At 69.2% G+C, this 114,779-nt stretch carries 95 protein-coding genes, 1 tRNA gene and 1 rRNA gene; 43 read left to right on the top strand and 54 right to left on the bottom strand.

What is annotated here, in order from left to right; translation table 11 throughout:
• Positions 1–43: 43 nt before the first annotated feature.
• Positions 44–715 carry a hypothetical protein gene (locus tag ACWGKS_RS02740; protein ID WP_358514686.1) on the bottom strand — a complete coding sequence of 224 codons (672 nt, stop codon included), beginning with the start codon at positions 713–715 and terminating at the stop codon, positions 44–46.
• A 33-nt stretch (positions 716–748) separates the two neighbouring features.
• On the bottom strand, positions 749–3,031 hold the full coding sequence (locus tag ACWGKS_RS02735) for a conjugal transfer protein TrbL (protein ID WP_358514688.1): 2,283 nt from the start codon (positions 3,029–3,031) through the stop codon (positions 749–751).
• Positions 3,032–3,898: 867 nt separating this feature from the next.
• Between ACWGKS_RS02735 and ACWGKS_RS02730 the strand changes: the two genes are divergently transcribed.
• The 3 genes from ACWGKS_RS02730 to ACWGKS_RS02720 all read left to right on the top strand — a co-directional run bounded on the left by ACWGKS_RS02730 (position 3,899) and on the right by ACWGKS_RS02720 (position 7,893).
• A complete protein-coding gene (locus ACWGKS_RS02730; protein ID WP_358514690.1) occupies positions 3,899–4,318 on the top strand; it encodes a hypothetical protein in 420 nt (139 codons plus the stop codon).
• Positions 4,319–4,385: 67 nt separating this feature from the next.
• A complete protein-coding gene (locus ACWGKS_RS02725; RefSeq protein WP_358514692.1) occupies positions 4,386–5,567 on the top strand; it encodes a hypothetical protein in 1,182 nt (393 codons plus the stop codon).
• Positions 5,568–6,084: 517 nt separating this feature from the next.
• The gene (locus tag ACWGKS_RS02720) at positions 6,085–7,893 is read left to right on the top strand and encodes a serine/threonine-protein kinase (RefSeq protein WP_358514694.1); all 1,809 of its coding nucleotides are present in this window, start codon (positions 6,085–6,087) and stop codon (positions 7,891–7,893) included.
• 205 nt (positions 7,894–8,098) lie between these two features.
• Here the strand turns inward: ACWGKS_RS02720 and ACWGKS_RS02715 are convergent, their stop codons facing one another.
• The 4 genes from ACWGKS_RS02715 to ACWGKS_RS02700 all read right to left on the bottom strand — a co-directional run bounded on the left by ACWGKS_RS02715 (position 8,099) and on the right by ACWGKS_RS02700 (position 13,871).
• Positions 8,099–9,394 (bottom strand): DUF6891 domain-containing protein, encoded by a 1,296-nt coding sequence (locus ACWGKS_RS02715; protein WP_358514696.1) that lies wholly within the window; start codon positions 9,392–9,394, stop codon positions 8,099–8,101.
• A gap of 117 nt (positions 9,395–9,511) precedes the next feature.
• Complete coding sequence (locus ACWGKS_RS02710) at positions 9,512–10,555, bottom strand: hypothetical protein (protein ID WP_358514698.1); 1,044 nt, start codon at positions 10,553–10,555, stop codon at positions 9,512–9,514.
• A gap of 69 nt (positions 10,556–10,624) precedes the next feature.
• Positions 10,625–13,075, bottom strand: a complete 2,451-nt coding sequence (locus tag ACWGKS_RS02705) for an ATP-binding protein (RefSeq protein ID WP_358514700.1) — start codon at positions 13,073–13,075, stop codon at positions 10,625–10,627.
• Between the two features lie 136 nt (positions 13,076–13,211).
• The gene (locus ACWGKS_RS02700; protein WP_358514702.1) at positions 13,212–13,871 is read right to left on the bottom strand and encodes an HNH endonuclease family protein; all 660 of its coding nucleotides are present in this window, start codon (positions 13,869–13,871) and stop codon (positions 13,212–13,214) included.
• A 469-nt stretch (positions 13,872–14,340) separates the two neighbouring features.
• Here ACWGKS_RS02700 and thpD point away from each other — a divergent pair, with 469 nt between their 5' ends.
• Complete coding sequence (gene thpD, locus ACWGKS_RS02695; protein WP_358514704.1) at positions 14,341–15,246, top strand: ectoine hydroxylase; 906 nt, start codon at positions 14,341–14,343, stop codon at positions 15,244–15,246.
• Positions 15,247–15,394: 148 nt separating this feature from the next.
• Here thpD and ACWGKS_RS02690 read toward each other — a convergent pair whose 3' ends face one another.
• The 3 genes from ACWGKS_RS02690 to ACWGKS_RS02680 form a co-directional block, all read right to left on the bottom strand.
• Positions 15,395–18,871, bottom strand: a complete 3,477-nt coding sequence (locus ACWGKS_RS02690) for a TcpE family conjugal transfer membrane protein (RefSeq protein WP_358514706.1) — start codon at positions 18,869–18,871, stop codon at positions 15,395–15,397.
• Positions 18,872–18,890: 19 nt separating this feature from the next.
• The gene (locus tag ACWGKS_RS02685) at positions 18,891–19,211 is read right to left on the bottom strand and encodes a hypothetical protein (RefSeq protein ID WP_304074832.1); all 321 of its coding nucleotides are present in this window, start codon (positions 19,209–19,211) and stop codon (positions 18,891–18,893) included.
• 72 nt (positions 19,212–19,283) lie between these two features.
• Positions 19,284–20,228 (bottom strand): conjugal transfer protein, encoded by a 945-nt coding sequence (locus ACWGKS_RS02680; protein ID WP_358514709.1) that lies wholly within the window; start codon positions 20,226–20,228, stop codon positions 19,284–19,286.
• A gap of 409 nt (positions 20,229–20,637) precedes the next feature.
• On the opposite strand from ACWGKS_RS02680, the gene ACWGKS_RS02675 reads away from it, so the two are divergent.
• The 3 genes from ACWGKS_RS02675 to ACWGKS_RS02665 all read left to right on the top strand — a co-directional run bounded on the left by ACWGKS_RS02675 (position 20,638) and on the right by ACWGKS_RS02665 (position 22,632).
• Positions 20,638–21,327 carry a lysoplasmalogenase gene (locus ACWGKS_RS02675; RefSeq protein WP_358514711.1) on the top strand — a complete coding sequence of 230 codons (690 nt, stop codon included), beginning with the start codon at positions 20,638–20,640 and terminating at the stop codon, positions 21,325–21,327.
• A 10-nt stretch (positions 21,328–21,337) separates the two neighbouring features.
• Positions 21,338–22,048, top strand: coding sequence for a hypothetical protein (locus ACWGKS_RS02670; protein WP_358514713.1), 711 nt, complete (start codon positions 21,338–21,340; stop codon positions 22,046–22,048).
• Positions 22,049–22,188: 140 nt separating this feature from the next.
• Positions 22,189–22,632, top strand: coding sequence for a VOC family protein (locus ACWGKS_RS02665; protein WP_358514715.1), 444 nt, complete (start codon positions 22,189–22,191; stop codon positions 22,630–22,632).
• 17 nt (positions 22,633–22,649) lie between these two features.
• On the opposite strand, the gene ACWGKS_RS02660 is transcribed toward ACWGKS_RS02665, so the two are convergent.
• Positions 22,650–22,901, bottom strand: a complete 252-nt coding sequence (locus ACWGKS_RS02660; protein WP_452521557.1) for a DUF2798 domain-containing protein — start codon at positions 22,899–22,901, stop codon at positions 22,650–22,652.
• Between the two features lie 303 nt (positions 22,902–23,204).
• On the bottom strand, positions 23,205–24,185 hold the full coding sequence (locus tag ACWGKS_RS02655) for an LLM class flavin-dependent oxidoreductase (RefSeq protein ID WP_358508745.1): 981 nt from the start codon (positions 24,183–24,185) through the stop codon (positions 23,205–23,207).
• Positions 24,186–24,430: 245 nt separating this feature from the next.
• Between ACWGKS_RS02655 and ACWGKS_RS02650 the strand changes: the two genes are divergently transcribed.
• Positions 24,431–24,844: a DUF3224 domain-containing protein gene (locus ACWGKS_RS02650; RefSeq protein ID WP_358508747.1), complete on the top strand. Its 414-nt coding sequence runs from the start codon at positions 24,431–24,433 to the stop codon at positions 24,842–24,844.
• Positions 24,845–25,041: 197 nt separating this feature from the next.
• On the opposite strand, the gene ychF is transcribed toward ACWGKS_RS02650, so the two are convergent.
• The gene (gene ychF / locus ACWGKS_RS02645) at positions 25,042–26,130 is read right to left on the bottom strand and encodes a redox-regulated ATPase YchF (protein ID WP_358508748.1); all 1,089 of its coding nucleotides are present in this window, start codon (positions 26,128–26,130) and stop codon (positions 25,042–25,044) included.
• A 212-nt stretch (positions 26,131–26,342) separates the two neighbouring features.
• Between ychF and ACWGKS_RS02640 the strand changes: the two genes are divergently transcribed.
• The 3 genes from ACWGKS_RS02640 (at position 26,343) to ACWGKS_RS02630 (ending at position 29,757) form a co-directional block, all read left to right on the top strand.
• Positions 26,343–27,308, top strand: coding sequence for an FkbM family methyltransferase (locus tag ACWGKS_RS02640; RefSeq protein WP_358508750.1), 966 nt, complete (start codon positions 26,343–26,345; stop codon positions 27,306–27,308).
• Positions 27,309–27,553: 245 nt separating this feature from the next.
• The gene (locus tag ACWGKS_RS02635; protein WP_358508752.1) at positions 27,554–28,813 is read left to right on the top strand and encodes a DNA recombination protein RmuC; all 1,260 of its coding nucleotides are present in this window, start codon (positions 27,554–27,556) and stop codon (positions 28,811–28,813) included.
• A 335-nt stretch (positions 28,814–29,148) separates the two neighbouring features.
• Positions 29,149–29,757 (top strand): DUF6542 domain-containing protein, encoded by a 609-nt coding sequence (locus ACWGKS_RS02630; protein WP_358508754.1) that lies wholly within the window; start codon positions 29,149–29,151, stop codon positions 29,755–29,757.
• 24 nt (positions 29,758–29,781) lie between these two features.
• On the opposite strand, the gene ACWGKS_RS02625 is transcribed toward ACWGKS_RS02630, so the two are convergent.
• The 5 genes from ACWGKS_RS02625 to ACWGKS_RS02605 form a co-directional block, all read right to left on the bottom strand.
• The gene (locus ACWGKS_RS02625; RefSeq protein WP_358508755.1) at positions 29,782–30,024 is read right to left on the bottom strand and encodes an exodeoxyribonuclease VII small subunit; all 243 of its coding nucleotides are present in this window, start codon (positions 30,022–30,024) and stop codon (positions 29,782–29,784) included.
• A 2-nt stretch (positions 30,025–30,026) separates the two neighbouring features.
• Entirely contained in the window at positions 30,027–31,460 is a 1,434-nt protein-coding gene (gene xseA, locus ACWGKS_RS02620; protein ID WP_452521553.1) for an exodeoxyribonuclease VII large subunit, read from the bottom strand.
• A 250-nt stretch (positions 31,461–31,710) separates the two neighbouring features.
• The gene (locus tag ACWGKS_RS02615) at positions 31,711–32,598 is read right to left on the bottom strand and encodes an SDR family oxidoreductase (RefSeq protein WP_358508759.1); all 888 of its coding nucleotides are present in this window, start codon (positions 32,596–32,598) and stop codon (positions 31,711–31,713) included.
• Between the two features lie 67 nt (positions 32,599–32,665).
• Positions 32,666–33,214 (bottom strand): TetR/AcrR family transcriptional regulator, encoded by a 549-nt coding sequence (locus tag ACWGKS_RS02610; protein WP_358508761.1) that lies wholly within the window; start codon positions 33,212–33,214, stop codon positions 32,666–32,668.
• Positions 33,215–33,323: 109 nt separating this feature from the next.
• Positions 33,324–34,001 (bottom strand): hypothetical protein, encoded by a 678-nt coding sequence (locus ACWGKS_RS02605; protein ID WP_358508763.1) that lies wholly within the window; start codon positions 33,999–34,001, stop codon positions 33,324–33,326.
• Between the two features lie 298 nt (positions 34,002–34,299).
• Between ACWGKS_RS02605 and ACWGKS_RS02600 the strand changes: the two genes are divergently transcribed.
• Together ACWGKS_RS02600 and ACWGKS_RS02595 are read left to right on the top strand one after the other, a co-directional pair.
• Positions 34,300–35,271 carry a 4-hydroxy-3-methylbut-2-enyl diphosphate reductase gene (locus ACWGKS_RS02600; RefSeq protein ID WP_358508765.1) on the top strand — a complete coding sequence of 324 codons (972 nt, stop codon included), beginning with the start codon at positions 34,300–34,302 and terminating at the stop codon, positions 35,269–35,271.
• Positions 35,272–35,496: 225 nt separating this feature from the next.
• A complete protein-coding gene (locus tag ACWGKS_RS02595; RefSeq protein ID WP_358508767.1) occupies positions 35,497–35,889 on the top strand; it encodes a VOC family protein in 393 nt (130 codons plus the stop codon).
• A 3-nt stretch (positions 35,890–35,892) separates the two neighbouring features.
• On the opposite strand, the gene ACWGKS_RS02590 is transcribed toward ACWGKS_RS02595, so the two are convergent.
• On the bottom strand, positions 35,893–36,468 hold the full coding sequence (locus ACWGKS_RS02590; RefSeq protein ID WP_358508769.1) for a DUF4245 domain-containing protein: 576 nt from the start codon (positions 36,466–36,468) through the stop codon (positions 35,893–35,895).
• A gap of 49 nt (positions 36,469–36,517) precedes the next feature.
• Positions 36,518–37,168 (bottom strand): TetR/AcrR family transcriptional regulator, encoded by a 651-nt coding sequence (locus ACWGKS_RS02585; protein ID WP_358508880.1) that lies wholly within the window; start codon positions 37,166–37,168, stop codon positions 36,518–36,520.
• 172 nt (positions 37,169–37,340) lie between these two features.
• On the opposite strand from ACWGKS_RS02585, the gene glpX reads away from it, so the two are divergent.
• Positions 37,341–38,366, top strand: coding sequence for a class II fructose-bisphosphatase (gene glpX, locus ACWGKS_RS02580; RefSeq protein ID WP_358508771.1), 1,026 nt, complete (start codon positions 37,341–37,343; stop codon positions 38,364–38,366).
• Between the two features lie 161 nt (positions 38,367–38,527).
• Positions 38,528–40,207, top strand: a complete 1,680-nt coding sequence (locus ACWGKS_RS02575) for a hypothetical protein (protein WP_358508773.1) — start codon at positions 38,528–38,530, stop codon at positions 40,205–40,207.
• Between the two features lie 66 nt (positions 40,208–40,273).
• Here the strand turns inward: ACWGKS_RS02575 and ACWGKS_RS02570 are convergent, their stop codons facing one another.
• Positions 40,274–41,098 carry an ABC transporter permease gene (locus tag ACWGKS_RS02570; protein ID WP_358508775.1) on the bottom strand — a complete coding sequence of 275 codons (825 nt, stop codon included), beginning with the start codon at positions 41,096–41,098 and terminating at the stop codon, positions 40,274–40,276.
• Positions 41,095–42,027 carry an ABC transporter ATP-binding protein gene (locus ACWGKS_RS02565; RefSeq protein WP_358508777.1) on the bottom strand — a complete coding sequence of 311 codons (933 nt, stop codon included), beginning with the start codon at positions 42,025–42,027 and terminating at the stop codon, positions 41,095–41,097. Before ACWGKS_RS02565 ends, ACWGKS_RS02570 begins: the two co-directional genes overlap by 4 nt.
• 403 nt (positions 42,028–42,430) lie before the next feature.
• Here ACWGKS_RS02565 and ACWGKS_RS02560 point away from each other — a divergent pair, with 403 nt between their 5' ends.
• The 5 genes from ACWGKS_RS02560 (at position 42,431) to ACWGKS_RS02540 (ending at position 47,951) form a co-directional block, all read left to right on the top strand.
• On the top strand, positions 42,431–43,417 hold the full coding sequence (locus ACWGKS_RS02560; protein ID WP_358508779.1) for a lytic polysaccharide monooxygenase auxiliary activity family 9 protein: 987 nt from the start codon (positions 42,431–42,433) through the stop codon (positions 43,415–43,417).
• Between the two features lie 318 nt (positions 43,418–43,735).
• Positions 43,736–44,080: an RNHCP domain-containing protein gene (locus ACWGKS_RS02555; RefSeq protein WP_358508781.1), complete on the top strand. Its 345-nt coding sequence runs from the start codon at positions 43,736–43,738 to the stop codon at positions 44,078–44,080.
• 2 nt (positions 44,081–44,082) lie between these two features.
• Positions 44,083–44,514, top strand: coding sequence for an RNHCP domain-containing protein (locus tag ACWGKS_RS02550; RefSeq protein WP_358508783.1), 432 nt, complete (start codon positions 44,083–44,085; stop codon positions 44,512–44,514).
• A gap of 137 nt (positions 44,515–44,651) precedes the next feature.
• Entirely contained in the window at positions 44,652–46,040 is a 1,389-nt protein-coding gene (locus tag ACWGKS_RS02545) for a class II fumarate hydratase (protein WP_358508785.1), read from the top strand.
• Between the two features lie 147 nt (positions 46,041–46,187).
• The gene (locus ACWGKS_RS02540; protein WP_358508787.1) at positions 46,188–47,951 is read left to right on the top strand and encodes a serine/threonine-protein kinase; all 1,764 of its coding nucleotides are present in this window, start codon (positions 46,188–46,190) and stop codon (positions 47,949–47,951) included.
• 89 nt (positions 47,952–48,040) lie between these two features.
• Here the strand turns inward: ACWGKS_RS02540 and ACWGKS_RS02535 are convergent, their stop codons facing one another.
• Positions 48,041–48,700, bottom strand: a complete 660-nt coding sequence (locus ACWGKS_RS02535; protein WP_358508789.1) for an aggregation-promoting factor C-terminal-like domain-containing protein — start codon at positions 48,698–48,700, stop codon at positions 48,041–48,043.
• A gap of 58 nt (positions 48,701–48,758) precedes the next feature.
• Positions 48,759–49,469, bottom strand: coding sequence for an aggregation-promoting factor C-terminal-like domain-containing protein (locus ACWGKS_RS02530; RefSeq protein WP_358508882.1), 711 nt, complete (start codon positions 49,467–49,469; stop codon positions 48,759–48,761).
• A 389-nt stretch (positions 49,470–49,858) separates the two neighbouring features.
• On the opposite strand from ACWGKS_RS02530, the gene ACWGKS_RS02525 reads away from it, so the two are divergent.
• The gene (locus tag ACWGKS_RS02525) at positions 49,859–53,839 is read left to right on the top strand and encodes an SCO7613 C-terminal domain-containing membrane protein (protein ID WP_358508791.1); all 3,981 of its coding nucleotides are present in this window, start codon (positions 49,859–49,861) and stop codon (positions 53,837–53,839) included.
• Positions 53,840–53,896: 57 nt separating this feature from the next.
• Here the strand turns inward: ACWGKS_RS02525 and ACWGKS_RS02520 are convergent, their stop codons facing one another.
• The 3 genes from ACWGKS_RS02520 to ACWGKS_RS02510 form a co-directional block, all read right to left on the bottom strand.
• Complete coding sequence (locus tag ACWGKS_RS02520; RefSeq protein ID WP_358508793.1) at positions 53,897–55,249, bottom strand: PhoH family protein; 1,353 nt, start codon at positions 55,247–55,249, stop codon at positions 53,897–53,899.
• Positions 55,250–55,516: 267 nt separating this feature from the next.
• The gene (locus ACWGKS_RS02515; protein WP_067606920.1) at positions 55,517–56,278 is read right to left on the bottom strand and encodes an isoprenyl transferase; all 762 of its coding nucleotides are present in this window, start codon (positions 56,276–56,278) and stop codon (positions 55,517–55,519) included.
• Positions 56,279–56,371: 93 nt separating this feature from the next.
• A complete protein-coding gene (locus tag ACWGKS_RS02510; RefSeq protein ID WP_358508795.1) occupies positions 56,372–56,983 on the bottom strand; it encodes an RNA polymerase sigma factor in 612 nt (203 codons plus the stop codon).
• Between the two features lie 299 nt (positions 56,984–57,282).
• Here ACWGKS_RS02510 and ACWGKS_RS02505 point away from each other — a divergent pair, with 299 nt between their 5' ends.
• On the top strand, positions 57,283–58,650 hold the full coding sequence (locus tag ACWGKS_RS02505; RefSeq protein WP_358508797.1) for a serine/threonine-protein kinase: 1,368 nt from the start codon (positions 57,283–57,285) through the stop codon (positions 58,648–58,650).
• A 15-nt stretch (positions 58,651–58,665) separates the two neighbouring features.
• Here the strand turns inward: ACWGKS_RS02505 and ACWGKS_RS02500 are convergent, their stop codons facing one another.
• Together ACWGKS_RS02500 and ACWGKS_RS02495 are read right to left on the bottom strand one after the other, a co-directional pair.
• On the bottom strand, positions 58,666–60,699 hold the full coding sequence (locus ACWGKS_RS02500) for a thioredoxin domain-containing protein (protein WP_358508799.1): 2,034 nt from the start codon (positions 60,697–60,699) through the stop codon (positions 58,666–58,668).
• 32 nt (positions 60,700–60,731) lie between these two features.
• Positions 60,732–61,751: an AraC family transcriptional regulator gene (locus tag ACWGKS_RS02495; RefSeq protein ID WP_358508801.1), complete on the bottom strand. Its 1,020-nt coding sequence runs from the start codon at positions 61,749–61,751 to the stop codon at positions 60,732–60,734.
• 125 nt (positions 61,752–61,876) lie between these two features.
• Between ACWGKS_RS02495 and ACWGKS_RS02490 the strand changes: the two genes are divergently transcribed.
• Complete coding sequence (locus tag ACWGKS_RS02490; protein WP_358508803.1) at positions 61,877–63,013, top strand: MBL fold metallo-hydrolase; 1,137 nt, start codon at positions 61,877–61,879, stop codon at positions 63,011–63,013.
• Positions 63,010–63,840: an SDR family oxidoreductase gene (locus tag ACWGKS_RS02485; RefSeq protein WP_358508805.1), complete on the top strand. Its 831-nt coding sequence runs from the start codon at positions 63,010–63,012 to the stop codon at positions 63,838–63,840. Before ACWGKS_RS02490 ends, ACWGKS_RS02485 begins: the two co-directional genes overlap by 4 nt.
• Positions 63,841–63,874: 34 nt before the next feature.
• Here ACWGKS_RS02485 and ACWGKS_RS02480 read toward each other — a convergent pair whose 3' ends face one another.
• On the bottom strand, positions 63,875–64,177 hold the full coding sequence (locus ACWGKS_RS02480; protein WP_358508807.1) for a hypothetical protein: 303 nt from the start codon (positions 64,175–64,177) through the stop codon (positions 63,875–63,877).
• A gap of 5 nt (positions 64,178–64,182) precedes the next feature.
• The gene (gene mca / locus ACWGKS_RS02475) at positions 64,183–65,061 is read right to left on the bottom strand and encodes a mycothiol conjugate amidase Mca (protein ID WP_358508809.1); all 879 of its coding nucleotides are present in this window, start codon (positions 65,059–65,061) and stop codon (positions 64,183–64,185) included.
• A gap of 168 nt (positions 65,062–65,229) precedes the next feature.
• On the opposite strand from mca, the gene ACWGKS_RS02470 reads away from it, so the two are divergent.
• From ACWGKS_RS02470 to ACWGKS_RS02460, 3 genes are all read left to right on the top strand, one after another.
• Positions 65,230–65,646 carry a DUF4307 domain-containing protein gene (locus tag ACWGKS_RS02470; protein ID WP_358508811.1) on the top strand — a complete coding sequence of 139 codons (417 nt, stop codon included), beginning with the start codon at positions 65,230–65,232 and terminating at the stop codon, positions 65,644–65,646.
• 149 nt (positions 65,647–65,795) lie between these two features.
• Positions 65,796–66,293 carry a transcription elongation factor GreA gene (gene greA, locus ACWGKS_RS02465; RefSeq protein WP_358508813.1) on the top strand — a complete coding sequence of 166 codons (498 nt, stop codon included), beginning with the start codon at positions 65,796–65,798 and terminating at the stop codon, positions 66,291–66,293.
• Between the two features lie 146 nt (positions 66,294–66,439).
• Positions 66,440–67,039 carry an RDD family protein gene (locus ACWGKS_RS02460; RefSeq protein WP_358508815.1) on the top strand — a complete coding sequence of 200 codons (600 nt, stop codon included), beginning with the start codon at positions 66,440–66,442 and terminating at the stop codon, positions 67,037–67,039.
• Between the two features lie 11 nt (positions 67,040–67,050).
• Here ACWGKS_RS02460 and ACWGKS_RS02455 read toward each other — a convergent pair whose 3' ends face one another.
• Positions 67,051–68,364 (bottom strand): hypothetical protein, encoded by a 1,314-nt coding sequence (locus ACWGKS_RS02455; protein WP_358508817.1) that lies wholly within the window; start codon positions 68,362–68,364, stop codon positions 67,051–67,053.
• A 155-nt stretch (positions 68,365–68,519) separates the two neighbouring features.
• Positions 68,520–69,674, bottom strand: a complete 1,155-nt coding sequence (locus ACWGKS_RS02450) for an FIST signal transduction protein (RefSeq protein ID WP_358508819.1) — start codon at positions 69,672–69,674, stop codon at positions 68,520–68,522.
• 128 nt (positions 69,675–69,802) lie between these two features.
• Here ACWGKS_RS02450 and ACWGKS_RS02445 point away from each other — a divergent pair, with 128 nt between their 5' ends.
• Complete coding sequence (locus ACWGKS_RS02445; RefSeq protein WP_358508820.1) at positions 69,803–71,224, top strand: sigma 54-interacting transcriptional regulator; 1,422 nt, start codon at positions 69,803–69,805, stop codon at positions 71,222–71,224.
• Positions 71,225–71,238: 14 nt separating this feature from the next.
• A complete protein-coding gene (locus ACWGKS_RS02440; protein ID WP_452521543.1) occupies positions 71,239–72,366 on the top strand; it encodes a VWA domain-containing protein in 1,128 nt (375 codons plus the stop codon).
• A gap of 7 nt (positions 72,367–72,373) precedes the next feature.
• Here the strand turns inward: ACWGKS_RS02440 and ACWGKS_RS02435 are convergent, their stop codons facing one another.
• Both ACWGKS_RS02435 and ACWGKS_RS02430 read right to left on the bottom strand, forming a co-directional pair.
• Entirely contained in the window at positions 72,374–73,186 is an 813-nt protein-coding gene (locus ACWGKS_RS02435; protein WP_358508824.1) for a GntR family transcriptional regulator, read from the bottom strand.
• An 8-nt stretch (positions 73,187–73,194) separates the two neighbouring features.
• Complete coding sequence (locus ACWGKS_RS02430) at positions 73,195–73,926, bottom strand: GntR family transcriptional regulator (protein ID WP_358508825.1); 732 nt, start codon at positions 73,924–73,926, stop codon at positions 73,195–73,197.
• A 326-nt stretch (positions 73,927–74,252) separates the two neighbouring features.
• Between ACWGKS_RS02430 and ACWGKS_RS02425 the strand changes: the two genes are divergently transcribed.
• Positions 74,253–74,510 carry a hypothetical protein gene (locus ACWGKS_RS02425; protein WP_358508827.1) on the top strand — a complete coding sequence of 86 codons (258 nt, stop codon included), beginning with the start codon at positions 74,253–74,255 and terminating at the stop codon, positions 74,508–74,510.
• Between the two features lie 193 nt (positions 74,511–74,703).
• On the opposite strand, the gene ACWGKS_RS02420 is transcribed toward ACWGKS_RS02425, so the two are convergent.
• The 3 genes from ACWGKS_RS02420 to ACWGKS_RS02410 form a co-directional block, all read right to left on the bottom strand.
• Positions 74,704–75,849: a cystathionine gamma-synthase gene (locus ACWGKS_RS02420; RefSeq protein WP_358508829.1), complete on the bottom strand. Its 1,146-nt coding sequence runs from the start codon at positions 75,847–75,849 to the stop codon at positions 74,704–74,706.
• Positions 75,850–75,928: 79 nt separating this feature from the next.
• On the bottom strand, positions 75,929–76,657 hold the full coding sequence (locus tag ACWGKS_RS02415) for an acyltransferase (RefSeq protein ID WP_358508830.1): 729 nt from the start codon (positions 76,655–76,657) through the stop codon (positions 75,929–75,931).
• A 139-nt stretch (positions 76,658–76,796) separates the two neighbouring features.
• Entirely contained in the window at positions 76,797–78,164 is a 1,368-nt protein-coding gene (locus ACWGKS_RS02410) for a cystathionine beta-synthase (RefSeq protein WP_358508832.1), read from the bottom strand.
• A gap of 322 nt (positions 78,165–78,486) precedes the next feature.
• Here ACWGKS_RS02410 and ACWGKS_RS02405 point away from each other — a divergent pair, with 322 nt between their 5' ends.
• From ACWGKS_RS02405 to ACWGKS_RS02395, 3 genes are all read left to right on the top strand, one after another.
• Positions 78,487–79,542 carry an SGNH/GDSL hydrolase family protein gene (locus ACWGKS_RS02405; protein WP_358508834.1) on the top strand — a complete coding sequence of 352 codons (1,056 nt, stop codon included), beginning with the start codon at positions 78,487–78,489 and terminating at the stop codon, positions 79,540–79,542.
• Positions 79,543–79,581: 39 nt separating this feature from the next.
• The gene (locus ACWGKS_RS02400) at positions 79,582–80,802 is read left to right on the top strand and encodes an acetyl-CoA C-acetyltransferase (RefSeq protein ID WP_358508835.1); all 1,221 of its coding nucleotides are present in this window, start codon (positions 79,582–79,584) and stop codon (positions 80,800–80,802) included.
• A gap of 237 nt (positions 80,803–81,039) precedes the next feature.
• Entirely contained in the window at positions 81,040–81,291 is a 252-nt protein-coding gene (locus ACWGKS_RS02395) for a DUF4287 domain-containing protein (protein ID WP_067607743.1), read from the top strand.
• Positions 81,292–81,367: 76 nt separating this feature from the next.
• On the opposite strand, the gene ACWGKS_RS02390 is transcribed toward ACWGKS_RS02395, so the two are convergent.
• From ACWGKS_RS02390 to pruA, 3 genes are all read right to left on the bottom strand, one after another.
• Positions 81,368–82,285, bottom strand: coding sequence for a Bax inhibitor-1/YccA family protein (locus ACWGKS_RS02390; protein ID WP_358508837.1), 918 nt, complete (start codon positions 82,283–82,285; stop codon positions 81,368–81,370).
• A 158-nt stretch (positions 82,286–82,443) separates the two neighbouring features.
• Positions 82,444–83,370: a proline dehydrogenase family protein gene (locus ACWGKS_RS02385; protein ID WP_358508839.1), complete on the bottom strand. Its 927-nt coding sequence runs from the start codon at positions 83,368–83,370 to the stop codon at positions 82,444–82,446.
• A gap of 150 nt (positions 83,371–83,520) precedes the next feature.
• Positions 83,521–85,146 carry an L-glutamate gamma-semialdehyde dehydrogenase gene (pruA, locus tag ACWGKS_RS02380; RefSeq protein ID WP_358508841.1) on the bottom strand — a complete coding sequence of 542 codons (1,626 nt, stop codon included), beginning with the start codon at positions 85,144–85,146 and terminating at the stop codon, positions 83,521–83,523.
• A 222-nt stretch (positions 85,147–85,368) separates the two neighbouring features.
• On the opposite strand from pruA, the gene ACWGKS_RS02375 reads away from it, so the two are divergent.
• A complete protein-coding gene (locus tag ACWGKS_RS02375) occupies positions 85,369–87,180 on the top strand; it encodes a helix-turn-helix domain-containing protein (protein ID WP_358508843.1) in 1,812 nt (603 codons plus the stop codon).
• Here ACWGKS_RS02375 and ACWGKS_RS02370 read toward each other — a convergent pair.
• From ACWGKS_RS02370 to ACWGKS_RS02340, 7 genes are all read right to left on the bottom strand, one after another.
• Positions 87,148–87,221, bottom strand: a tRNA-Leu gene (locus tag ACWGKS_RS02370). The two genes, ACWGKS_RS02375 and ACWGKS_RS02370, sit on opposite strands and share 33 nt — an antisense overlap.
• A gap of 117 nt (positions 87,222–87,338) precedes the next feature.
• A complete protein-coding gene (locus ACWGKS_RS02365) occupies positions 87,339–88,715 on the bottom strand; it encodes an NAD(P)/FAD-dependent oxidoreductase (RefSeq protein ID WP_358508845.1) in 1,377 nt (458 codons plus the stop codon).
• 410 nt (positions 88,716–89,125) lie between these two features.
• The gene (locus ACWGKS_RS02360; RefSeq protein WP_358508847.1) at positions 89,126–90,127 is read right to left on the bottom strand and encodes a Ppx/GppA phosphatase family protein; all 1,002 of its coding nucleotides are present in this window, start codon (positions 90,125–90,127) and stop codon (positions 89,126–89,128) included.
• The gene (locus ACWGKS_RS02355; RefSeq protein WP_358508849.1) at positions 90,124–90,708 is read right to left on the bottom strand and encodes a DUF501 domain-containing protein; all 585 of its coding nucleotides are present in this window, start codon (positions 90,706–90,708) and stop codon (positions 90,124–90,126) included. Before ACWGKS_RS02355 ends, ACWGKS_RS02360 begins: the two co-directional genes overlap by 4 nt.
• A gap of 32 nt (positions 90,709–90,740) precedes the next feature.
• Complete coding sequence (locus ACWGKS_RS02350) at positions 90,741–91,109, bottom strand: FtsB family cell division protein (protein ID WP_358508884.1); 369 nt, start codon at positions 91,107–91,109, stop codon at positions 90,741–90,743.
• Between the two features lie 174 nt (positions 91,110–91,283).
• On the bottom strand, positions 91,284–92,567 hold the full coding sequence (gene eno, locus ACWGKS_RS02345) for a phosphopyruvate hydratase (RefSeq protein WP_358508851.1): 1,284 nt from the start codon (positions 92,565–92,567) through the stop codon (positions 91,284–91,286).
• Positions 92,568–92,668: 101 nt separating this feature from the next.
• Positions 92,669–93,220, bottom strand: coding sequence for a TetR/AcrR family transcriptional regulator (locus ACWGKS_RS02340; protein WP_358508853.1), 552 nt, complete (start codon positions 93,218–93,220; stop codon positions 92,669–92,671).
• A 134-nt stretch (positions 93,221–93,354) separates the two neighbouring features.
• On the opposite strand from ACWGKS_RS02340, the gene ACWGKS_RS02335 reads away from it, so the two are divergent.
• Together ACWGKS_RS02335 and ACWGKS_RS02330 are read left to right on the top strand one after the other, a co-directional pair.
• Entirely contained in the window at positions 93,355–94,560 is a 1,206-nt protein-coding gene (locus ACWGKS_RS02335) for an FAD-dependent monooxygenase (protein ID WP_358508855.1), read from the top strand.
• Between the two features lie 90 nt (positions 94,561–94,650).
• A complete protein-coding gene (locus ACWGKS_RS02330) occupies positions 94,651–96,105 on the top strand; it encodes an FtsW/RodA/SpoVE family cell cycle protein (RefSeq protein WP_358508856.1) in 1,455 nt (484 codons plus the stop codon).
• A 49-nt stretch (positions 96,106–96,154) separates the two neighbouring features.
• Here the strand turns inward: ACWGKS_RS02330 and ACWGKS_RS02325 are convergent, their stop codons facing one another.
• Positions 96,155–96,904, bottom strand: a complete 750-nt coding sequence (locus ACWGKS_RS02325) for a MazG family protein (RefSeq protein WP_358508858.1) — start codon at positions 96,902–96,904, stop codon at positions 96,155–96,157.
• Entirely contained in the window at positions 96,905–98,476 is a 1,572-nt protein-coding gene (cysC, locus tag ACWGKS_RS02320; protein WP_358508860.1) for an adenylyl-sulfate kinase, read from the bottom strand. It abuts the gene before it with no gap.
• 323 nt (positions 98,477–98,799) lie between these two features.
• Between cysC and mfd the strand changes: the two genes are divergently transcribed.
• Positions 98,800–102,432 (top strand): transcription-repair coupling factor, encoded by a 3,633-nt coding sequence (gene mfd, locus ACWGKS_RS02315; protein WP_358508862.1) that lies wholly within the window; start codon positions 98,800–98,802, stop codon positions 102,430–102,432.
• Positions 102,433–102,504: 72 nt separating this feature from the next.
• Here mfd and ACWGKS_RS02310 read toward each other — a convergent pair whose 3' ends face one another.
• Positions 102,505–104,160, bottom strand: a complete 1,656-nt coding sequence (locus tag ACWGKS_RS02310; protein WP_358508863.1) for a cell division protein PerM — start codon at positions 104,158–104,160, stop codon at positions 102,505–102,507.
• A 138-nt stretch (positions 104,161–104,298) separates the two neighbouring features.
• Between ACWGKS_RS02310 and ACWGKS_RS02305 the strand changes: the two genes are divergently transcribed.
• On the top strand, positions 104,299–104,793 hold the full coding sequence (locus ACWGKS_RS02305; RefSeq protein WP_358508865.1) for a DUF1707 SHOCT-like domain-containing protein: 495 nt from the start codon (positions 104,299–104,301) through the stop codon (positions 104,791–104,793).
• A 93-nt stretch (positions 104,794–104,886) separates the two neighbouring features.
• On the opposite strand, the gene sucD is transcribed toward ACWGKS_RS02305, so the two are convergent.
• From sucD to ACWGKS_RS02290, 3 genes are all read right to left on the bottom strand, one after another.
• Positions 104,887–105,765, bottom strand: a complete 879-nt coding sequence (sucD, locus tag ACWGKS_RS02300; RefSeq protein WP_358508867.1) for a succinate--CoA ligase subunit alpha — start codon at positions 105,763–105,765, stop codon at positions 104,887–104,889.
• A 14-nt stretch (positions 105,766–105,779) separates the two neighbouring features.
• Complete coding sequence (gene sucC, locus ACWGKS_RS02295) at positions 105,780–106,961, bottom strand: ADP-forming succinate--CoA ligase subunit beta (protein ID WP_358508869.1); 1,182 nt, start codon at positions 106,959–106,961, stop codon at positions 105,780–105,782.
• A 358-nt stretch (positions 106,962–107,319) separates the two neighbouring features.
• Positions 107,320–107,730 (bottom strand): cobalamin B12-binding domain-containing protein, encoded by a 411-nt coding sequence (locus ACWGKS_RS02290; RefSeq protein ID WP_358508871.1) that lies wholly within the window; start codon positions 107,728–107,730, stop codon positions 107,320–107,322.
• Between the two features lie 146 nt (positions 107,731–107,876).
• Between ACWGKS_RS02290 and ACWGKS_RS02285 the strand changes: the two genes are divergently transcribed.
• The 5 genes from ACWGKS_RS02285 (at position 107,877) to ACWGKS_RS02265 (ending at position 113,708) form a co-directional block, all read left to right on the top strand.
• Entirely contained in the window at positions 107,877–108,167 is a 291-nt protein-coding gene (locus ACWGKS_RS02285) for a hypothetical protein (RefSeq protein WP_358508873.1), read from the top strand.
• 66 nt (positions 108,168–108,233) lie between these two features.
• Positions 108,234–109,721: an AlkA N-terminal domain-containing protein gene (locus ACWGKS_RS02280; RefSeq protein WP_358508875.1), complete on the top strand. Its 1,488-nt coding sequence runs from the start codon at positions 108,234–108,236 to the stop codon at positions 109,719–109,721.
• The gene (locus ACWGKS_RS02275) at positions 109,718–110,308 is read left to right on the top strand and encodes a methylated-DNA--[protein]-cysteine S-methyltransferase (RefSeq protein ID WP_358508876.1); all 591 of its coding nucleotides are present in this window, start codon (positions 109,718–109,720) and stop codon (positions 110,306–110,308) included. Before ACWGKS_RS02280 ends, ACWGKS_RS02275 begins: the two co-directional genes overlap by 4 nt.
• Before the next feature lie 111 nt (positions 110,309–110,419).
• Positions 110,420–111,454 (top strand): M23 family metallopeptidase, encoded by a 1,035-nt coding sequence (locus tag ACWGKS_RS02270; RefSeq protein WP_358508878.1) that lies wholly within the window; start codon positions 110,420–110,422, stop codon positions 111,452–111,454.
• 889 nt (positions 111,455–112,343) lie between these two features.
• Complete coding sequence (locus ACWGKS_RS02265; protein ID WP_452521535.1) at positions 112,344–113,708, top strand: DUF222 domain-containing protein; 1,365 nt, start codon at positions 112,344–112,346, stop codon at positions 113,706–113,708.
• A gap of 986 nt (positions 113,709–114,694) precedes the next feature.
• Here the strand turns inward: ACWGKS_RS02265 and rrf are convergent.
• Positions 114,695–114,779, bottom strand: a 5S ribosomal RNA gene (gene rrf / locus ACWGKS_RS02260); the annotation flags it as partial.

Genomic DNA, 114,779 nt, shown 5'->3' with positions numbered 1-114,779 from the left:
ACCCGAATCAGGGGCCGAGGGTTGCCGCTGCCAGAGCACGTGACTACTCCTCCCCGAGCTGACCGGCCTCGGCGGGCTGGAAGTCGAAGACCTCCCAGGAACCGCCTTCCTTGATCACGGTGATGGCGAACTCTCCCAGCTCTTCGTCGAACTCGGCTTCGCCGGTCTCGGTGATGGACTGGGCCGTGACCACGAAGGTGATGGAGTCGGATCCGTAGGTGCGGATGGAATCGACCTCGGCCCGTCCCTGAGCGACGGCTTTCGCCTCGCTCCTCTCCTCCCAGAAGGCCCCTGCCCGGTTGGCGTCGGACAGCACTTCCGCGTACTCGTCCGTGGACAGAGCCTCCATCGACGCGTAGTACGACTCGGGAGGTTCGGAGTAGTCGATGGTCCCGTAGGCCTCGGCGAAAGCCTTGGCTGTCGCGCCGGCGGCCTGGAACTCCGCCTCGGTGAAGGGGAACCAACCGAGGACGTCCTGGTCCTCGGTGTCGGTGGTCGGGATCGGGCTCGGCGGCACCGTGGCCAGCCCACCGGGAGCACTTCCGGCCGGATCCGGTCCTTCCTCGGTGGGAGCGACCTCCCGAGGCGGCCCGGAGGCCCCCTCTTCTTCGTCGCTGAACCCACCGAGGCTGAAGTAGATCCCGAACCCGGCCAGGGCCGCGATCAGAACGATCACAACCAGCCGCTGTGTGCGCTCGGGGAGAGGGTTGGGCATGGTCTTCAGTTGCCTTGTCGTCTACTCGTCGGCTTAGTCATCATTCAGCCAGAAGGGCACGTCCCGCTTCCGGTCCCGGGTCGAGTTTCCACCCTCGCCCCAGAAGGGGGTGATGGGGGCGTTGTCACGACGCTTGTCGGAACCGGTCAGCCAACCGCCCTCACGGTCACCTCGGCCGCCGCTCGCGGGCGGCGGAGCCGGACGCGACGGACGCTGCGGAGCGGGACGGTCGCGCTTCTCCTGAGGAGCTCCCCACCGGGATCCACGGTTCCCGATGTTGCCCTGAGCGGGTGTCTCTCCACGGCCACCGAAGATGCCACGTCCGGAGCTGGGCTCTGGCCGCTCGGAGCTTGCGGCCCGAGAGTTCCCGGCACCGGCACCGAAGGTTCCGCCACCGTTGGAACCACCGCCGTCATTACGAGTCGGGCTGTCATTGCGTCCCCCGGTACCGAACACCGAAGCCCAACCGCTGTCGCCGGTTCCGGTGTAGCCACCCGCAGGCCTGGGTGGGATGTTCCCGTTGTTGGGGCTTCCGCTGCCGGTGAGGTTGGGGGCCTGATCGGTGGTGCGGTTACCGCCGTTTGGACGTCCGGCGCTCGCGGCGGACGCGGTGTCGCGCCGGTTGACGTTGAGGGGTGGCGGAGCCTCATTGCCGCGTACCCGGCCATATCCACCTGCGCCTCGGACTCGGGCAGGCTCTCCGGCCTCGCCGGGAGTCTCTTCGGGGGTTCGGCCATCGGTGGTGACACCAGGCGCTCCTGCGCCATTGGCCGGAACACCCGCTGCGGCGCCCGCGATCATTCCCGCTCGTTGACGGCCCCAGTTCTGAGCCTTGAGGTAGGCGACGGGGGGCAGGACAGCCGCGCTGTTTCCAAGCGCCTGACTGCGAGCCGCATCGCTGACGATCCGCGAGGTGAAGGTGTTCGCGTTCACCGAAGCGAACAGGTAAGCGAAGGTCTTGCGGTAGATGAAGAGCGCGAGGGTGAACAGAGCCAGCAGGATCATCTGCAGACCCCAACCGATGGGGGTCGACATGACGAGCCCGTAACACAAGACCAGCAGGGCGATCATCAACACCACGAAGATCTGCTTGAGCAGGAATCCCACCATCAGCTCCACCCAACGCAGCAAAACCGTGCGCCCGTAGCCAGGGTGGATACCGATGAGCAAGAAAACCGGGGAAATCATGAAGAGCAGCATGAAGCCGATCTTCAAAACAATTAGCGCCACAGACCCCGCAAGAATCAACCCGCCTGCGAAGAACGCAGCGAAGAGCGCCAAGGTCGCCACCCCAAGCCGACTCCCCGGATCCTCTCCGGAAAAGAGAGGGTAGACACTTGGATAGTTTTCTTGCACATCCGAAGCAATGGCCTCGTAGCTCTCTTGCTTATCAGTAATAAGAGCAGTGGCATCGAGTTCACCATCTGCGATTTGCTGTTGCTCAATTCGACTGATTCCCTGAGCAGCCAACAAATCTTCAGCGTGCAACTCGCCAGCGTTGATAGCCATGTCGTCATTGCCGAACTGGCCAGCCATCCAGGGCTGACATACCAGGCTCGACCACATCATGTCCGCGTTACGGCGGACCTGAAAATCCGCCTCTGACTCCCAGTCCGCACGTTCAGGAGGTTCTGCACCGGCCGGGCACGAAACAGCCGCCCCACCATAGGGAACTTGCCCGACAGCGCTGGTCACCAACTGAGTACCGGAGTTCACCAGACTGCTGCCCAACCCCATCACCTGTGCGGGGTTGATCAGGATCCACATCCCGAGCGCGGTCGCCGCCACCATCCAGATCGTCGACTCGATGGTCAGGGTCATTCGCTTACGGATCAGACCGAACCAGCCGAGCCAGATCGCACCCAGGATGACGATGGTCGGGATGAGCGGTCGCCACACGCCTTCGCGCAAGGCGATGACGACGTTTTCCACCGTCTCGGTGAAACTGGCGAGCAACCCGTCGGAGGTGGCCGCCTGGTAAACGGTGATCGTCGACTGGTTGATGGTCTTCGAAAGGTCCCAGGCCGAGTTCGCGAGGGTTGCCTGAGCTCCGTTCGCCATCCCGTCGACGCAGGACTCGGTGATCATGTGCCATTGCTGTCCGGCCGTTCCGTACTGGCCGTACATGCTGGCGTCAGGAGGCAGCCCGTCCGGGGATCCTTCGATCGCCGATTGCGATTGCGGGGGAACGAGAAGGCCATCGGATCCGCTGCCGGCGGACTCGGGAAGTGGAGCGGGCTGGCCTGGGCACAGGGGGTTGGCCGTCGCGCTGGTGAGCGGGATCAGGATGAACCCGCAGAGCATCAGGAACGTCATCAGGAGGCGTCGCCATCCCCGCCGGTGGACGTGCTGATGCGTCATCTGCTGAGCTCCTGCGTCGTGTGTTCGTCCGGGATGATGGCAGACCAGAAGGCCTCATGCCGCACACACGCCCACGCGCCACCCGGCACGCGGTCTGTCCGCGACAACAAGGCCCCCGCATGTCTTTACCCCATCCTCTATGGTGCGCCATCACCAGGCCGGGGGTTGGCTGCAACGCGACTCGTTTTCTTCTCGACACCTCCGGACCACTCCACCACCGGGGGGCGAATCACCGATTTCGTGACGTTTACGCAGGTAAAGACGCCGACCGGACACCCGTAACTCCCGATAACCGCGAGGCCACAATTTGCTGGCCACGAGGAGACTATGAGCGGCGTCACAGTATCTTTCGTAGCGAAAATCGGACATAGGACAATCTTTCAGACTGGGACCGGGTTCCTATAACTGCTTCGGTGGGAGCCGCAGCGTGTATTGACGTTGGGCCGAAACGGTCCCGGGACCTTCCCTGGCCGGGTCTCACCCTCCGTCCACGCACACCGGCACCTTCGCCCACCCTGCTCGTGTCGGTCCCGCTCCCAAGAACCGGATCCGTGAGCCGGACGTCTAGACGAACGGATGCCCGTGCGCGTTCCGCTCGCCTGGCTTCCGCGCCCCCGCACCCCCGCGTCCGCTTCCCCCGGTCACATCCGCCCACCGCTCCGGGAACCCCGGCGTCGCGAAGCCCGTCCTACCGAAACGCCCCTACCCCTGGCGCCCGTGCTCCCTCCGACGCTCACCACCCGGGTGACTTCACCCCCCGTGAAGCGCCACCTGGGCGAAGGCGGGGCACGCACGCATTCCGACAGGTGACAGGAGCCGTAAATGGCGGAGATCGCACGGAACTCCATCGTCGTTCCGGTCGACGACGGCATGATCCGCATCGCCGATTTCAAGGAGGTCGTGGACCCGAGCGTTCCCCGGCGAAGGATCTCGCCGGTCATCAGCGAGAGGGGCGACCACCTCTACATCCACTGTTCGGAGGGTGCGGACCGTGTGCGGGTGACCGCTCGCTTCTTCGACGCTCCAGGGGAGGGCGGCGACGCGTCGATGGTGGACACGGGGACCGCACGGTTGACCCTCCGCTCGCAGTTCCTGGCGGTCCAGGGCGCCCCTGGGAGCAACTTCCTCTGGGGTGCGCCCTTTCAGGGGCCGGCACGGGTCAGGGTCTTCCATACGGGACTCTCCAAGGTCGACGATCCCGAGGACGAGAAGTACCTGCTGGACTTCGCTCCGGCCCGTTGAAGGGCGGGCGCGGACGCAGGGAACCGAGTACCGTACGAGCCACCCCCTGTCCCTCCCCCGGAGTGTCATGAGTCCCGTTCCCCCCGCCCCCCGCCGGCCCTCAACGGAACCACCGAAGTCCTCGCCGGAGCGGGCGTTCCGGCGGACGCGGCTGCCGACCCTGGCCGCCACCGTGTTGCTCCTGCCGACGCTGGTGGCGGTGACGGTGATGCCGGTCGGCATGATCGTCGGGATCATCATGGTGTTCGTCTTCTTGCCCGGAAGCGTCGTCGGAGCCGTTCTCACCTACGGCGCCGCGCTGATCCCGTTGGTGGTCATCGCCACCGTGGCCCGTTACGCGCTCAAGCGCTCCGGGTGGCGGCGCCCCATGGGCATCGTGCTGGTGCTGTACGTGGCGTTGGCGCTGCCGCTGCTGCCGGTGAAAGCGATGGTGCTGCTGTCCGAGGCGCACGTGCTCCGCACCCCCGAGCCGGTCAGCATGCACTCCGAGGATCCGTCCTGGTTCCTGTGGGCCCATCTGCTCGTGGGCGCCGTCCTGATCGTCCTGGTGGCCGTGGAGTGTCTGGCCGTGGTGCGGGCGCGACGCGTCGGGGAGGGGGACGGGGGCGCAAGCGAGCCGACCGGTTCGGGATGGGGCGGGATCGGCGCGGCCGTCGTGGCCCTGTCGGTGGTGGCCGTGCCCATGTCGGTGCTCGCCTACGAGGGCGCGGCCCGGGAGACCGCCGCCCATGTGGCCGCGGACGTGGCGACCATCGGTGAGCGCGAGGACCCTCTGGCGGTTCTCGACCATCCCACGTGGGACCCCTGGTGGGTGAAGACGCGTGACGGCGACGATCGGGTGGAGGTCCACTACCGCCGGAAGCCCGAGGCGATCCTGGAGGTGCACACGGTCCCACTCGATTCCGACGTGGTCGCGTGCTGGGAAGAGTCCGAGGAATCGGACTGCGTAGTGATGGGGGTCCGGGTCCCCGGTTTGGGCGAAGGTGAACTTCGGGCAGCGACAGATCTGCACACCGCCTCAACGCCCACGGACACATCGACAGTCGTGTACCTGGAGATCGCGGGCAGCGACCTGATGGTGATGCTGCTGCCGGGAATCGATCAGAGCAAGAGTTTCCTGCAGGGGCGGGTGCCCTATGACATCTCAGCGGAGGAACTCTTGGACGCGGCCGAGGGGCTGTACCTGATGGACCAGGGCGACACCGAGGCGGTGCACCGGCTGGCCCTGGACGCCCACCTGGCGTGGTGATCGGCCGGATCCGGTGAGCCGGGTGGGCCGGATGATCGAACTCACCACGCGCATTCCCCCGGTAACGGAGAGGGAATGTTCGATGTTGGCGAGTGGGATCGACTGAACTTCGGTCGACTCAAGTGAACTCGGGGGACCCCGGGAGCTCGGGGGAATTCGGAGGGAACTTCTCCATACTTCTTCATGTCCGGATGAGGACACGGAAGACGGAAAATTCGGACTGGAGGGCGGGCATTCCAACCTTTGTCCGAGAGGAGTACGGGAGAAGTATTCGAGGACGCCGACGGAACGAATCGCGTGACCGACCGAGCAGGTACGGGCGCGTTCCGAGCCCTGGAAAAAGCTTGAAACACCGGCTCACACGACTGACCGATTGCGGTCAACCGCCCTTGGTCCCCAATGTGTTCATCAGCCCATCGGACTACAGTGGAGTTTCGGTTCCGACTGGTCATTGAAACGGCGCTCCCTCCCCTACCTCGCCACACCACACCGCATCGCCAGAAAGGAAACCTCCCCCATGTCGACCCCCGAACACGCCACCGTCGGCCGTTACGAACTTCGCGGGCGCCTGGGTTCGGGTGGGATGGGAACGGTCTGGCACGCGTTCGACCCGATCCTGCAACGGGACGTGGCGGTCAAGGAGGTCCTGCTGCCGGACGGCATGAGCGAGGAGGACCGGGTCGAGGCGCACGCCCGGACGCTGCGCGAGGCGCAGGCGACCGCGCGGATCCACCACAGCGCCATCGTCACCGTCCACGACGTGCTCGAACACGACGAGAGCCCGTGGATCGTCATGGAGCTGCTCAGTGGCTCCTCCCTGCACCACCACATCGAGGCGCACGGGCCCATGCCGGTGGAACGGGTGGAAGAGGCCGCCCGGGCGCTGCTGGGCGGGCTGAAGGCGGCGCACGCGGTCGGGGTGACCCACCGGGACGTCAAGCCCGCCAACATCATGCTCACCGAGGACGACCGGACCGTCCTGATGGACTTCGGGATCGCCAACGTCGACGGCAGCGCCGCGCTCACCCAGACGGGTGTGTACATCGGATCGCCCGAGTACATGGCTCCGGAACGGTTCGAGGGCGAGCGGGCGCTGCCGGCCTCGGACCTGTGGAGCCTGGGCGTGACCCTGTACTCACTGTTGGAGGGGCGTTCGCCGTTCAAGCGGGACAGCATCACGGGAATGATCAGCGCGGTGCTGACCGCCCCGGTCCCGCCACATCTGAGCCGGAACGAGGCGGCGGGTTCGCCGCGCGGGGCGGCTTTGCAGGCGCTCATCTCGACGCTGCTCACCCGGGACGTGGGCGCTCGGCCCGGCCCGGCGGAGGCGCTGGAGTTGTTGGAGCGGGAGCGGCAGGACGCGCAGAAGGACGTGCGGACCCGGAAGGCGGCGCTGCCGGAGGAGACGACGGTGGAGTCGGCGGCCGTGGAATCCGCGGCGGTTTCGGAGACGGTTTCGGAAGCGGTGGGGCCTGCGGCGGGGTCGGAGCCGGACGCGGGACGGGCGGAGGAGGTGCCTCAAGCGCCGGCACGAGAACCGGCTCAGGGGACGCCTGGGCAGGGGGAGCGGCGGGTGGGTGGTCCGGTACCCGGGACCCCCGCTCGGAGAGTTCCGGTGTGGCAGGGACCGGTACGGCAGGGGCCGGCGCGAGGCGCCCCGGCCGGTGGCACCCCCGCGCAGGGTCCCCCGGCTCGGAATCAGCCCGTGCCCGCCTGGGGGCGAGCGACCCCGGTACCGCGTGGCCCTGTTCCCGCCCCTCGGCAAGGTGGGCGACAGCCCTTGGGCCGGACTCAGGCTCAGGCTCAGGCTCGGCAGCGGATCGACGCACGGGCCGGGCATCCGTCGCCCGTCCCGGCACAGGCGGGCGTGACCACCGAGGCGGCCCGGAACTTCCTCGAAGGCACCGGTTACACACCCATCGGGACCCCCGCCGCCACGGAACCGGAGAAGCCCGCCGGGGTGCTCACCGTCATGGGCATGCTCGGCGTCAACGCGGTGGTGCTGTTCGTCTTCACCGTCGTGACCATCGTCGGTTCGACGAACTCGGCCGCTTCGTCGTGGGGCACGGCCCTGTTCCTCGGCACGTGGGGGTTGCTGTCGGCGGTCGGTGCGCTGGCGCTGCCGACCCGGTCCCGGCCGGTGTTCGCGCTGGTGGTGGTCGGGCAGGCCTGCGGGGCGGTGTTCTTGGGCCTCCGCGTGTTCGAGGTGATCATCCACAGCCCCGACCTGATCGTGCTCTACGTGTTGGCGTTGCTGTACACGGGCACGGTCGGAGGGTTGCTGCTCCTACCGGCGCCCTCCCGTGCCTTCTTCCGTCTGGGGTGAGGGGTTCCGCCTCTGGCGAGGGGGCTCGGGTTCGTGGGGTGTCGCCCTCCGGTCTCGGCAGGGCCCGAGGCGATCCGGGGCGGCACGAAGTGGGCGGAGCCGATGGCTCCCCCGAGATCGATGGAATCACGTCCGAGGGTCGCGCGCCGGCCCGAACCCGCGCGCCTGTGGATGACCCGTCACCGGCCGGGTGAGCCTCCAGCACCTAATCCCACGCGATGGTGCGGACGCCCTCCTTCTCCGGCAGGCCCGAGTCACCGTCCAGGGCGAGCCGGCACACCAGGTCCTCGGCGTCCGCCAGGTCGCCGAAACACCCGTACGACATCCGCCGGTCCGGGTCCGGGTTCTCCAGCCACAGGGTGTGCTCGTCCTGCCACAGCAACTGCAACGTGGCGCCCGTGAACGACCGGAAGACCAGGAACGCCCCGAGGCTCGGGGTGGTCCGGTAGAGCAACGAACGCGCCTCGGCCAACTCCAGGAGCACGGCGGACACCCGCGAGGCGGTGCCCAGGGGGTGGGGGTCGTCGTGGGCGACCTCCACGAACCCGGTGGGGTCGGGGCGGGCGTCGCGGGCGGGCAGTGACCCGTCCACCGCCCAGCGTCCCAGGATCTCGTCGAGGTGGCGGCGGTCCAGGCGGCGCTCGGACCCCAAGACGCGCATGCGGTCGAAGTCGCGGTCCAGGGTGATGCTCGCGCCGGTGATCAGGCTGGTGACCGTGACGGACATGTCGGAGGGCAGCCAGGGCAGGAACAGGCGGGTGAACTCGCGGACCGAAACGCAGCGGTTCCGGTCCTCGCCCCACCAGGTGAGCCTGTTGTAGACGGGACTGGTGAGCACCACGTCGACCGTGGGTTCGCGGTCCACGTCCGGGCCGGGGTGGGCGGCCGACTGGCCGAGCCGACGACAGCGCCACTCCATGTCGATCCGGATGCGGTTGACCGACTCGTCCGTCCACATCGCGTCCAGGCCGTGGGCCTGGAGCACTTCCAGGATCTCCTTGGCGACGGCGTGGGTGAGACGCCCCTGGCCGGGGTCGAAGGTCAGCCACAGACCCTCGCCGGCGAACGCCAGCTCGATGTCGGTGTCGAAGAAGTAGACGACCGCGCGCGCCCGCGGGTCCTGGGCGACGGCGAGCCGCCACAGGTGGACCTCGCCACCGCTGTCGGCGAGGCAGCCTTCGCAACAGTCCAACGCCTCGAAGTAGGGAACGCCGATCGCGGCGAGGGCCTGACCCGCGCGTTCGAGCCGGTCCACCTCGGTGCGTACCGGCCACTTGCGCTGCCACCGCAGATGTCGGGCGAAGGCCCGGTCCAGGATCTCCCGTAGCACCTGCGTACCGGGATGCCGCACACGAGGATCGGGGCCGCCGTTCTCCGCCAGCGTGTCGGACACCTCGGTGAGGATCTCCCCGAACCCCTGCCGGCCCGTCGCGACGCGGACGGCCATCTCCTCCCGGAGGGCGGCATGCGGGTCATCGCCGCTCACCCGTTCAACATTCATTCGCACAATGTGCCAGACCCGGGCGGCCCGTGTGCGGGGAACCGACGAAGCTCCACCGACCGATTTCGGCCACGGTCCCGCGAAGCCTCTCGAAGGACCTCGAAGGCGCCGTCGTGGTCAGGCGGAGATACCGCTCAGCCCCGTGGCGGCGGCGTGCACGCGGGCGGCTCCCTCGTCCCGAATCCTCCTGGCGGCCTCGGCGGTCCGGGTGAGTTCGGCGACCTCCGGGGACTCCTCCGCCAGCAGGGACGCCTCGATCCTCAGATCCGCGTAGGCGTCGAGCGCCCTGACGGCCTCCTCGCACTGTTCCCATTCCCGGTGGGCCGCCACCGCGGTCTCCACCAGGTGCCCGTACTCGACGATCTGCTCGACCCGGGTGCGGATGTGCTCCTCGGTGGCGACCAGGTGTTCCTGGTGCGCGTGGAGCACCCGGCGAACCCGGTCGGTGGTGGCGTGTCGCCGGCGCAGGAGGTACTCGCGCCGCAGTTCCCGTTGTCTGGAGAGCAGGGAGGCGATGCGCCACTCCTGTTCGCGCAGCACGGCGAGTCCGCGGTCGGTGTCGAGGGCGTCGGAGCCGGCCAGCTCCACCCGGGCGTCGACGACCTGGTCGATGGTGTGCTGCACGTCCACCAGCAGCCCGTGGTCGGCGGCGCTGATGTCCGCGGGCAGCAGGACGCGGTCCCGGTGGTCGGCCCGTGGTCGCCGTCTTCGGCCGGAGGTCAGCACGTCGGCGGTGACGGTGCCGGTGAGCAGCGCGAACAGCGTTCCCGAGGTGAGCACGGGTGACACGAGGGGCATGACGCCGAACAGCCACAGGGGTGTGACGGCCAGGGCTCCCGCGCCGATCAGTCCGCCGGTGACTTGTACCCAGCGGGCGGCGTCGGGGCGCAGTCCCATCGCGGTGACGTAGGTGACCAGGCTGATGGTGGCGATGGCCATGCCCAGGAAGCCGTCGGCCAGCCCCAGTGCGATGGCGAGGGTGAAGCCCACCCAGAAGAGTTGGGCCCAGGCCTGGCGAAGGCGTTCGGAACGCGGGAGTCCGTCGCTCCGGCCCGCGCGGGGGTGCGGGGCGGTGGTGGCCCAACGGTAGGCGTCCTCGCGGGCGTCCTCTGGCAGGGCGGTGTCGACTACGGGGCGGGGCCGGCTGACGTCCTCACTCATGGGCGATCCCTTGTGAGTGGTGGGGGTCCGGGGAGGGCTTCCCCTATAGATCCCCACCACCGGGGCGCCCTACTCCTCGCGGCCGTTTGCGGACACCAACGGCCGTTCTCGGGTGGGGTTGGTGTCCAGCCACCGCAGCAACGACTCCGAGACGAGGTCGACGGCGATGCGCCCGGTGCGGCCGTCGAGATCGCGGAAGAGGCACTCACCGTTGCCGAGGTTGCGCAGCACCGCCATGTGGTCCTCGTTGGTGTCCACGCCGAGCAGGTCCATGACGCTGGCGACCTCGTGCGCCTCGCTGGAGCGGAACGCGAACACCGACGACAGACAGTTGGTGACCTGTTCGTTGAGCATGTCGCCGGCGTTCTGGGAGACGAGGATGAGCGCGGTGTTGCGGGAGCGACCCATGCGGGACACCTCCGGGACGAGCTTGGCGCCCTCGGGGGTGGAGGTGACCGCCCACGCCTCGTCCAGGAAGATCGCCTTGGGCAGGCGCCGGTCGAGGCCGTTCATGAGGCGGCGGGCGAACTGCGACACCAGGTAGAGCAGGGCCACGGACAGGCGCTGTTCGTAGGAGTAGTCGTCGCGGTGGACTCCGGAGTCGGGCAGCGTGAGGCCGCCCAGGGTGAACACGGTGGTCCATCCCTCGGTGTCGATGCGCGCCTCGCCCTGGGGGTCGAAGCACAGGGAGGCCAGGCGCATCTCCGCCATGGACCCGAGCACCGCGCCGAGGTTGCGGGAGGCGGCATCCTCGGAGGCGGTGAGGTGGTCGACGACCTTGGCCAGGGACGGTTGTGGTTGGTTGGCGACGGTGGCCACGGCCTGGATCATCGCGGACTCGCGTTCCTCGCTCATGCGGGGCAGGAGCAGGCGCAGCGTCTCGGTGGCCATGGTCTTCTTCGCGGCGAGGTCGTCGCCGAACGCGAAGGGGTCGAGCAGGCCGGGCTGGGCCGAACCCAGCGACATGATCCTGGCCTTGCGGCCGCGGTGCTTGAGCAGCTCCACGAGGGATTCGGCGTCGCCCTTGGGGTCGATGGCGGCGACGGTGACCCCGCGCAACGCGAGCTGGTAGATCATCAGCAGCGCCAGGGTGGTCTTGCCACCGCCGGGTTCGCCGGTGATGGCGATGGCGGTGGGGCGGTTGCGGGCGGCGGCGACCATGGGGTCGAAGTGGACGATGGAGCGCGCCCGGCCGGTGGTCTCGCCGACGTAGGGGCCGACCCACCCGCCGCCGGAGGCGTCCTCGCGGTCGCCGACGTCGACCGTGGCGGTGGGCATGCCGCCGGCGATGGTGCGCAGCGGCTGGCGCTGGGCGTAGGCGTTCAGACGGATGCGGTCACCCGGCAGGGACTCGTTGAACAGGGAGAACTGGTCGCCGGTGGAGTTGATGACGTCGATGCCGATGTCGCGGTAGTGCTCCACGACGGCCTCCACCTGCTGCACGAGGAGACGTTCGGTGGGCGCGGACACCATGAGTCGGTGCCAGCCGTACACGAACGGCAGGCGTTCCTTGGTGATGCCGTGTTCGAGCATGCGGGCGGCGTCGATCTGCTCCGCCAGGGCGATGGGCGCCTCCACGCCGGCCTCGCGAATGTGCGCGTCCATGTCCCGCGCGTGCGCGAGCTTGCGGCCCACGTCCTTGGACGCCTTCGCCGGCGGGATGAGCTTCATCCGCAGGGACAGCTCGACGGGGAAGGGCAGCGCGTCGGCGTGGTGCAGCCAGGGTTCGCCGTCGGGGAAGGGCATGAGGTCGGGGAAGCGGGAGAAGGACAGGAACGCCACATGGGTGGAGCCGGCGGGTTGTTCCAGGCGCAGCATGGAGCGGCCGTTGTGGACGACTCCGTCGACGAGCGCCTCGATCTCTCCGCGCCCCCAGGTGCGGCGGCCGGCCGCGGAGGGCTGGATCTCCTCGGCGGTGCCGGAGACGGCGTGCCGGATGAGCCAGGCGATCTCGTCGGCGGAGGCGTGGCGGGCGTGCAGGGAGCTGGCGGAAAGGGCGCGGCCCAGTCGCTCGGACTGGTCGGTCCAGCGGGCGAGTTCCTTGTCCTCGATGGCGTCGTCGTTGATGCCGAGGACCTGCTCGGTGCGCTGGTAGGCGCCGAACACCTGGGAGAACAGTCCCATCCCCACGCCGGCGTTGCGCTGTCCGAGGCGCACGCCGAGGTAGACCTCCTTGGTCCAGAAGTCCTTGGCCCACACGTGCCGGTACATCTCGTCGAGGTAGTCGTACCAGCCGGGGCCGCTGTCGGCGGTGCCGTCGAGTTCGGTGGCCCACTGGGCGGCCGGGTAGGTGCGGTGGGCGACCCGCAGGTGCACCTCGGCGTCGTTCATGCGGATGGCGGCGAGGGCGATGGTGATGTTCGTGGCGAGGGCCTGGCGGTCCTCGGGCGTGGTGAACTCGTAGGAGACCGTCGGGAGTCGGAAGTAGGCCCACGCCTCGTTGTCGCTGAGGAGGACCCGGTCGTCGAAGTAGCGGACCGCGAGACGGGTCGCCCCACGAGTCCCCCTGGTACCGGTCATCGCGCGATCGCCCTGCCCTTCTGGTCGCTTACGGCGGAGGGTGCCGATCCCATCATGGAGCATCGAGGACGGGCCGTAGAAGCGGAAGGGGCCGCGCGTCATCCGAAACGCGCGGCCCCGAACCTCCAGAACCCCTCTAACAGGAGCTGTCGAGGGTGCTCGACAGGGTCGACTCCTCGTCGGAGGTGATCGTGAGGTCGTACTCGTGCTTCACGTTGATCCAGGACTTGACGTAGTCACAGTGGACCGCGGTGTTGTCCGGCATCCACTCCGAGGGGTCCTTGTCGCCCTTGGAGCCGTTGCTGGAGGGGGTGGCCAGCCACAGCTGGGACGAGTCGACGTCGTTGGCGAAGTCGGCGCGCTGGGAGGTGGACCAGTCCGCGGCACCGGTCTTCCAGGCCTCGCTCAGCGGGACCATGTGGTCGACGCTGATGTCACCGGGCACGTCGTAGACCCACTCGTCGTCGAAGGCGCTCCACCAGCTGCCCGCGGTGGGCTGGCAGCTGTCGTCGGTGACGACGTCGTGGCCGTCGCGCTGGAGCACGACCTGGCGGGCGGTGCAGGGACTGTCCACCACGTTCCAGTGCGGGAAGAGGCTTCGGTCGTAGCCGTCCTGGGGTCCCTTGGCGGCGACGGTGAGCGAGTCCAGCTCGGTCCGGGCCTGGGACTCGCTGGGGATGTTCGGGGGCAGTGTGTGGTCCGCGGCGGCGGGGGCGGCCCAACCGAGCACCACCGCGAGGGTGAGCGCGGAGACCGCGGAGAAGGCGCGCGAGAGCGCGCGGGGGTAGGGGGACACGTGTTTCTCCTCAAGAGCGGGTCGAGGTGAACAGGACGACCCTACTGTGGAGTAATCGAAGCCTTTACGCCAGTCCCTCGAGGGTGAATTCTTTGAACCATGCCGCACACCGAATGCTTGTGAAATAGGTCACATGAAAACCCGGCCGCCGGCCCGGTGGGGGACGCGATCAAAGCTCCATAACCGGACGACCTGGGACGATGATCATCGGGGGACCGTTCTGACACCCGGGCGACACAACGCAGGTAAGCCCGGACATACATCGGTCGGACATCGGAAAAACCCGAAGGAATCCCCTTCGGGTTTTCATATTTCGCCCATATAGTATGACAGTAATACCCAGATGACCGCATGATAAACAAGCACGCACGAATGGGCCACTCGTCCCCACCATGTGGATTTGTTAAGTTCGCGAGTCGTACGAAGAACCCGAAACGGAGGGGAGCGCCCCTCTACCGAGGGGAACGGCATGACTCTGCAGATGGATCTTCCGACCGCGGACGACTACCCGACCCGTAAGACGACCGAACCCTCCCTGCTCTACCGCCGCGACCCCGTCGCGTGGTCCAGCGGGGACGATGGACCCTTCGAGCCCGACGACCTCAGCGGCTACGAACAGCGCGGATACACCCAGGTCCGGTCCCTGGTCACCCCGGAAGAGGTGGAGACCTACACGACCGAGCTGCGCCGCCTCGGCGACGACCCGAAACTGCGCGAGGACGAGCGCGTCGTCGTCGAACCCGCCTCCGACGAGGTGCGGTCCGTGTTCGAGGTGCACAAGATCAGCGAGGTCTTCTCCGACCTGGTCAACGACCCGCGTCTGGTCGACCGCGCCCGACAGATTCTCGGAACCGACGTGTACGTGCACCAGAGCCGCGTCAACTACAAACCCGGGTTCGGGGGCGGATCGTTCTACTGGCACTCCGACTTCGAGACCTGGCACGCCGAGGACGGCATGCCGCGGATGCGCGCCGTCAGCTTCTCCGTGGCGCTCACCGACAACCACACGCACAACGGCGCACTGATGATCATGCCGGGCTCGCACAAGACGTTCGTCTCGTGTGTGGGAGAGACCCCGGACAACCACTACAAGGCGTCGCTCAAGAGCCAGCACGTGGGCACCCCGGACCAGGGATCGCTGTCCATGCTCGCCGAGCGGCACGGCATCGACGTCCTCACCGGTTCCGCGGGCGACGTCACGGTGTTCGACTCCAACTGCATGCACGGGTCCGGCGGCAACATCACGCCCTTCCCGCGATCCAACGTGTTCATCGTGTTCAACAGCGTGGAGAACACCTGCACCAAACCGTTCAGCGCGGGTGCGGCCCGGCCCGAGTTCCTCGGTGCCACGGACACCACCCCGGTCGGACGCTGAGGGGCGTTCTCCTGACGCCGCGGCCGACGGTTCGGAAACCAGGGGCTCGGGAACCCCGACGGTGCCCGAGCCGGGCACGGGGCCGAACGACGATACGCGTGAGGCCCGTCCCCGATCCGGGGGGCGGGCCTCACGCGGTACGTGAACCTCAAGAGCGCCCGGCCGGTTCGAGCGCGTTGACCAGGACCCCGGCCAACGCCCCGTGGGCGCGCTTGGTGGCCGGCTTCAACGACCCCACGTCGATCTTGGTGTAGGACGCGCCCAAGTGGTCGTCCCACGGGATGCGCACGATCGCGCGGCAGCGACCGCGGGCCACCCGCTCGGCGGCGTCCACGTCCGGCAGACTGCGCTTGCTCACCCCGTTGACCACCAGGACCGAGTTGGCGCGCAGGGCCGAGTACCCGTTGCCGTCCAACCACTCGAACGTCATGGAGACGGCCCGTTCGGCGTCGGCGCTGGCCGGAGCGACCAGAACCAGCCCGTCGGCGACCGGCAGCGCCCGGGCCACCCCGGTGGCGGCCGGGTCCAGCAGGGTGATGCCGTAGAACGAACCCAGCAGGTCGGTGAGCTGACCGTAGTCGCGGTCGTCCAGGGTCTGCACGTACGGGTCGTCGAGTGTCTGCACGACCTCCAGACCCGTACGGGCGCGACCGGCGTAGGCGCGCATGCTCTCGTACTCGTCGATCGCGTCGGCGTTGGCCAGCAGCGCGGTGAGCGTCTCCGGGGCCTGGGCGCCCACTCGCCGGGACAGCCCGTTGGCACCCGGGTTGACGTCGACCGCCACCACTCGGTCATCGCGATGCACCGCGAGGGTGTGGCCGACCATCAGCGCGGTCATCGTCTGTCCGGCGCCGCCGGTGCAGCCCAGGACGACCAGGGAACGCGGTTCGGCCAGCGGGGCGCGCAATCGTTCGACGTCGGCGGCGGGCAGGTCCGACCGGATCGGGGCGCCCCCGCCCGTGACGACCTTGGCGAGCCGGCGCCAGCCTCGGGTTCCGCCGGAGTCGGCCTCGGGCTCCTCGGTGGTCGGGGCGGGTTCGGTCAGACGGTCCTGTTCGCCGGTTCCGTGGTCGAGTTCCAGGCCGGGCTTGGCCGGCTCGGGCTCGGGCTCGGGCTCGGTGGCCGCGGGCCGGGGCGCGGGCGGTTCGGGTTCCTCGCCGGGGGGCGGCTGGCCGAAGAGTCGGCCGATACGGCGCGCGTTGTTCGCCACCCGATGGAACACCCCGTCGTGGGGGTCGTGGGGGTCGTGGGCCTCGCGAGGTTCGTGACCGGTCTCGAACCACTCCTCGGCCGGCTGCTCCGTCTGCTCTTCGGCCCGAGTCCCGGCCCGTGTCCCGGCCGGTTCCTCGGACCGCTCCTCCGCCTTGTCGCGACGCCGGGCCCGCAGGGCGGCCGCCTCGGCCTCGGCGAGTTCCGCCTCGGTGGGGCGGACCGGCTCGGGCTCGGGCCGTGGCTTCGGTTCGGGCCGGGGTTCGGGGTCGGGGCGCCTCGCCCTGGGCTTGGGTTCGGGTACGGGCTTGGGCTCCTCACGGACCTCGACGAAGCTGACGAGTTCGCCGGTGCCGTGGTCCAGCTGGGTGGCGGGCTTGGTGGGCTCGACCTCGGCGGCCTCCTCGGCGCGCCGTGCCCGGGCCTCTTCCTCCTCGTCGCGTTCCCGCTTGCGGCGCTCCTCGCGGAGCTCGCTGACGGGGATCACCGGGTTGTCCTTGTCACCGACCTTGGGCTGGTCCGGGTGGCGGCGCTTGCCGTCGTCGAACCACTCGGAGGGGTCGGTGGGCTCGACCGGGCGTTCATCGGCGGGGACCGCGTCCGCGAACTTGGGCCGCGGCGGCGCGGGGGTGTCGGCCTTGATCAGGTGTCGGTCGAGCACGGACATGTGGTTGTCCTGCTCGCCGGTGCCATGGTCCAGCTCGGGAGCCTGGGGACGAGGGCGTGCCGCGTGGGAGACCTGGGGGCCGACCTCGGTGCGCCCGATCCGGTCCGGGGTCCCGACGTCCTCCGGGGAGGTCTCGGGTTCCGGCTCGGTCTCCGGCTTCTCCTCGATCTTGTCCTCGGTGGTCGTGTCCTCGGTGCTCTTGTCCTCGGTCTTCCCCGGGGCCCCCGAGGCGGGCGGCAGCCACGGCGCCGGCGCGACGTCGCGGGCCGCCGAAGGACGACCGGTCGCCTCGGCGTACCGGGCGGCGTAGTCGGACAGGTCCGGGTACTCGCCCCGGCGTTCCTTCTTCTCCAGCTCCCACGGGGAGGCGTGCGGGCGCCCCTTGCGGCGCGGCGCCTCCTTGCGCTCCGGTGCCCTTTCGGTGTCCGTGGCGGGCAGTGCCCGACCGCGGGCCTTCTCGGGCTCGGCCGGCGGACGCATCCTCTCGCGGGCGCGCTCGGGGGCGTCGCTCACCTCGGCGTGCTCGGTGATGTCGGTGGGCTCACCCTCACGTTCGCGGCGGGCGTCCAGGTCACGGGCGACCTGGATCCCCTGTGTGCGACCGCGCAGCCGACGCGAGGACGGGGCCGGGGAGACGGCGTCGCCGAGTTCTTCGCTGCTCATCGCCCCGGTGTCGCTGGAGGCGTAGGCGCTCTTGGAGGTCAGCCCCACGGGTGTCTCCCCGGAGGAGGCCTTCAGCCGGGCGAACCACTCGTCACGGTCGCGCTGCTCGTCCTCCTCGGTGGCGTAGAGGGGTTCGTCGAAGTCGACCTCGTCCTCCTCGGCGCCGGCGTTCGAAAGCGCGCGGTGCTCCTCGTCGGGGGGAGCGGCGCCGGCGCCATCGTCGTGGGCCGGTAGTCCGAACCCGAAGTAGTTGAGCATCCGGCGACCCACCCCGTGGCGCGGACGTTCCTCCTCCTCGTCTTGGCCGGGAGGTCGCGTGGTGGTCATCGCGGCGGGCGCGTCGTCCTCCCGCTCCACGGCCTGCGCCCCGGCGCCGACGGTGACCGGGATCTTGCGGACCGCGATCTGGGCGGCGTCGGCCTTGTGGGGCTCGACCTCGGGAGCCTCCACCTCGGGGGCCGGGATGTATTCGACCGAGTCGTCGACGGGTTCGGGTTCCGGGGCCGCCCGCGAGGCGGCCGGTTCGGGGGTGGGCACACCACGCAGTGGCGGGGCCGCCTCGCGGGCCGCGCGCAGGGCCCGTTCCTCCTCGGAGATCTCGGGGACCGGGGCCTCCTCGACGGAGGCCTCGTGTTCGGCGAGTGCCGCGGCCTCCTCCTCCGTGCGAGCGCGGCGCCCGCTACGGGGCAGGGGCAACGGCCCGGCCGCCGGGTCCCGGTGCCACACGCGCACCGCGACCCGCACCTGCGCCGGTTCGTACTCCGGGGCCATCCGGGTGTACACGCGCGCCTCGGCGAGGAAGCGCGCCTGCGAGATGAGCAGTTCGGTGAGGCGTTTGCCCTCGATCACCGGGCGGGTGGCCAGCACGGTGATCACACCGGGCGGGACGACCCACATCACCAGGTGCCAGCCGTTGCCGAACTCGAACGGAGCCCGCAACAGGGTCAGCAGCACCACCCAGAGCGCGAAGATGCCCAGGGCGACACCGAAGGTGCCGACCGGGAGCGGCATGGGCAGCCGGAAATCGTAGAGCTTGTACAGCCGCTTCTCGATACGCCAGATGTTGGTGTACGTGGGCAGATCCACGGTTTCCGGCCTCCCTCGCCTATTCCGTCGGTACGCCCATCGCTCGGGCGATGGCCACCGCGATGACCTCGATGATGCCGGGGACGTAGAAGACGATCCCGATGAAGATCGCCAGGATCATGAACTGCGCGAACCGGGTGATCTCCCTGGTGAACAGGAAGAAGATCGCGACGATGGACACGATGACGAGGAAGAGCGGGCCGAAGAACCCGCGCAGGAACTCCGCGAGACCACCGGTGTCGGGGGCGTTCTCAGCGGGTGTCTCGACCGCCAGGTGGAGGAGGTCCGTGCCGCCGAGGGCCGTCATGGCGTCGGCGGTGGAGGCCAGTAGGGGGAGCATGTCAGGCGCCTCCCTCCGGTGTCGTTACTGGTGTGCGCATGGTCCTTCTCGTCTCCTTGCCTACAGGCCCCGTCATCCGCCGAACGAATGCGGGGCGCCCTGGATGTCACGCACGTACCACTCGTTGCCCGAGTTGACGACCGTGACCAGGTAGTTCTGTTCCATGGCCCCGGCCCCGGCGGCGCCCTCGTCCGATTCGGTGGAGGGCAGGGACCAGGCCACGGTGGCCGCCACCTGTCGTACGTCATCATCTCCGGTCGAGGACTGGGATGGCACGGTGATATCGGACAGTTCGGCGAATTCCAGGGTGTTCGCCGGAAGTGGGGCGATCGTTGCGCCGGGTTCCACGTACCGGTCGAGGTGGCCTGCCTCCCCCGCGTAGACCTCGAAGAAGCCGGAAAGGGTGTCGGTGAGCTGTTCGGCGGCCTGCTCGTCGGTGTCGTAGGACTGCGCCTGGGGCAGTTCGGCCTGGGCGGGAGCGGCCATGAGGGCCGGGCCACCGGAGAGCACCAGGGCGTCGCCGTCGCTGTAGACGGGCACCTGCAGGCTCATGGGTTCGCCGTTGACGTCGGCGCGCACCACCACGCGGGCGTTGTGGTCGTCGAGGACGTCGACGGCGACCACCGTGAGGTTGTCACCGCTGAGACTGTCGGCGGGGAGGTTCAGGCCGCCGGTCTCGCCTTCGGGGACGAACGCGGCCAGGTCGGTCTGACGGGCCTCGGGGTCGGAGGTGTCGAGGTAGGTGCCGGCGAAGCGCAGGGCGAACGCGGCGGCGGAGGTCTCGGGGAAGGCCGCGGACTCGGAGGTCTCGGGTTCCTCCGCGGCCGAACCGGGGAGGGAGAATCCGTTACGGATGGGGAACCAGATGCCGTTGAAGATGACGACGATGATGAACGCCCACAGCAGGACGCGCCCCACACCGACCCACCAGCGACCACCCGCGCCCGCGCGTGGAGTGCGGGTGCGCGGGGCATCGAGATCGTGGTCGTCGTCGGCCCGGTCACGCACCTTGGCCATCCCCGCCTCCTGAACACGGTTACGCGCCGACGTTGTCGCCGACGCTTCGGTCATGCCCTTGTCTACCCCATCCCTATAGTGAGGCATTGTGCGGGTTGGGAGCGCCCATGAAGGGACCGTGTTTCCCCATCGGGGGCACATTGCGCCCCAAGGAAGAACCACCCAAAGGGATCAGAGTACGACAATTCTCCACAGAAACCTCTCTGAAGAGGTACAGGTGGGCGCATTTCTGGCCAGACCGTAAAGGGATTAGTCACCCGCTGGAGAGCAAGATGTGGCCTCCGAGCATCTCCCTCGGTACCGAGCCGGGGGCATTCCGGGGGCGAACAGGCCGTCGGGACCGACGACGGGCTCATCCGAAAAGGGACATCCATCCCTCGGTGACCTGCGTCACCCCTAAAATGTCCGGATGATCCCCTCTCGCACGCTTCCCCGCGTCCTCTTGCTCCTCTTCGCCGTACTCGCGGTGGCGCACCTGGTGATCCAACTGCTCGGGATCGACGCCTGGAACCGACCGACCCAGGTCTTCCTCATGCCCGCCCTGCTGTTGGTGCTCGCCGGCTCCACGGGACGACCGCGCGGCAGACTGATCGTCCTGGCGATGGTCGCGCTGGTGTTCTCCTGGCTCGGCGACACCGCCCCGGCCCTCGCTTCCGGCGACACCGCGTTCCTGCTGATGGTGGGGTTCTTCCTGATCGCACAAGTGGTGTACGTGGCGGCGTTCTGTCCCTACCGGAACGACAGCGTGCTGACCCGACGCCGATGGCTGTTGACGCCCTACGTCGGGTTCGTGGCGGTACTGGTGTGGCTGTGCGCCCCGCACGCCGGCGGGCTGTTGATCCCCGTGCTGCTGTACGGACTCGTGCTGGGCACGATGGCCGTGCTCTCCACGGGCTTGGGGCCGTGGGTGGCGGCCGGCGGGGCGCTGTTCCTGGTTTCGGACGCCCTGATCGCCCTGCGCGCGTTCGCCCCCGGATGGGACTCACTCCCCCAAGGCGGGTTCTGGGTGATGAGCACCTACGTCGCCGCGCAGACCCTCATCGTGTTGGGTCTGCTCTCCCGTCCCCGTGCCCGAACCGGCGTCGAGACGGCGGCGTAGTGTGCACGTCATGAACCGACGACTCCGCCAGTTACGCCGCAAGTACCGCAAGGGTCGGCGAAACGAACACCCCGCCCGACGGGCCACGCGGGTGTTCGGCCACTCCGCGCTGGTGGGGCTGGCGCTCCTGGTCCTGTGCATACCGATCGGCGTCGTGACCGAGCTGATCACCGGCGGACTCGAAAGCCCGGTGTTCCTGGTCCCGCTCGGGCTCGGCGTGTTCCTCACCTGCGTGGGCTGGATCATGTGGGGCTCGTGGTCGGTGACCCTGGACCGGTACGAGGACCCCCTCGGTACGACCGCGAAGCTCACCCTGGCGGCCACCGCGACGCTCGTCCTGGGTGTGGTGTGCTTCGTGGCCGCCGGGTTCCCGGTGCTCTTCCCCACCGACACCGAACCACCGGACTCACTGCTCCCCGTGGTCATCGGCCTCGCGGGCCTGGGGGTCCTCCTCGTCGTCGGAACGATCGTCGGGGCGGCCGTCTACGGAGGCATCGCCCTGGGCGGTCCGCGCTGGTGGTGGGCGGGCGCGCTGCTGTGCGCCGGACTGTTCGCGGCGGCCACCGGGATCGCGCTCGAATCGCCCCCGCTGACCATCCCGGGCGTCGTCGCGCTGGTCGTCTCCGTGGTCGGTTACCGCCGAGCGCTGAGGTCCGGCCTCAGGCAGGGCAGACCGGACGCCATCGAGTCCGACAGCCACCGCAAGCGCCACGACCCCTGACGCCCCGGCCCGTCGGTGGGTCGACTCTCCTCTGGTGCGACGCTCGCCCGAGTGCCGTTCCTGGTTTCGGACACGCCGATCGCGCTGCGTGTTCGCCCTCCCTCGGACCGGTTTCGAGATCGCGGCGTAGTGTGCACGGCATGGACCAACGACTCAGCCTCCTCACCCTGGGCGTACGCGACGTCGCCGCCGCTGCGGTCTTCTACGAATCCGTGGGCTTCGAACGCCGACACGACCTGGGCTCCATCGTGTTCCTTCCCACCACCGGAACGGCCCTGGCCCTGTACGGATGGGAAGCCCTGGCCGCGGACACGGGACTGCCCGCCCACGGGGAGGGCTTCCGCGGGGTCACCCTGGCGATGAACCTGGACTCGGCCGCCGACGTCGATCGGACCTTCGCCGACTGGGTAGCGGCGGGGGCCACCGCCGTGCGGGCCCCGGTCGCCAAGGAATGGGGCGGCCACTCGGGTTACGTGGCCGACCCGGACGGGCACCTGTGGGAGATCGCGCACAACCCCTCACAGGCGCTCATGCGCATCGACGAACACGGCCGCCTGCGCCTGACCCCGCCGGTCGCCCGCTGAGGCGCGGCCTCAGCGGATCAGTTCGCTTCGGAGGCGGCCTGTGCGCCACGGGGGCGAAGGATGAAGCCGGTGAGCGCCATCGACGTGGGCCAGGCGACCATGGTCAGGACGAAGGCGATGGGCCAGGCGATGATGAACTGCTTGGGCCAAGTGACCAGCCACTCCATGGACGGGCCACCGGAGAAGATCATGCCCAGGAGACCCGACATCGTCGCGGCCATGATGAAGGTCATGATGATCTGGGAGAGAAAGATGCTCTTCTTGCTCAACGTCGGTTCCTTTTCAGGGACGACGACGCCCTCGATGCAGACGGTGGCGCCGCCCCTTGGGTAAGAGGTATCGGGCGCCTCGGGTTCGCACCGTCGGGTACGACTGCATCTCAAGAGAGTGAGGGCTGGAATAACCACACCAGCCAAGATCTTTCAGGCGTCTCCAGGATATCGGATCTCGGTGGTGTTCCACCGACGCGGCCGGATGCACCGGGCGGCCGCCGTGGACCGTGATGCCCGCGCCGACCTCGTCGGCGCTCGGCCACGTGCCGCGGAGGCCGCCCGGTGCCGGGCGAGGTGGGATCAGAACCAGTTCTCGGCCAGCAGCCGGAGTGAGCGTTCACGGACGGCCGGGTCGTAGGCGTAGGTCACGGTGATGAGCTCGTCGGCGCCCGTGCGCTCGGCGAACTCGCTCAGCTGCCGCACGGCGGTCTCCGGGCCGCCCACGGCCTTGATGCTGAGCATCGGGTTGTCCCCGCCCCGTGCCTCGGACGGATCGATCGGCGGCTGGAGCTTGCGGCTCCTGCCACTCGCGATGTCCCCGAACATCTGGACCAGGGTGGTGTACTCGCGCTCGGCCTCGGCGTCACTGTCGGCCACCATGACGTTGATGCCGGCCATGACGTAGGGCTCGTCGATCTGCGCGGTCGGCGCGTCGGCGGTGAAGCTGCTCCGGTAGACCTCGATCGCGGCATCGAGCTGGTCGGGCGCGAAGTGCGAGGCGACGGAGAACGGCAGTCCGAGCTGACCGGCGATGGAGGCGCCGTTGACGGTGGAGCCGAGGACCCAGATGGGGACCTCGGTGCCCTTGGACACAGCCGAGGCGATGGGCGCGCTGCGGCTTCTTCCCTCGTCGCCGAACCACCCCTGGAGGTCGAAGATGTTCTCCGCGAACGCCTGCGGTTCGGCCGAGGAGCGGCTCAGTGCCTGGGCCGTCATCATGTCGGTGCCGGGGGCCCGACCCAGGCCGAGGTCGATGCGGTCACCGTGGATGTTGGCCAGCGTGCCGTACTGCTCGGCCACCATGAGCGGAGCGTGGTTGGGGAGCATCACGCCGCCCGATCCCACTCGGATCCGCTCGGTGACCGTGGCGGCCTGGTCGATCAGCAGCGCCGTGGCGCTGGCGGCCAGGTTCATGGTGTTGTGGTGCTCGGCGAACCAGAGTCGGGTGTAGCCGAGGTCGTCGGCCAGCCTCGCCGCGGACATCGACGCCGCGATGCCCTCGCGGGCCGTCGACCCCTCGGAGATGGAGACGAGGTCGAGAATACTCAGCGGGACTGGCACAGCGTTTCTCATCCTTTCCAGGAACATGGCCGGGTCGGCGAATTCGCCGCCTCCCTCAACCTATCCGCTCCTCGTCACCGTGGTGGTGGGCCCATCGACCAGGTCATCGGCAGGGCGACCGCGACCACCGCTCCGAGCGCGTTCGCCCATGGTTGAATCTCGTGGAGGATTCCGCCGATCGGAACCCCGAACGACGATGCTCCAGCCTTGATGGATCACGGCCAACGGAAAGAAGAGCATTCAGGATGAGTCAGTTAGAGACCGCGACCGGCACGTTCACCGTGGCGGAGATGGTGCCCCAGCCGTTCGAGGCGAGTGTGACCACGGGTCTGCCGAACGGGTACGCGCTGATGCGCAAGGAGTTCCGCGGGGCGATCGACGGCACCGCGCAGACCCAGTTCGTGTACGCGTTCGACGAGGAACGTGGCGGGACCTACGTGGCGTTGGAGTCCTTCGAGGGGACGATCAACGGCCGTGCTGGAGCCTGCAACATCACCCACAGCGCCACGACCTCCGGTTCGGACCGCTCGCACGAGACGCTGTTGATCGTGCCCGGCAGCGGCACCGGCGAGCTCTCCGGCATCACCGGGACCGGCGGCATCGTCATCGACGCGGACGGCACCCACCACCTGAACCTCGAATACCGGATCGCGCCGTAACGAGGCGAACAGACGGGCGCGGGGTCCACTTCGAGGCCCCCGCCGGTACCTCTCAGCGATGGGGACGGGCCGGCGGAAGGTCCATCGGGTCGCCGCCCGGGCGACCTTCCGCCGAAACGCGAACACCGCCACGAAGGTGTCACGGTCCCGGTGTGTCCACACCGATCCGCGACGGGGAACGCCCGTGGACCCGGGGCTCAGACGTTGAAGCGGAACTCCACCACGTCGCCGTCGGACATCACGTATTCCTTGCCCTCGATGCGGACCTTGCCGGCGGCGCGGGCCGCGGCCATGTCGCCGTTCGCGACCAGGTCGTCGAAGGATACGATCTCGGCCTTGATGAAGCCGCGCTCGAAGTCGGTGTGGATGACACCGGCCGCCTCTGGGGCGGTCGCGCCCTTCCTGATCGTCCAGGCGCGCGCCTCCTTGGGGCCCGCGGTCAGGTACGTCTGCAACCCGAGTGTGGCGAAGCCGACGCGGGCGAGCTGGGCCAGGCCCGACTCGGTCTGACCGAGGGACTCCAGCAGCTCCTGGGCCTCCTCTTCGTCGTCGAGCTCGGCCAACTCGGCCTCGATCTTGGCGTCGAGGAAGATCGCCTCGGCCGGGGCGACGAGTTCCTGCAGCTTGGTGCGCAGGGCCTCGTCGGCGAGCTCGTCGCTATCGAGGTTGAACACGTAGATGAACGGCTTGACGGTGAGCAGGCTCAGTTCACGCAGCCGGTCCAGGTCCACACCCTTGGCCTGGGACAGCGAGGTGCCCTCGTTCAGGATCTCCTGGGCGGCGTTGGCGGCCGCCAGAAGCTCCTGGGCACCCTTGTCCTTGGCGTTGCGCTTGGCGTCCTTCTCCAGGCGCGGGATCGCCTTCTCCAGGGTCTGGAGGTCGGCGAGGATCAGTTCGGTGTTGATGGTCTCGATGTCGCGGGAGGGCTCGACGTCGCCGTCGACGTGGGTGACGTCGGCGTCCTCGAAGGCCCGGATGACCTGGCAGATGGCGTCGCTCTCGCGGATGTTGGCGAGGAACTTGTTGCCCAGGCCCTCGCCGGTGGAGGCGCCGCGGACGATGCCGGCGATGTCCACGAAGTCCACCGTCGCCGGAAGGATCTTCGCGGAGCCGAAGATCTCGGCCAGCTTCCCGAGCCGGACATCGGGAACACCGACGACCCCGACGTTGGGCTCGATGGTCGCGAACGGGTAGTTCGCGGCCAGAGCGTCGTTCTTGGTCAGCGCGTTGAAGAGGGTGGACTTGCCAACGTTGGGCAGGCCGACGATCCCGATAGACAGACTCACAAGCTCAGAGTGTATGCGTCCCGAGGGGTGGGCGAGGACCGAGAACAATCATGGAAACCCAGTGCGCAGGACTGGCTACTCAGAGTAGGTTCGGAGTGCGAAGCCGGGCACCTCGGACGGAGAGACGGAGACGTCCGAACAAGCACACAGATCGGACGGCGAGGTGATCGGCGACACCACCACGGCACCATTCTTTGGGGGAAGGGGACACTGTGGTCCACGACCAGCTACGCGCACTCGTGCGCCGATACCCGATCGTGCGTTTCGCCACCCGCCGCATCCGCGTCCACCTGCCCAGACGACTCGGTGGCCTCGACCCCGCCCGCGTCCCGCCCCGCCACCGCCGACTCACCCTCACGCTCCCTCGAACCGCGGGCGACACACGCGGGCTCGGCCCTGACCGGGTCGAGCTCCGGCTACCGGGCGACCTGACGGTCCCCCGCCGTCTGGCCGTCGGAGGACTCTCCCGACACGAACCCGACAGCCTCGCCTGCTTCATGGCGGTCCTGGACCACACCGGACCGGGCGCGGTCCTGGACGTGGGTGCGGGGGTGGGCGTGTACGCCATGCTCGCGGCCGCGCGTTCGCGTCGACCCGTGTTCGCCTTCGAGCCCACGCCCGAGCTCGCGGCGGCCGCGCGCTCGATGTCGTCGGCGGCCCACCTCGGTTTCGGCGTGGTCGAACTGGCCCTGAGCAACCACAACGGCACGGCCCGACTCCAACGGGCGCTGCACAACGACATGTGCAACCAGGTCGTGCGCAACGGACGCCTCGGTCTGCACCACCTGACCGTGGAGGCCTCGACCCTGGCCCGGTGGAACGAGTCGGCGGGCAGTGTCCCCACCATGGTGAAGATCGACACCGCGGGGAGCGAACCCGAGGTGGTGGTCGGTGGGCTGGAGATCCTGCGCCGTTTCCGACCCTGGATGCTCGTCAAGGTCAGGCCCGATCGCGGTCTGGAGGAACGCCTGATGGCCCTCGTGGAACCGTTGGAGTACCTGTGGTTCCCGGTGGCCGGGGAGCCGCCCTACGACCCTCGCACCCAGATCTGCGGGCGCGCCTCCCCCGCTTGGGAGCGGATGTGGTTGCTCGCCCCCGAGGAACCACCGGAGGCGTTCTGGGGGTCGCTGCGCGAGTGGCGCACCGCCCTGGAGTCGTGCGGAGGTGCCGCGAACTGACCGATGCGCGTCCGTCGGGGTACGGCCCCGGCGGACACGTCGGCACTAGATCCAACCGTCCGGCGCCGAAATCAGACCTGGCAGGTCGTCCCGGTGGACGCGGCGTCCGGCGCCCTCGACGGTGCGCATGGTGAACCCCTTCTCGGGGAGGGTCCGCGCCCCGTCCGAACCGAACGGTTCGACACCCTGTGGAAAACGTCCGCCTTCGGCCACATCCCCGCGCTCTCTACGGGAACATGGGCCCCATGGACGGCCTTCTACTCGTACTCATGCTCCTCATCGGTATCGCCATCGGCGTCGGAGTGGGCCTGGCCCTGGCTCGCGGGCGCGACGCCCAGGTCCGGGCCGACGCCCGAGCGGCGGAGGAACGCGCCGCCTACGTGGAGGAACAGCTCGCGGACCGGTTCCGGGCGATGTCCTCGCAGGCCCTGGACCAGACCAACCAACGATTCATGGAGTTGGCCGAGGGACGACTGCGGGCGGTCAGCGCCGAGGCGGGCGGTGACCTGGACGAGCGGCGCCGGGCGATGGAACGGATGGTCGAGCCGCTCACCCAGACCCTGAGCCGAGTGGAGGCCCAACTGCGCGAGGCTGACTCCGGGCGGGCCGCGGCGCACGCCGAGCTCGCCAAGCAGGTCGAACTCGTGCGCGAGGGCTCCGAGCGTCTGCGCGGCCAGACCCAGTCCCTGGTGACGGCGCTGCGGCGGCCCGAGGCGCGTGGCCGGTGGGGCGAGCTGCAACTGCGCCGGGTGGCGGAACTGGCCGGGATGGCCGCGCGCTGCGACTTCCAGGAACAGGCCGTGGCGGGCGCGCACCGACCCGACATGGTGGTGCGGTTGGCCGGCGGCAAGAACATCGTCGTGGACTCCAAGGTGCCGCTGGCCGCCTACCTGGACGCCGTGGAAGCCGGTGAGGGTCCGGGCGCGGAGGAGCGGCTGCACGCGCACGCCAAACACCTGCGCACCCACGTGGACCAGTTGGCCGCAAAGTCGTACTGGGCGTCGTTCACCCCGTCGCCGGAGTTCGTGGTGCTCTTCATCCCGGGGGAGGCGTTCCTGGCGCCGGCGTTGGAGCGCGATCCTGGGTTGTTGGAGGAGGCCATGGCCCGGCGCGTGCACATCGCGACGCCGACCACGCTCATCTCGCTGTTGCGGACCGCGCAGTACGCCTGGCAGCAGGAGGCGTTGAGCGAGAACGCCCGTGAGGTGTTCGATCTGGGCAAGCAGTTGCACGGCCGGTTGTCGACCCTGGGTGGGCACGTGGAGGGACTGGGCCGGGCGCTGACCCGGACGGTGTCCGCCTACAACCAGACGGTGGGTTCCCTGGAGAGCCGGGTGCTGGTGACCGCGCGTCGGTTCGGCGAACTGGGGTTGGTCGACGGCGAGCTGGACCGGTTGTCGGGACTGGAGGAGCGTCCGCGCGGGGTGTCCGCACCGGAGCTGAGCGAGAACGGGCTCGACGGGGTCACCGCGAACGGGACCGGTCCAGGTGCGGCGACGATCTGAAGCACGGGCCGGACGCCAACGACTCGGGCGTCCGTGGCGTGTCCGACACGAACTCCCCCCATTCCGACGACATTCGGTGTGCGAGTAACGGATAGATGGGCATGACCCAAACCGGGACCAAGAGGTTCGGACACAGAGGGTGACGAACCACCCGAGTCGGGGAAACCGCCCCGAACCAGTTGGGGTCATCTCGGCGTCCAAGGGGTGGAAGGCACGATAATCCCGGAACGGGCAAGTGGCCGAAATGACAACACGATCCCGTGAAAGACACCCGGAGACTCACTAGAAGTGACACACTGAACACTGTGAGTAACAGACTTGGGAGGCGCACGACCATGCCCCCACGCAAATCGGACGGTCCGGAGCCAGGACAGGCCCCGTATTTCGTGCGGACCAACGGTCGTGGTCGTGACGTTCCGAACGTGTCCAGGACACGCGGCCGACCCACGACCACCAAGAACACCACCACCGGGCGAGGTGGTCCCACCGGGACCCCCGCCGGACGCGGCGCTCCCGGTGGGACCACCTTGCCCGGGGCCCTTGCGCCGCCCCGGCTGACCGGACGCGGCGCGGTCCTGATCATCGTCCTGGGCAGCTTCGCCGGAACGATGATCGCGAACCTGGCCTCCGTTCCGGCGGTTCCCGGCATCATCTTCACGCTCGCCTGCCTGGCCACCGCCGCCCTGGTCCGCCCGGCCGACCTGCTCTCGCTGTCGGTGAGTCCGCCGATCGCCTACTTCGTCGCGGTGGTCGCCGCCGAGAGCGTGCTCGCCGTCGGCAACGAGGGGTTCGCCCGGGTGCTCATCCTGGGGCTGGCCTCCCGGCTCGCCGAGGTCGCGCCCTGGCTGTTCCTGGGGACCGCGCTCGTGCTGGTCATCGCCGTCTTCCGGGGCCTGCCCGGGAATCTCCGTTCCCTGGGCGACGAACTCAACGGGCGCGGCTGAGCGATCCCCGGCCCCCGGTGAACGTCAGAACGGGGTATCGGGGTCGGCGGGCGCGTCCACGCGTCGCTCATCCATCGCGGCGGCCAGCTTGGCGCGGGCGCCCTCCAGCCAACGCTCGCAGATTCGCGCCAACTCCTCCCCGCGCTCCCACAGGGCGAGGGACTCCTGGAGGGTCAGGCCACCCGACTCCAGCTTCCGAACCACGTCGTTCAGCTGCTCCCTGCTCTCCTCGTAGCTCGGTTCCGGGGCCTCGTTCGTCTCGGTCATGCCTACTCCCCCTCGGTGTTCTCGGTCGTGGTCTTCTCGGCGGCGCCCTTGGTTCCACCGCCGGTCCCGCCGGTCCTCTTCGCCGTGCCGGACCTCTTGGCGGGGCGCTTGCGGGCCGTGGTCCCCTTGGTGGCCTTGGGCTTCGCGGGGGCCTTCTCCCGGGCCTCACCCGTCTCTTCGGTCTCTTCGGCCACCTTCTCGGTCGGTTCCGGGCCGGCCGCGGGATCGGTGTCCACCTCGTTCACGGTGGCGGTCAGACCGTCCTCGGCGAAGCGCAGACGCAGTTTCTCGCCCAGCTCGGGCTCGGTCGCCGAACGCACCACCGAACCGTCCTCGCGCTGCACGATCGCGTACCCACGGGCCAACGTGGTGGCCGGGGACAACGCGTGCAGGCGCGCCTCGGTGTGCCCGAGTCCCTCCTTGGCCCGGTCCAGCGAGATCGTCAGGCTGCGTCGGGCCCGGTCGCGCAGCTCCAGGACCTGCTCCGTGAGGCGTTCGGTCTCGCGAACCGGATCGGCCAGCACCGGGCGGGCCCGGATCCCCGCCAGCCAGGTGAGTTCGCGTTCCAACCCGCCACCGATCACCCGGCGACCGCGGTCGCGCAGCTGTCGGATGATCTCCAACTGCTCCCCCACGTCCGGGATGGTCCTCTTGGCGGCGTCGGTGGGGGTGGAGGCGCGCACGTCGGCGACGTGGTCCAGCAACGGGGTGTCCTGCTCGTGCCCGATCGCGCTGACCACGGGTGTGGCCGCCGCGGCGACGGCGCGCACCAGCGCCTCGTCGGAGAAGGGCAGCAGGTCCTCCATGGAGCCGCCACCACGGGCGATGACGATGACGTCGACCTCGGGGCGCGCGTCCAGGTCCCGTAGGGCCTCGATGACCTCACGGGTGGCTCGATCGCCCTGCACTGCCACCGGACGCACCTCGAAGCGCACCGCGGGCCAACGGCGGCGCCCGTTCTCCAGGACGTCGCGCTCGGCCGCCGAGTCCCGACCACAGATCAGCCCCACGGTGTTGGGCAGGAACGGCAGGGGGCGCTTGCGCTCGGAGGCGAACACGCCCTCGGAGGTGAGGGTGCGGCGCAGCTGTTCGAGCCGGGCCAGCAGCTCACCGACGCCGACGTGTCGGATCTCCCGGGCACGCAGCGAGAACGTGCCCCTGAACTGGTAGAAGTCGGGCTTGGCGTGGACGACCACGCGGTCGCCGGGTCCTGGTGGTGGATCCTGGCGGCGCAGTACGGCGGTCTCACAGATGACCCGGACCGAGGCGTTGGCGACGGGGTCGCGCAGCGTCAGGTAGGTCATCCGGCCACGCGAGTTGAGTTCGGCGACCTGACCCTCGACCCAGATCGCGCCCAAGCGGTCGATCCAACCCCCGACCGCTTGGAGCACGGCCCGGACCGGCTGCGGTGACTCCGCGGAACTCTCCATACCCATGGCTCCAGAGCCTAGGCCAGGATGGCGACAGTTCCCGATTCGTCGGGCTCGGCGGTTCGGCGCGACCCGGTCGGCCGACGTGGGACGCCGGCGCACGGCGGAGGTCGCGAAGAAGGACGGGAAGCGCGCGACCGCGCGGATCCGGCGCGGGCTGGTGAGTACGAAGCGCAGGCCCGCGCCGGGTTCGGGGGCGAGGGGTGGTCGGTGTGATGGTGTGCTTGGGGGATGTGGGTGAAGGCGGGGACGGTGGTCAGGCCCGGCCGAACGCGTCGGCGTGGTCGCGGGCGAAGTCGGTGACGTCGCGAGGGGGACGTCCGGTCAGGTCGGCGACGCCGGTGTGCACCTCGGCGGCCTCTCCCCTGGCGTAGTGGGCGTAGTCCTCGACGAGGCCCGCCAACTGCCACCGCGGAAGCACACCCGAGAGCGCTTCGGAGAACCGCTCGTCGGTCGCCTCGTGGAAGGCGATCTCCCGCCCGGTGGCCGAGGACAGGGCACGGGCGATCTCGTCGTGGGTCACGGCCCTGGGTCCGGTCAGGGTGTGGATCCGGCCCGAGTGCCCCTCCCCGACCAGTGCCTCGGCCGCGGCGGCCGAGATGTCGCGGGTGTCGATCGCGCTCACGGCCGCGCCACCGATGGGAGCGGCGAACCACCCCTGCTCGATGGTCGCGGCGAAGCCGAGCAGGGCCTGCAGGTAGAGGTTGGGGCGCAGCACCGTGTGGTCGATGCCCGACCGCCGCACGTGCTCCTCGACCTCGGCGTGCCAGCGCAGGAACCGCACCGGCGAGTCGAGGCGGGCGGCGTACTGGGAGAGCAGCACGAGGCGGCGCACACCGAGCTTGTGGGCGAGGTCGACGAACCGGATCTGGAGGTCGGCGGCGCCCTCCTCGGAGGGGCTGTTGAGGAAGGCCGTGTCGACGCCTTCGAGGGCCGCGGCGACCGATTCGGGGTCCTTGAGGTCGGCGACGACGGTCTCGGCGCCGGGCACGGAACGTCGGGGGTCGCGGGTCATGGCGCGGACGGTGGCGCCGCGCGCCTGGAGTTCGGGGATCAGGGCCGAACCGATGGTTCCGGTGGCTCCGGTCACGAGCACGGTGGGCGAGTTCATCGCGAGGGTCTCCTTCTGCGTGGGTGGCATCATTACTCAATAGTGAGTAGTCACTATCAATGGGCGAAAAAAGGCGGGCCCTGCCCGCCACGGGAAAGGTTCAGTTCCCGGAGGACAGGAAGCGTTCGGCCCACTCGTCGGACTCGGCACGGCCGGGCAGCCCGATCGAGGCGGCCACCATGTAGAGCATTCCGTCGGCGAAGAATTCGTGCGCCTGGTCGGTGTCGACCTTCGGCAGCGCCTCGAAACGCTCGAAGACGTCCCGCGTCCACTCGTGCATCACGTCGCGGATGTCGGGATCGTTGGCGGCCGCGTACCCCTGGAGCAGGATGAGCATCACCTCGCGGCGCTCCATCAGCACGCCCCAGCCGTCCGACATGACCTGCAACGGATCCTCTTCGGCCCTCTCCCCCGGAACGAGCATCTCCCGCTCGATGTCGGCGAAGGTCTTCTCCAGCACCGCCACGAAGAGTTCCTTCTTCGTGGAGTAGACCCGGAAGAGGTTGGGGTGCGAGATCTCGACGTCCTTGGCGATGGCCACGGTCGAACCACCGTGGAACCCCTTGTGACTGAACTCCTTCAGCCCCGCCGCGAGGATCTGCTCGCGGCGCCGTTCGATTCCGACCCGTGGTCTCCGCCCTGTCGTCATGTTTGATAGTAAACACTCACTACCAAATAGGCGTCAACCCCTCGGAGCAACGAAAAAGGGGCGAGGGATCGGATCCCTCGCCCCATCTTCCGCTTCCGCGAAACCGCACTCAGGCCCCGGCTTCCGCCTCCAGCTTGGCGATGCGGTTGTCGTACATCTTGATGAACTCGGGACGACCCTGGTGGGCCACCTCGTAGGCGCGCAGGTCGCGCACCTGCTCGATGGTGAGCTTGCGCAGGCGGGCCCGGATCGACGGCAGGGTGAGCTCGTCGTAGGTCGGGACGGCCAGGTCCTCGACCGCGGGGGCGTTGCCCTTGCGAACCTTCTCCAGGACCTCGTCGCTGGCGACGGTGGTGTGCGCCTCGGCGGCGCTGAGCTCCTCGGCCAGCGCGGAGCCGTCCTCGGCGAGGTCGGCGGTGGCGGGGACGGAGGGTTCTTCCCGGATCTCCTCGACCAGCTTGGCGGCCTCGGTGGCGTCGGTGACCTCGGTGGTCTCGGTGGAGTCCGCCTCGGTGACGGGGATCGCCGTGGGAGCGGTGGCCTCGACGACCGGCTCGGGCTTCTCCTCGACCTCCACTTCGGCCTTCTCTTCGGTGGGCTTCTCCTGCTCCGGAGAAACCTCGGAGGTGGTCTCCACCTCGGCGCTCTCCTGCGCCGTGGTCTCGGACGCGGGGGCTTCGTCCTTCTTCTCCGGCTGCTCCGGAACGGTCGTGACGACCGGGTCCTTACGCCCGAAGATGCCCTTGATGAAGGAGGTCAGCTTCGTGGCGATGGTCGGGTTCGACATAGGACGGGGGCTCCTGATGCTCTCGGCGTTGGGCCGGCGGCGCGCGTCCAGCAAACCAGGCAAGGCCGAGTTGAGGGCGAACCGCCTCATAACTGATGCGATTGGTGAACCAGGATAGATGAGGGAGGATCACCATGAGCTGGCCGCAAGTGAACGATTTCGCCACGTCGCGGCCCAACCGGGTACGTTCTGTTGCGGCGACGTCACCTGGTCGTGGTCTCCACCATAGGCCTGACCCCGACGGTGCCGTATCCCACACCCGCTCCCACATCCCACGATCGCACCTAGGATGTATGCCATGACTGCGATGACGACTGCCACGAACCAACGTCGTGTGCTCCTGGCCAACCCCCGGGGCTACTGCGCCGGTGTCGACCGAGCGGTCATCACCGTCGAGAAAGCCCTTGAGCAGTACGGCGCCCCGATCTACGTGCGCAAACAGATCGTGCACAACACGCACGTCGTGCGCACCCTGGAGGAGCGCGGCGCGATCTTCGTGGAGGAGACCGAGGAGGTGCCCGAGGGCGCCATCGTCGTCTTCTCCGCGCACGGTGTATCGCCCGCCGTCCACGAGCAGGCCGAGAAGCGCCAACTCAAGACCATCGACGCCACGTGTCCACTGGTCACCAAGGTCCACAAGGAGGCGAAGCGATTCGCCGCCGAGGACCGCGACATCGTCCTCATCGGCCACATCGGCCATGAGGAGGTCGAGGGCACCAGCGGCCAGGCCCCCGAGCACATCCAGATCGTGGAGAGCCCGGACGAGGTCGACAAGGTCCAGGTCCGCGACCCGAACAACGTGTCCTGGTTGTCTCAGACCACCCTGTCGGTGGACGAGACCAACGAGACCGTGGACGCGCTGCGCAAGAAGTTCCCGAACCTGCTGGCTCCGCCCAGCGACGACATCTGCTACGCCACCTCCAACCGCCAGGACGCCGTCAAGGCCATGGCGCCCGAGTGCGAGCTGGTCATCGTGGTGGGTTCGGACAACTCGTCCAACTCCGTCCGCCTGGTCGAGGTCGCCCTCGACGCCGGCGCGAACGCCTCCTACCTGATCGACAACGCCACCCTCATGGAAGAGGCCTGGCTGGAGGGCGTCACCACCGTGGGTGTGACCAGTGGCGCGTCCGTCCCCGACATCCTGGTGCGCGAACTCCTCGACAAGCTCTCCGCACACGGGTACGGATCCGTCACCCCGGTGACCACCGCCGAGGAGACCCTCACCTTCTCGCTGCCCAAGGAGCTGCGCCGCGACCTTCGCGCCGAGTAGCACCCGCGCCGAGAAACGACCCGTACGACGAACGGGCCCCGAGGAACCTCCGTGGTTCCTCGGGGCCCGTTTCGCGTGCGGGTCGTGGGCTGCACGAAGCCGAGGGTTCGAGCTCCCCCGATCACGAGGAGACACCACTTCGCCCGGTGGACGATCCACCGCCCACCGTTCCGGGAGTTCGTAAACCGGTGGCACCCGGAACACGAATGCCCGAGACTTCCACGCATGGTTTCGATACTGCAGAACGTGGCGATCGACTGTACGGACGCCTATGAACTGGCGCGGTTCTGGAGCGCGGTGACCGGCCGTCCCGTGCACCCGGAGAGCCGACCCGGCGATGAGGAGACCCTGGTGCTGTTGGCGGAGGGACCGGTGCTGCACTTCAACCAGGTGCCCGAGCCCAAGGAGATCAAGAACCGGATCCACCTGTGCCTGCGCCCGGAGACCACTCGGGAGCTGGAGGTGGAACGGCTGTTGGGGCTCGGCGCCACCTTCGTCGGCGACCACCGAGAGCCGGACGGCTCGGGGTGGGCGATCCTGGCCGACCCCGAGGGCAACGAGTTCTGCGTACTGCGCAGCGCCTCCGACCGGCGGGCCATGGAACACAGCCCCGACTAGGGATCAGGAGCCCTCGGGTTCCGTCTCCTCCTCGGAGGCCTCGTCGTCCTTCTCCGGGACGGGGTAGGTCTCCATGTGTTCGGCGAGGACGGCGAACTCGTCCAGGGAGGTACTGCCGGAGATGATCAGGGTCCGGTCGTCGCCGCGCTGGACGAGGGCGCCCCAGTCGTCGGCCTCGAACTGCTCCCACTCCCGGTCGGCGACCATGACGGAACCGACCGGTTCGGCGTCCTTGACGTGGTCGGCGATCACCTTGTCCGGGTCGGCGTCGCTCTGGGTCAGCATGGCGTGGCTGTCCTGCGGTGTCGCGAAGCCGATGCTCCACGACACCGGACCGGTCACGTCCAGGTGCGAGCTGGTGGGGGTCCACCCCCGCGGCATGTCCTCCGAGGGTGCGGTCACCTCGTAGTCGGCGGACTGACGCATCACCTCGATGTCCGGGCGGTAGTCCACGGTGGGGATGTTCTCGCCCGAACGCGTGGAGACAACGAAGGCCATCACCAGGAGGATTCCGACGACGACCCCGAGGGAGATGGCGTAGTTCTTGAAGGTGGCGTTGGCCCTGCTGTTCTCACTCATGACCTGTCCAGCTTGCCGCAGGTCTGGAGCCACTTCGACCCGGGGTCCCTCAAGCGGGGTCCGGGGTGGCGGGCCCCGGGGCCGCGGGGCTCTCCTGGCGACGGTTGCGGGGTTCCAGTTCTGTGAGCAGTCCGGTGATGTCGTCGGCGAGCTTGTGCGCGTCGATGTCGTCGCGGTAGACCACCTCGGCGACGGCCAACAGCATCGAACCGCTCACCACGATCAGCAGCGCCTCATCGACCGGTTCGTCGGCCTTGCGGAACAGCGCCACGTTGCGGTCGGTCCACTGGGTGAGCCGCGACCGCAGCTGGTAGTCGAAGCCGGGAGGCCCGTCGCCGCTGAAGAACAGCCGGGTGGTCTCCCGTTCCTCGATGGCGCCGAGCAGGTAGGCGTGGGCCGCGATGTTCATCAGCCGTGTGGGATCACTCTCACCATCGACGCGCGCCTCACGCACCGCCTGGTGGGTCCGCTCCTGTTGCCGCTGCTGGAACTCCTCGTACAGCGCCAGGTACAGGTCCGCCTTGCCGGTGAAGTGGTGGTAGAGGCTGCCCACGCTGGCACCCGCGACCGAGACGACCTCGCTGACACCCGCCTTCGCGAACCCCACCGTACGAAAGACCTGGGCCGCCGCCTTCAGTAGGGAGGTGCGGGTGGCCGCGCCTCGCGCGGAGGCCCGCGCGGGCTTGTCCGTCTTGTCCACTGTCACGCCCTCACTCCTGTCCGGGTCCCCGCCAGGGTAGACCGTTACGGGTCTTCGAGGTGCGGTCACGCCCCCATTGGACCCGCCCCACCCGCGATGACCAGGAAACACCCGGGGTGACTACCCTAAGACGTGAACTCCACCCTGTTCCCAGACGGAAGGTGTCACCTCCATGTCGCAGCCCGGCAGCCCGTCCACGCAGCACTCGGTACCCGACCGAAACCTCGCGCTGGAACTGGTCCGCGTCACCGAGACCGCCGCACTGGCCGCTGCCCGTTGGGTCGGTAAGGGCGACAAGATCGGGGCCGACGGTGCCGCCGTGCGCGGGATGCGCCACATGATCAGCACCGTGTCGATGAACGGCACCGTGGTGATCGGCGAGGGCGAGAAGGACAGCGCCCCCATGCTCTACAACGGCGAGCGTGTCGGCGACGGCGGTGGCCACGACTGGGACGTGGCGGTCGACCCGATCGACGGCACCACCCTGGCCGCCATGGGCATGCCCAACGCCATCGCGGTGATCGCGATGAGCCCGCGCAACACCATGTTCGACCCTTCCGCCGTGTTCTACATGGAGAAGCTGGCCACCGGCCCCGAGGCCGCCGACGTGGTGGACATCGCCGCGCCGGTCGCCGACAACATCGCCGCGGTGGCGCGGGCCAAGGGCAAGTCACCGCAGGACATCACGGTCGTCATCCTGGACCGTCCGCGCCACAAGCAGTTGGTGCAGGACGTTCGGGACGCGGGCGCGCGCATCAAGTTCATCAGTGACGGTGACGTGGCGGGCGCGATCATGGCGGCCCGTCCCGGGACGGGCGTGGACCTGATGCTGGGCATCGGTGGCACCCCGGAGGGCATCATCACGGCGTGCGCGATGAAGTGTCTGGGCGGCGTCATCCAGGGTCGGCTGTGGCCCAAGGACGACGAGGAGCGTCAGAAGGCGCTCGACGCCGGGCACGACCTGGACCGTGTCCTGCGCACGAACGACCTGGTCGCCTCCGACGACGTGTTCTTCGCCGCGACCGGCATCACCGAAGGCGAGATGGTGGACGGGGTGCGCTACGAGTCCACCGGTGTGATCACCGACTCACTGGTCATGCGCGGCCGCAGCGGCACCGTGCGTCAGGTGCGCAGCGAGCACCGGCTGAGCAAGCTCTCCGCCTACAGCGGTGTCGATCTGACCTCCGCCCCGGAGTAGGCCCGGACCCGCTCCCACGCCCGTCACCGGCGCCGCCTCGGCGGCGTCGGTGCTGTTCCCGGGGTTGTTCTCGGAACCTTCCGGTCTCCGGCCGCGTCTCAACGCACACTGGCCCCGCAGCCGGTGATCCCTTCTCAAGCACCATCCTCGTCGGAGGTCCGATGTCCTACCCTGATCCCTCGCAGCAGCCGCAGTGGCAGCCGCCGCAGCAACCGGGGCAGGTTTTCCCTCCGTCCCAGGGCCCCCAGCAGGGTTTCCCGCAGGGGCCGCCCCCGCAGGGGCCCGGCCAGGCCGGACCACCCTTCCCCGGTGGCCCGCAGGGTCCGGGTCAGCCTCCCTACGGCGGCCAGTACCAGGGCGCCCCGGTTCCGCCCGGTGGCGGTGGTGGTCGCCGTAAGTGGCTGATACCCGCGGCCGCCGTGACCGCCGTCGTCGTCATGGCCGGCACCGTGTGGGCGACCGTGTCGCTGGTGAACTTCGGTGGCCCCCAGCCCGAGTCCGTGCTGCCGGGCAATTCCGTCGCCTTCGCCAAGGCCGACCTCGACATCGACGGTTCCCAGGCCATGGACCTGCTGAGCTTCGTCGAAAAGCTCCCCGCCGAGGTCCGCGAGGAGATGGGCGACGTGGAGGAGGACGACACCTCGGCCCCCTTCGCCGAGGCCTTCGCCGATTCCTACGACCTGGACCCCTCCGAGGTCGAGGAGTGGATCGGGCAGAAGGTGGGCGCCGCCGCCTGGACCACCGACAACCCGGAGTTCGAGACCTACGATGGTGCGGCCTACGGGATCGCCCTGGCGGTGAACGACGCCGGAGCCGCCGAGGAGCAGTTCTCCGAGCTGTCCGAGTCCCACGACGTCGAGTACACGATGGTCGACGACTTCGTGGTGTTCACCGACCTGACCGGCGGGATCGAAGACTACAACGACCAGATGTCGGCCAACGGCGACCTGGAGGGCAACGACACCTACAGCGGTGACCTGGACGGGGTGCCCAGCGGCAGCATCGCCCTGGCCTGGGCCGACCTGAGCGCCCTGGGCCAGATCAGCACCATCGAACAGGATCTGGCCACCGAGTTCGGCACCACCGGATCCCTCCAGGGCCGGATGACCGCCTCCTTCCGGGTCACCGGCGACTACCTGGAGGCGCGGATGGACGTGTTCGGCTTCGAGGTCGAGGGCACCGACGTGAGTTGGTTGGCGGAGGGGTCCGGGGCGAGTCTGGACGCCGTCGGCGCGCTGCCGGCGAACTCGACCGTGGCGCTGGGCGGCAGCGGCTTGGACCAGATGTTGAGCACCGCCTGGGAGAACGACGAACTGCCGCTGCTCGACGAGCAGGACCGCCAGGACATGGAGGCGGACATGAACTCCATCGGCGCCCCGTTGCCGGAAGGGTTCACCTCCCTGCTCGGCGGCTCCACCGCCGTCGGTCTGTCCGACTTCGACACGAGCGGGATGGGCGGTTACGGCTCCACCACCGACCCGACCGTCGTGTTCCGTGCCGTGGGCGGTGACGCCGCCGCGCTGAACTCGTTCGTCGACGAGGTCGTGGCGAACCCCTACGCCTCCGGTCCGGCCCCGACGGTGAGCGAGGACGGCGACGCCGTGGTCGTCAGCACCGGAAACCCCGGCAGCGGTGTGCTCGCCGACGACGAGGTCTTCCAGCAGACCATGGCCGAGATGGACGACGCCGTGATGGCCGCCTACGTGGACATGCGTCAGGCCGTCACCACCGACGACGTCCAGTCTCCCGAGCAGTGGGGCGCGCTCGGCATGGGACTGAGCGTGTCCGAGGGCGGCGAGCGTGCCGTGGTCGAGTTGCGTTGGGCGCCCACCGGGTCCTGACCCATATCGACGGATGAATCGCGGGACGGCGCGGCGAGGAGGGTTCCTCGCCGCGCCGTCGGCGTTTCAGTCCACGACCCGGCGGCGCATCTGGAACGCGGCCAGGTTCCACATCAGATACGCGAACCCGGCCAGGACGGCCACGTGCAGCAGGGCCATCCCGGGCCCCAGCCCTCCGAATACGGCACCACGGATGAGTTCGACCGCGTGGAAGAGCGGGTTGGCCATGGCCGCGGCCTGCACCCAGGCGGGCAGCTCGGTGATCGGGAAGAACGTCCCGGCCACCAGGAACAACGGGGTGAACAGGCCGCTGAACACGTAGTCCATGGAACGCACCGAGGTGATCACCGCGGAGATCCAGATACCGAAGAGCGCGAAGGCGAACCCGGCGAGGAAGGCGACGAAGGGCACCAGCAGCATGCCGGGGCCAGGACGCAGGCCGAAGCCGATGGCGACGAGCAGCGGCACGCAGCCGTAGACGCCGGAGCGCAGGGCCAGCCACAACGCTTCCCCGGTGACCAACTCGCGCACGTCGACCGGTGCGGCGAGGATGCCCTCGTAGGTGTGCAGGAAGCGGCGTTTGATGAAGGTGTTGATGACCGCGGGCATCATCGACTGGAACATCACCGACACGGCGACGATGCCGGTGCCGAGGAAGTCGATGTAACTGAACCCCGCGAGAGTGCCGATCAGGGCGCCCATGCCGAAGCCGAAGCACAGCAGGTACAGCGTGGGTTCGACGATCGCGGCGAAGGTGGTGGCCCGCCAGGACCGACCGTAGAGGATCCACTCGCGGGCGACCACGCCCAGGACCGCGTCGGTCTCGAAGCGGCCGGGACGGGCGTGATGCTCGGGCCTGGCGTCCGCGCGTTGTTGTCGTGTCGGGCTCATGCGACCCCCTCCCCCGTCAGGGTCACGAAGACGTCCTCCAGGTTGGCGGCGCGCCGTTCGGGTTCGCCGAGTCGGTCCCGCAGGGAGTCGGGGAGTTCCTCGGCGCGCAGGACGGACAGGCTGGTACCGGTACGTCGGGTGTCGAAGCCCTGTGCCCGGACCAGGGTCTCCAGTTCGGAGATACCGCCCGATCCTTGGGGGGTGTACTCCTCCACGGTGGTGCCGGCGTACTTGGCGACGAGGTCGACCGGGGTGCCGCGTTCGACGACACGTCCCTTGGCCATGAGGGCGACCTCGTCGGAGAGGCGTTCGGCCTCTTCGATGTAGTGGGTGGACATCAGGACGGTGACGCCCTCGTCGCGCAGCGCGGAGATGACGCCCCACAGGTCCTGACGCACCTGTGGGTCGAGGCCGACGGTGGGTTCGTCCATGAGGACGAGTTCGGGGCGGTGCAGCAGGGCTCGGACGATGAGCAGTCGGCGGCGCATGCCCCCGGACAGGTCGTCGACGGGGGTGTCGGCGCGGTCGCTCAGTTGGGCCAGGCGCAGGGTGCGTTCGATGGCCTCGCGACGTTGTCGGCGCGGGACCCGGTACAGGAACGAGAACATGCGCAGGTTCTGCTCGACGGTGAGTTCCTCGTCGAGGTTGTCGTGTTGGGGGACGACGCCCATGCGGGCGCGGGCCCACTTGGACTCGGCGGGGATCTCGTGGTCGAGGATCCTGATCGTGCCCTCGTCGGCGATCGCCTGTGCGGTGAGCATCTTCATGGTGGTGGACTTGCCCGCCCCGTTGGGGCCGAGCAGCCCGAGCACGATCCCTCGGGGGACTTCGAGGTCGAGGCCGTCGACGGCGGTGAGGGCGCCGAAGCGTTTGACGACTCCGCTCAGCCGGATCGCCGGTACGTGGCGTCCGGGGTCTGGTGTGGTCATGGGAACACGGTAGGAAAATCTCGACCCGGATCTCCACTGGTTTTCCGAGTGGATTACGCGCCTGTTCTCAACGGGATTCGACCATTACGAAAGAAGGGCACCATCGCCCTTTAGGGACACTCTGCCACGGCTTGGGACGGCATCCCACGGTCAACCGAAAACAAACATTACTGATCACCGATGTACCCGTCAAACCCCCAGGCCAGAGCACTTTTATCGGCAAAACCTTCCTTTTCGGAATCATGTCTGTATAGTCGCCACCCACACCTTTCGGACGGGCTGGAACCCCCGTGGTCCCCACGCTCACGGGCTGTCCGAAAGGTGGTCCCTCCAGCCCGGACGACCGTGCGGGTTCGCGACCCGCACGGCCCCCCGCCTGTCCACGACTTGAGGAGAACCCCCGATGAGGTTCGGACGACTCGCCCGTTCCGCCGCCGTCCTGGTGGCCGCCCCCATCGCCGTCACCGGTCTGGTGACCGCGCCGGCCCAGGCCCACGGAACCCTGGGCGACCCGATCAGCCGGATCGCCGCCTGCTACGCCGAGGGGCCCGAGAACCCTCGGTCCCAGATGTGCGTCCGCCTCGTGGAGGAGAACGGCACCCAACCGCTCTATGACTGGCACGAGGTCAACCTCGCCAACGCCGACGGACGGCACCGCGAGATCATCCCCGACGGTGAACTGTGCAGCGCCGGACGGGACAAGTACTCCGCGCTGGACAACCCTGGTGACTGGGCGAGCACCGCCGTCACCGAGCTGCCCTCCGGATCCGAGTACACCTTCGACTACACGGCGGCCGTCCCCCACGCCGGCTACATCGAGTACTACGTCACCACCGATGACTGGGACCCGGGCACTCCCCTGACCTGGGACGAGCTGGAGTCCGAGCCGTTCGCCGTGGACGACCAGCCGGCCGCCGAGGACGGCGGCTACACCATGACGGCCCGACTGCCGCAGAAGAGCGGGCAGCACCTCATCTACACGATCTGGCAGCGCACCGACAGCCCCGAGGCGTTCTACAGCTGCTCCGACGTCACCTTCGGTGGTGAGGGCGACGCGGTGACCACCGCCGCAGAGGAGACCGAGGCGTTCACCGTGGACCCGGCCGCCCAGGAGGCGCTGGACCACGCCCACGCCGACCACGCCGCCGAGACGCCGGCCGAAGAGGAGGTCCAGGGCGAAGAGCCCGAGGCCGTCGAGGAGCCCGCCGAGGAGAAGGTGGAGGAGTCCGACGAGGCGGCCACCACCGACCACGGCACGCACGCCTCCGGCGGCGGCGAACTGGCCGAGACCGGCACCGCCATCACCGGCCTGTTCGTCACCGCCATCGCCCTGATGGCCGCCGGCGCGGGCGCCCTGCACCTGGCCCGCAAGCGCCGAGGCGTCGTCTGACGATCGGGGCCGGGCGGGCCCGTGGCCGCGACGTCGTCACGGCCGCGGGCCCGACGGGGAAAATCCGTTGCGGGAGACGGAGGGACATGGCTAACGTCGAGGCGTCGGATCGGAACACGGACTCGATCCGGGGCCAGACTCCCCGGACGTTAGGACAGGTGGGTATGCCCCGGAACGCGCCGAGCGCGCCTCACAGCCGCGCGGGCCTGAGCCTGCCCCGAGTCCCCTCGGCCGGCTGAGCCGGAACCCGCCCCACGTCGAGACCCGCTCGGCACTCTTGCTGATCCCAAGCACGTCCTCTCAGCAAGGAGTTCCCGGGTGTCCAACACCGAACCCGACTTCATCTGTGTCCACTGTGGTCTGACCATGTCCGCCCTGACCCCCGAGGGCGACGAACGCGACCACTGCTCCGGTTGCCTGACCTCCCGGCACGTCCACGACCAGCACGACGGCGGCGTCTCCGACTGCGCCGGACGCATGACACCCCTGTCCGTCGTGGTCCCCGCCGACGGCCGATGGCGTCTGGTCCACCGCTGCGTGGACTGCGCCGAACTGTCCGAGGGCCTCGTCTCCGGCGACGACGGCCCACTCCCGCTCATGCGGATCGCCGTGCGGCCACTGGCCGAACCGCCGTTCCCGCTCGAACTCCTCGGGCGGGTGTGAGCATGGGCCGGCGCAACCACCGCGAACCCCGGCGACCGCAACGCCGCAAGACCGTGCTGCGCGCGCGGGGTGAACAAGGGCGTCGCGCCGGCCCGGAGGCGGAGTCCTTCCGCTGTGCCGGGTGCCGGCTCGACGTGCCCGCCCACGCGGTCGGCTCCGCCCATCGCAACCACTGTCCGCACTGTCTGACCAGCCTGCACGTCGACGGCCGGGTCCCCGGTGACCGCGCCGCCGACTGCCGGGGCCGGATGAGCGCGGCCGGGGTCTTCGCCCGTCCGGACGGTGAGTGGATGCTCATCCACCGGTGCGCGTCCTGTGGCGGGTTGAGCGCCAACCGGATCGCGGGTGACGACAACGCCCGGGCCCTGGTCCGGTTGGCGGTGCGGCCGCTGGCGGCGTCGGAGGCGGCCCGCCGGGCCCTGGCCCACCTGTGATCGACACGGCGCACCCATGACCTGCACCGATGTCAACATGACACGTGCAACACCGTGAACCCCGGGTGAGGTGCGTCGTGTTCTCACGGGTCTGGCAGGCTTGACTTCACAGGTTTTCCCAGGAGAGATGGGTTGTCATGAGTGAGTTCCGTATCGAGCACGACTCGATGGGTGAGGTCAAGGTCCCGGCTGCCGCCAAGTGGCGGGCACAGACCCAGCGTGCCGTCGAGAACTTCCCGATCTCGGGACAGGGGCTGGAGAACGCCCACATCGCCGCTCTCGGCCAGATCAAGGCCGCCGCCGCCAAGGTCAACGCCGAACTCGGCGTGATCTCCGACGACCTCGGCAAGGCCATTCGCGACGCCGCCCTGGAGGTGGCCGACGGCAAGTGGAACGACGAGTTCCCGATCGACGTCTTCCAGACCGGTTCGGGCACCTCCAGCAACATGAACACCAACGAGGTCGTGGCCACGGTCGCCAAGGAGCGCACCGGCCTGGACGTTCACCCGAACGACCACGTCAACGCCTCCCAGTCGTCCAACGACGTCTTCCCCTCCTCCATCCACATCGCCGCCACCTCGGCCGTGCGGAACGAGCTGATCCCGGCCCTGCGCCACCTGGAGGGCGAACTCACCCGCAAGTCGAACGAGTTCGCCTCCGTGGTCAAGAGCGGTCGCACCCACCTGATGGACGCCACCCCGGTCACCCTGGGCCAGGAGTTCGCCGGGTTCGCCGCGCAGGTCCGCTACGGTGTCGAGCGCATCGAGGCCGTCCTGCCGCGCGTGGCCGAGCTCCCGCTGGGCGGCACCGCCGTCGGCACCGGCATCAACACCCCGGAGGGCTTCGCGGCCCGGGTCATCGCGGAGATCGCCGAGAACACCGGTCTGCCGCTGACCGAGGCCCGGGACCACTTCGAGGCGCAGGGCGCCCGTGACGCTCTGGTCGAGCTCTCCGGCCAGCTGCGGACCATCGCGATCGGCTACTGCAAGATCGCCAACGACATCCGCTGGATGGGTTCGGGCCCGACCACCGGTCTGTCCGAGATCTTCCTGCCCGACCTGCAGCCGGGTTCCTCGATCATGCCGGGCAAGGTCAACCCGGTACTGTGCGAGGCCATGCTCCAGGTCTCCTCGCAGGTGGTGGGCAACGACGCCGCGGTGGCCTTCGGCGGCGCCTCCGGCAACTTCGAGCTCAACGTGCAGCTGCCGATGATCGCCCGCAACGTGCTTGAGTCGATCCGTCTGCTGGCCAACGTCTCCACGGTCTTCGCCGACCGCTGTGTGGCCGGTATCGAGGCCAACGAGGAGCAGTGCCGGGTCTACGCCGAGTCCTCCCCCTCGATCGTCACCCCCCTCAACCGCTACATCGGCTACGAGGAGGCCTCCAAGGTCGCCAAGCAGTCGCTGGCCGAGAAGAAGACCATCCGCGAGGTGGTCCTGGAGCGCGGGTACGTCAAGGACGGCAAGCTCACCGAGGAGCAGCTCGACGCCGCCCTCGACGTCCTGAAGATGACCAACTCCCAGTAGGTCGCCGCCGGGACCCACGTCCGGGCACCTCGCTTCGGCGGGGTGCCCCTCGCACGCCAGGAACCCCTCCGCCCCCGACGACGTCGGACGATCGAGGCAGAACACCCCCGTCCCCGGCTTCCCCGGCCCTCTTCGAGAGAGCGACAGATGTCGAGTAACAGCGAACAACGCATCGCCGACCGCTACGTCCTGCGCCGTGAACTCGGCCGGGGCGGCATGGGCATCGTCTGGGAGGCGTACGACACCGCCCTCGATCGTGTCGTGGCCATCAAACAGGTGCTGTTGCCCGGACACTTCACCGACGCCGAACGCGACGACGCGCACGCGCGGGTGCGCCGCGAGGCGCGGTCGGCGGCCCGGGTCAACCACCCCACCGTGATCACCATCCACGACGTCTTCGAGCACGAGCACGACCCGTGGGTGGTGATGGAACTCGTCGAGGGCGGTTCGCTACAGGAGACGCTCGCCGAGGAGGGCGCCCTGTCCCCGGATCGGGTGGCCGAGATCGCCGTCTCGCTGTTGGAGGCCGTGCGGGCCGCGGACGCGGCGGGCGTGCTGCACCGCGACATCAAGCCGGGCAACATCATGATGTCCGCCGACGGGCGGGTCATCCTCACCGACTTCGGCATCGCCACGGTGGAGGGCGGGCCGAGCATCACCCGGACCGGCGCGCTGATCGGATCGCCCGAATACATGCCGCCGGAGCGGTTGGAGGGCGCGCCCGCCGACCACCGAGGCGACCTGTGGAGCATCGGTGTGACCATGTACGCGGCGGTGGAGGGCTCCTCCCCGTTCCGCCGCGACTCCATCACGGCCGCGATCGCCGCAGTGATCTCCGCCCCCATGCCGCCGATGACGCGCGCGGGGTGGCTGGAACCGGTGATCTCGGGTCTGCTGGAGCGCGACCCCGAGCGCAGGTTCACCGTGGACCAGGCGCTCGGGTCGTTGACGGATCTCCGGTCCGGTTCGGCCGGTTCGGCGGGCGCCACCGCGGTCGCCGCCGCGGCCGGTGTGCCGAGCGGTCCCCAGGGGCCGGTGGCCGACTATTCCACCGACCCGCACCACGGCGGTGGCCACCATGGAAGCGGCGCCTACCCGAACGCCGCCGCCCACGCCGCCCCGGTCGCGCCCCCGCCTCCGCACGAACCCGGGCGCCGTTCCCGCAAGGGCCCGATGATCGCCATGTTCGCCGCCGCCGCGGCGCTGCTCCTGGTGGCCGGGTTCGTGCTGGTCGTGGCACTGCGATCCGACGAAACCCCGACCGACTCCGCCGCGGACTCCGAGAGCGGTCAGGAGTCCACCGGCGACCAAGGCGGCCAAGGGGAGCAGGGGGACCAGAACGATCAGGGCGGTGGGGAGGGCGCCGGGCAGAACGACGCACCGGCCGCCGCGGACGGGACCCCTCCCGAGTACGACGAGGACGACCTGTTGCGCTACGCCTCGGAGTGGTTCACCATCTCCTACCCCGGCGGCTGGGAGATCGGCTCGGAGGATCTGGAGAACTCCTACGCCTCCTTCGTCGCGCCCGGCCTGGAACACCAGATCGACGTGGAGGGCTGGGAGGAGACCGAGTTCACCGGGACGAGCGCGGAGTACCTTGCCCTATCCCAGGGCGGCACCGACATCGACGGGGACGTCACCCGTGACTACGAGGTCTTGGAGTCCGAGGACTTCGAGGGCGACGACTTCGAGGGCGGCCTCGCCGGCATGGACGTGGCGATGGTCGAGGCGGACCTGGTGAACGACACCTGGGACGACTCCGAGCGTCGCTTCTGGGCCTACTCGGTGATCATGAACGAGGGGGAGGAGCGGGTGTTCTACCTGGTCACGGTGAACGTGCCGCGGGCGCAGGCCGATGACTTCGACGAGGTGCACGAGGACGTGATCGAGACCTTCACTCCGTTGAAGTGACCCCGACGGCGACGGCCCCGTCCGGAAGGTGTTCGCCTTCCGGACGGGGCCGAAGTGTTCTCTGAGGGCTCGGAGGGAGCGCCGCCGGGTCAGTACCAGCCGACGGACTGGGAGTGGGCCCAAGCCTCACAGGGCGTGCCGTAGCGGCCCTTGATGTAGTCGATGCCCCAGGCGATCTGAGTCGCCGGGTTGGTCTGCCAGTCGTCGCCATGGGTGGCCATCTTGCTGCCGGGGAGCGACTGCGGAATCCCGTACGCACCAGAACTGGCGTTCTGGGCGGTGTGGTTCCAGTTGCTCTCCTTCTCCCAGAGCGGTTCCAGGCAGCCGTTGAACTCCTCGGCACCCCAGCCCTCATCGAGGACCATCTGCAGGGCGATGCCCTTGGGGTCCCCCTCGAACTCCGCCGGGACCTCTTCTTCTTCCTCTTCCTCCTGGATGGCGGAGCCGGTGGCCGAGGTGCTGACGACGCTGTTGCCCCGGGCGCTCTCGCGCCGTTCCTGGGCCTGCTCACGCCGGTTCTGGAGTTCGTCCTCGGACATCTGCTCGGAGGAGGAGAAGAAGTCCTCGTTCTCCTCGGAGCCGCTGTCGCCTTCGGATTCTGTGTCGGTCGCGGGTTCTTCGGTCCCGGGGACCGCGGCGCTCGCCGCCAGGTCCGGGTCCAGGCCGTCGTCCGCGAACGCGGAGACGGCGAACGTCGCGCCGGCGACCAGGGTCGCCGCACCGACCGCCGCGGTACTACGCAGCGACATTCGGTTGAGTAGCACGATTGCCTTTCCCAAAAGGGGGTTTAGGGCAGGGAAAAACCTATTAATACCAGTTGTTCGCCTGTGAGTGGGCCCAGGCCCCGCACGGAGTGCCGTAGCGGCCCTTGATGTAGTCGATGCCCCAGGCGATCTGAGTCGCCGGGTTGGTCTGCCAGTCGTCGCCATGGGTGGCCATCTTGCTGCCGGGGAGCGACTGCGGAATCCCGTACGCACCAGAACTGGCGTTCTGGGCGGTGTGGTTCCAGTTGCTCTCCTTCTCCCAGAGCGGCTCCAGGCAGCCGTTGAACTCCTCGGCACCCCAGCCCTCATCGAGGACCATCTGCAGGGCGATCTCCTTGGCCGAGCCGGTGGGGACCGACCCTCCGGAGGAACCGGAGGAGCTCGCGGAGCCGGAAGAGTCCTCGGAGGTGCTCTCGGGTTCCGGTTCGGGTTCCGGTTCTTGGATTTCACTGCCGGAGCCCGAGCCGGAACGCGACGAGTCGTCGACGGCCGCGCCGGCCAGCTCACGGGCCTCCTCGCGCCGGTCCTCAAGGTCCCGCTCGTCCTCGGGGGAAGGGCTGGCGAAGAAGTCGTCCGCCGCTTCGGTCTCGGCGGGGGTCTCCTCGGCTTCGGGGAGGGTGGCCGCCGAAGTGGCCTGATCCGGGTCGGGAGTTCCGGTGCCCGCGAAGGCGGAGACGGTGAACATACCGCCCGCGACCAGCGCCGCGGCGCCGACCGCGCTCATCTGGCGCAGAGAGATGCGGTGGAGTAGCAAGGTCGCCCTTTCACGTTGACGCACGCGTGCCCCGTTCGGAGCCTTCGCGTGGTGTGGGATGCCGCTGCAGGACCGCTCGGCCCTGGTGACCTGCGTGGAGGGGACGGAATCGCCGTTCGACCGACCACGGGCGGGGGCTCCCACACGGGAGGGGGTTGCTCGGTGCAGCGCATTCAGCCTGCATCATCGTCACGGTAAAGTAACGCCGGTTTTACTGTGTCGTGACTCACATCACGGAATGTGCCTGTTTTTCAGGGCTCTGACCTGCGCTTTGACACGAAGAGTCAATAGGTGGTCAAGTACGGGCAGGTTTGTGTCACTCGTCTCCCAGTGCGGTTCTGAGTACTCGTACCGATGCGTCCGGATCCGCGAAAGCACAGCATGGGGGTATGAACGCCCAAGGAATCCCCCGACCGCCAGGGGCGCCGCACCACTGTCCCGACTGCCGGGCCGAGCTCATCTCCTCGGCCCGCGCCTGCCCGCGGTGCGGGCTCGGGCTGGTCGGGCCCACAGCGCAACGTCTGTGGTGGATCGACACCGAACTGGTCTCACTGGACCTGCGCAGGCACACGCTGTTGGAGGAGCGGCCCAAGGCGCTGGCCCGGCTGCGCGAGGAGACCCGCGCGGCCGCACCGGTCGCCACCCCCTCGGTGCCCGCCGCACCGGCTCCGGCCCCCGTGGCCGCGGCTCCCCGGCCCGGCGCGCCCACCCGTGAGGTGAGCCGACGCTCGGCGCAGAACGTCATCCTCGGCCTGGGCGCCCTCCTCATCGGGATCGCGGCGCTCGTCTTCGCCGTGTGGACCTGGAGCGACCTGGGCACCGGCGCCCGCGCCACCGTTCTGGGCCTGACCACCCTGACCTTCACCGTGGTGGCCGTGCCGCTCTACCGCCGCGGTCTGCGCTCCACCGCCGAGGCCTTCGGGGTGGTGGCCGCGCTCCTGATGTGCGTGGACGCGCTCGCCCTGTGGTTCCTGTCCGACGGGCTCACCAACGGCCCCGGGTACACGGCGGCCGCCCTGGCGGTGATCGCCGCGCTCCTGGCGCTCTACCCGGTCCTGGTTCCGCTGCGCTCGCCCCGGGTCCTCATGGCGCTGCTCGCCCAACCCGTACCGGTCCTGCTGGTGGCCGCCCAGCCGGACGCGCACCCCGCCTGGTGGTTCACCGCGGTGGGCGCCACCGCGCTCGCCGACGCCATCGCCGTGCACGTCCTCGGTACTCCGCGCCCGGGGGTTCCGGTCCGGACCCTGCGCGCGGCCGCGGTCCTACTGTGGGTGTTCTCCGCCATGTTCGCGGTGCTGACGGGCACCTTCCTGTTCATCGACGACGTCGACCCGTCGCACCGGTGGGCCCTGGCCACCACGTTGTTCCTCGGTGGGACGACCGGGCTGCTCATGGCGCGAGGCCCCGGCCAGAACGCCGACGCGCCCTCGCCGTACTCCGTGGGCGGTCTGGCGGCCCTGGCCCTGCTTCCCCTGGCCGCGGGGCCCTCGACCCTTCCGGCGCTCCCCCGGGTGACCGTCTCGCCGTGGAGCGTGTCCCCGGCGCAGATGGCCGCCCCGGCTCCGGCTCCGCCCCACCACGCGGCCCTCTACCTGACCGGGATCGTGGTGGCGGCGCTCCTGGCGCTGGGCGCGGTGTGGCTGCTGCGCCGCCGTTCGTCGTTCGTCATCGCGGTACTCCTGGCCCCGGCCACGCTCCTGGTCGTGCCCGCCCTCCTCGGGATGTCCTGGACGATCACCGTGGTGTGGGCGCTGCTGATCGGTGCCGCGCTGGTCCTGAGCGCCGGAGTGGCGCCGCGCGGACTGAGCACGACACCGGTACTGGTCGGATCCGCCACCCTGTTCACCGGCCTGGTGTGGGCGCTGCCGGAGCGGTACACGACCTTGGCCGCGCTGCTGCTGCTCGTGGTCACCGCCCTGATCGCCGCCGCCGGGGCCCGTCGGTTCGCCGAGCCGGGCCCACGACCGGAACCGGGCGGTCGGGTCGCCGGACTGTACATGGGCGCGATTCTGCCGTGGGCGTTGGTCCTCCTGACCGGTTCGGTCTTCGTGCTGGTCAACCGGGGCGCTCCCGGAACCGAACAGGCCCAATGGTGGCTGTTGACCGCCACGGTGGTCCTGACGGGGGCGACGGCGCTGCTGCTGAGTCGAGTGGCCACGCCCTCCTCGCTGCCGGCCCCGACCGCACCGGGCCAGACGGACGAACGCGCCGATCTACGCGGAATGTTCGCCGTGGTGGGCCTGCTCGTCCTGCCGGCCGCTCCGTTATCGGCGCTGCCGTCCCAGAACCCGGCCCTGAGGTTGTTCTCGTCCGAACACGCGGCCTGGTCGGCGTCGCCCGGGGTGGTGCGCGAACCCGCCTCCGCCGTGCTGGGGTCGTCCGCACCGGCCGATCCGTTCACCGGGTTCGCGGCGGCCTTGGCCGTCGTGGCGGTGGGTGTGTCGGCCTTGGCGCTGGTCGTGTTCATCGAACGGCGTTGGGCCGCCGCGGGTGTGGCGCTGATCGCCCCGCCCACGCTGGTTCCGCTGCCGGTGTTGGCGGACGCCCCGTTCGCGGTGGCGGTGGTGTGGACCCTGTTGGTCGGCGCCGCGCTGTTGTTGTGCGCGGGTCGGACGCACGGGTCCCTGTCCGTCCGGCTGCTCGGGGCGAGCGGCCTGGCGACCATGTTGACGGGTCTGGCGTGGTCGTCGGTGGAGCGGCACACGATGCTGTCCGCGCTCGTCCTGCTCGCCGCGATCACCCTGGTCTCGGCGCTGTCGGCGCGGCGCCCGTCCGCCGAGGGCGACGCCGCGACGGTCTACCGGCTGACCGTGGTCGTGTGGACCGTGACACTGGTGATCGGCGGCGCCTCCCTGGCGGCCACCGCCTACGATGCCCTCCCGGGCGAGGGCCATGGTCCCTGGTGGCTGTTGGGCGCCACGGGGCTGTTGCTCGGCGCGACCGCGCTGCTGCTCGACGGGGTCGCCTCCCGGGTGTTCGGCGCGGTCGAGAAGCGCACCACGGAGTTCGGCCCGTTCGGGATCTTCGGGCTACTCCTGCTCATCGCCCAACCTCTGGTGGTGGGCCCGGCCGGATCGCCGGCCCTGTCGTTCTTCGCCCCGCGCGGGCTTCCGACCGGGGCGCTGCTGGAACCCGCGCACGAGTTCATCGGCTTGCCCGAGGCCACCACCCTCGCCGGCCCCTCCGTGGCGCTGGGGACGTTGGTCTTCGGTGCCCTGGCGGTGGGCGCGGTACGGCTGTTCCACCAACGCCTGCTCGTGCCCGCGGCTGCGCTGCTCGCGCCGGTGACACTGGTGCCGCTGCCGTTCGCGCTCGGTCTGCCCTTCCTGGTCGCCCTGGTGTGCACCGTGCTGGTGGGAGCGGCCCTGACGGCCGGTTCCGCCCTACCGAACCGGGCGGGGACCGCGTGGGTCGTGTGGTCCACCGGACTGTTCGCCTTCGCCCTGGCCTTCAGTTGGGCGCTGTCGGAGCGCTACTCCGCCGTAGGGGTGTTGCTGGCCTGGGCGGTCGCGGCGTCCGTGGCGTCCTCCCTGGCCCGTGTCAGATCGATCATCGTGGCCTCGACCGCCGCGGCGACCTTCGGCACCGGAGCGTTCGCCCTGGCGCTGCTCATGTCCTTGGGGCTCTGGGCCGAGTACGCCGCCTTCGGTCCCCTGTTGGTGGTCGCCGCCGTGGCGGCCGCGGCCCCGCGCCTGCGTTCGCCCCTGTCGGAGGCCACCGAGGTCCCGGCCGCCGTGTGGGCGGTGATCGCCCTGGCCATCACCATGGGCGCGGGATCCCGACTGGAACTGGTCGCGCTCGCCCTGGCGGTGGTCGGGGTGATCGGTCTGGCCTGCGCGGTGCGCCCCGGCCGCCGGTGGGTGGCACCGGTCGGCGGATTGTTGATGTTCTGTGCGATGTGGACGGCGCTGGCGGCCTGGGACGTCACCGTTCCCGAGGCCTATACGGTGCCGCCCGCACTCGCCTTCCTGGTGGTCGGCTGGGAGTGGGAGCGCCGGGCCGAGGTGAAGCCCTCCAGCCTGCTCTCCTACGGCGGTGGACTGTTGTTGCTCCTCGGTCCCACGGTCTGGCTCGCGATCGACGGCCAGGACCTGGGGTGGCGGGTCCCCGCAGTACTCGTGGTGGGTGTGGCCATGGCCGTGTGGGGCTTGAGGTCCCGTCTCCAGGCACAGCTGTTGCTCGGCGGAGGGGCACTGCTGGTGGTGTCCCTTCGGGCCTTCGGTCCGCCGCTGTGGGACCTGACCCTGCTGCTGCCCAACTGGGTGCCGTTCGCGGTGGTCGGCCTGCTGCTGCTCCTGATCGGCGCGCGCTACGAGGCGAACCTGAACCGATTGCGCCGGATCGGTCGGTACGTAGGTGCCCTGCGCTGACCACCGCCCACAGGTGTGGCCCCCGCCGATTCGGCGGGGGCCACATGGTTCGTCGGGTCAGCTCTCCAGCATCTCGGTGACCAGGGCGGCGATCGGGGAACGCTCCGACCGGTTCAGGGTGACGTGGGCGAACAACGGGTGGCCCTTGAGCTTCTCGATGACGGCGACCACCCCGTCGTGGCGGCCCACCCGCAGGTTGTCGCGCTGGGCGATGTCGTGGGTGAGCACCACCCGGGAGTTCTCCCCGAGTCGGGACAACACCGTCAGCAGGACCCCGCGTTCGAGGGACTGCGCCTCGTCCACGATCACGAACGCGTCGTGCAGGGACCGACCCCGGATGTGGGTGAGCGGCAGGACCTCCAACATCCCGCGGTCCACGATCTCCTCGATGACGTCCTCGCTGGTCACCGCGGACAGCGTGTCATGCACCGCCTGGCCCCAGGGCGTCATCTTGTCGTTCTCGGTGCCGGGCAGGTAGCCCAGGTCCTGGCCGCCCACCGCGTACAGCGGGCGGAACACCATCACCTTGCGGTGCTGGCCGCGTTCCAGGACGGCCTCCAGACCGGCGCACAGCGCGAGCGCGGACTTGCCGGTACCGGCACGACCACCGAGCGAGACGATGCCGACGTCGGGGTCGGTGAGCAGGTCGAGGGCGATCCGCTGCTCGGCGCTTCGGCCCTTCAGACCGAACACGTCCTTGTCGCCGCGCACCACCTTCACCGACTTGTCCGCCTGGACCCGGCCGAGCGCCCGGCCCTGTTCGGAGACGAGCACCAGACCGGTGTGGCAGGGCAGTTCCCTGGCCTCCTCGATCTCGCTGTCCCCCTGGGAGAACAGCTCCTGGATGTTGGCGGCGGGCACGTCCAGCTCCGACATCCCGGTCCAGCCGTGCTCGATGGCGAGCTCTGCCCGGTACTCGTCGGCCTGCAGACCGATGGAGGAGGCCTTGATCCGCATCGGCAGATCCTTGCTCACCAGGACGACGGCGTCCTCTTCCTCATGCTCCTCCTGGAGGTTGCGCGCCACCGTCAGGATCCGGGTGTCGTTGTCGCCGAGCCGGAAGCCCGCCGGCAGGATCGTCGGATCGCTGTGGTTGAGCTCCACCCGGAGTGTGCCGCCGTATTCGTTCACCGGGACGGCGACGTCCAAACGGCCGTGGGCGACCCGCAGGTCGTCCAGGCGGCGCAGCGCGCCGCGTGCGAAGTACCCGAGCTCCGGGTGGTGACGCTTGCTCTCCAACTCGGTGATCACCACCACGGGGATGACGACCTCGTGCTCGGCGAACCGGCTCATGGCCACCGGATCGGCGAGCAGGACACTGGTGTCGAGCACGTAGACGCGCGTACCCTCTACCGCCTGAGGGGCGGTCGGGGACTGGGTGTCACGGCGATCGGTCGAGGAACTAGCCACTCGTTCTCCCCTTGGGCACCGCGAGGGCGCCCTACTGTCACGGGATCATGGAGGACCGGGACCAGGCCCACGAGGGCCGGGTCCGGCCCTCCTCGTCGACATCCCGCCAGGGCGGAGAAGATCAATGAGCCGGGGCCTCCCGAACGGATGGGCGAACGCCATCCGCTGTCATCGACGCTACGCGCCCCAGAGCCCGTTTTCCAGGGCCCGAGCCGACCTCCCCATGAACTCCTCGTTACGAGAGGTTGGTGGGAGGGCCGACGGGGGTCAGGAGCCGAAGCGCCGATTGCGCGCGCCGTAGGAGCGCAGGGCACGCAGGAAGTCCACTCTGCGGAAGGCAGGCCAGAAGACCTCGCAGAAGTAGAACTCCGAGTGAACGCTCTGCCACAGCATGAAACCCGACAGACGCTGTTCACCCGAGGTGCGGATGAGCAGGTCGGGGTCGGGTTGTCCACGCGTGTAGATGTGCCGTGCGATGTCCTCGATGTCCAGGCGCTCTGCCAGCTCCTGGATATCGGTGCCCTTGGCCGCCTCCTCGTGGAGGAGGGACCGAACCGCATCGGCAATCTCACGCCTACCCCCATACCCGACGGCGACGTTGACAACCAGACCCGGGTTTCCGGATGTGGCCTCCTCCGCCTCCTTCAGGGCACGAGCGGTCGAATCAGGCAGGACGTCGAGAGCCCCGACGGGGCGGGTGTTCCACCCCTCCTCGCGCAGCCGGGCGATGGTCTGCTCGATGATGCGCACGAGCGGACCGAGCTCGGCCTCGTCCCGGGTGAGGTTGTCCGTGGACAGCATCCACAGGGTGACGACCTGCACACCGATCTCGTTGCACCAGCCGAGCACCTCGAAGATCTTGTTCGCCCCGGCCTGGTGGCCCTGCTCGGCGCCCGGAAGACCGCTGCTCTTGGCCCAACGCCGGTTTCCGTCCATGGCGACACCGACGTGCCGGGGGATCTCCTGGCTGGTCAGACGGCGTTCCAGCCGCCGCTCGTACAGCCAGTACAGGGGGTCACGGAGCCCCATTGGCGAAACCTCTCAGAGCTGGATCAAAGGACGGCGCACTCCGGCGACGGATATGCCGACGGGGATGGGTCCAGAGTAGTTCGCCCGGGGCGCTCACGTCACGGCGAGCGACTTGCGCACGTGTTTGCGCCCTTGGTGGATGCGGGACTTGACCGTACCCAAGGCCAGATTCAGTTCGGAGGCGATCTCGTTGTAGTCCATTTGGCACAGGTCGCGCAGGACAAGGGGCGCCACCAGGTTGGGGCGGTCCTTCTCCAGCTGGTCCAGGGCCTCCAGCAGGTCGATCCGGGAACCGGCGATCACACTGGTGGTCCGGGGGTCGCTCTGATGCGGCATGCGCTCGGCCTCGGTGGGGAACTCGGCGGAGCGACGCTTCATGGACCGGTAGGTCTGACGTGCGGAGTTGGACACCACGGTGTAGAGCCAAGTGGTGAAGAGGGAGTCGCCCTTGAAGCTGTCGATCTTGCGGGCCACCCGCAGGAGCGCGTCCTGGCAGGCCTCCTCGGCGTCCTGGCGGTAGGGCAGGAACCGGGCGCAGCGGCGCAGTACCTCGGGCTGGATACGACGGAGCAGGTCGTCCAGGGCCACGGCGTCACCCTCCTTGGCCCGGCGCGCGAGATCCTCGAGTTCCTCGTCGACGTTGCTCGCCACCCGGCGGCGGGGGGTGGGGCGCTCCTCGTTGTCCGGTCGGTCACTACTACCCATGGTTCGTCTCTTCCTGGCTGACGACAGACGTCCGTTCGTGAGTTCACACGTCTATTGGACGTCCACGAACCCCGTTCGGCTCCGTTACCTCACTCGACTTCACGCGCCGATCCCGTTAATCCCACGCGGCGTTGTCCCACGAAGGCGGAGAACCCGAAGGGGCTCCTCCAGTCTCCACGCACCGATGGCGTCGGCGCTACCCGGGAACGGGATCATATCCGCGGAAGCCATCGCCAAGGCGCAGATGGTGTATTAGTGGGCAACGAACGCGTATTCACCCCCTACAGACCGAGGCGGAAATGAGCCAACCGGAGGCCTTTGGACGTTACCGCGTCATACGGCGCTTGGGGTCCGGTTCGTTCGCCACCGTCTGGCTGGCCCAGGACGACCTTCTGAACTACCCGGTGGCCATCAAGGTGTTGGCCGAGAACTGGGCGCATCAGATGGACATCCAGTACCGGTTCCTGGAAGAGGCGCGCATCCTGCGTCAGACCGACTCCACCTGGCTGGTGGCGGTGCACGACGTCGACGTACTGCCGGACGGCCGCCCCTACATGGTGATGACCTACGCCGACCAAGGCAGTGTCGCCGACCTCGTCCGTCGAGGTCAACTCCCCTTGGACGAGGCCCTGAGGTTGCTGACCGAGATCGGCCAGGGCATCACCGTGCTGCACAACCACGGCACCATCCACCGCGACATCAAGCCGTCCAACGTGCTGCTCCAGTCCTCCCCCGTCGGTCAGCGGGTGCTCGTCGCCGACCTGGGCTTCGCCAAGTCCATCGACGAGGCCTCCGGGTTCACCGCCGCCGCGGGAACCCCCGGCTACATGTCGCCCGAGCAGAGCATGCCCGGCGGCGACCTGGACGTGCGCTCCGACGTGTACTCGCTGGGCGCGGTCGCCTACGAACTCATGACCGGCCAGTCGCCGCCGCGCCCGCCGGTACGGGCCGCGCCTGGCCGGATCCGGCCAGGCCTGCCTCCCGCACTGGACGAACTGATCCTGGCCGCGCTATCGGTGGACCGCGAGGACCGGCCGAGCGACGCCAAGACCTTCACCGATCGGGTCAGGGCGATCCGTATGTCGCCCGACCTGCCCAAGGCGGCCCCTTGGTGGTCCCTGTCCCGCATGCCCTGGCGGCGGAGCGGCGCCCTCGCCCTCGTCTGCGGGGTGTTCGCCTTCGTCATGACCGCCTCACTCGGATCCCCGGGGATGTCGTTGACCACCGTCCGGCACGCGGCCCAGGACGTGCGCGTGGACGTGCCCTCGGTGTGGGCCCGGGAGTTCCACCCCGACCAGGAGGCGCGACCGGCCGTGGCCGAGGCCGGTGCCGGTCCCGGGCTGCTCGCCGCGACCGACGCCGAACACTGGAACGCCACCGACGAGGAGTCCTACGGGGTGTACGCCACGGTGCTGCCCGGCTCCCCCGACCTGCGCCGGGTGGCCGAGACCGACCCGTGCGCGGGGCAGCCCGAGGAGCGCTCCGTGCGCACCGACCGGTGGGAGGGCATGCTCTGGGAATGGCCAGAGTGCAACGACAACGGTACGTTCACCTCGATCGCGGTGCACCCGCCCGACACCCCGCGCACGGTGTACATGGAGATCCGCCAGCCCGACTACCGGCCGGACGTCGTGGACACCATCATCGACAACGTCCGGCTCCGCTAGCGGCGCTCGGCGGCCTCACCCTGCGAGCTGTGCGAGGAGTTCCTCGACGGTGGTGACGGGGAGCTTGCAGGTGAAGCCCTCGCACACGTAGGCGGTCGCCTTCCCCTCGATCGGCGCGCGGTGCTCCAGCAGGGGCACTCCCCCACTGTCACGTCCGTCGCCTCGGGACAGGACGGTGCCCAGCGGCGCCCAGCGCAGGACCGCGCGGACCATCTCCTCGACGGTCGGATCGCCGATGTCACCGACCACGGCCACGGCGCGCGGCCCGGTCAGCAGGGCCTCCCCGGCGACCAGGCCCCAACCGGCGAAGCGCGGGGCCTTCTCCGCCAGGAGCGGCACCACCGACAGTGCGCCCTCGGCCGCCTCCCGGTGGCGTTCGCTCCCCGTGAGCGCCGCGTAGGTGAGCAGCGCGGACGCGGCGGCGAACCGGCCCGAGGGGGTGGCGTTGTCCGTGGGGTCCTGGGGGCGACTGAACAGCTTCTCCGCGTCGTCCGCGGTGTCGAAGAACCCGCCCTCGTCGTCGCCGAAGTGGTCCAGGACCGTGTCCAGCAGACCGCCGGCCTCCCGCACGTAGCGGGCCTCACCCGTCACCCCGTGCAGGGCGAGCAGCCCCTCGGCCAGGTTCGCGTAGTCCTCCAGCACGCCCGTACCGGGGCCCGGTTCGCCGTCGCGCGAGGTGCGCACCAGGCGTCCGTAGCGCAGGTGGACGTCCAGGAGCAGGTCCACTGCCTCGCGGGCGGCGGTGATCCACTCGGGGCGCCCCAGCAGGGCCCCGGCCTCGGCCAGACCGGCGATCGCCAACCCGTTCCAGGAGGCGACCACCTTGTCGTCGCGGGCCGGCGGCACGCGGTCCGCGCGGGCGGACAGCAGGGCGGCGCGCACCCGGTCGTAGCGTTCGGGGTCGTCGGGGTCGGAGCGCAACTGTAGGACGGAGGAACCACGCTCGAAGGTGCCTTCCTCGGTCACGTCGAAAAGCTCGGCCGCCCACGCGCCGTCCTCCTCGCCCAGGACCTCGCGCAGCCGCTCGGGCGTCCACACGTAATAGGTGCCTTCCTCACCCTCGCTGTCGGCGTCCAAGGCCGAGGCGAACCCGCCCTCGGGGGTGCGCAGGTCGCGCAGCATCCAGTCGGCGGTCTCCTGGGCGGCGCGCAGCAGCAGCTCCTGGTCGGAGTCGGCCCCCGCGTCGCCTTCGGCGGGACGACGACTCAGCCGGGTGTAGGCCCGCAGCAACAGGGCGTTGTCGTACAGCATCTTCTCGAAGTGCGGGACCACCCAGCCCCGATCCACCGAGTAACGGGCGAAGCCCCCGCCGAGCTGGTCGTAGATGCCGCCGCGCGCCATGGCCACGGCGGTGCCGCCCGCCATGAGCGCGGCCGGGGTGGGCTCGTCGGCGGTCTGGAACGGGAAGGTCCGTTCGTGCTGCGCGGTGAGGAACGACAAGAGCATCGACGGCGGGAACTTCGGCTCGTCGCCGTACCCGCCGGAGGTGGCGTCGTAGTCACGGATCAGCGCTTGGACGGCCAGGTCCAGGTCGGCGGCGGTCGGCGGCGGCGAGGACGCCAGGCGACGTGGTGCGCTCAGCGCGTCCACCACGCGTCGCCCCTGCTCCACGAGGTCGACCCGCTTGTGCCGCCAGGCCGAGGTGATCCCCTGGAGCAGCCGCTGGAAGTGCTCGCGCGGGAAGTACGTGCCGCAGTAGAAGGGCGCCCCGTCGGGGGTGGCGAACACCGTCATCGGCCAGCCGCCCTGGCCGGTCATGGCCTGGGTGGCCTCCATGTACACCGCGTCGACGTCGGGGCGTTCCTCACGGTCGACCTTGATGTTGACGAAGAGGGTGTTCATCAGGTCCGCGGTCGCGGGGTCCTCGAAGGACTCGTGGGCCATGACGTGGCACCAGTGGCAGGCCGAATATCCGACCGAGATGAGGAGGGGGACGTCGCGGCGGCGGGCCTCGGCGAAGGCCTCCTCACCCCAGGGCCACCAATCCACGGGGTTGTCGGCGTGCTGCAACAGGTACGGGCTGGTCGCGTCGCTCAGGCGGTTGGGCATGTATCCCACTCTGCCGGCCCTCGTCCGACGGGTCAGGTCCCCACCCGGGCCAGGTACACGCGGGGCGCCGTCCCCTTCCAGCGTTTGAACGCCGTGGTGAAGCTCGGGGTGTTGCGGTAACCGAGCCGGCGTCCGGTCTCCTCGACCGTGCATCCCGCGGCGAGCAGTTCCTCCGACAACCCTTCACGGACCTCGTCCAACAGCACGCGGTAGGAGGTGCCCTCGGCCACGAGCCGCCGGCGCAACGTCCGTGAGCTGACGTGCAGTCGCCCGGCCACCACCTCGATGTCGGGGACGTCCGGGAACCCGGACATCAGGTGACCGCGGACCAGTCCGGCCACCCCGGAACGTCCGTACCTCTCCCCCAGCAGCCGCCGGCACTGTTCCTCGCCCAGGGCGACGGTGTGCGCGTCGGCGCGCGGCAGCGGCCGGTCGAGTTCCACCGCGTCCAGGACCAAGGCGTCCTCCTCTGCGTCGAAGCGGACGCGTGGGCCCAACAGCCTCGTGTAGGGCTCCGGGTCGGTGGGCGGGCGACCCCTCAAACGCACCTCGGGAAGTTGCTCCTCCGCCAGCCCGAGCTCACGACCGAACGCGATGATCGAGGCCAGTTCCCGGTGGACGAAGAAGCGCCGGACGTCCTCGGGCAGGTGTCCGGACCGCAACAGCAGGCGTGACCGGCCGCCACCCTCGACCACCCTCATGTCACAGAAGGCCCAGGTCAACGCGAGGTAGCGCAGCCCCACGCCGATCGCCGAGCGCAGATCGGGGCTGCCGGAGATCGCGAACCCCCAGATGCCGTGCGTGGTGAGGTGATAGCGGGAACCGGCGAGCACCGGCAGCGCCTCGACGGTCGGGAGCGCGTCGAGCAGGTTCCGGACGATCCGTGTCTCCTGCTCCGCGGTGACCAGGGTGTGCGGGTCCTCCAGGTCGGCCAGGGCGATGCGGGTTCCATGGAGGACGGTGCCCTTGGACACCGAGTGTTCCCCGCCCAGCCGCACCAGCAGTAGGGCGCTGGCCGGACCGCGCGGCAGGTCCCACCGATGCACCGGCATTCCCTCCTCCGTCCATACGCGTGTCCGAAAATGTTAACTCCCTGGCCGGAGGAAGAGTGTCCCAGCCCACACCCTGGTTCCTAGGGTGCCGTGAGAAGAGCGGTTCCGAGGAGCGGAGAACGAGGATGAGCACCGGTCACACCGAGGACACCCTGGCCGACATCGGCGCGCGGGGCGTACCCGAGTTCGAGGGGGTGCATGACGTCTGGCCGCGCGGAGAACGACTGAGCGCGGTCAAGGAGGCCGCCCACGCGTACAAGGAACGCTTCAAGTCCCAGGGCACGGTGCGCGCGGTGCGATCGGTGGACATCGCCGCGGCCCCCTATCCGGTCGCGTTCGCCTTCAACAACGCCGTGTCGGTACCGACCCTGCCGATGATCGCGATGATCAACCGCATGGTGGTGGTGCAGTACGACGATTGGGAGGGGCGTCCGCGCACCCTGGTGTTCGAACCGACCGTTCCGGACGGTTCGGCGGAGGCCCCGTTCTACCACCACCTCCAGGAGCTGATGCGCAGGATCCCGGGTGGGACCCGGCTGGCCGAGGCCTTCCTGCTCAAGTACTACAACGAGCCGGCGGACGCGCTGACCAAGCTCGGGCTCGCCCCGGAGGACATCGACTTCTGCACCTTCGACCACCTGCACGTCCAGGACCCCCGGATGATCCTCGGGTCGAGCCGGGTGATCCCCGGCGAGAGTCGCCCGCGCCCGCCCCTCTTCGGTTCGGCGCGGATGTTGGTGCACTCCCGTGAACTGGCCACCTTGGAGTCCCTGCACCCGATGCAGTGGGCGTGGTACGTGGAGGACGGGCTCAGCGGCGTGGACCGGTCGTCGTTCGTGACCTTCGACGGGGACGTCGAACTCGGTCCGGGCGTCACCTTGCTGTGGACGCCCGGGCACACGGACGGAAACCACTCTCTGCTGCTCAACACCCCCGACGGTGTGTGGGTCTCCTCCGAGAACGGCATCGCTCTGGACAACTGGCAACCAGAGTTGTCGAAGATCCCCGGAGTGCGCGGGTACCACCGGCGCTACGGCCGGGAGATCTGTCCGAACGCCAACACCCTCGAAGACTCGCTCGACCAGTACGACTCGATGGTCAAGGAGAAGATCCTCGCGGACCCGTGCCGTCGGGACCCGCGTTGGCTACAGATCCTCCCCTCGACGGAACTCGCACCGTGGAAGCGGTTCTGGCCGGTGATGCCGACGTTCGCGCATGGAGGCGTCTCCTACGGCGAACTCCGTGGGGGCGAGGCACGATGACGGTGAGGTCAGGGCCCGCAGGTGCCGTGGTCACCGGCGCGGGGCGCGGGCTGGGGCGGGAGATCGCCGCGCTGCTGGTGGAGCGCGGGTACACGGTGCTGATCACCGACGTCGACGGGGAAGCCGCCGCGGCCACCGCCGCGGACCTTGGCCCGCGCGCCACATCGATGCGGGTGGACGTTCGGGAAGAGGCCGAGGTCGTCGCGGCGGGCGACGAGATCCTGGCCCGCGCCGGACGACTGGACGTGTGGGTGAACAACGCTGGGGTGCTGGTCACCGGACCGGCGTGGGAACAGGACGAGGCGACCCGGTCCCTGCTGTTCGGCGTCAACGGCCTGGGCACCGTGAACGGCACCGTGACGGCGATCCGGACCATGCTCGGACGGGGAGGAGGCCACATCGTCAACATCGTGTCCCTGGCCGGGATCACCGCCGTGCCCGGCGAGGCCGTGTACGCCGGGTCCAAGCACGCCGCCATCGGCTTCAGCCTCAGCACCCTCGCCGACCTACGACTGGCACGGGTGCGCGACATCGACGTCTCGTGCGTGTGCCCGGACGGGATCTGGACGCCGATGCTGCACGACAAACTCCACGACCCCGAATCGGCGCTGTCCTTCTCGGGCAGGCTGCTGCGGCCGGCGGAGGTGGTCAGGGCCGTCGGCCGCGTCCTCGACCGGCCTCGTCCCGTGACGATCCTGCCTCGATGGCGGGGATGGCAGTCCCGGCTCGCCGACGCCCTGCCCGGGTTCGGGCTGTGGGCACTACCGATGGCGGTGGCCATGGGACGGAGCACCCAACGCAGGATGCTCCGATCCCTGAAGAACTAGTGCCGCGACGGGGTGAACCCTGGCCGACGCGGCGCTAACCCTTGTCCGTACCGCTGTCGGCCTTGTCCGAACCGGAGGCCTCGACCTTCGTGGTGTCGGTCTCGGCGGCCTCGTCGGACTCGCTCGCGTAGATGTTCGGCCCGGACGGCTTCTCTCCGGCCTCCTCGGCGCGCTCCGAGACACCCTCCAGCTTGCCCGTCATGTTGCGCATGAGGAAGAACAGGGCCACACCGATCGCGAAGATGGCGAGGAAGCCCATGACGCCGGGCGTGACCGTGTCCTTGTCCAAGGAGAAGCTGTCGGCGAGCACCATCGTGGACGCGAGAAGGGTGTTCATGTCGTTCATACTCTCATTGCTTCCCGGACCCCCGCGAAGAGGTCCTTCTCCGGGACCTCGGTGTCCACGAGGGACCGGACCAGGTGGTAGTCCTCGGTCGGCCAGGCCTCGGCCACGATCTCGTTGGGCACCGCGAACCAGAACCCGTTCGGATCGATCTGGGTGGCGTGGGCCCGCAGGGCGTCGTGCGCGACGTCGAAGTACTCACCGCAGTGCACCCGAGTGGTGATCTCCCAGCGACGGCGGTCGCCGTCCTTGATCCGCGCGGCCCAGTCCTCGAAGGGGTTCTCCAGGCCGCGTTCGGTCAGGACCTCGGCGAGCGCGTCGAAGCGCTCGGGCGGGAAGCCCACGAAGTAGTACAGCTTGAGGGGCTGCCACGGGTCTCCGGTGCCCGGGTAGGCGTCCGGTTCGGGCGCGGCGTCGAAGGCGTGCATCGACACCTTGTGGGTCATGATGTGGTCGGGGTGCGGGTAACCGCCGTTCTCGTCGTAGGTGAGGATCACGTGCGGGCGGAACCGGCGGATCGCCTCGACCAGAGGGGCCGCGGCCTCCTCCACCGGAAGGGTGGCGAAACACCCCTCGGGCAGGGGCGGCAGTGGGTCGCCCTCGGGCAGACCCGAGTCGACGAAACCGGCGAACTCCTGCTCGATCCCCAGGATCTCGCGGGCCCGGTTCATCTCCTGACGGCGTACCTCGGTGATGTTCTCCCGGATCTCCGGGCGTTCCATCGCGGGGTTGAGGATGTCGCCGCGTTCACCACCGGTCATGGTGACGACCAGCACTTCCGCGCCCTCTTGGACGTAGCGCGCCATGGTGGCGGCACCCTTGCTGGACTCGTCATCGGGATGGGCATGGACGGCCATAAGCCGCAGGCGCTCGGACAACGAAGGATTCTCCTTGGCTCGGTCGACGACCTGGACGACCTCTGGTCAGGGGCACGGCCGTGCCCCCGGTGGTCCACGACGTCGTACGACTCACGTGCGGGCCGCGTAGGGGGGCTGTCAGGTCGGGGATATCTTAGACAACACCATCCCCTCGCTCGGAGATTCCCAATGTCAGCGACCCCGGAAGATGATGCCGTGAACAGTGCCGACACAGCTCCAGCGCTCCGTAAGCGCCACGGCAACGGGCCCGTCTTCTTCATCGTCGGCACCATCTTCGCGGTGGCGGTCACCTTCGGTTGGGGATTCTCCGTGATGAGCTACAACGGGTTGGGCGGTGGCGTGTACCACCAGGTGGTGACGGTCACGGCGCCATCGGCCGACGAGGCGCGGATCTCCTTCGAGGTGAACAGCAAGGACGGCGCCGAGTGCCTGCTGCGCGCGTTGGACGAGCAGATGGTCGAGGTGGGTACGAGCAGGGTCGAGGTCGAGGCCGGTAACCGGATGGTCGAGGCGAGCATCGAGACGGTTCGTGAGGCCGGCACGGTAGAAGTGGCCTCTTGCAGGGAACAAGGTTCGCAAGACTGATCGACCGAGTCCTCCCCGGCCGGGTACCCAGGAGCGGGGCGGAACCCCGAGAGCACGGACACCGGGCGCCTGATCGCGCTCGGTGATATTCTCGTAAGTTCAGCTCTGGCCGCCTGGTGGCCTTTGCTACTAGTACACAAGGAGTTCCCGTGACCCAGACCCGCGATGACAACGCCACCTGGCTCACCCAGGATGCGTACGACCGGCTCAAGACCGAGCTGGACCACCTGTCGGGGCGTGGGCGCATCGAGATCGCGGAGAAGATCGAGGACGCCCGAGAGGAGGGCGACCTCAAGGAGAACGGCGGATACCACGCCGCCAAGGAGGAGCAGGGCAAGATGGAGGCCCGCATCCTCCAGCTCACCGAGATCCTGCGCACCGCGAGGGTCGGCGAAACGCCCCGTACCGAGGGCGTGGTCGGACCCGGCATGACCGTCACCATCATGTTCGAGGGTGACGACGAGGAGGTCACTTTCCTGCTCGCTTCCAGGGAGGAGAGTGGGTCCCCCATCGACGTGTACTCCCCCAAGTCCCCGCTGGGTTCGGCGATCAACGGCAAGCGTGTGGGCGAGACCGTCAGCTACGCGCTCCCCAACGGCAAGAGCCTCGGTGTGGAGATCATCGGAGCGGTGCCCTACGGCATGTGAAACGTCCGGTCGTCGCACGGACGAGACCACATGACGAGGGGCGGCCACGGCCGCCCCTCGTCGTGTGGCCGGTGGGCCCATGGCTGGGTACTCTGCATTTGAACCCCGCTCGTTGAACCCCTTCTACTCAAGGAACCGGCGGCCGCATGCCCTCGCCCTACTGGAACCCCCAAGACCCGTATCAGGCCGGACCACCGCCGCAGAACGGTGGCTGGTCCTACGGAGGGCCGCTTCCCGCACAGTCGGCTTCTCCACTCCCCCCGCCCCCGCCACCGCCACCGGCTCGTCCCGCCGGGTTCGGCATCCGTCTGGTCGCCCGGGCCATCGACGCGGTCCTGGCGACCGTCGCCGCCTTCGCGTTCTTCCTCGTGATGGTGCTCTTCATGGTGCTGGCGAACGGAGGAGACAGCGCGACCAGCGACGCCGAAGGAGCCCTCTGGGGCTCGTTGTTCCTCTTCGGCTGGGGCCTACTGCTGTTCTTCTACGACTGGCTCTACCTGATCGCCTGGGGCAGCACCCTCGGCAAGATGATGGTGGGCATCAAGGTGGTCGACGCGGCGGACGGCGGCAGGCTGAACCAGGGCCAGGCCATCGGCCGGTCCATGCTGTTCTGCCTGCCGCAGTCGTTGCCGTGTCTGGGCCACCTGTTCTCCCTCGGGGAGTCGATGGCCATGTTCGGTGACGACCGGGAACGTGCCCTGCACGACCGCGTCGCCGGAACCGTGGTGATCCGCACCCGCGGCTGACCGAAACCGGCTCAGGGCTGGTCGGGCAGGCACTGCGGGGCCTCGGAGCCGCCCGAGGCGAAGACCGCCGGAACGTAGTGGTCCTCCCCGATCCGGTACCACACGTCGTCGGTGCCGTTCGGTCCGTTGGCGGTGTCGCCGACCACCTGGCAGGCCACGTCGACGTTGGCCTTGTGCGCGGCCAGACCGACGGTGTCGTGGTGGGTGGACGGGCCGGTGCGTACGACCACCGGGTCGCTCTGGGTGTCCGTGATGATCTCCGCGCGATCGCGGTACTCGGCGGTCCACAGGTAGTCGACCTGGACCCAGCCGTTGGTGGGCAGTTGCAGCCCCTCGTTGAAGGCTCCGTCGGCCAGGTCGATGCCGGCGGGGTTCCCCACTCGGCGACCGAACCCGTCCAGTCCACCGTTGTGGCCCTCGGTGAAGGCGGCCTGGGACTGGGGGCGACCCCGGTCCAGGTCGGGCCAGGACTCACGATCCTCGTTCCAGTGGTCGTCGGTGATGTTCCACGGGCCCACGTCCCACACCGGCAGGTAGGCACAGCGCGCCTTGTGGTTCTCGGTGTCGCCCGTGGCGTCCGGCCCGAGTTCGCCGGTGGTGCACACCCGGACGGTGTACTCGCCGCCACCTCGGTTGGCGAGGCCTCTGCGGGAGGGCAGGGCCACGAAGTGGTCGTCGGGGCGCACCGTGTGACCGTTGGCGGTGGTGTTGCCGACCAGACCGATGCGGGTGGCGAAGAGCCGGGCGGAGTAAGGGGTGGGCACGTCGTCGTCCCGCGCGGAAGCCTCGGTGTCGGCCTCCGCTTCGGCGTCGGTGGACGAGGACTCCACGGGGCGCAGACGCACGTCGGTGACGGAGGTGTCGTTCCGCTCCCCCTCGGCGGACATCTCGACGCGCAGCTGCACCTCGGTGACCTCCGAGGAAAGGGCCACCCGGCCCCCGCCGGATCGGGCCGGGTGCCACTCGGTCCACATGCCGTCGGCGCGAACGCCCCGGGCCTCGGTGAGGACCTCCTCCTCGTCACCGGTGGTGGTCACGGCCACGTCGACGGTGTCGGTGGGGGTCTCCAACTCCTGTTCGGGGAAGGTCGCCAACCCGGTGCGCCGCTCCGCGGTCTCCAGTCGGAGCGAGGCCCCCGATCTCTCTCCCGTCTCCAGGCGCAGTGCCCCCGAGTCGAGGGCCAGACCGATCCGGTCGGTGGAGGACAGGTCCTGTTCGAGCCAGGTGGTCTCCGCCGAGGCCGCAACGGGGACCGTCAACGGGGCCAGCAGGGCGAATGCCCCCAGTGCCACCAAGGGCGCGGTGGTGCGCCGATTCTGCGCCATCGTTCCTTCTCTCGCCAATTACCCGAAGTGAATAAAATAGTCACTCTCAGTAACTAACGGAACGCGCGCACACTCAAGGAGCCCACGTCGGGTGTTGGTGATACGGCGGTAAAAGTCCGACTTGGAATGAGACGATCGTGGTCCTACCGGATGCGTCAGGGAGCGAAGGCCAGCAGGCAGGCGGTGAACCCGTGTACGTGGTTCACCCCGGAGACCGGTCCGATCTCCCCCGCCGCGAAGAACCCCGCCACCGGAGCGGCGCCCAGGATCCGCCGGACCGCGAGCACATCGTGGTCGGCGCGGGTGAACAGGCCATCGCCTCGACCGTTGCAGGAGAACAGCAGCCCGCCGCCGACGGCGTGTTCGGCCCCGAACTCGGTCAGTCTGCGGGCGAAGTCCTCGTCGGCGGTGCCGGCGTCCCTGACCTGGAAGCGGACGGTCTGTCCGATCTCCACCATGTCGCCGATGGTCAACGCGCCCAACTCGGGGTCGGCGCCCACCAGGCTCCGTACGAGGAAGTCACCGTGTTCGTGCTGTTCGGCGTACTCGTCCATGGCCACCCCGATGTGCAGTCCACGTTCGGCGAGCTCACGGTCCTCGTCGGAGAGCTCCTCGACCAGTTCCTCCAGCTTCTCGTAGGCGTTGCCCCCGGCCAGTTCGAGGAGGAGGTTGCCCTCGGCCTTGGTGACGGTCATGGCCGGGCCGACCGGGCGACAGCCCTGGCTGACCACGGTGCCCAGCACACCCTCACCACCGATGAGGACGCCGATGGCGCCGTTGTCCACCACCTCGCCGTCGCTGAACAGCCGTACCGACTCCTCACCGCGCATGCCGTCGGCCATCCCGCCGACCAGCGGCAGCCCGCCCAAGGCGGCGGTGGTCTCACGGACGAACGCCTGGGTGGGGAACTCGTAGGGGTTGGTGAGCAGGATGCCGACCCGGTCGTTCGGTCCGGGTTCGCGCATGCCCACCACCGCGAGCTGCTCCTCCTCCACCACCGTGTCCAGCCGGAACGGGGTGAACTCCACGTCGGGAAGGCGGGCGGCCCAGACACTCACGGCGCCCTGTCCCTCCACACCGCGACCGCCGCCGACCACACCGCTCCCACTGCAGCCCAGGGTGATCGCGCCGCCGGACAACTCCATGACCTTCAAGCCCGCGAGCGAGACCTCGTCGGGATCCGCCCCACTGACGAAGAAGCACACGAGATCGGCGAGTCCATCCACCTGTTCCAGTGCGTGGAGAACAGCACGCTCGGCCGCGTTCACGAGGTCGGCCCCCGTCGTCAGAGCATCGCCGAACCTTGTCACTGCCACCCCCGTCTACGGCCGGCCACGACACCGACCATGGGAACCTCACGGCCCCATTCTTCCATTCGTCCCCCAGGGACTTTCCTGCATCTGGCCCCTCAAACTCTCCCGGGCCTACACTGCTTGCCGTGACCTATGCCTCACCACCTCCAGGCGGGTTCGCGCGCACCCTCGGCGCACTGCGCGGGTCCGGCCATGTCCACCGGTCCACCGCGGCCGAGGTCCGCGAGAACCTCCTGGCCCGCATGGGCTCGGGGCTGCCCCGCTTCCCCGGTGTCCACGGGTTCGACCACACGGTGCTGCCCCAACTGGAGCGGGCGCTCATCGCCGGCCACGACGTGGTGCTGCTCGGGGAACGCGGGCAGGGCAAGACCCGGCTGATCCGCACGGTGTCGGGGCTGCTCGACGAGTGGTCTCCCACGGTGGCGGACTGCCCGATCTCCTGTCATCCCTACGCGCCGACCTGTCCGTCCTGTCTCCGCCGATCCACGGCCGAAGGCGATGAACTCCCGGTGCGCTGGCGGCACCGGGACGAACGCTACGGCGAGAAACTGGCGACCCCCGACACCGGTACCGCCGAACTGGTCGGCGACGTCGACCCGGCCCGGCTGGCCGAGGGCCGCTCCCTCGGCGATCCGGAGACGATCCACTACGGGCTGCTGCCCCGGGCCAACCGGGGGATCTTCTGTGTCAACGAGCTGCCCGACCTGCCGGCGCGGGTCCAGGTCGCGCTGTTCAACGTGTTGGAGGAACGCGACCTCCAGGTGCGCGGCTACAACCTGCGGCTGCCGCTGGACCTGCTGTTGGTGGCCAGCGCCAACCCGGAGGACTACACGAGCCGGGGACGGATCGTCACCCCGCTCAAGGACCGCTTCGGCGCCCAGGTGCGCACCCACTACCCGCCCGACCTCGACCACGAGTTGGCTCTGTTGCGGCAGGAGGCGGATCTGTCCGAGGGCACGGTCGTGCCCTCACACCTGTTGGAGACGGTGGCCCGATTCGCCCGCCTGGTGCGCGATTCCAATCGGGTGGACCAACGGTCGGGGGTGTCGGTGCGGCTGACCGTGGCCGCCGCCGAGACCGTGGCGGCCTCGGCCCTGCGTCGCGCGGCGTTGATCGGTGAGGAAGTGCCGGTGGCACGGGTCTGCGACCTGGCGGGGGTGGCCGAACCCCTCCTGGGCAAAGTCGAGTTCGAGACCGGGATGGAGGGACGTGAGTCCTCGATCTTGGAGACGCTGTTGCGCCGCGCCATCGCCGAGACCTTCCGGGCCAGGATGGGCGAGGCCGACCTGGAACCGTTGAGCGACCGTTTCGCCGGCGGTGGCACGGTGGAGAGCGGTGACCTGGTGGGCGCCGCCGAGCTGCTGCGCCGGGTGGGAACGGTGCCGGGTCTGGCCGGACTGATCGAACGGGCGGCCCCGGAGGAGACGGACGGGCCGCCCACACCTGGGCTGGCCGCGGCCGTGGTGGAGTTCGCGTTGGAGGGGCTGTACCTGGAACGACGACTGTCCAAGGACACCGCGCCCGACGGTGGCGTGTACCGGTTCTGAGAGGGGCGTGTGGTGTGAGGTTTCGGTACCGGGCGTACATGGGCGGGGCCGACCCGTTGGCCGACGAGGAACCACCGCCGGGTGAGGCGGTGCGCGCCGCCGATGAGCTGCGCGCGCTGATCTCCGCCGAACTCGTCGATCGGGACTCGGCGCCGTTGGTCGCGGCCGAGGAGGCCCTGGAACGCTACGCGGCCGGAGAGCGCTCCGCCCTGGACGAGGTGGACGCCTTGGCGTTGAGCGCCCTGCTGGGCGCCCAGGGGCGGGAACGACTGGACCGGTTGGACGAGGCCGACCACGGGTTGACCCCACGCGAGCTGCGCCGGCTGGGCGAGGTGGCGTTGGCCGAGATCGAGGCGGCGCCGAGCGTGCGGGGCGGAGGCCACCGGGGCGGTTCCGGGAACGCCGGCGAAACGACCGGCGCGAGTGTGCGGCACGACGGCCTCGACCGTCCCTTGGATCCCGTGGCCACCATGCGCGCGGCCATGGTGCGACGCGCCGCCGCGGGAGACCTCACGGCGGCCGACGGCGCGCCCCTGCGCACCGACGACCTGCGCTACACGGAGACCGAACCGACCGGCGCGGCCGCGGTGTGCCTGTTGGTCGACCTGTCCCATTCGATGACCACGCGCGGCCTGCACGAGGCCGCCACCCGCACGGCCCTGGCCCTGCACACCCTGGTGCGGACCCGGCGGCCCGAGGACAGGATGCTGGTGATCGGGTTCGGCGACCGGGCCCGGGAGATGACGCCCGCGGAGTTGGTCGAACACGACTGGCGTCGGGTGCCCGGCACCAACCTCCAGCACGCGCTGCACCTGGCCCGTGCCCACCTGCGGCGACACCGGGGGTTGCGTCCGGTGATCATGGTGGTCACCGACGGGGAGCCCACGGCGCACCTGGGCGAGGACGGCGACGCGCGGTTCGCCTGGCCGCCCACCCCGCGCACGGTGGAGGTCACCACGGCCGAGCTGGACGCGGCGTTGGCGGAGGGTACGGAGTTGACGTTCTTCCTGTTGGCCGACGATCCCCGGTTGCGCGCCTTCCGGGAGCTGTTGGAGCGGCGACGCGGGGTGCGTGTGGTGAACGCCGACGCCGAGGCCCTGGGGGCACTGGTGGTCGGGCGTTACCTCGACGGGAAGGACTGAACCGGGATCAGCGCTCGAAGATGTTGACGTCCGAGGCCATGAGCAGAAGCTCCTCGGGGGCGTCGCCGCCCGAGTACAGCAACTGGTGGCGGTTGGCCGGCATGAGCGTCTCGGTGAAGCGCAGTGGTCGGTCCCCGTCGTAGGCGGACCGTTCCTGCACCAGCAGTGGGATACCGGGGCCCAGCCCGAAGGCCTCGGCCTCGTCCGGCGAGGGCATGCGCGCACCCACGATGTCCCAGTTCCAGCTCTCGCGGAAGCCCAGGTCGCGCATGACCGCCGACACTCCGCCCTCCAAGGGTTCGGGGGACATGAGCGCGGTTCCAGAGGCGATCGAGAACGGGAAGTAGGTGATCTGGGACTGCCAGAGACTTCCGTCGACGAAGCGGTCGGAGGAACGGATCACGACGAGGCCGCCGTGCTGTGTCCGGTCGTCGGCTTCGTGGCGCAACCGCTTGGCCACCTTGGGCCGCATGGTGTCCAGGCTGACCTTGATCTTCTCGTCGATGTCGTGGTAGCCGGCCTGCAACAGTCGGGGCTGGTAGCCGGCTTCGAAGCGCTCGGAGTCGCTGCCGCCGGAGACCGGGGTGGCCAGGTGGAGGAACGGCTGGTGGTCGGCGACGAACGCCCCACGGCCGGGGACGATGTCGATGCGCCCCTCGTCCTGGAGGATGCGCATGCCCAGGCGCGCCGTGGCGCGGGAGACCCCGAGGTCGTCGGCGAGGTCCTCCTCGCCGGGTAGTCGCTCGCCCGGCTCGTAGTCGCCTCTGGCGAGGGCCTCGCGCAGGTGGTCGGCGACCAGCGTCTTCTTCGGTGTGCTCATGCGATGCATCAGTCCCGGTGGTAGGCGTTGAGGTCGCCGTGCTCGTACTGGTAGCGAATGCTGTTCCCCGCGTACACAGTGTGCACCAACCGGATGGGACGGTCCTCGGAGTAGTCGGTGCGGTGGACCTCCAGGACCGGCACCCCGGGGGTGAGCTCCAGTTGGCTCGCCTCTTGGGGCGTGGGCATCCGGGTCTCCAGTTCGTCCACGTAGCCGACCTGGCGGTGGCCGTGGTCCATGAGGACCTCCAGGGCGCTCTCCACGTCCTCGGGCAGCATGAGCGGGGTGCCCTCGACCAGGTCCATGGGATAGAACGCGGAGCTGACGGAACCGGATCGGTCTCCGGCGAAGCGGTGCAGGTGTCGGACGACCGTCATGGTGCCCTCCGGGACGCGCAGCCGTGGGGCGATGTCGGAGTTGGCGCTGAGGAGTTGGAGTTCCTCCAGGGTCAGCCCGGCGAGGTTGGGTTCGTTGAACCCGCCGGGGCCGCCACGACTGCGGGTGGCGTAGAAGATCTCGGGGACCACGTCCTGCACGTAATGGCCGCGCCCGGGTCTGCTCACGATGAGGCCCTGGTTGCGCAGCATGCCCAGGGCCAGACGGATGGTGTTGCGGGAGGCCTCGAAGCGCTCCTCCATCTGCTTCTCGGAGGGCAGTTGACCCCCCTGCGGGAGGCTTCCCTCCTGGATCTCCCTGCGCAGAGTTCGAGCGATCTGTCGATATCGGCTTTCTGCCCGCATAAGTCCGCCCTCATAGGGGTAAAAGACCAACAACTCAACCTGTACCAACAAGCTGAGAGCTACACCAGCCGAACAAGTTCAACCAGTTCCGTTGAACCCATATTAGTTGAAGGCCACCCGGAGTACACAGTGGATCCCTCTCTCGGTCACTCGGCCGAGAAAACCCGGGGGACGACCCACTCCCCACCGATCCCACACAGAACAACAGCACCGAACAGCAAGAGGGAAGCCTTCACACCTTGAGATCACAGCCAACGCCCCCTCGGTTCACAGGGGGGCCGACCGGATAGCAGAAAAGACTCTCCACACCCCTTAGGAGAACCGCAATGGAGAACACGTTCATCGCTTTGACCTTCGTCGGCCTGATCCTCCTCGGCCTCGCGGTCGGCTTCTTCCTGGCCGTCTCCATCGGCATCCGCCGTCAGGACAGCCGAGGCAGCTACCGCTCGCTGCGAGACGACGACAACGACAGCGCCCTGTCCCACACCAGCCGTTTCGTCTGCGGCCTGCACTTCCGCGACGACGAGACCACCGACGACACCGCGCCCCTTCCCACCCAGGACCGCACGCCCACCGCGGCCTGAGGAGAAGAACCCCGGCGGTGATCCTCCCAGGGTCCAGGACTCCGGCTCGGAGTCATCCCCCCACGACCGCGCTCACGACCCGCCCCGACCACGTGGGTCGCGATGACGGCCGCGAGGCCGAAGTACGCCGCGACGGGCCCGGCAACGACGCCGGGGAACCCGCGCGGCAGCGCCGCGCGGGCCCCGAGAGGGATCAGCCCTCCAACGCCTGCAACAGATCGGCGACCAGGTCATCCCCGGACTCGATGCCCACGGAGATCCGCACCAGATCCGCCGGTACCTCCAGCGGTGAACCCGCCGTCGAGGCGTGGGTCATCCGCCCCGGGTGCTCGATGAGGGACTCGACCCCGCCCAGGGACTCCCCGAGCGTGAAGACCTTGGTCCGCTCACACAGCTCCAGTGCCGCCTTCTCCCCATCGCGCAGAGCGAAGGAGACCATCCCACCGAAGGAACGCATCTGCCGCTCGGCGATCTTGTGCCCCGGGTGCGACTCCAACCCCGGGTAGTACACACGTCGCACCGCGGGGTGGCCCTCCAGGGCGGCCACGACGCGCTCGGCGTTCTCGCTGTGGCGGTCCATCCGCACCCCGAGGGTCTTGGCACCGCGCAGGGTCAGCCAGGAGTCGAAGGGGCCCGGAATAGCTCCCATGGTGTTCTGGTGGAAGGCCAGCCGCTCGCCCAACTCGGCGTCGGCGACGACCAGCGCTCCACCGACCACGTCGGAGTGGCCACCGACGTACTTGGTGGTGGAGTGCACGACCACATCCGCGCCCAGCGTGATCGGCCGCTGCAGGTAGGGCGAGGCGAACGTGTTGTCCACGACGTACAGGGCGCCACCGTCGTGCGCGACCTGGGCGACCGACTCGATGTCGGTGATGCCCAACAGCGGATTGGTGGGCGTCTCGGTCCACACGACCTTGGTGTTGGGGCGCATGGCGTCCCGCACCGCGTCGACGTCGGTCTGATCGACCGCGTCCCAGCTGACACCCCAGCGCTCGACCACCTTGGAGATCAGCCGGAAGGTGCCCCCGTAGGCGTCGCCGGGGATGATGACGTGGTCGCCCGGGGAGAGGACCGTGCGCAGCAGGGTGTCCTCGGCGGCCATGCCGGAGGCGAAGGCGAGCCCGCGCGATCCGGCCTCCAGGGCGGCGAGGCACTCCTCCAGCGCGGTGCGCGTGGGGTTGGCGGTGCGGGAGTACTCGTATCCCTGCCGCATCCCGCCGACGCCGTCCTGGGCGTAGGTACTCGTCTGGTAGATCGGCACCACCACGGCGCCGGTGCCGGCGTCCGGCTCCTGCCCCGCGTGGATGGCCAGCGTTTCAAACCCATCGAACTTCATGGGGCCAACAATAGTGCCCAGGATCCACACGGGACCCGCTGTCAACTGGGAGGTCTCATACTCCGGACGGGCGGGACGGTCAGGCCGGCGGGAAACGGGTGGGCGAGCCCGGTTCCGGTGGTTCGGCGGGAGCCTCGGGCGGCAGACCGGTCACCGGGGTGGGCACGCGGGTGGGCGTCCCGGTGCCGCGCAGCGGCGGGTCCCAGCCCAGCTCGGGATCGTGGGCGCGCACGACCTTGCCCGGGATCCCGGCGATGACGGCGTGGTCGGGGTAGGTGCCGGGGCGTACCACCGTGCCGGCGGCGACCACCGAGTTCTGCCCCAGGTGCACGCCGGGCAGGATCACGGAGTTGGCGCCCAGCCAGCTCCCGGCGCCGATGCTCACCGGGTCGTCCACCGGCCACTGCAGGCCGACGGGGATGTCGGTGTTGGCGTAGGAGTGGTTCTGGTCGGTGATGTAGACGTAGGGCCCGGTGTAGACGTGGTCACCGATGTCGACGGACCGGTGGGCGACCACGTGCGAGCCGCGGCCGATCGCGCACCCTGACCCGATGCGCACGACGGAGCCCTCGCCGAGGTCGTAGTCGGGGCCCATCCCCGCGGCCAGGGTGATGTCGCCGCCCAGGACGGTGTGCACCCCGATCTCGATCCAGGGTTCGCCGTACAGGGTGGCGATGGGAAAGGCGATGGCCGAACCACTGCCGAAGCGGGCGAACCTACGGCCGGCCTTCGACTCCGCACGGATCTCACCGTGGGTGCGTGCGTACGACCAGACGGAACGGATGATCCAGTTGAGGAGCCGGGACACGGGTGCACCTACTTATTACCGGCCAGTAAATACCAATGCGACGAACATTAGCAGTGTCCGAGTATGCGGCACCCTGTCCGGTACGTGAAAACCGGGCCCCGAACAACGTTCGAGACCCGGTGCGCGAAGGCCGCTACCTTCAGCCGGAAAGGTGCGCCAGCAGGTCCTGACGGGTGAGAATCCCCACCGGCTTGCCGTCGCGCAGCACCACCAGGGCGCCCGACCTGCGCAGCAGACGCACACAGTCGCTCACCGGGGTTCCGGTGCCCACCGTGGACAGCGGCTTGGCCATGTGGGTCTCCACCAGGTCGTCCAGGTCCGCGCGGCCGTCGAAGAGGGCGTCCAGCAGGTCGCGCTCGGCGATGGAACCCACGACCTCGGCCGCCATGACCGGCGGCTCCTCCTTCATCACCGGCAGCTGGGAGACGCCGTACTCGCGCATGATCGCCACGGCGGTGCCAACGGTCTCGTCCGGGTGGCTGTGCACGAAGTCGGGCATCTCGCCCTCCTTGTCGCCCAGCACCTTGCCCGCGGTGGCCTCCTCGGTCTCGGCCGACAGGAAGCCGTAGTCGGACATCCACTCGTCGTTGAAGATCTTGCCGAGGTAGCCGCGGCCGCCGTCCGGCAGCAGCACGACGATGACGTCGTCCGGCCCGGCCGTCTCGGCCACACGCAGCGCCGCCTCCACCGCCAGACCGCAGGAGCCGCCCACCAGCAGGCCCTCCTCCTTGGCCAGGCGACGGGTCATCAGGAACGAGTCCTTGTCGCTGACCGCCACGATGTCATCGCAGATCGCCGTGTCGTAGGTGCCGGGCCAGATGTCCTCGCCCACGCCCTCGACCAGGTAGGGGCGACCGCTTCCGCCCGAGTAGACCGAACCCTCGGGGTCGGCTCCCACGACCTGCACGCGCCCCTCGGAGGCCTCCTTGAGGTAGCGACCGGTGCCGCTGATGGTTCCACCGGTGCCGATGCCCGCCACGAAGTGCGTGATGCGGCCCTCGGTCTGGTCCCAGATCTCCGGGCCCGTGGAGTGGTAGTGCGAATCGGGGTTGTTCTGGTTCTCGTACTGGTTGGGCTTCCAGGCGTTGGGGATCTCCTGGGCCAGCCGGTCCGAGACCGAGTAGTAGGACTCGGGGTGCTCCGGCGCGACCGTGGTCGGGCAGACCACGACCTCGGCACCGTAGGCCCGCAGCACCGACAGCTTGTCCGGGCCGACCTTGTCCGGGCAGACGAAGACGCAGCGGTAGCCCTTCTCCTGGGCGACCATCGCCAGACCGATGCCGGTGTTGCCCGAGGTGGGCTCCACGATCGTGCCGCCCGGCTTGAGCGCGCCGCTCTTCTCGGCGGCCTCGACCATGCGCAGCGCGATGCGGTCCTTGACCGACCCGCCCGGGTTGAAGTACTCGACCTTCGCCAGGATCGTCGGGGCCAGTCCCTCGGTGACCTTCCGCAGACGAACCAACGGGGTGTCCCCGACCAGGTCGATGAGTGAGTCGTGTACCCGCAACTTCGCTCCTTCGCATAGTGGCGACCGGGTCTTCGGCCCGCCTGTCTCGCATCCCCGGTGACACCCGAGGCCGGTGGGGACCGTTCCGGTCTCCCCCACCCTGAACTCTAGGGCGTGTTCTCGGGGGTTCGTTCCGCCTCACCTGGCGCGAAGCACCGAACCGACCGGCCCCACCCTCGCGAACGTATCGAGCAGGTGTCCCGAAGGCGCGACTTGTGTGCCGCCAAGGTACGTGACCACCGGGTTCCCCGCCGGTAACGTCGGTGGACGACCGGCTCGCCGGTGCCTGAGGCGGGTCCTACTCACCGGGGGTGACCTCCGCATGCTGCGAGCCACGCGAGCCCGACGCATCGCCGCCGCCACCGCCTTCGGTGGAGGCGGCCTCACGCTCGTGGGCGGGGGCACGCTGGCCCTGCTCTACCTCCAGGCCAGGCTGGCCAAGAACGCCATCGGCGTGACCGAGTGGAAGCGGCCCCGCGCCGACGGCACCTACGGCGACGGGGACGGACCGCCACTGCGGCTGTTGATGATCGGCGACTCCACCGCCGCCGGGTTCGCCGTGGAGGAGGCGGGTGAGACACCCGGCGTGATGCTGGCCGCGGGGATCGCCGCGGCCTCCGATCGTCCGGTGCGGCTGCGCTGCACGGCCAAGCCGGGCGCCACCTCGGCCGACCTCGGCCGCCAACTCGAACGGGCCGGGGCGCGCGTGCCCGACCGGCGCTTCGACGTGGCGGTGGTCTTCATCGGCGCCAACGACGTGATCCGCCGGGTACGGCCCAACGACGCGGTGGCGGCGCTGCGCGACGTCACCCGGGAGCTGATGGGGCTGGGCACACCGGTGGTGGTGGCGACCTGCCCGGACCTGGGAACGGTGCGCCCCATCGGCTGGCCACTGCGGTCGGTGGCCAGGCGGGCCTCGCGCCAACTGGCGGCCGCCCAGACGATCGCGGTCACCGAGGTCGGCGGGCGCACCGTCTCACTGAGCGACATCCTCGGCGAGGATTTTCGGACGGACCCTGGTTCCATGTTCGGACCAGACCGTTTTCATCCGTCGGCTCGCGGGTACGCCCAGGCCGCGTTCGTCGTTCTTCCGTCCGCGTGCGCCGCCCTGGGACTGCTGCCCGAACTCGACGAGGACGAACGCACCCGTGGCGTCCTGCCGGTCGAACGCGCGGCCGTGGTCGCCTCCGAGACCCCGGGAACCGAGGTCACGCGGGCCGATGGCCCCGAACCGAGTGGTTCGCGCTCCGGGTGGTCGGCCCTCATCCGCGGCCCGTTCCGCCTCCGGGACACGCCCCGGGAACACGGTCGAGGGCCCGATCCGAAGGACTCGGGAACGAGGACCCCGGATGGCGCGCGGGAACGCCCGACGGGTTAACTGGTCAGTAATAACGTGCCCACGACAAGGACGAGGAACATGCCCGAAGCAGTCATCGTCGCCACCGCGCGCTCCCCGATCGGCCGGGCCTTCAAGGGCTCCCTGAAGGACATGCGTCCGGACGACCTCACCACCCAGATCATCGGCGCGGCCCTGGCCAAGGTCCCCGAGCTCGACCCCGAGAGCATCGACGACCTCATGCTCGGCTGTGGTCTGCCCGGTGGTGACCAGGGCTTCAACATGGCCCGCATCGTGGCCGTGCAGCTGGGCCTGGACAGCGTTCCGGGTACCACCATCACCCGTTACTGTTCCTCCTCGTTGCAGACCACCCGGATGGCCTACCACGCCATCAAGGCCGGTGAGGGCGACGTCTTCATCTCCGCCGGTGTGGAGACCGTCAGCCGTTTCGTCAACGGCAGCAGCGACAACCCGCAGAACGAGAACCCGCTCTTCGCGGACGCCAAGGCCCGCACCGAGAAGCGCAAGGAGGGCGGCCAGGGCGACTGGACCGACCCGCGCGAGTCCGGCCTCCTGCCCGACGCCTACATCGAGATGGGCCAGACCGCGGAGAACGTCGCCGAGCTCACCGGCGTCTCCCGTCAGCGCCAGGACGAGTTCGCCGTCCGTTCGCAGAACCTCGCCGAGAAGTCCCTCGACAACGGCTTCTGGGAGCGGGAGATCACCCCGGTGACCCTGCCCGACGGCACGGTCGTCAGCACCGACGACGGCATCCGACGCGGCACCACCTACGAGAAGGTCTCGCAGCTCAAGCCGGTCTTCCGCCCCGACGGCAGCGTCACCGCCGGTAACGCCTGCCCGCTCAACGACGGCGCCTCCGCCCTCGTCATCATGAGCGACACCAAGGCCAAGCAGCTGGGTCTGACCCCGCTGGCCCGGATCGTCTCCACCGGCGTGACCGGTCTGAGCCCCGAGATCATGGGCCTGGGCCCGGTCGAGGCCTCCAAGCAGGCCCTGGCCCGCGCCAACATGGCGATCGGTGACATCGACCTGGTCGAGATCAACGAGGCCTTCGCCGCCCAGGTGCTGCCCTCCGCCGACCGGCTGGGCATCGACATCGACTCCCGGCTCAACGTCAACGGCGGCGCCATCGCCGTGGGCCACCCGTTCGGCAGCACCGGCGCGCGCATCACCGGCACGCTGATCAACGGTCTGCGATTCCACGACAAGACGTTCGGTCTGGAGACCATGTGCGTCGGCGGCGGCCAGGGCATGGCGGCCGTCTTCGAGCGCCTCAGCTGATCCGCGAAGCGTTCTCGGGGCCCCGGACCGGATCGGTCCGGGGCCCTTCGCGTCGCCCGGCCCGACGAAAGCATGCGAAAAGGTCGAAGTTCCCTCCGGGTTCGGCCGTATAGCACCTCTGGGAGAACGTTCCCGCTCCGGCAAGGTAAAAGCCGGCGACCAGGTCTTGTCCGAACCGTGAACCTGATGCATGGTCGCAGGTAAGTGCCACACGCCCAACGCACTGCGGAGGTGCCTATGTCGGTTGCCCACTCGCCGGAGATCCACGCAAAGCTCATCGAACGCATCCCGGTCGTGACAGGCCGAGGACTCCACGAGTGGTTCGACTCGCTCGACAAGGGACCGGGCCTGCTGCGCCCCTTGGACCGGTCACACTGGCTCGCCGACGAGTACGACCTCACCCACGGCTACGCCCAGGCCATCGTCACCGAGTACGACCGACGCCGAAGGAACCGGACCATCCCGGCACCGCGCCGCGAGGGTTCCTGACCCAGGGAACGGCGAACGAGAAAGGGCCGCCCCGAAGCGTCTTCGGGGCGGCCCATCCGTGCGGGACGATCGAGCGCTACTCGGCGAACATCGTCTTGATGATCCAGAGCAGACGCAGGATCTCGATGTACAGCCAGACCAGGGAGACGGTCAGACCGAAGGCGAACTGCCAGGCGAACTTGTTCGGAATGCCGGCGGCGACGCCCTCCTCGATGCCACGGAACTCGATGGCCAGGGTCAGGGCGGCCAGCACGACGAACACGATGCCCACGCCCAGGCCCAGCCAGGTGGGGCCACGCAGGCCCATGCCACCGGCGATGAAGAAGCTGAGCACGAAGTTGACCAGCATCAGCGCCGCCGCGCCCATGACGGCGTAGGAGACGGCCTTGACGAAGCCGTCGGTCACCTTGATGATCCGGAACTTGTACAGCGCCAGCATCACGGCGAAGACCGCGACCGTGCCGATCACGGCCTGGGAGACCAGTGAGGTGCCCGCGGACGGGTCGTTGAGGGTGACCGAGAGGGTCGCGCCGAGGAAGGCGGACAGGCCACCGACCAGCAGACCCTCCAGAGCCGCGTAGCTCAGGATCGCGACCGGGTTGGTGATCTGCTTGAACGCGATCACCAGGCCCAGCACGAGGCCACCGAGCATGCCCACGAACATGAGCGCCATGCCCAGGCCCGTGTTGCTCATGAAGAGGAAGTAGTTGATGACGCCGAACAGCGCGACCGCGCCCAGGGTCATACCCGTGCGCACGACCACGTCGTCGATGGTCATCGGCTGGTCGGCGGCCGCCTGCTGCGGGTAACCCTGCTGGGGATAGCCCTGCTGCGGGTGACCGGGCTGACCGTAGCCCTGCTGGGGGTAACCCTGCTGCGGGTACGGCTGTCCGTACCCCGGCTGGCCATAGCCCTGCTGCCCGTAGCCCTGGCCGGGCCCGGACTGCTGTTGTAGCGCCCGCTTGAGGACGGGGTTGGAACTGCGCATCCGCATGTCTAGTAAAGGCCTTTCACGCGTGGATTGCTGCCCACAAAGTAACGTACGGGCCTCTGTCCGGGTTCCGAGAGAAGGTCACCGTTGGGAAACGGCGACGGCCCGCGCCGTCGGGGAACGGGGCGGGCCGTCGACACGAGCGCGTGCTCGGCGGTCGCTCAACCGCGCGTGATCAACGACCGTGCGAAGAAGAGCATGTTGGCGGGACGCTCCGCCAGACGACGCATGTAGTAGCCGTACCACTCGTCGCCGTAGGGCACGTACACGCGCATGCGCTTGCCCTCGGCGGCCAGGCGCACCTGTTCGGCGTCCCGGATGCCGTACAGCATCTGGTACTCGTAGTCGTCCGCGCCACGGCCGTTGGTGGCGGCCAGCTCTCCGGCGATGGCGATCATCCGCGGGTCGTGCGAGGCCACCATCGGGTAGCCCTCGCCCTCCATGAGGACGCGCAGGGCCCGCACGTACGCCTTGTCGACCTCCCGCTTGTCCCGGTAGGCCACGGACTCGGGCTCGTCGTAGGCGCCCTTGCACAGACGCACCCGGGAACCGGCGCCGCTGAGGTCCTGGCAGTCGGCCACGGTGCGACGCAGGTAGGCCTGGAGCACCGCGCCCACGAACGGGAAGTCCTCGCGCAGTTCGCGCAGGAGACCCAACGTGGAGTCGACCGTGGTGTGGTCCTCCATGTCGAGGGTGACCGTGGTGCCGATCGCCTTCGCGGCCTCCGCGATCTTGCGCGCGTTCTCCAACGCGATCTTCTCGCCGTCCGCGTTCAGGAACTGACCGACGGCCGACAGCTTGACCGAGACCTCGGCGCGGTCGCCCAGTCCGGCCTCGCCCAGGGCGGCGAGCAGGTCCTGGTAGGCGTTGACCGTGGCGGTGGCCTGGGACAGGTCGGTGGTGTCCTCACCGAGGAAGTCCAGGGTGACGTAGCGGTCCTCGGCCAACTCGTGGACGGCCGGCAGGGCCTCTTCCCGGGTGGATCCCGCGACGAAGCGGGTGACCATGGCCCGGGTCATGGGCGTGCGCTCGACGAGCTTGCGGCAGGTCGCGGACCTGGCGGCGAGCAGCAGGGGTTTACGAAGCATGGTGACCTCGAAGAAGACGTGCGCGAACCGGTCGCGGTCGGCGCGGACGGAGCACGGCCGGTCGACCCGGCCGCACCGATGGGTTCCTCGGGGGGCGTGGATGTGGCGCGCACCTCCTCAGGACGGAGGAGGAGGTACGCGCCCGGGGCACTACCCCTGGTGGGGGTAGGAGGAGATCGTCGGCGCGACGAACGTCTCCTTGATGGCGCGCGGGCTGGCCCAACGGGACAGGTTCTGCGCCGAACCCGCCTTGTCGTTGGTGCCGGAGGCGCGACCGCCACCGAAGGGCTGCTGACCGACGATGGAGCCGGTCGGGCGGTCGTTGATGTAGAAGTTGCCGGCGGTGAAGCGCAGGGCCTCGGTCGCCTTGGCCACGGCCGCCCGGTCGGTGGCCAGGATGGCGCCGGTCAGGGCGTAGGCCGAGCCCTCGTCGACGACCTTGAGGATCGCGTCGAAGTCGTCGTCCTCGTAGACGTGGACGGCGACGACCGGACCGAAGTACTCGGTGCGGAAGACGTCGTTGCTCGGGTCGGTGCCCTCGATGATGGTCGGGCGCACGAAGTAGCCGACCGAGTCGTCGGCGGTGCCGCCGGCGATGATGTTCAGGGTCGGGTCGGACTTGGCGTCCTCCATGACCTTGGCCAGCTTGTCGAAGGAGCGACGGTCGATGACGGCGCCCATGAAGTTCGACAGGTCGGTGACGTCGCCCATGGTCAGGGCCTCGGTCTCGGCGACCAGGTCGTCGCGCATCTTCTCCCACACCGAACGCGCGACGAAGGCGCGCGAGGCGGCGGAGCACTTCTGGCCCTGGTACTCGAACGCGCCGCGGACGATGGCGGTGCGCAGCACCTCCGGGTCGGCGGAGGAGTGGGCGACGATGAAGTCCTTGCCACCGGTCTCGCCCACGATGCGCGGGTAGGAGCGGTAGTTGGAGATGTTCTCGCCGACGCTCTTCCACAGGTGCTGGAAGGTCTTGGTGGACCCGGTGAAGTGCACACCGGCCAGTTCGGGGTCGTTGAGGGCGACGTCGGAGACGGCCAGACCGTCACCGGTGACCATGTTGATGACGCCCGGGGGCATACCGGCCTCCTCCAGGAGGCGCATGGTCAGCTCGGCGGCGAACTGCTGGGTCGGGGACGGCTTCCACACGACCACGTTGCCCATCAGGGCCGGGGCGGTGGGCAGGTTGCCGGCGATGGCGGTGAAGTTGAAGGGGGTGATCGCGTAGACGAACCCCTCCAGCGGACGCTGCTCCATCCGGTTCCACACGCCCTTGACGCTCAGCGGCTGCTGCTCGATGAGCCCGCGGGCGTAGGAGACGTTGAAGCGCCAGAAGTCGATGAGCTCACAGGCCGCGTCGATCTCCGCCTGCTGGGCGGTCTTCGACTGACCGAGCATGGTGGCGGCGTTGATCGTGGCACGCCAGGGGCCGGCGAGCAGCTCGGCGGCGCGCAGGATGATGGCGGCGCGGTCGTCGAAGGACATCGCGCGCCAGGCGGGGGCCGCGGCCTTCGCGGCGGCGATGGCGTCGCGGGCGTCATCCTGGGTGGCGTTGCGCATCGTGCCCAGGACCGACGCGTGCTTGTGCGGCTGAACGGCGTCGATGGGCTCGCCACCGCCCATGCGGCTCTCACCGTTGATGCGCATCGGAAGGTCGATGCTCTCGCGGCCGAGCTCCGCGAGCCTGGCTTCGAGCTCGACGCGCTCGGGGCTACCCGGAGCGTAGGAGAGAACGGGTTCGTTGACCGGCAGCGGGACGTTGGTCACGGCGTCCATGGGGCACCTCCCTGGAAAGAATGTCCCTGAACGAGCAGGGTTGGGCTGATTCAACGGTCTCAGAGCGTGGACATCCCTACCTTGTGGGCCGGGCCACTCTTTGCCGGACTTATTTGTCCGCTAGAACAAACAGGGATACTTTCGCATGCGACTTCGCCACAGCCGGGAAGCCGTGGCCCCAGTAGTGCCATACCCCGGAAACCCTTGGGAAGGAACCACGTCATGCCTGTTCAGGATGGTCAAGATGGGGAAGTCGAAGAGGGCGTCGCACTGCGCGCGCTGTTACTCGCCCTCGGCGACCCGGTGGTCGACGTGGCCGCAGCCCCCCACGGACTTGATGTTCAGGTGGACAAGGTCGTCATCCTTGACCCCGAGGATCGCGTGGAGGCACGGGAGGGCGACCTCGTGCTGTTGATCGGGGTGCGCGGTTCCCGGGCACGGAGCATGGTGCGCACGCTCGCCGAGCAGGGAGCGACGGCGGTCGCGGTCAAGACCGGTGTCCACGCACAGCCACAGGAGGTGTTGCCTCCGCCGACCGAGCAAAGGTCGGGGCGCGTCCAGCGCTCGGTGGAGGAGGCGCTGGCCCTGCGGACCGAAGCCCAGGAGGCCGGGATCGCGTTGTTGACGGTGCGACCCGAGGTGCGGTGGGACCAGTTGCAGTCGGTGTGCCAGCACATCGTGGACGACGCCCGGGTGACCGCCACCGAGGACCTGTCGGAGGCGGGCGGCGACCTGTTCTCCATGGCGCAGACCATCGCGCACCTCACCGGCGGGTTGGTGAGCATCGAGGACGCCGCGAGCCGGGTGCTGGCCTACTCCAGCGGCGCCGAGGTGGACGAGTTGCGCCGACTGTCGGTGCTCGGCCGGCAGGGACCCGAGTCGTACCTGGCGCTGCTGCGCGAATGGGGCGTGTTCGCCAAACTGCGCTCGGGCGAGGAGGTCGTGCGCGTCGACGAGCACCCCGAACTGGGCATCCGCCGCCGGCTGGCGGTGGGCATCCACGCGGGGCGTCGACCGTTGGGCTCGATCTGGGTGCAGGAGGGGTCCGAACCCCTGGCCGCGCACGCGGAGGAGGCGCTCCTGGGCGCGGCCCGCACCACCGCGCTGCACATGATCCGCCAGCGCACCCAGGCCAGCGCGGGCCTGCGGCTGCGCGAGGACCTGTTGTCGAGCCTGTTGGAGGGACGCATCGACGCGAGCGCGTTGGCCGACACCGTCGAGGTGCACACCGACCGGGCGGCGCTGGTGATCGCGTTCTCACCGCGTCGAGGTTCGGAGTCCGAGGACGTCGAGGGCGGGACCGGCGAACGCGCCGACCGCCCCGAACGGGAGTTGCGTCGGCGCCGGCTCATCGACCTGGTGTCGGTGCACACCGCCGCCTACCGGCGCGGTTCCCTGACCACCGATCTGGACGGGCGGGTGTACGTCCTGCTCCCGGATCTGGCCCGCGGCCGTGAGGGGTGGCGCGGGGTGGAGCAGTCGGTGGTGGCTCTGGCCCGCAGGACGGTGGCGGCGGCGCGCGCGGCGCTCGGCGTTCGGGTACAGGCGGCGGTGGGTTCGCTGGTGGAACGGCTGGGCGACGTGCCCGAGTCGCGCGGCGAGGCCGACCGGGTCCTGGACGCCATGGAACGCGACCTGGACCGGGACGACGACTGGGAGGTGGCCACCATCTCCGACGTGCGCTCACAGGTGCTGATCAGCGAGACCCTGGCGCACCTTCGGGCGGATCCGTCACTGCGGGACCCGCGGGTGAGCCGGTTGATGGAGCACGACCGTGCCGGGGGCGCCGACCTGGTGCACTCGTTGCTGGCCTACCTGGAGGCGTTCGGGGACGCCCGTTCCGCCGCCGAGCGGTTGCACGTCCACCCCAACACGCTGCGCTACCGGGTGCGGCGCGCGGCCGCCGTCAGCGGCATCGACCTGGGTGATCCCGGCGAGCGGTTGTTCACCTGGCTCCAGCTGCTCATGGAGCGACACGACCTGGATGATCGCGCTCGAAAGTACCCTCGGTCGGACTCGAACCGACACTTGTGACCCTTTTAGGGGGCCTGCCTCTGCCATTGGGCTACGAGGGCGACACCATCATACCGGCCGGGCCGATTGCCCACTTTGGTTCTGCTTGGCCGGAAGGGGACAGAAAACGGCCGGGCTCCAGTGGAACCCGGCCGTTTTCTGTGTTCTCGTGACGCGCGTCAGCTCACTCGACGAAGTCGACCGTCCTCGACCTGCGGGCTGCTGGCCGCCTCGAAGGCCTGACGGGGCTCGGCCATCTCGGGAAGCGCGGCGAAGTCGCGCTTGAGGAAGAGGGAGAGCGTCCAGTCGGAGAGCACCCGCAGCTTGCGGTTGAAGGTCGGCACCGCGAGCAGGTGGTAGGCGCGGTGCGCGTACCAGGCGAGACGGCCGTTCAGCTTGATCTTGCCGAACAGCTGGGCGGCCCCCTTGTGCACGCCCAGACCGGCGACGGCCCCGAGGTTGTCGTGCTTGTAGGCCTTCAGATCGGTGCCGCGCAGGGTCGCGATGACGTTGCCGGCGAGCACCGGGGCCTGACGGACCGCGTTCTGGGCGTTGGGCGGGTAGTAGCCGCCCTTGCCGTCGGGCACCTGGGCGTTGTCGCCACCGGCGAAGACGTTGTCGGTGCCGTTCACGGTCAGGTACTCGGTGGTGTCGACGTGACCCTTGGGGCCCAGGGGCAGGTCACTGGCGGACACGACCGGGCTGGGCTTGACGCCCGCGGTCCACACCAGGGTGCCGGCGTCGAACTCGGTGCCGTCGCTGAGCTTGATGTGCTGGTCGGCGGCCGACTCCAGGAACGTGCTGAGACGCACGTCGATGTCGCGGCGACGGAGCTGGTTGAGGGCCTTCGCACCGACCTCGGGGCCGACCTCGGGCAGGATCTTGTCCGCGGCCTCGATGAGGTAGAAGTTCACCTCGTCCTGCTCGATCGAGGGGTGCACGCGAACGGCGTCGCGGACCATGTCCTCCAGCTCGGCGATGGCCTCGGCACCGGCGAAACCGCCACCGACGAAGACGAAGTTGAGCGCCTTGGCGCGCACGTCCTTGTCGTCGGTGGAGTCGGCGATGGCGAGCTGGTTGAGGACGTGGTTGCGCAGGTAGGCGGCCTCTTCGACGGTCTTGATGCCGATGCCCCACTCCGCGAGCCCGGGGATGGGCAGCGTGCGGGAGACGGCACCGGCGGCCATGACCAGGTGATCGTAGGCCATCGTCTGGGGTTCACCGACGTTGGGCTCGTAGCGGACCGTGTTCTGGGCGCTGTCGATGCGCACGACGCGACCACTGAGGACGCGGACACGGTCGAAGACCTTGCGCAGCGGCACCACGACGTTGCGCGGGGAGATGCTGCCGGCGGCCGTCTCGGGCAGGAAGGGCTGGTAGGTCATGTAGGAGTTGGGGTCGATGACGGTGATGCGCGCCTCACCGGCCCCCAACTTCTTCTCCAGCCGCCTCGCGGTGTACATCCCGAGGTAACCGCCCCCGACGATGAGGATGTGCGGGATCTCCGCCTCGTCCCCGCCGCCGTGTACCAGCCGGTAGTTCCTGCTCTCGGTCATCGCATTTCCGCCCTAACGGTTATTCCTGTGGCGCCCTTGCCTCAAGGGCCGCAAAGCCTGTCACGGTCTTCGGTTCCCCGACCAAGTGCGATCGGGCCGACCTCCGAGTCGTGATCTCCTACCTTCGCCTCTTGCGGAGGCCGCTTGTGCATTCTTTCACAAGCAGCCATCCGCAGGAAGGTTCACATCCGCCTACCTTCAGACCACCCCACGGCATATGCGAGAGACGTCTTCGCAGGTCAGATGGGTTGTGAATGCATTCACAAGAGGACTACGGGTGACACGTCTCACCCAAGGTCCCGGGGCGCACCTCCCGGAAGTCCCTCCGGATTCGCCCGAAGTTCCCTTTCCAGGAGGTCACGCCTCGATGTATCGGCCCTGACGACCGGTCTCCCCGTGTGGGGTCCGGGTCAGGCCCCCTCCCCCGCCGCGATGAGGCTCCAGGCCACACCGTCCAGGATGTCGTGCTCGCTCGCGGTGAAGTGATCGGCGCCCGTACGCGCCAGCACGCGGGACAGCACCAGGGCGCCCGCCCCGATGACGTCGACGCGACCGGGGTGCATGACCCCGATCTCCGCGCGCCGGGAGTGCGTGGAACGCAGCAGATCACCGGTGATGCGCTCCAGGTCGGCCGTGGAGACCCGGGTGTGGTGGATACGCTCGGAGTCGTACTCGGGAAGGTCCAGGGAGATCCCGGCCACCGTCGTCGCGGTCCCGGCCACGCACACCACCGAGCCGGCCTCGCCCAGCGGGACGACCTTCTCCACCTCGTCCAGGGCGACCTCGATGTCGGCCGTGGCCGCCTGGATCTGTTCGTCGGTCGGCGGGTCCGAACTCAGGTGGCGCTCGCTCATGCGCACGCAACCGATGTTCACCGACAGGGACTCCCGAACCAGTTCGTCGTCCTCGCCCAGGCCGCCCAACACGAACTCGGTGGAGCCGCCGCCGATGTCGACGACCAGGAAGGGCGGGGCGAAGTCCCCGTCACTCCCCCCGTCGGCCGCCTCGGCGTCCAGCTCGGCCGTGGCCCCGACGAAGGACAGTTCGGCCTCCTCCAGTCCGGTGACCACCTCGGGCTCCACCCCGATGATCTCGCGGACCCCGTCCACGAACACCTGACGGTTGCTCGCGTCCCGGGTGGCGCTGGTGGCGACCATACGCACCGTGTCCGGGCCCGGCTCGATACCGTGCGCCTCGATCGCCTCGGCGTACCCGCGCAGCGCGTCGAAGGTGCGCTCCAGCGCCTCCTCGGAGAACGCGCCGGTCTCGTCCACGCCCTCACCCAGACGCACGATCTCCATGCGCCGGTCGGCGTCGACCACCTGGACCTCGTCACCGTCGAGGGAGACGACGTCGGCGATCAACAGCCTGATCGAATTGGTTCCGCAGTCGATCGCGGCGACACCGCTCATGAAGCGTCCGTCCCTTCAGCGCCCTCGGGGGCGTTCTCGTCCACGCACACACACGGGCCCCGGTCCCACCAGTCGGGGAGTTCGTCCAGCGCCTCGGCGCCGATGGGGTTGGCCCCCGGGGAGGCGAGCTCGTGCCCGACCAGGGCGTGCAGGCACTTGACCCGTGTGGGCATCCCACCGGTGCTCTGCATGCCCTCTGGCAGCGGCTCCACACCGTCCAGGCGGGCCTGTTCGGAACGATCGGCGATGTAGGACTCGTGGGCCTTGGTGTAGGCCTCCTGGAGGTCGGGCTCCTCACCCAAACGCTCCTGCATTCGGCGCATCGCGCCGTCGCCCTCCAACCGACCGATCGCCGAGGCGGCGCGCGGGCAGGTCAAGTAGTACAACGTCGGGAAGGGGGTGCCGTCTTCCAGGCGGGGGGCGGTCTTCACCACGTCGGGCAGGCCGCATGGGCAGCGGTGCGCGACGGCGCGGACCCCGCGAGGCGGGCGACCCAACTGGAGTTCGATCGCGGCGAGGTCGCGCTCGGAGGCGGGATCACCATCGGTATGCCCCGGAACGGGCTGATCTGCGGAAGTCATGACCCAACCAGCATAGGCGCAGCCGAGGCTGGTCAGAGCCCGTCGTCGGGCCGGTCGGCCTCCTCCACCGAGCGCCACAGCTCGGTGAACCAGGGGTCACGAGGCTCGGAGGGGTCGACCCTCTCCTCGTCCTCGGTCTCGGGACGGATGACGATGTAGGCGGTCTCGTCCGGGTACTGGTAGTGCAGGCGGGCGCGGGCCTCGCGCTCCACGTAGGCGTCCTCGTTCAACGCCTCTTCGCGCTCGCGCAGCTCCTCGACGTTGGTCTCCATGCGGGCCCGATCGTCCTGCAACTGGGCGATCTGAGCACGCTGCATGACGTACTCGCGGAGCGGATAGGCCAGGCTCAGCGCGATCACGATGACCACGAGGGCCAGGATCGCGGCCCGGCTGGTGAGCATGGGCCGCACCCGACGGGTGCGGCCCGCGCTCGTGGCCTTGGTGGCCTTGGCCTTCGTCGTGGCCTTGGCCGTCGTGCCCGCTCTGGTGGCAGCACCCTTCCGCGGCTTGTCGGTTTTGGCCGACTTCCGGGCCTTTGTGGGCTGCTGCTGCGTTTCGCGGGACACTGGGGCAGACTAGCCGCGCTCGGTGAACCTCGGGAAGGCCGACACGCCCGCGTACACGGCGGCGTCGTCGAGTTCCTCCTCGATGCGCAGCAGCTGGTTGTACTTGGCGACCCGCTCGCTGCGCGCCGGGGCACCGGTCTTGATCTGGCCGGCGTTGGTGGCCACCGCGATGTCGGCGATGGTGGTGTCCTCGGTCTCGCCGGAACGGTGGCTGATCATCGCCGTGTAACCGCTGCGCTGGGCGAGGGACACCGCGTCCAGGGTCTCGGTCAGGGTGCCGATCTGGTTGACCTTCACCAGCAGCGAGTTGGCGGTGTCGGCGTCGATGCCGCGCTGGAGCCGCTCGGGGTTCGTGACGAACAGGTCGTCGCCCACCAGCTGGACCTTGGCGCCGAGCCGCTCGGTGAGCTTCTTCCAGCCCTCCCAGTCCTCCTCGTCGAGGGGGTCCTCGATGGAGACCAGCGGGTAGGCGTCGACGAGCTCCGCGTAGTAGGTGGCCATCTCCTCGGAGGTTCGGGACTTGCCCTCGAAGGTGTACACACCATCGGAGAACAGTTCGCTGGCGGCCACGTCCAACGCCAGGGCGACGTCGGAACCGACCTTGTAGCCGGCCTTCTCGATCGCCTCGACGATGAGGTCCAGGGCGGCACGGTTGCTGTCCAGGTTCGGGGCGAAGCCACCCTCGTCACCGACACCGGTGCCCAGGCCATGGGCCTTGAGCACCGACTTCAGGGAGTGGTAGACCTCGGTGCCCCATCGCACGGCCTCGGAGAAGGTCGACGCGCCGATCGGAGCGACCATGAACTCCTGGATGTCGACGTTGCTGTCGGCGTGCGCACCACCGTTGAGGATGTTCATCATCGGCACGGGCAGCACGTGCGCGTTGGGACCGCCGATGTAGCGGTACAGCGGCAGGTCGGCCTCCTCGGCGGCGGCCCTGGCCACGGCCAGGGAGGTGCCCAGGATGGCGTTGGCGCCGATCCGGGACTTGTCCGGGGTGCCGTCCAGGTCGATGAGCGCACGGTCGATGGTGCGCTGTTCGTCCGGGGTGTGGCCGCGCAGCTCTTCGGCGATCTCGTCGTTGACCGCGGTGACGGCCTTGGTCACACCCTTACCGCCGTAGCGGTCGCCGCCGTCGCGCAGCTCGACCGCCTCGAACCGTCCGGTGGAGGCACCGCTGGGAACACCAGCGCGGGCAGTGATCCCGTCGTCGAGCAGAACCTCGACCTCGACTGTCGGGTTTCCCCGGGAGTCAAGGATCTCCCGCGCCTGTACTGACTCGATGGACGCCACGATCTCTCCGTCTCTTCGGTGTCTGGGCCAACTCTTTCCGACCCGGACACGAGACTAGCGACCCGGACCCCCATCGGTGGAGTCCCCCCGGCCACATTGGTCTAGTCCATATACGAGAGGCCGGCGTCCAGGGCGGCGAGCGCGATCTCCACGGCCGCCTCCCTGTGGCGTTCGGCGTCCCCGGGGGCCACCAGAACGGCGATGTCCTGGATTCCGCCGAGGGCGACCACCGCGCCCATACGCGCGGGCGTTTCCGGTTCCTCACCCACCAACGCCACGTCGAGCCCGCGCCGCCATTCGACGATCCGGTCCACCAGACCACTCTCCCCCAGCGACCCGAGGTCGTTGAGCAGGGCGAGCAAGAGGGTGCTGTGGCGCACACACAGGTCGAAGTGGTCGCCGAGGAGCGCCCGCGGGTCGACGCCGCCGCCGGAGTAGGCCCCGAGCAGTTCCTCGGCGTCGTCGAGCAGGGGCCGCACCATCGCCTGGAGGAGCTCGTCCTTGGATCGGTAGTGGTAGTAGAGCGCGGCCTTGGTGATGTCGAGTCGTTCGGCGATCTCCCGCAGGCTCGTCTTCTCGTAGCCCTTGCGACCGAACAACTCCAGGGCCACCGCCCTGATCTCGGTCTTCGTGTCGCTCCGCTCCCTGGGCACCCCGGCTCACTCCCGTCCCTCGTGATCGATCCGCCGAGTCTATCCCGAACCTGCCGCCCGGTAGGTTACTTGACGCACGGTAAGTGATCCGTTTAGCGTGGGGATTCCACGACACAAGGAGCTCTGACGGCCCCATGTCCGCCGTTCGAACAGTCCTCGTCTCCGGAGCGAGCATCGCCGGGCCCGCACTGGCCCACTGGCTCCACCACCACGGGATCAGCGTCACCGTCGTCGAGAAGGCCCCCGAGCCCCGGCCCGGCGGATACGCCATCGACCTGCGCGGCAAGGCCATCGACGTGGTCGAGCGCATGGGTCACCTGCCCGAGATCCGCTCCAAGGTCACCGAGATGAACCACCTCGCCCTGGTCGACGCGGACGGGCGCCGCCGCGTCGGTCTGCACACCGGGGTGATCTCCGACGAGGATCGCTCGTTGGAGATCCTGCGCGGCGACCTGGTGCGGATCCTGCACGAACCCACCACCGAGTACGCCGAATACCTCTACGACGACACCATCACCGGCATCGACCAGGACGACGACGGAGCCCACGTCACCTTCGCCGACGCGGCACCGCGCACCTTCGACCTGGTCGTCGGAGCCGACGGCCTGCACTCGAACACGCGCGGTCTCGTCTTCGGGGCGGAGGACCCCCTGGCCCGCTTCCTCGGCGCCTACATCAGCATCTTCACCATCCCCGACCACGTCGGGTTGGACCGGGAGGCCCTGCTGTACAACACACCCGGCAGGCTCGTCGGGATGTACCGGACCCCACGGGCCGAGGGGGCCAAGGCGATCCTGGGCATGCACGTACCCCGCCCGCTCGGGGTGGAGCGCCTCTCCCCCGCCGAACAGCGCGCGTTCCTGCGGAGCGTGCTCGCCGGCAACGGGTGGGAGAGCGACAGGATCCTGGACGCCATGGAGGACAGCGAGGACTTCTACTTCGACTCCATCACCCAGATCCGGATGGACCGCTGGTCGCGAGGCCGGGTCACCCTGCTGGGCGACGCCGGGTACTGCCCCTCTCCGCTGTCCGGCCAGGGAAGCACCCTCGCGGTGGTCGGCGCCTACGCCCTGGCCCAGGAACTGGGACGACACACCGACGTGGCTCGGGCCCTGGCCGCCTACGAGGACCGGATGCGTCCCTTCGTCGGCGCCAACCAGGACATCGCCGACAGCGGTATGCGCTTCCTCGCGCCCAAGACCCGCTTCGGCCTCGTGGCCCGGGACCTGGTCATGCGCGCGGCGCCGCTGATCAAGACCCTGGGAACGTTCACCGGGAAACTGGACCGGTCCTCGGAGGCCTTCGACCTGGACCCCGACCCCATCGGGTCCCAAAGGTGATGAACTCACGGTTCCGGGTGGTTCGAACTGACCCGCCCGGAACCGGCCCCGCTCCTTGAACCGGGAGTTCACCGGCTTATAGTTCGAACCGTGGCGGACCCTCAGAGCGCACCCGCGGACGGCACACTACGTCCGGTCCGCCGACGGCGGGCCGAACTCGGACTGCTCCTGATCGCCCTCACCGTCACCGCCGCCGGCCTGGCGTCGGCCTCCCTAGCGATCACCGGCGGGATCGACCCCGGCGTTTCCACCTACGTGACGGCCGTCGGCCTCGGAGCACTGGGCGTGCACGTCCTGCTGCGATTCATCGCCCCCTACGCCGACCCCGTCCTGCTCCCGGTGGCCACGACGCTGAGCGGGATCGGCCTGACCATGATCTGGGCGCTGCAGATGTCGCGCACCGGCGGGGAGGAGCACACCGAGGCCGACCGGCAACTGCTGTGGACCCTGATCGGGCTCGGGCTGTGCGCGGCCACCGTGGTGCTGGCCCGCAGGCCCCGAAGACTGGCCCAGTACACCTACCTGATCGCGTTGGGCGCGCTCGTCCTGCTCCTGTTGCCGCTGTCCCCGCTGGGGCACGAGGTGTTGGGTGCGCGCCGGTGGATCATGATCGGCCCGTTCACCATGCAGCCCTCGGAGTTCGCCAAAGTGCTGCTGGTGCTCTTCCTCGCCTCCTACCTGGGCAGACGGCGTGACGTCCTGGCCACGGCGACCCGCACCTTCCGGATTGGCGGGGTGAAGGTGTTCAGCGCCCCGCGCGCCCGCGACCTGGCGCCCATGGGTCTGGGCTGGGGCCTGGCGATCCTGCTGCTGGTGGGCACCAAGGACCTGGGCACCTCGCTGCTGCTGTTCGGGACGTTCCTGGCGGTGCTCTACGCCGCCACGGCCCGCAAGTCCTGGGTGCTCATCGGCCTGGTGGCCTTCGCGGGCGGCGCGTACGTGGCGTACCTGCTGTTCGGTCACGTGCAGAACCGGGTGCGGATCTGGCTGAACGCCTTCGACGTCGAGGTCTACAACTCGCCCGGCGGCAGCTTCCAGGTGGTGGAGGGCCTGATCGCCCTGGCCTACGGCGGGTTGCTCGGCACCGGTTTCCACGACGGGCAGGCCCAGGAGATCTTCGCCGCCGACAGCGACCTGATCCTGGTGTCGGTAGGCGAGAAGCTCGGGTTCACCGGCCTCATCGCCGTCCTGTTCCTGCTGTTCCTGTTCGCCCAGCGGGCGTTCCGCGTCGCCCTGGGCAGCCGCGACGTGTTCCTGAAGCTGACCGCGCTGGGCTGCGGATTCCTGACCGCGTTCGACGTGTTCATCGTTCTGGGCGGCGCCACCCGCATCATCCCGCTGACCGGCATGACCACACCGTTCCTGTCGGCGGGCGGGTCGGCGCTGATGGCCAACTGGGTCATCGTGGGCCTGTTGTCGGCCATCGGCGATACCGCCCGCCGGCCACAGGAGACGTTCAGCGCGGGGTTGGCTCCGAGCGACCCCTCCACCGAGGTGATCGACGTGCGTTCCCTACCGAAGGGGATGAGGCGGTCGGGAAGGTGACGCACGGGGACGTCGCACACCGGTGGGAGGGGTTCGAGGGTCCTTGAGGTTACTCCTCGGTCTTCGACCAGTAACCACGCCACTCCTCGACGCTCAACCCGCGCGGCTCACGACCGTCGGCGCGCGCCGCGTCCTCCGCGGCCCGGACCCGACCGTCGAACCGGCGGGCCGCCAGGCGCAGGTCCGTCTCCGGGTCCCGCCCCTGGTCCCGCTCGACCGCCACCGCCGCGAACAGCTCGCCGCCCTCGGCCCCGTCGTCGCCCACCAGATCGGCGGGGAAGCCGTTGCGCACCGCGCGCTTTTGCAGCTCGTGGGCGAGCAACACCGCCGGCTGGGCGAACGGCACCCCGTCCAGCACCGAGACCTCGCCGGAGCCTCCCCTCGCCTTGGCCTTCTCCGCGCGCTCGGCCGCCTTGATGGCCTCCCAGTTGGACCACACCTCGTCGGTGCCCGACACCTCCACACCACCGAACACGTGCGGGTGGCGGCGGGTCATCTTGTCGATGATGGCGTCGGCGACGTCGTCCACGGTGAACCTCGCCGGATCCCCCTCGGGCCGCTCGGCGCCGATCGCCGCGTGGAAGACCACCTGCAGCAGCACGTCACCGAGCTCCTCGCGCAACAGCGCGTGGTCGCCCTCCTCGATGGTCTCCAAGGTCTCGTAGGACTCCTGGATGAGGTATTTGGCCAGGGACTCGTGCGTCTGGGAGCCGTCCCACGGGCACTCCCGGCGCAACGTCTCCATCACCTCGACCAGGCGCAGCACCCGGTGTCCGGGGGCTCGGACGTCGTCTGTCATCTATTCCTCACTCATGTGCCGGTCCAGGGCCGGGATCCAACCGCCCTCGCGCAGGGCGTCCATCACCGCGGCCACGGACTCGGCCGGGTCGGAGTCCACGGTGTCGACCACCAGGTCGGCGTCGGTCGGCACCTCATAGGGGTCGGAGATCCCGGTGAACTCGGGGATCACCCCGGCGCGCGCCTGGGCGTACAGGCCCTTGCGGTCGCGCTCCTCGCACACCTCCAACGGGGTGGCCACGTGCACCAGGAAGAAGTCACCGAACTCCTCCACCATGGCACGAACCTCCGCCCGCCCGGCCTCGTAGGGAGCGATCGGCGCGCACACCGCGACCCCGCCATGGCGGGTGATCTCCGAGGCCACGTAACCGATCCGCCGGATGTTGAGCTCCCGGTCATGCCGGGAGAACGTCAACCCCTTGGACAGCATCCGGCGCACCACGTCTCCGTCGAGCAGGGTCACCGGACGCCCCGCCCGCCGGATTCCATCGGAAACCCCGCGGGCGATGGTGGACTTGCCCGACCCCGAAAGACCGGTGAACAACAGGGTGACACCGCGCTTGGTACGGGCCGGACGCAACCGGGCCAGCTCCGCGCCGACCCGAGCGGGGGTGAGCCACGCGGGCAGCTCACGCCCATGCGCCAGCTCCGACTCCACCTCGTCGTCGGAGGGCTCGGCGAGCGCCCGCGCCGGGTCCACGTGCGTGAACGGCTTCCACAACCCCTCCTCGGAGTCGTACCGCCACGGCTCGGGATCCAGAACCGTCAGCGGTGGACGCAACGCCATCACCCGCTCGACCTCCGGTCCGCGTCCACCCGACTCGGCCAGCATGTGGGTGGCGCCATAGGCGGCGGCCACGTGCGCGGCCAGGGCCGTGTCCCGTTCGTTCCAGTCGCCACCGACCGCTCCGGTGGCGCGCGCCCGCGAGCGGGGCAGGGTCACGACCACGAACGAGCTGCGCGGCGGCAACAGGGGTTCGGCGGCCAGCACCGCGGTAGCGAGCCCTTCCTCCTCCAGGGGGGCGTCGACCACCACGATCACCTCGGCCCGTTCACCATCGCGCGCCAACGCGTCGGCCTCGGCCCGGATCTGGTGCAGCGCCCGATGGTGCAACGGACGGTCGGTGACCACCGCGAGCAGCGATCGGGCCCCGGCCCCTTCCAACTCGCTCTGCGCCCGCACCTCCGCCGGGGTGGCGCGCAGCTCGCGCAACACCCCGTAGGTCGCCGGACGCAGCATCGTCACGTCACCGGCCAGGCGGTGGACTCCCCCGTCCTCCCAGTGCTCGCGCACCTCCAGCCCGGCCAACGGCGCACCTTCGAGATCGGTGAGCGTGAGCGCCTTCTCACCGGCCAACTCCTCGGGGACCTCCAAGGTGACCGGAACCGGCCAAGGCCGGCCGTCGGGCAACCGCCCGCTCCGTGAGACCGACTCCACCTCGTCCCGGGTCATGAAACCCGGGAACGGGTACGCCCCGCTGAGAATGAGCTCCAAGTGGGCGAGCCCATCCGGACCTGGGGCGAAGACCGGGGCTTGCCGACTCCCGTGTCTGTGGACACTCACCACGCACATCCTCCCTCTGCCATGGTCGCGATCCCACCCAGCGTAATCCCGCACCCTCCACCGACATGGCGCTGAGGTGCTCCTACCGGGAAGAGTCCGAGCTCATCGGGTGTTGCGTAGGAGGAAGGCCGAAGACGGCCGGACCCGCGCACTCGTCCCACGCGCCATCGGCGAACTGGATAAGCTGAGCGGAGAACGGGTGGCGCACACCCACCCGACCCACGGCCGCCCGACTCACGTGCGGCCCGATCGTGCCTGGACGGATCCACTTCAGGGGACCCATGGCCGTGACCGTCTCCGCCACCGCACGTACCTCTCCACTTTCTGGTGCTATGAGCCTCATTGGACTTCTCGCCGACGTCTCCCGGGACCCGGCACTGCACAGCGCGATCGAGACCGCCCGCGGCGGCCACGATCCCCATCTCGACCTCGTCGCCCCGGCGGCCCTGCGCCCCTTCATGGTGGGCGCGCTGGCCGCCGACGCGCCGGTGGGCGCCGAACGACCGGTGCTCGCCATCACCGCGACCGAACGTGAGGCCGCCGACCTGACCGACGCCCTGGGCTCACTGCTGCCCACGGACTCGGTCGCGCTCTTCCCCGCTTGGGAGACGCTTCCGCACGAGCGGCTCTCCCCTCGCTCCGACACCGTCGGCCGACGCCTGGCGGTCCTGCGACGTTTGGCCCACCCCGACCCCTCGGACCCGCTCACCACACCCCTTCGGGTGGTCGTGGCGCCGGTGCGCAGCGTCCTGCAACCACTGGTCGCCGGGTTGGGCGACCTCGAACCGGTCCGTATCCGGACCGGTGACGAGGTGCCCCTGGAAGAGGTCGTCACCTCCCTGACCAACACCGGCTACGCCCGGGTGGACCTGGTCGAGAAGCGTGGTGACATGGCCGTGCGCGGCGGCATCCTCGACGTCTTCCCGCCCACCGAGGAACACCCGCTCCGGCTGGAGTTCTGGGGCGACACCGTCGAGGACATCCGCTACTTCCAGGTCGCCGACCAGCGATCCATCACCCCCGGCGAGGAGGGCGCGGGCCCCGGAGACGGTGCTTCCTCCGGGCTGTTCGCGCCGCCCTGCCGGGAGTTGCTGCTCACCGAAACCGTCCGCGAACGCGCACGCGCCCTGGCCGAGGAACACCCCTCCCTGGCGGAGATCCTCACCAAGATCGCCGACGGAGTGGCCGTGGAGGGCATGGAGGCGTTCGCGCCCGTGCTCGCCGAGAGCATGGAACCGTTCTTCACCTACATGCCGAAGAACGCCATGGTGGTGGGCTGCGACCCCGAGCGCATCCGTACCCGCGCCCTGGAACTGGAGGCCACCAGCGCCGAGTTCCTGGACGCGTCCTGGATCAACGCCGCCTCCGGTGGCGAGGCCCCCATCGACCTGGGCGAGTCGGCGTACATGTCGATCTCCGAACTGCGCACCATCGCCGACGAACGGGAACTCCCCTGGTGGGGCCTGACCCCGTTCGCCGCCGATGAGGACCGCACCGCCGAGGAGGACGACGCGGTGATGGTGGGCGCGGTGCCCGCCGACAGCTACCGCGGCGACACCGAGCGCGCCCTGGCCGACATCAAGGGCTGGCTGCACGACAACTGGAGCGTCGTGCTGGTCACCCAGGGGCAGGGGCCGGCCGAACGACTCGTCGCGATGCTGCGCGACGCCGGGTTGGGTGCGACCCTGACCGGCGACCTGGTCGAAGCCCCCAAGGAGGCCATCGCCACCGTCACCACCGGCCTGGTCGACCACGGTTTCCTACTGCGGTCGGTGCACACGGTGGTGCTCACCGAGACCGACCTGGTGGGGCAGAAGTCCTCCACCCGGGACATGCGGCGCATGCCCAGCCGACGCAAGGGCACCGTAGACCCACTCCAGCTCAAGCCCGGCGACCACGTCGTGCACGAACAGCACGGCGTGGGCCGCTACCTGGAGATGGTCAGCCGCCAGATCCAGGGCGCCACCCGCGAATACCTGCTCATCGAGTACGCGCCCTCCAAGCGCGGACAACCCGGTGACCGCCTCTTCGTGCCCACCGAACAGCTCGGCGAGGTCACCCGGTACGTGGGCGGCGAGGCGCCCACCCTGTCCAAGATGGGCGGCGCCGAGTGGAGCAAGGCCAAGAGCCGGGCCCGCAAGGTCGTCCGGGAGATCGCCGGCGACCTCATCCGCCTGTACTCGGCCCGTCAGGCCTCGCCCGGGCACGCGTTCGGTCAGGACACCCCTTGGCAGCGCGAACTGGAGGACGCCTTCCCCTACGTGGAGACGCCCGACCAGCTGGCCGCCATCGACGAGGTCAAGAAGGACATGGGCAAGTCGGTCCCGATGGACCGGCTGATCTGCGGTGACGTGGGCTACGGCAAGACCGAGGTGGCGGTGCGCGCCGCGTTCAAGGCGGTCCAGGACGGCAAGCAGGTCGCCGTGCTGGTGCCCACCACCCTGCTGGTCCAGCAGCACATGTCCACGTTCACCGAGCGCTACGCGTCCTTCCCCGTCACGGTCAAGCCGATGTCGCGCTTCCAGACCGACGGCGAGGTGGAGCTGACCCGCGAGGGGCTGCGCGGCGGCGAGGTCGACGTGGTCATCGGTACCCACCGCCTGCTGTCGCAGGAGACCCGGTTCAAGGACCTCGGACTGGTCATCATCGACGAGGAGCAACGCTTCGGCGTCGAGCACAAGGAGTCCCTCAAGCGGCTGCGCACCCAGGTGGACGTACTGGCCATGTCGGCCACACCCATCCCGCGCACCCTGGAGATGGGTCTGACCGGCATCCGCGAGATGACCACCATCCTCACCCCGCCCGAGGAGCGCCACCCGGTGCTCACCTTCGTGGGCCCCTACGAGGACAAGCAGATCACCGCGGCGATCCGACGCGAGCTGATGCGCGAGGGCCAGGTGTTCTTCGTGCACAACCGGGTGGCGTCCATCGACAAGGTGGCCGCGTCCATCCAACGCCTGGTGCCCGAGGCACGAGTGGCCTACGCGCACGGTCAGATGAACGAGCAGCAGCTCGAACGGGTCATGGTGGACTTCTGGGAGAAGAACTTCGACGTGCTGGTCTCCACGACCATCGTCGAGTCCGGCCTGGACGTGCCCAACGCCAACACCCTCATCATCGACCGCGCCGACACCTACGGGCTCTCCCAGCTGCACCAGCTGCGCGGCCGGGTGGGTCGTGGCCGCGAACGCGCCTACGCCTACTTCCTGTACCCCCCGGAGAAACCGCTCAGCGAGACCGCCTACGAGCGGTTGGCGACGGTGGCCCAGCACACCGAGACGGGCGCCGGCATGTATGTGGCGATGAAGGACCTGGAGATCCGCGGCGCCGGCAACATCCTGGGCGCCGAACAGTCCGGGACGATCGCGGGCGTGGGCTTCGACCTGTACATGCGCATGGTCGGTGAGGCCGTCGCCGAGCTCAAGGGCGACCCCGCCGCCGCGGAAGAGGTCGAGACCAAGGTCGAACTGCCCATCAACGCGCACATCCCGCACGACTACGTGCCGGGGGAACGGCTGCGGTTGCAGTCCTACAAGCGCATCGCGAGCGTGTCCGACGAGGCCGACATCCTCGGTGCCTACGAGGAGCTCACCGACCGGTACGGCACCCCGCCGCAGCCGGTGGACAACCTCATGGCGGTGGCCCGATTCCGGGTGCTGGCCAAGTCCGCGGGGTTGGCCGACGTGGTCATGCAGGGCAACCAGATCCGGTTCTCACCGGTGGAGCTGCGCGAGTCCCAGGAGCTGAGGCTGCGCCGCATGTACCCCAGGTCGATCCGCAAGGAGGCCGCCAAGACCCTCCTGGTTCCGGTCCCCAAGGCCGGCGGGATCGGCGGCAAGCCGCTGCGCGACCTGGAACTGCTCAAGTGGTGCACCGACCTGGTGAACGCCATCTTCGAACCGGACAAGCGCCGGGCCCAGGTCAAGGGCGACCAGCCGGGCGGAAGCGCGAACGGCGGAACGTGAAGGACGCGGAGGGCACGGCACGTGGGCCGTGCCCTCCGCGCCGTGTCCAGGTCGGTCTGATCCGGGTCGGTACTAGTTCCGCTGGTCGAGTTCCTCCGAAGAGGCCTCGTAGGTGATGCCGTACAGCTCCTCCTCGGAGACCTCCTCCACGTCACCACCGCTCCGCCACCACGACCGCGACGCCTTCTCCGCGCGACGCTGTTCGCGCAGTTCCCTGCGGGCGTCCTTGCGCGCCCGCCGCTCGGTGGAGCGGTCGGCGCGACGGGCCTTACGGGTCCTCTTCAGTTCCTCGCGACGTTCGGCGATGGTGGGTCCGGGGACCTCACCGGTCTCGGTGGTCTCGGACTCCTCCTCGCGGGGTCGCAACGGGGTGACCGTCGCCAGTCCCTCGCCGCTGGGCACGTCCTGGGGCAGTTCCACTGTCGGCATCGACGGTTCGGGGGTGCGTTCGGCCTTGGCCTCCTCCCGGCGGGCGACCACCGAGTGGTTCGACCTGCGTGTGTACCACCAGTTGGCGATCCACGCCGCCACCGCCGCGGCCACCCCCACCTCCAAGGCGGCCACCAACCCCACCTGCCAGGCCGAAGGACCCACCTCCGCCAGGCGCTGAGTGCCCAACGAACCACCGGCGGCACCGGCCAGAGCCGCGTACAGGATCCCCGTGGTCACCCCGCACACGAATCCCCACAGCGGAGCCGCCTCGCTCACCACGTCCGGGGCGTGGCGTTGGGTCACCACACCGCCGAGCGCCCCCGCCACGAACGGCACCGCCAGTGCCACCAAGGACAACACCGGGGCCGCGCCGTTGGACGGCAGCGCGGCGAGCATCGGCAACGCGGGCAGTGGCCCCACCGAAACACCCGTCGGCGCCACCAGCGTCTCGGCTCCCACCGCGAAGCCCGGGCCGAGCGCGTAACAGACCGCGAAGATCACCGCGTTGGGCAGATAGGCCAGCTGGACGATGAACAACAGCACCCCGCCGATCAGGCCGGGGGCGAGGGACGCGGTGACCGCCAGCACCTCGTCGTAGCTCATCGCCAACGCCACCAGGAACAACAGCAGACCGCCGGCGAGCAGGGTCCCCGAGGACGCCAACATCCCCACCAGCAGCGAACGACTACGGGCCGGCATCAGGTCGAGCAGGTCGCCCGCGGCCACACCCTTGTCCTTCATGAGCTGGCGCAGCACGCCCAGGCCACCGGCCAGGAACGCGATCACGAACCCCATCAGCAACGCTCGCGGCATGCTCGGCTCCACGGCGTCCGTGTGCGCCAGCAACGCGAGCGTGCCCGCGATCGCCGCGTAGGGACCCGCGATCGCCAGGGCCGCCCGGTACACATGCCGCAGTCGTTCGATCTCGCAGTTGCGGGCCAACCACCGACCGAACCGGTACAGCAGCATTCCGGGCAGCAGCACCAACCCCATCGGCAGCAGACTGATCTGCCCCTCCATGATGGTGAAGGACACGTGGTGGCCCACCAACCAGGCCAGGACCGCGCTGCGCAGCAGGTCGGCGATGTCCTCACCGAAGGTGTCGTGCGGTGCCGCCACCCAACCGACCATGGTGAAGGTGACGATCACCGCCAAGCCGATGCCGGCGGCCGACGCGGCGGCGATCCCGCCGGTCGAGTAGACCGGGCGGGGCTCGCCCAGAGCCGAGGAGGCCTCGGGCGCGTCGCCGGACTTCGACGGGCGCCCTCTGTCGGGGGGTGATGCTGGCGTACTCACCCGACTTATGCTGCCAGGGACCGGAATGCTCCGCGGCATCCGGCTCGCGCGTGTCGTATCCGCGTCAGGGGCCGGGAACGGGGAACGAACGAGATACGTCGTAAGATCATGAGCTCTCTCCCCGCTCGAAGGACGATCATGTCAGAGCCCGCCCCGGACCACCCCTACCGTCTCTCGGACTCCGAACGCGACGAGGCCCTGGACCGACTGCGCACGGCGCTACAGGACGGGCGGTTGGACCTGGACGAACACGAGCGGCGCACGAACGAGACCCTGCACGCGGTCACCAACACCGACCTGGTCCCGCTCTTCGACGATCTACCCCGCGCGCTCCGACCCAGCGCCATCGACGGACCGAAGGAGACGGCCGTGGCCCCCGCGCCGCGCACCAAGGGCGACGTGGCCGAGGCGGAGGAGAAGAACCAGAAGAACGGCCCCAACGTCAACGGGGCGGTCATCTGGGGCGGCGTCATCTTCGTCATCTGGGGGATCCCCGCCATCGCCTACGGAGGTACGAGCTCCCTCATCGGATGGCTGATCTTCCTGCTGCTGTTCATGGTGCCCGCGGTCACCGTCGCGACCGTCCAGGGCATCCGCAAGAGGTCGGACCGGCCGCCCGAGATCGAGGAGTAGGCCGGCGGGGGCGGGCCCCGCACACGAGACGGCTCCGCCCCGCCGACCGGGAGACCCGGTGGCGGGGCGGAGCCGTCGATTCTTCGAGAAGACCTAGAAGAGCCCGCGAGCCAGCTCGGCGGTCTCGGTCGGAGTCTTGCCGACCTTGACGCCCGCGGCCTCAAGGGCCTCCTTCTTGGCGGCGGCCGTACCGGAGGAACCGGAGACGATGGCGCCGGCGTGGCCCATGGTCTTGCCCTCCGGGGCGGTGAAGCCCGCGACGTAGCCGACGACCGGCTTGGTCACGTTCTCCTGGATGTAGGCGGCGGCGCGCTCCTCGGCGTCGCCACCGATCTCACCGATCATCACGATCACGTCGGTGTCCGGGTCGGCCTCGAAGGCCGCCAGGGCGTCGATGTGCGTAGTGCCGATGATCGGGTCGCCACCGATGCCGACGGCGGTCGAGAAACCGATGTCGCGCAGCTCGTACATCATCTGGTACGTGAGCGTGCCCGACTTCGACACCAGGCCGATGCGGCCCGGCTTGGTGATGTCGGCCGGGATGATGCCGGCGTTCGACTGACCCGGGGTGATGAGACCGGGGCAGTTCGGGCCGATCACGCGCGTCTTGTTGCCCTTGGCGCCCGCGTGGGCCCAGAAGGCGGCGGTGTCGTGGACCGGGATGCCCTCGGTGATCACGACGGCCAGACCGATCTCGGCGTCGATGGCCTCGACGACGGCGTCCTTGGTGAACTTCGGCGGAACGAAGATCACGGTGACGTCGGCGCCGGTGGCCTCCATGCCCTCGGCCACGGAGCCGAAGACCGGAACCTCGGTGCCGTCGAAGTCGACCTTCTGGCCGGCCTTGCGCGGGTTCACGCCGCCGACGATGTTGGTGCCGGAAGCGAGCATCCGGCGGGTGTGCTTGGTGCCCTCAGAGCCGGTCATGCCCTGGACCAGCACCTTGCTGTCCTTGGTCAGGAAGATAGCCATGGTGAATTCGTCCCCTACTTCGCCGCGAGCTCGGCGGCCTGAGCGGCGGCGCCGTCCATCGTGTCGACCCGACGAACCGCCGGGTGGGCACGCTCGTCCAGGATCTGTCGGCCCAGTTCGGCGTTGTTGCCGTCCAGGCGCACCACCAGCGGCTTGGACACGTCGTCGCCGCGGCCCTCCAGCAGCTCCAGCGCCTGCACGATGCCGTTCGCGACGGCGTCACAGGCGGTGATGCCACCGAAGACGTTGACGAATACGCTCTTGACCGCGGGGTCGCCCAGGATGATCTCCAGGCCGTTGGCCATGACCTCGGCCGAGGCGCCACCACCGATGTCGAGGAAGTTGGCGGGCTTGACGCCACCGTGGTTCTCACCGGCGTAGGCGACCACGTCCAGGGTCGACATGACCAGACCGGCACCGTTACCGATGATGCCGACCTCGCCTTCGAGCTTGACGTAGTTGAGGCCCTTGGCCTTGGCGGCGACCTCTAGCGGGTCACCCTCCTCGGCGAAGGTCAAGCTCTCCAGGTCCTGGCGGAACTCGGCGTTCTCGTCCAGGGTCACCTTGCCGTCGAGGGCGACGACCCGGCCGTCCTTGGTCAGGATGAGCGGGTTCACCTCCGCGAGGGTGGCGTCCTTGCCGACGAAGGCGTCCCAGAGCTTGGTGATGATCTCCGTGGCACCCGCGACGGCGGCCTCGGGCAGCTTGCCCGCCTTCACGATCTCCGCGGCGACATCGGCCGGGGCGCCGTTGAGTGCGTTGATCGAGATCTTCGCGACGGCGTCGGGGTTGGTCTCGGCGACCTCCTCGATCTCCATGCCGCCCTCTTTGGAGCAGATGGCGAGGAAGTCGCGGTTGGCGCGGTCGAGGAGGAAGGAGAAGTAGTACTCCTCGGCGATGTCACTCGCCTCTTCGACCAGGACACGGTGGACCGTGTGGCCCTTGATGTCCATGCCGAGGATCTGCTCGGCCTTGGCCTGAGCGTCCTCGGGGCCGTCGGCGACCTTCACACCGCCGGCCTTACCGCGGCCACCGGTCTTGACCTGGGCCTTCACGACGACACGGGGCTTGCCCGCGGCGGCGAACTCATCAGCGATGGCACGTGCCTCAGCGGCCGTGCTCGCCACCTTTCCCTGGGGTACGGGGACTCCGTACTCTGCGAAGAGTTCCTTCGCCTGGTATTCGAACAGGTCCACGAGGGTCCGTCCTTGTAAATCGCTGGCTCAAGTTTGTACCGGGGTGGCGTGTCCGGATCGGCGGTGACGCACTGATGTCACACGACGCAAACCCCCGATGGGGGCTGAGCCGCCTACAGAGATCGAGATCGCCGCGGCGTTGCCACCCGCGACATGCGCAAAGCTTAGTCGCCCGGGATCCGGCCGCCGGCCATCGGGGCCTCGTTGACCCCCCGGGGCCGCCCCGGAAAGCCGCTCGCGCGGTAGTAGCACGGTTCTCACGTGGGAAAATCTGTGACCAGAGACACGACCGCTAACACCGTTCCCACGGCCCACGATGCGAGGAAGATCACGACTCGGGGGTCGGTCGGGCGTGGGGTCAGGCGGCGTGCGCCGGGCGGATGTTCTCCCGCACCCAGTCGGCGATGTCCGTCGTCGGCGCACCCGGCGTGAAGATCCGGGCGACCCCCATCGACTCCAACTCCGCGACGTCCGAATCGGGGATGATGCCACCACCGAACACCCGGATGTCGGTGGCGTCGTTCTCTCGCAGGAGCTCCATGACCCGACCGAACATCGTCATGTGGGCGCCCGAGAGCACCGAAAGGCCGATGGCGTCCGCGTCTTCCTGGAGCGCGGCGGACACGATCATCTCCGGGGTCTGGCGCAGACCCATGTAGATGACCTCCACCCCGGCGTCCCTCAGCACCCGGGCGACGATCTTGACCCCTCGGTCGTGTCCGTCCAGACCCGGCTTGGCGACGACGACCCGCGCGGCGGACTCGGCCATGGCGTACCCCTCACGACGTTTCCCCGCCCGCCCGGCACCCCTTGTGAGGGTCTCCCCGGGCGCCGAGGAGGCGATGATGAACTCGTGTGAAGAGTAACGCAGCTCACTCGGGGATGCCCGGCGCGGGTCTCGGGTATCTTCCGACCATGGGAGACAACACCACCGGCTTCGAGCACATCAGCACCGATGAACTGCGTGAACGCGCCGTGGAACTGGCGCGGAAACGGTGGGACCTGCGGTTCTTCTGGAAGCTGCTCGGCCTCATTCCGGCAGGCGAGGCCGCCGCCGGGCACACCGAGTCCAGCCAGGCGAGCGTCGCCCAGGCCTCCGGCCTGTTCTTCGAGGCGCTCTCCGCCGAGGACGACCCCGAACTCCAGGAGGCCCTGCGTCCGGTCTACGTCCAATACCTGGTCGACCACGAGAACGACGAGGAATAGCCCCCTCACCTCCATGTCCGAAAACCGCCGGCCCCGCGGCTCTCGGTCGGTGAACATGGAGGGGTGATGAACGACGAGCAGCGCTACAGAGCGGTCCGCAGCAGGGACTCCCGCTTCGACGGGGTCTTCTACACCGCCGTGCGGACCACCGGCATCTACTGCCGTCCGAGTTGCCCGGCGGTCACCCCCAGACGAGAGAACGTCCGGTTCTACCGTTCCGCCGCGGCCGCCCAGGAATCCGGTTACCGCGCCTGCAAACGCTGCCGTCCCGACACTGTGCCCGGCTCCGCCGAGTGGAACGTACGGGCCGACGTGGTCGGGCGGGCCATGCGTCTCATCAACGACGGTGCCGTGGACCGCGGCGGGGTGGGCGCCGTGGCCGCGTCACTGGGATACAGCGAACGTCAGCTCAACCGGCTGCTCACCACCGAGGTCGGAGCGGGACCACTGGCGCTGGCCCGCACCGAGCGGGCGCACACCGCCCGAATCCTGGTGGAGACCACCGACCTGCCCATGACCGACACCGCGTTCGCCGCGGGCTTCGCCAGCGTCCGCCAGTTCAACGAGACCATGCGGGCGATCTACGACCGCTCCCCCGGCCGGATGCGAGAGGACGCCGACGGCGGTACCGTCGCGACCGGTTCGGGCACCATCACGCTGCGACTTCCCTACCGGGGGCGGATCGACCTGCCCGGGATGCTCGCCTTCCTCGGGGAACGCGCGGTGCCCGGGGTCGAGGAGTACGTCGACGGGACGTACCGGCGCACCCTCAGGTTGGCGAACGGACCCGGAATCGTGGAGCTGTCCCCGGCGAACGGGTCGAGGGCCGTGGGCCGGCACGTGCTGTGCCGGTTGCGGCTGACCGAACCACGCGACCTGGGCGGGGCCGTCCGTCGTTGCCGAAGCCTGCTCGACCTGGACGCCGATCCCGAGGCCGTCGCCGAGATCCTCGGGCCCGACCCCCTGCTGGGTCCGGTGCTGCGCGAGCGCCCCGGCGTGCGCGCCCCCGGTCACGTGGACCCCGCCGAACTCACGGTGCGGGCGGTCCTGGGTCAGCAGGTGTCGGTGAGGGCCGCGCGTACCCTGGCGGGCCGGCTGGTCGAACGGTTCGGAGAACCCTTGGAGCGGCCCGACGGCGCCCTCACCCACACGTTCCCGGCACCCGACGCGCTCGCTTCGGCGGACCCGACCGCGATGTCGATCCCGGTGGCCCGCGGCCGCGCGCTGGTGGGGGTGGCCGCGGCGCTGGCCGACGGCCGGGTCGACCTCGGACCCGGCTGCGACCGGGACGAGGCGGAGCGGAGACTGGTGGAGTTGCGCGGCATCGGCCCGTGGACCGCCCGATACGTGCGTATGCGGGGCCTGGGCGACCCGGACGTGTTCCTTGAGACGGATCTGGGGGTCAAGAAGGCCCTGGAGAGGGCGGCGTTGCCGGCCACCCCCGCGGCGGCGGCACGAGGAGCACTGGCCTGGAGCCCTTGGCGTTCCTACGCGACCCACCTGTTGTGGGCGTCTTTGGACCATGACGAACACCGAGAGAGGCGAGGACGATGACCTACACCGATCAGGACGCACTACCGCTGGACCTGCCCGAGGCCACCGAACCGGCGGCCCCGCACAGGATGACCTCGGTACGGTTCCGTGAACCGATACCGGGCTCGACCAGGTACACGACGGTGGACTCGCCGTTGGGGGAACTCCTGCTGTTCGGCGACGGTGAGGCCTTGGCCGGGGTATCGACCCCGCCCAAGGACGGATCACCGCACCACGTCGGCGAGAGGTGGCTGGCGGACCAGGCTCCGTTCACCGAGGTGAAACGGCAGCTGGCCGCCTACTTCGCGGGTGAACTGCGCGAGTTCGACCTGCCGTTGGCGCCCGCCGGCACACCCTGGCAGTTGCGGGTGTGGCGGGCCCTGACCACCATCCCGTACGGGGAGACGGCCGGCTACGGGGAGCTGGCCGAGGAGCTGGGACGGCCCACCGCCTCGCGCGCCGTGGGGGCGGCGAACGGCCGCAACCCGATCAGCGTCATCGTCCCCTGTCACCGGGTGATCGGCGCGAACGGCTCACTGACGGGGTACGCGGGAGGGCTGGAGCGGAAGAAGAAACTTTTGAACCTCGAAAACCGCAATCGCGTATGAAATTTTCGTTACCCCCCTTGATCGGGGATGGGGACGTGCTTACTCTTCGGTAACCACATCAAGGTTGTGGTGTCATACCCCGTTCGCTACTCGACTCCCCCAGGAGAAGCGTTGGCACTGCCCACCCCCGCCCCCCGATTCCTGCCCATAGGCGCGCTCACGGTCACCATGTCCGCCGCCCTGCTCGCGGGAGCCTCCACCCCGGTCTCGGCCCAGCCGTCCGCTCCGTCGCACAGCACGGCGGACAACGTCGAGATCATCGTCGAACACGCCGAGACCCTGGACCTGCCCCGCACCCTGAGCACCACCTCCGAGTCCGCCGAGGACGCCCTGGCCGACGCCGTCATCGACGACGTCCTGGCCGAACGCGACACCGGGCTGTCCACCCTGGCCGACCAGGAACGCGACGTCCGCGTCGACATCCGAGAAGCCGCCGACGGCGCCGCGTTCGGCGTCGCCATCGTGACCGCCACCATGGGCGCCGACGAGGACCCCGACGCCTGGCTGTTCGCCGCCGAACACGAGGCCTCCGACTGGTCCATCGGCCTGGAGGGAACCGAGGAGTTCTCCTCGATCCTCGCCGAAAGCTCCCTGCTGGCCGAGGAGGAGCGGGAAACCGTCGCCGCCTCGACCAACCCCTCCGAGGCCGCCCCCGCCAGCTACGTCGGCGTCGGTCTGCCCTACGCCATCGGCACTTCCATGATCATGACCGGTGGCCCCCACGGAAACGTGGGAGAGTCCGCGGACTTCGCCGGCGGCGCCGGTCAGGCCCGCGCGTCCCGTGGCGGCTACGCCTACAGCCTGTGCACCGGCTGGACCCGTGTCATCCACGACAACGGCTTCTCCACGGACTACTACCACCTGGAGGACTACCAGTGGCTGCCCGGCAACAACGTCGGCACCGGCCACTACCTGGGCACCCAGGGCAACAGCCTCTGCGCCGGCGGCTCCACCACGGGCGCGCACATCCACTACTCGCTCCGGGCCTACAACGACCCCAACGCGGCGGGCTGGTACGTCTCCCTGAACGGTAGGACCCTGGGCGGTTGGACCTTCGTCCAGGGCGCCCAGTACGGCGGCTACGCCTACCGCGACGGCGTCGGCACCATCTACCCGGGCGGTTCCATGTACAACTACGGCTTCTGACCCGAGCCACCCCGCCGGTCAGCCGGTGAGCCGACCGGCGCGCTCTGCGAGCGTGCGGCGGCGTGTAGTAAGAGGGGCCTCTACAACGGAGTGGAGGCCCCTCCCCCATGCCCACCCTCGGGTGGTAAGTGCTGGGGTTATCCACAGGCGGGGAGTTCGGGGTGGTGAACCGTTCCGCCTACGTGATCCCATCGATCTTGGGGGAGCCGCTGGTTTCGCCGGTTTCGTGCTGCCCAAGGTCTCCTGGTGGGGCGCCTGGGGTTGGGAGTCTTGGGGTTGTTGGGCGGGGTGGGGGTGGGTTCTCCCTCCTTCCCCGCCGCGTGATTGTTGCCGCCCGCACCGCACGCGTCAAGGCGATGTTGAGTTGCTCATCAGCGGTGCTGGTGGCCTTGACCCGTGCGGTGCGGGCGGCGGTTTGGCGGCTATCGGGGAAGGGGGGAGAGTGGTTGAGGTCCCAACGGCCCTGTGGGCCTTCGGCCCACTCCGGCCGCAGCCGGCCGGATCCCTTCCCTTCCCCCTGGTGTCCTCGTGGGCCGCGTCGCCACTACGTGACCGGTGAGGTCACGAAGAGCCCGCTACAGGCCAGGCACGGGGCCGGGCGCGTCCCCGCGGTAGCCGGCTCTGGTCTTCACCCCGATGATCTTGCTCGTAGCGCCCATTTGGGCGCCCAACATGGCGCTACGAGCAAGATCGTTTCCATTCAGAGCCCCTCCACCGAAACCCTGAGGAGACACTTCCGCGAGAGGTGGCGCCGGCCATAAGAGGAAAAGGGGCTGTGGATAACCCACAATAAGAGCCATTCCATGATAGGAATGTCGGCCTCAGGATTCGGTCAATAAACCGGCGAGTAGGCCTGCCATTTCCTGGGGTGTTCGCATATAATCAGAGTATGAGCTTTCCTCCCCACGCACCGCGCCCGACCGGGGGCACCCCGGTCGATAAGGCGATGGCGGGTGCGCGGGAGATGGCGGTGGAATTCTCCGGCCGGGATATCCCGTTCGGGTGCGAGGGCGATGTGCTCGCCCAGTTCGGCCGAATCAACCAGGAAACAGACCGGATCCGCTATGGGATGCTGCCCGCCCTGGCCCGGATGGAGGCCACCGGTGCTCTGTTGGAAGAGGGCGGCCAGCGCAGTGTCCAGGCGTGGATCACCCACCAGTGGGGGACCTCTCCGGCCGAGGCCAAGAGCCTTGCCACCCTCGCCCGGGCGTTGTACAAGCAGCAGCTGCCGCTCGTGGAAGAAGCGTTCGGGAAGCAGACTCTGTCTTTGGGTGAGGCGTGCGCGATCGCGACCTCCACCGAAAAAGCTGTGGCCGATTGGGCGCAGGTGCGGGAAAAGGGTGATGAGGATTTCCGGGCCACCCGCCCGGATGTGGAGGGTTTTCGGGCCCGGTTGGAATTCGGGCTGATCGGTTTCAAGGCCGAGTGCCCGAAGGCTTCGGTGCGCCAGTTGCGGAACGCGGCGAAATGGTTCGTCGCCCGCCTGGACCCGGATAAGGCCGACCGGGACTATGACGAAACGTTCGAGAGCCGGGGTGCGCAATTCTCGCCTACGTTCGAGTCCGGGTTTTTGTTGCGGATGTGGGGGCCGGGGGCCGACAACGAGCTCATCCAGGCCGCTCTGCAGGCTTACACGCAGCCGTATGGGCCGGAGAACGCGGCGATGCCGAAGCATCAGCGCACCTATGACGCGATGATGCGCATCTTCGAGACCGCTCTGACCCACCGGGGTTGCTCCAGCCTGAGCCGCCAACCGTTGGCCACGTTGAACATCACCGTCCCCCTCAAACGCTTCCTCGGTGACAGGACGGCTGAGCCCGCCACCACCGAGGATGGTGTGGTCCTCCCGGATCAGATGGTGGCCCGCCTGACCCCCCACAGCTGGTTGCGTCGGTTCGTGACCGACGCCCAGGGTCGGACTCTGTTGGATGTGGGGCGTAAGCAGCGGTGCGCACCGGATCCGGTGCGCCAGGCGGCGGGGTTCAAGAAGCCCTACTGCGAGTGGCACGAGGGCTGCGACATGCCGCGTAGTTGGTCGCAGTACGACCACATCGTCCCCTTCTCCCACGGCGGGGTCACGAGTGCGGACAACATGCAGGTGCTGTGCTCGACCCATAACCGGCTCAAGCACCGGTTGCAGGCCAAGGTGAACCGGCAGATCTGGGAGCACCACCACGCCCAGAACCGGCAGGACACCGAGACCAGCGGGTCCGGGGATGGGGAAGGCGAGCCAGCCCCAGCCACCGCCCTCTAACCACCGCGTACTTCCGCCAGGTGGAACACCACCCCGACGAGATCACCCCCGAGTGGGTGTCAGACCCAAAGGGCCTTGTGTCCTGTGGGGATATCGGCATGCCCCCATCCCGAACCCCCGCCCAGAGTCATATCCCGGGGACAGAGTGGCTCCCATTAAGGGTGTCGGCACGACTCCTACCCCCGGTACTGGCTCCCGCCCCAGGTACCGACCCACCCGCACCATCAACCCCGTGCTGTCTCTCCACCATGATGATCTTGTCCGTAGCGCCATGTTGGGCGCCCAAATGGGCGCTACGAGCAAGATCATCAGGGAGAGAGCTTCACCGGAGGTGGCTACCGCAGGGACGCGGTCCGCCACTACTACCGGCCCGCCGACACCGGGGCCTGCTGGGGGCCTCGATGTGGTCTTGACTACCGGTGCCGGCTACCGCGGGGACGCGGCCCGCCCCGTGGCCTACCTGTAGCGGGTACTTCGTTACCCCACCGGTCACGTAGTGGCGACGCGCTCAACGATGCAGCCAGAGGGCAGGAAAGGGATCCGGCCGGCCACGGCCGGACCGGGCGAAGCCCGGGGCCGTTGGCACCCCAACCACTCTCCCCCCCTTCCCCGATAGCCGCCAAACCGCCGCCCGCACCGTGCGGGTCAAGGCCACCAACCCGATCGCTACAGAACCCGACATTGCCTTGACGCGTGCGGTGCGGGCGGCAACAATCACGCGGCGGGGAAGGAGGGAGAACCCACCCCCACCCCGCCCCGTGAACCGGTGGGCTCTCGATCTCAGGCGCCCCACACACCCACCCCACACCCGCCAGACCACCCACAGGACCACCACCCAAGGCGCCCCATAAACCAGAGGGCCCCCACCTCAGACACCCCACCCACAACAAAAAAAGGGGGCCGCCTAAAAAGACAACCCCCCAACACACAACCCCACCACACACAAAAAAAGGGGGCCCGCCAACAAGCGGACCCCCCAAGAAAAACCGTGGCAGCGACCTACTCTCCCACCCCACCACAGGGCAGTACCATCAGCGCAAAGAGACTTAACGACCGGGTTCGGAATGAGAC

The organism is Nocardiopsis sp. NPDC055879, assembly GCF_053615935.1.
This window is presented reverse-complemented; position numbering and strand designations above follow the sequence as displayed.

Excerpts from the sequence above, each read along its gene's own strand:
- ACWGKS_RS02740 (WP_358514686.1), bottom strand. The coding sequence starts at position 715 with ATGCCCAACCCTCTCCCCGAGCGCACACAGCGGCTGGTTGTGATCGTT.
- ACWGKS_RS02735 (WP_358514688.1), bottom strand. The coding sequence starts at position 3,031 with ATGACGTTCCTGATGCTCTGCGGGTTCATCCTGATCCCGCTCACCAGC.
- ACWGKS_RS02730 (WP_358514690.1), top strand. The coding sequence starts at position 3,899 with ATGGCGGAGATCGCACGGAACTCCATCGTCGTTCCGGTCGACGACGGC.
- ACWGKS_RS02725 (WP_358514692.1), top strand. The coding sequence starts at position 4,386 with ATGAGTCCCGTTCCCCCCGCCCCCCGCCGGCCCTCAACGGAACCACCG.
- ACWGKS_RS02720 (WP_358514694.1), top strand. The coding sequence starts at position 6,085 with ATGTCGACCCCCGAACACGCCACCGTCGGCCGTTACGAACTTCGCGGG.
- ACWGKS_RS02715 (WP_358514696.1), bottom strand. The coding sequence starts at position 9,394 with ATGAATGTTGAACGGGTGAGCGGCGATGACCCGCATGCCGCCCTCCGG.
- ACWGKS_RS02710 (WP_358514698.1), bottom strand. The coding sequence starts at position 10,555 with ATGAGTGAGGACGTCAGCCGGCCCCGCCCCGTAGTCGACACCGCCCTG.
- ACWGKS_RS02705 (WP_358514700.1), bottom strand. The coding sequence starts at position 13,075 with ATGACCGGTACCAGGGGGACTCGTGGGGCGACCCGTCTCGCGGTCCGC.
- thpD (WP_358514704.1), top strand. The coding sequence starts at position 14,341 with ATGACTCTGCAGATGGATCTTCCGACCGCGGACGACTACCCGACCCGT.
- ACWGKS_RS02685 (WP_304074832.1), bottom strand. The coding sequence starts at position 19,211 with ATGCTCCCCCTACTGGCCTCCACCGCCGACGCCATGACGGCCCTCGGC.
- ACWGKS_RS02680 (WP_358514709.1), bottom strand. The coding sequence starts at position 20,228 with ATGGCCAAGGTGCGTGACCGGGCCGACGACGACCACGATCTCGATGCC.
- ACWGKS_RS02675 (WP_358514711.1), top strand. The coding sequence starts at position 20,638 with ATGATCCCCTCTCGCACGCTTCCCCGCGTCCTCTTGCTCCTCTTCGCC.
- ACWGKS_RS02670 (WP_358514713.1), top strand. The coding sequence starts at position 21,338 with ATGAACCGACGACTCCGCCAGTTACGCCGCAAGTACCGCAAGGGTCGG.
- ACWGKS_RS02665 (WP_358514715.1), top strand. The coding sequence starts at position 22,189 with ATGGACCAACGACTCAGCCTCCTCACCCTGGGCGTACGCGACGTCGCC.
- ACWGKS_RS02650 (WP_358508747.1), top strand. The coding sequence starts at position 24,431 with ATGAGTCAGTTAGAGACCGCGACCGGCACGTTCACCGTGGCGGAGATG.
- ACWGKS_RS02635 (WP_358508752.1), top strand. The coding sequence starts at position 27,554 with ATGGACGGCCTTCTACTCGTACTCATGCTCCTCATCGGTATCGCCATC.
- ACWGKS_RS02630 (WP_358508754.1), top strand. The coding sequence starts at position 29,149 with ATGCCCCCACGCAAATCGGACGGTCCGGAGCCAGGACAGGCCCCGTAT.
- ACWGKS_RS02625 (WP_358508755.1), bottom strand. The coding sequence starts at position 30,024 with ATGACCGAGACGAACGAGGCCCCGGAACCGAGCTACGAGGAGAGCAGG.
- xseA (WP_452521553.1), bottom strand. The coding sequence starts at position 31,460 with ATGGGTATGGAGAGTTCCGCGGAGTCACCGCAGCCGGTCCGGGCCGTG.
- ACWGKS_RS02615 (WP_358508759.1), bottom strand. The coding sequence starts at position 32,598 with ATGATGCCACCCACGCAGAAGGAGACCCTCGCGATGAACTCGCCCACC.
- ACWGKS_RS02610 (WP_358508761.1), bottom strand. The coding sequence starts at position 33,214 with ATGACGACAGGGCGGAGACCACGGGTCGGAATCGAACGGCGCCGCGAG.
- ACWGKS_RS02605 (WP_358508763.1), bottom strand. The coding sequence starts at position 34,001 with ATGTCGAACCCGACCATCGCCACGAAGCTGACCTCCTTCATCAAGGGC.
- ACWGKS_RS02600 (WP_358508765.1), top strand. The coding sequence starts at position 34,300 with ATGACTGCGATGACGACTGCCACGAACCAACGTCGTGTGCTCCTGGCC.
- ACWGKS_RS02595 (WP_358508767.1), top strand. The coding sequence starts at position 35,497 with ATGGTTTCGATACTGCAGAACGTGGCGATCGACTGTACGGACGCCTAT.
- ACWGKS_RS02590 (WP_358508769.1), bottom strand. The coding sequence starts at position 36,468 with ATGAGTGAGAACAGCAGGGCCAACGCCACCTTCAAGAACTACGCCATC.
- glpX (WP_358508771.1), top strand. The coding sequence starts at position 37,341 with ATGTCGCAGCCCGGCAGCCCGTCCACGCAGCACTCGGTACCCGACCGA.
- ACWGKS_RS02575 (WP_358508773.1), top strand. The coding sequence starts at position 38,528 with ATGTCCTACCCTGATCCCTCGCAGCAGCCGCAGTGGCAGCCGCCGCAG.
- ACWGKS_RS02570 (WP_358508775.1), bottom strand. The coding sequence starts at position 41,098 with ATGAGCCCGACACGACAACAACGCGCGGACGCCAGGCCCGAGCATCAC.
- ACWGKS_RS02565 (WP_358508777.1), bottom strand. The coding sequence starts at position 42,027 with ATGACCACACCAGACCCCGGACGCCACGTACCGGCGATCCGGCTGAGC.
- ACWGKS_RS02560 (WP_358508779.1), top strand. The coding sequence starts at position 42,431 with ATGAGGTTCGGACGACTCGCCCGTTCCGCCGCCGTCCTGGTGGCCGCC.
- ACWGKS_RS02550 (WP_358508783.1), top strand. The coding sequence starts at position 44,083 with ATGGGCCGGCGCAACCACCGCGAACCCCGGCGACCGCAACGCCGCAAG.
- ACWGKS_RS02545 (WP_358508785.1), top strand. The coding sequence starts at position 44,652 with ATGAGTGAGTTCCGTATCGAGCACGACTCGATGGGTGAGGTCAAGGTC.
- ACWGKS_RS02540 (WP_358508787.1), top strand. The coding sequence starts at position 46,188 with ATGTCGAGTAACAGCGAACAACGCATCGCCGACCGCTACGTCCTGCGC.
- ACWGKS_RS02535 (WP_358508789.1), bottom strand. The coding sequence starts at position 48,700 with ATGTCGCTGCGTAGTACCGCGGCGGTCGGTGCGGCGACCCTGGTCGCC.
- ACWGKS_RS02525 (WP_358508791.1), top strand. The coding sequence starts at position 49,859 with ATGAACGCCCAAGGAATCCCCCGACCGCCAGGGGCGCCGCACCACTGT.
- ACWGKS_RS02515 (WP_067606920.1), bottom strand. The coding sequence starts at position 56,278 with ATGGGGCTCCGTGACCCCCTGTACTGGCTGTACGAGCGGCGGCTGGAA.
- ACWGKS_RS02510 (WP_358508795.1), bottom strand. The coding sequence starts at position 56,983 with ATGGGTAGTAGTGACCGACCGGACAACGAGGAGCGCCCCACCCCCCGC.
- ACWGKS_RS02505 (WP_358508797.1), top strand. The coding sequence starts at position 57,283 with ATGAGCCAACCGGAGGCCTTTGGACGTTACCGCGTCATACGGCGCTTG.
- ACWGKS_RS02500 (WP_358508799.1), bottom strand. The coding sequence starts at position 60,699 with ATGCCCAACCGCCTGAGCGACGCGACCAGCCCGTACCTGTTGCAGCAC.
- ACWGKS_RS02495 (WP_358508801.1), bottom strand. The coding sequence starts at position 61,751 with ATGCCGGTGCATCGGTGGGACCTGCCGCGCGGTCCGGCCAGCGCCCTA.
- ACWGKS_RS02490 (WP_358508803.1), top strand. The coding sequence starts at position 61,877 with ATGAGCACCGGTCACACCGAGGACACCCTGGCCGACATCGGCGCGCGG.
- ACWGKS_RS02485 (WP_358508805.1), top strand. The coding sequence starts at position 63,010 with ATGACGGTGAGGTCAGGGCCCGCAGGTGCCGTGGTCACCGGCGCGGGG.
- ACWGKS_RS02480 (WP_358508807.1), bottom strand. The coding sequence starts at position 64,177 with ATGAACACCCTTCTCGCGTCCACGATGGTGCTCGCCGACAGCTTCTCC.
- ACWGKS_RS02470 (WP_358508811.1), top strand. The coding sequence starts at position 65,230 with ATGTCAGCGACCCCGGAAGATGATGCCGTGAACAGTGCCGACACAGCT.
- ACWGKS_RS02460 (WP_358508815.1), top strand. The coding sequence starts at position 66,440 with ATGCCCTCGCCCTACTGGAACCCCCAAGACCCGTATCAGGCCGGACCA.
- ACWGKS_RS02455 (WP_358508817.1), bottom strand. The coding sequence starts at position 68,364 with ATGGCGCAGAATCGGCGCACCACCGCGCCCTTGGTGGCACTGGGGGCA.
- ACWGKS_RS02435 (WP_358508824.1), bottom strand. The coding sequence starts at position 73,186 with ATGAGCACACCGAAGAAGACGCTGGTCGCCGACCACCTGCGCGAGGCC.
- ACWGKS_RS02430 (WP_358508825.1), bottom strand. The coding sequence starts at position 73,926 with ATGCGGGCAGAAAGCCGATATCGACAGATCGCTCGAACTCTGCGCAGG.
- ACWGKS_RS02425 (WP_358508827.1), top strand. The coding sequence starts at position 74,253 with ATGGAGAACACGTTCATCGCTTTGACCTTCGTCGGCCTGATCCTCCTC.
- ACWGKS_RS02420 (WP_358508829.1), bottom strand. The coding sequence starts at position 75,849 with ATGAAGTTCGATGGGTTTGAAACGCTGGCCATCCACGCGGGGCAGGAG.
- ACWGKS_RS02405 (WP_358508834.1), top strand. The coding sequence starts at position 78,487 with ATGCTGCGAGCCACGCGAGCCCGACGCATCGCCGCCGCCACCGCCTTC.
- ACWGKS_RS02400 (WP_358508835.1), top strand. The coding sequence starts at position 79,582 with ATGCCCGAAGCAGTCATCGTCGCCACCGCGCGCTCCCCGATCGGCCGG.
- ACWGKS_RS02395 (WP_067607743.1), top strand. The coding sequence starts at position 81,040 with ATGTCGGTTGCCCACTCGCCGGAGATCCACGCAAAGCTCATCGAACGC.
- ACWGKS_RS02390 (WP_358508837.1), bottom strand. The coding sequence starts at position 82,285 with ATGCGGATGCGCAGTTCCAACCCCGTCCTCAAGCGGGCGCTACAACAG.
- ACWGKS_RS02385 (WP_358508839.1), bottom strand. The coding sequence starts at position 83,370 with ATGCTTCGTAAACCCCTGCTGCTCGCCGCCAGGTCCGCGACCTGCCGC.
- pruA (WP_358508841.1), bottom strand. The coding sequence starts at position 85,146 with ATGGACGCCGTGACCAACGTCCCGCTGCCGGTCAACGAACCCGTTCTC.
- ACWGKS_RS02375 (WP_358508843.1), top strand. The coding sequence starts at position 85,369 with ATGCCTGTTCAGGATGGTCAAGATGGGGAAGTCGAAGAGGGCGTCGCA.
- ACWGKS_RS02365 (WP_358508845.1), bottom strand. The coding sequence starts at position 88,715 with ATGACCGAGAGCAGGAACTACCGGCTGGTACACGGCGGCGGGGACGAG.
- ACWGKS_RS02360 (WP_358508847.1), bottom strand. The coding sequence starts at position 90,127 with ATGAGCGGTGTCGCCGCGATCGACTGCGGAACCAATTCGATCAGGCTG.
- ACWGKS_RS02355 (WP_358508849.1), bottom strand. The coding sequence starts at position 90,708 with ATGACTTCCGCAGATCAGCCCGTTCCGGGGCATACCGATGGTGATCCC.
- ACWGKS_RS02350 (WP_358508884.1), bottom strand. The coding sequence starts at position 91,109 with ATGCTCACCAGCCGGGCCGCGATCCTGGCCCTCGTGGTCATCGTGATC.
- ACWGKS_RS02335 (WP_358508855.1), top strand. The coding sequence starts at position 93,355 with ATGTCCGCCGTTCGAACAGTCCTCGTCTCCGGAGCGAGCATCGCCGGG.
- ACWGKS_RS02325 (WP_358508858.1), bottom strand. The coding sequence starts at position 96,904 with ATGACAGACGACGTCCGAGCCCCCGGACACCGGGTGCTGCGCCTGGTC.
- cysC (WP_358508860.1), bottom strand. The coding sequence starts at position 98,476 with ATGTGCGTGGTGAGTGTCCACAGACACGGGAGTCGGCAAGCCCCGGTC.
- mfd (WP_358508862.1), top strand. The coding sequence starts at position 98,800 with ATGAGCCTCATTGGACTTCTCGCCGACGTCTCCCGGGACCCGGCACTG.
- ACWGKS_RS02305 (WP_358508865.1), top strand. The coding sequence starts at position 104,299 with ATGTCAGAGCCCGCCCCGGACCACCCCTACCGTCTCTCGGACTCCGAA.
- sucD (WP_358508867.1), bottom strand. The coding sequence starts at position 105,765 with ATGGCTATCTTCCTGACCAAGGACAGCAAGGTGCTGGTCCAGGGCATG.
- ACWGKS_RS02290 (WP_358508871.1), bottom strand. The coding sequence starts at position 107,730 with ATGGCCGAGTCCGCCGCGCGGGTCGTCGTCGCCAAGCCGGGTCTGGAC.
- ACWGKS_RS02285 (WP_358508873.1), top strand. The coding sequence starts at position 107,877 with ATGGGAGACAACACCACCGGCTTCGAGCACATCAGCACCGATGAACTG.
- ACWGKS_RS02280 (WP_358508875.1), top strand. The coding sequence starts at position 108,234 with ATGAACGACGAGCAGCGCTACAGAGCGGTCCGCAGCAGGGACTCCCGC.
- ACWGKS_RS02275 (WP_358508876.1), top strand. The coding sequence starts at position 109,718 with ATGACCTACACCGATCAGGACGCACTACCGCTGGACCTGCCCGAGGCC.
- ACWGKS_RS02265 (WP_452521535.1), top strand. The coding sequence starts at position 112,344 with ATGAGCTTTCCTCCCCACGCACCGCGCCCGACCGGGGGCACCCCGGTC.